This window comes from Streptomyces roseifaciens, from assembly GCF_001445655.1.
GTDB lineage: Bacteria > Actinomycetota > Actinomycetes > Streptomycetales > Streptomycetaceae > Streptomyces > Streptomyces aureoversilis.
This window is the reverse complement of the sequence record NZ_LNBE01000002.1, coordinates 514,233-629,575: the sequence shown is the minus strand read 5'-3', so window position 1 is coordinate 629,575 and position 115,343 is coordinate 514,233. Positions and strand designations below refer to the sequence as shown.

The following is a 115,343-nucleotide window of genomic DNA, read 5'->3' as shown; positions in this document are numbered from 1 at the left end:
CCGCTGCCGCGCTCGACGGGCAGCCCGGTGAGGGAAGAGGTGTCGTGCGGGTTGTGCTTGACGACGTGGATCTCGTGCCGGGCCTTCAGGTCGCGGGTGACGCGCGGGTTCTCGGCGAGGCGGACGACCGTGTCGAGATAGGTGCCGGACTCCCGGGAGGCGGCGGCGAAGTACGCCTCGCGCACCGCATCCGGCCTGCCGGGGCCGAAGGCGCCGTCGTACTGCCCGTGCTGCTCCGCCATGAGCAGCGCGGACTTGGGCGGGCTGACGTGCCGTTCGTCGAAGTGCCGGTAGCGGCGGTCGGGGCCGTCGAGGGGGTCGCCCGGCCCGTGGTCGGGCACTTCGGCGTTCCTCCGCTGCGCCCACTCCAGCGGCGACATGGGCCGTCCGTCCTCGTCGACGGTGCTGCGGATGACCAGCCTCGGCTCCGACTCGCCTTCCAGGAAGGGCCACCGGGGAACGATCGCGGGCGGCGGGACTGGCTCCCAGCGCCCGTACGTGACCGGGTCGGTCGCGGTGCCCTCCACGGCCGGGGCGCCGGGGCCGAGGCTGTTGCCCGCGAGGTCGACGAGCCGGGCGCGCAGCCGGTAGGTGCGGCGGTAGCGCAGGGCGGGCAGGGTTCCGGCCGTCGGCCGGAACCTGACGTCCAGCGGGAAGCGGTCCGAGACCTCGGGATCGGGCACCCGGGGCAGGTTGTCCGCCCCGATGGTCCGGCCGGGCGGGGGCGCGGCCAGGCTCCAGCCGTGCCAGCCGAAGAGCGCCTGGTGGACGAAGAGCTGGTTGACGCCCTGCTTGTCGCGGGTGACGGCGGTGGCCTTGACGTGGCCCTCGTCGGGGCCCGCCGTGATGGGCACGGGCGGCAGGCCGGCGCGCCGGATGGCGTAGTCGCCGGTACGGGCGCACAGGGGGAACCAGGCGACGACGCGGCCCGTCGCCTCGTCGACGACGCCGACGTCGACGCGGTAGCCGCGCACCAGGTGGGCGGCGTCGAGGACCGCCGAGGCGACCGGGCCGCCGTCGGGGCCGACTCCGGCCGTGTGGCGGGCGTCGGCCTCCATCTGGTCGGCGAGCGAGGCGTCGCGGCCCTCGTAGAGGACGGTCAGGCCCGCGCCGTGCAGCGCCGGGAGCGCCGTGGGGTCGCCGGAGTTCGCCTTGGCCGGATCGCTCGCGCGGGTGAGCAGCTGGTCGAGGACGCGGGAGAACTCCACGTACTTCATCGCCGCGCCGTCCACGTCGAGGTCGAGGGTGTGGACCTCGTCGGCGCCCAGCTTGAGCATCCGGTGCCCGTAGAGCCCGTCGTCGGCCGCGTACGCCTCGAAGCGGCGGCCTTCGACGTGGCGCAGCGCGGTCCACGGCCGCAGGCTCTCGTCGGCGTTGAGCCCTCCGTGGGGGGCGGTGAAGGACACCCGCGCCTGCCACCGGTCGGCGAGCCCGGGCGGGGGCGTGACCAGGAGGTCGAGGGCCAGGCCGAAGCGGCGCAGGAGCTCCGGGTAGTCCGCGAGCAGGGCGCACGCGGCGTGGAAGTCGAGGTCCGGAGGCACCGGTGGAGGGGGCGGCGGAGGCGGGTCCGCGGGGGCCGCGTCGGCGGGGCCGTCGGCGGCTGCGCCGTCCCGGCCGGTGGCCGGGGCCGGTGGGCGCGCGGGCGTCGCGCGGTCGTAGAAGCGGTACATCTCGGCGAGCCCCAGCAGGGCGCTGTCCTCCCGGTACGAGGCGCTGCTGCGGTCCATGTGCAGCGGCCGGTAGGGGTTCGCCGCCGGGGCCGCGTGCGGATCGCCGCCGTCGGACGGGCCGGATGTGTCCGACGTGCCGGATGTGTCCGACGTGCCGGACGTCCCGCGGATCAGGCTGTCGAGCCGGCCGTAACCGGTGGCCACGTCCCGGGAGAAGCCCAGGATGGTGCCGGTGAGGTTGTCCAGCAGATCCCCCTGCTCGGGGTGGTCCCAGCTCCCCCGCGGTGCCGGGGCGGCTCCGGCGCCCGTGCCGGGGCCGGAGGCGGCCGAGGCTGCCGCCTGCCCGGAACCGCCGCTGCCGGGGAACGCCCGGCGCTCCGCCGTGGCGGTCACCGCCGCCTCGTACAGCCCCCTGATCTGCTCGTGGACGGCCCTGCTGGGGAACGAGCGCAGGACGGGCGGCCCCTCGGGGGCGGCGGCCAGGGCGCCTCCGGGCGGGCTCACCTTCGTGTCGGGGCCGAACAGCTGCGGCCACAGGGCGCTGTCGGCGGGCGGGAAGCGCCCGGTCTGCGGCTCGGTGGGCACCGCCACCGTCCCGCCGGGGCCCTTGAACTCCACCTGGAGCGCCGCCGCGCAGGCGCGCAGGGTCCCGGGCCAGTCCAGGAAGCTCCGGAAGGCTCTGAGGGTGTCCCCGCCGGTCAGGCGCGGGCTGACCAGGACGGTCAGCCGGAGCTTGCCGTCGGCGGCGGGCCCGTCGGGCAGTACGGTCCACCGGATCGTCTCGGGCATGGCTCAGCTCACTTCCGCGAAGGCCGTGCAGTACTCGGCGACGGGGTCGCGCCGGACACCCGTGACCGGGTCGGGGTAGGGCGCCATCATCTCGGCGAAGGTGACCGGACGGCCGGCACCGATCGCCTCCATGGCCGGGGCAGCCTCGCCGGTCGGGGCGGTGAGGGAGGCCGACGAGCCCACGAAGCGCTTCTCGCACTCGATCGTGACCGACTGCGACCAGAAGCCGATGTGCACGCTGATGGAGATCCGGGCCCGGCCGGAGACCGTGTTCGGCGGCTCGAAGGTCAGCTCCAGGCAGATCTCGATGGAGGCGGAGACGATGCCGAGGACGTCGACCTCGCCACGGGCCCGGAAGTACCCGGTCAGCCGCGACGCGTTGGAGGGCAGCTCCAGGCGGTAGTAGATGCCCGCCATCACCGACAGGCTCCCGCTCGCCACCCCGAGGTTCATCGACAGCGCGGCGCCGAACTCCAGGGCCGCTTCCAGCACCGCGACCCGCTCGGGGGTCAGCACGATGCCGAAGAAGCCCCCGCCGCCGAGCAGGGAGACGGTGAGCCGGAAGGGCGCCTGGCGGGTGCAGAAGAAGAAGCCGATCTCCACCGTCCGGCCGATGAACGGCAGGTCGAGGTAGGCGCCCAGGCGCAGGTTCTCCAGGCTGAAGACCCCGATGGCGAGGTTCGGCAGGGGCAGGGCGTAGCGGGCGGTGATGCCCGAGGGCGTGACCTCGATGGCGGGCGGGTCGCTGAAGCCGTCGACGGGGATGAGCCGGCGCAGCGTCCGGACGAAGGAAAGGGGCCCGATGAAGTCGACGCTCTCGAGGACGACGTCGATGTCGGGCTTCCTGCCCGCGCGTGCGCTGAAGCGGACGTGCCGGAACGACAGCTGCAGGGCGTTGAACGCGGGTACGAGGAGGAGGCTGAAGCGCTCCAGGCTGCAGGTGACGTCCGCGCCGACGGACAGGTCGGAGCGCAGGGATCCGCGCAGGTCGACGACGACCGAGAACCGGCCGTCGGCGTCCGGGACGAAGACCGGCACGTCGGCCGGATATTTCTGGATCGCCGGGCTCCACTCCAGGCGCGCGTTGACGGCCTCGGGGAGCCTGGCGCCCAGGGCCGCCTTCTCGACGGCGTCGCGGAGGGCGATGGCCTGCCCGGCGGTGGTCCAGGTCGCGACCTGCTGCCGGACGCGGGTCAGCAGGGCCCGGACGCCGGGGTCGGCGTCGGCGGGCAGGGCGGCCAGCAGGTCGGTCAGGGCGGCGGCGAAGGCGTTGAAGGCGTTGTCGACGTCCCGCATCCGGGTCGTCGGGGGCGGGCGGCCGGGGAGCCGCTCCGCGATGAAGTCGCCGACGGTCCTGACGAAGGTCTCCGCGGTGTCGACGACGCGGCGGGCCGCGGCCGGGTAGCGGCCGATCTCGTGGCTGATCAGCTCCCGGACACGGCCCAGGTCGGAGAGGAAGCCGGTGACGGCGGTGATGGTCTCGGTGAAGAAGTTCGGCACGTTCAGGAGCTTGCCGAGCCCCTCCACCGCCTTGATCACCTTCGCCAGCGGGATCAGGCCCAGCAGGTTGGGGCCGATCGTGTCGATGCCGTCCAGCGGGCGGAAGAACCCGTCCGGCTGGAAGGTGCCGTTCGCGAGGAGTTCGAGCGGGTCCCCGCCCGCGGCGGCCGCGACGCCGGAGACGGGCCCCGTCAGCCGGGACAGGCCCGCCACGGCGATGCTGGGCGCCGAGAGCCCTCCGGAACGGTCGCGCTGATTCCGGAAGTCCAGCTTCAGCGGCGAGCCGGCCGGGGTGAGGAGGCTGAGGAAGACCTGGCCCTTGTTGGCCTGCCGGACGGGGTCGGTGGCCTGCGAGAAGCCGGAGAGGGCGTAGCGCTTGGCGTAGGCCACCGGCACCGTGGCGTCGGCGCCGGACAGGCTGCTGACCGCGGGCACGTTGGCGTGGGCCCAGCGGAGCTGCGGTACGAACTGGGCGTTCCTCGAGACGGACGGGTTGCCGGGGCCGGCCAGGGCCGGAGGCGCCGCCATGCCCCACACCATCTGCGCCACCTCGAGCCGGGTGTCGTCGGGCTTGGCCGAGGGGGCGAGGGCCACGGACTGCCCGAGCAGGTCGGCGCCGGTCTCGACGGGAACCTCCACCGCGGCGGCGGGCGTCGCGGCCGTGGGCGGGTTCCGGTCCTTGCGGTTGTACTCCGCCACGGCGGCGGCGAGTTCGGCACCGAAGGCCTTGGTCTCGTCGAGGAAGAGCAGCGGGGTGCGGAACTCCACGATCCGCCCCGCGTGGTCGACGGCTGTGATCTTGAACTGGTACGGGTTCTCGGAGCCGGTCGCCGGAAAGAACTTCGTGGGGTCCGCGGGCGGGAGGAGATCCGGCGTCACGACGGTGTCGACGCGCACGCTGGTGAACGGGAACAGCACGTTCGCCAGATCGCTGTCCGGCTCGGGGCCGGCCGGCAGCGGGGTGCCGGGGTCGTAGGTGCGCAGCGGCTGCCGGACCACGACGAACTCGCGCTGGATCAGATAGGTGCCGCGGGGGTCGCCGAACTTGCGCTCGGTGACCCGGACGTGGACCGCCTTGTGCCCGAACGGGCACAGGTACCCCTCCCGCATCACCCTGACGTAGTGGTCCCGGCCCATCGAGGCGCGGTGCCGCCACTCCGAGAGCGAGACGCCCACGGGGCGCTCCGGCCACGTGCCGAGGCTGTCCAGCCAGCCGCCCACAGCCGAGAGCATCAGGTTGCCCACGTCCACGGGCTTCGGCACGTAGGGCTGCCCGTCGGGCTTGAGCAGGCCGCCGTTGGCGGTGAGCTCGACGATGTCGTGCCGGTCCCGCGGCGTCATGGGCTCCCTGAAGGGGGAGGGCTCGACGGGGCCGGGGGTCCGGCCGCCCTCCCGGTCCCACACGGCGCGCACCCGGGCGCCGTTCAGCCGGGTGTGCCAGAGCTCGACGCGCTCCCCCGGGCCGGGACCGGCGATCGCCGACCGGTGCGTCCAGCGGCCCTTCTGGGAGGGGGACAGGTAGAGGCGGTAGGGCAGTTCGATGCCGGTGGCGGGGTGGTCGGGGTCGGCGAGGGGGTCCTGGGGGCGGATCACCGCGGGTGCGGCCGGGGCGGCTTCGCCACGGCCGGGAGGCGAGGTCTCGGTGGGTGTGGTCTCGATCGGTGCGGTCTCGGTCGGTGGTGACGCTGTCAGTGGGGGCGCGGTCAGTGGGGTCTCGATCGGCGAGGTCTCGATCACGGCTCCCGCCGCGGCGGCGGCTTCGAGGGTGGCGTCGAGGCCGTAGCGGGCCGTCAGTTCGGCGGTGGTGCGCAGGAGCTGTACGAGGGCGATGGCCCTGGCTGTGCCGTCACGGCCGTCGCCGCTGTCACTGAAGTCGCTGCTGTCACCGGCGCCGCGGCCGGCCTGCCGGATGGTGACGGCGAGCGGTGCCGTCTCGGGTTCACGGGCCGCGTCGACCACGCGCATCGGGAGCCTGCGCATGGCGTCGAGCAGCCCCTCCTCGCTGTAGGCGATGAAGTCCTGCGGACCGACCTCGAAGACCAGCACGCTTCTGCCGCTGATCCGGGAGTCCACCGGGAGTTCCCTGGACTCGCCCGGCACTTGATCGCTGAACGCCTGCTCCACGACGTGCTGGGGGCCGAAGGTGACGACCAGCAGCCCCTCCCGCTGCGGATCCGCGCGGACGAGCCGCCGCCTCCCCCCGGAGTCGTCGATCTTCAGCCCAGGAAATCCGAAGGAGAGGTCCAGCAGGTCGGTGCCGCGCAGAATGCGGATCGGTGCGGGTGTGCTCATCTCGCCCCCTGTCGCCGTACGCCGGGCGGGTGCTCGAGAAACGAGCGTGCCGGATCCGAGACACCGATACCGGCCGGGTACCACATGTCACATACCCCGAATGGCGCACCAGGTATTGGGCTGAACGAGTGCCTGTCCTCGCAACTACGGGTGGTTCCCGCCCCATTGAAACCACCGGTCCCACCAGCCCAGCAGGTTTCGGCCGGTGGCCGGCAGTCCGGCGTCAGGAGAGGGGGGCGCTCAGTTCGACGGCACGCAGTGCGGCGGCGAGCGCTTGTTCGTCGCCGACGTCCAGGGCGGTGTCGGTGAGCTTGATGACGTGTTCGTCGCCGTGCGCCAGGGCGCGTTCGAGGACTTCTCCCGCGGAGATGCGCCCGGGAGATGCCGCGGCGACGGGCTGCTCCGGGGCGTACATCGCCGTCACCGCGGCCGACGCCTGCCATGCCGCGTGCAGGCTCGGCACCCACAGGGTGCGCGGGAGGGCGCGGAGGCTGCGCAGTACGGCGTTGGGGGCGGTGGCCGCGTGGACCAGCATGGTCGCCTCGCCGTGGCCGTGGGTGGCGTAGCGGTGGGTCGTGGCGCGCACCAGCTCGGCGAGCCGCTGCCGGGCCTCGTCGGGACCGGTCACGTCACCGGACCAGACGGGCAGCCGGCCGACGAGGGCCAGCCGGGTGGGGAACCCTCCCTCACGGGCACGGATCGGGGGCACGGCCTCCAGGGTCTCGTCCGCGTCCGCGGCGCCGGGAAGCCACGTGACGCCGGAGAGGGGGTGGTGCCGGGCGGCCCAGTAGCCCAGGGCGTGCGCCAGCTCGGTCAGCCGGGGCTCGCTCTCCTCGTGGTCGAGGAGGGCGCGGACGGCGTGGCCGGTCCGGATGACGGGGTGGGTGGACCCTCCGAACATCCCGGGCAGGAGACGCGGCCACCACGTCGCGAGGAGGCTCCTCCAGTCCTGTGCGGAGAGAGCGTGGGTGAAGTACGCGATCCAGTCGGCGACCCGGCGCGGGTCCCCCAGCGCGGTGGCCCAGTCGGCGTCGGTGACGGGGGCCACGGGCGTGGGGAAGTCCTCGAGGTGCTCCTCGTAGCGGTCGAGCCAGCGGTGCACCGCGGCCGGCCGGCCGTGCGCCACGAGGGCCTCGGCAACCATCGGGGCGTGGTTGGTGAGCCGCCCGAGCCGCTCGGGACCCGAGGCGTGCAGGCGTTCCAGCGCTTCGTCGAGCACACCGCTCGTGTCGATGGCGTTCATACCGAACACGTTATGCAGGCCCGCCGGACTCCGCATCGGTCCCGGGGACCGGAGTCCGTGCCGCAGGGCCTGGGTCTCGAGTTGCACGCCGTCAGCCGTAGAGGTCGGTCGGCGCGGCGCGCTCCCCGCGCGGCCGGAGGAGGCGGGGCCCCGTCCTCTCCGGCCGCCGGTGGATCGGGGGCTCACCCCGTCGGTGCCTGCCAGGCCTCCAGGATCTCGGCGGTGTGCTCGCCCGGCGCGGGGGCCGGGGCCGGGGTGGCCGCCGGGGTGCGGCCGAAGCGCGGGGACGGGGCGGGCTGGTGGGCGCCGGCCACCTCGACGAAGGTGCCCCGTTCCTGCAGGGCCGGGTGCCCGGGGGCCTCGGCGGCGTCCAGGACGGGCACGACGCAGGCCTCGTGCTCGTCGAAGACCTTCGTCCAGTGGTGGCGGGGGTGTTCCGCGAAGGCCTCCGCGAGGCGTGCGCGCAGGGCGGGCCAGGCGGTTTCGTCGGCGCGGTCGGGCAGGGCGGCCGGGTCGAGGGCCAGGCACTCCAGGAGCGTGTCGTAGAAGCGCGGCTCGATGGCGCCGACCGCGACGGACAGGCCGTCCTGGCAGACGTAGGTGGTGTAGAACGGGGCGTCGGTCACCGTGGTCATGCCCGGCAGCTCCCGCCACTGACGGACCATCACGTCCAGCATGGCCGCGCCGTCGACCATCGCCGCGTCCACGACCTGGCCCCGGCCGGAGCGGCTGCGTTCGTGGAGGGCGGCCAGGATGCCGAGGGCCTGGAGCATGCCTCCGCCGGCGAAAGTGGAGAGATACGTGGAGGGCGGAGCCGGGGGCGCATCGGCGGGGCGGTCGCCGTCCAGGAGGCCGGCCATGGCCAGGAAGCTGATGTCGTGGCCCGGGCGCTGGGCCCAGGCCCCGCTCCTGCCCCATCCGGAGAGGCGGGCGTAGATCAGGCGCGGGTTGCTCGCGGTGAGGGCGTCGGGGCCCAGCCCGAGGCGCTCGCACATGCCGGGGCGCAGCCCTTCCAGGAAGACGTCCGCCCGGTCGATCAGGGAGCGTACGGTCCGCAGGTCGTTCTCGTCCTTGAGGTCGGCTGCGAACGAACGGCGGCCGCGGCCGAGGGGGTCGGCGGCGTGGTGGCGGCCGCCGGGTGCGGGGCGGTCGATCCGTACGACGTCCGCGCCGAGGTCGGCCAGGAGGGTGGCGGCGTAGGCGGTGGGGGCGCCGGCGGCGAGTTCCACGACGCGCAGGGAGTTCAGGGGGCCCATTCCGGGTTCCTCATTTCCTTTTCTGATCAGTTCGGTTCGGGGTTCCGTATGGCCTGCGGGGCAGCCGTTTTCTAGGTTCCGGGTGTTTCCTTTCCTGCTCTCCGATCGTGAATGGAGTGTTTTCCCGTGGGAGTTGTCTACACAGCCGGTGTGGTGTCGGCGGGCGACGGCCGCAACGGACGCGTGCGCTCGTCGGACGGTGTCCTGGAGCTGGGGCTGGCCGCGCCCAAGGAGGTCGGCGGCCCGGGCGGTTCCACCAACCCCGAGCAGCTGTTCGCGGCCGGTTATGCGGCGTGCTTCCACAGCGCCCTGCGGCTGTCGGCCCGCGAGGCCAAGGTGGCCCTGTCCGGGGACACGGTCTCCGCGCAGGTCCATCTGGAGCGGGACGAGAGCGGGTACTCGATCAGCGCCGACCTCGTCGTCGCCCTGCCGGGGGTCCCGGAGGAGGTCGCGCGCTCCCTGGTGGAGCAGGCCCACGGGCGCTGCCCGTATTCCAAGGCGGTGCGCGACAGCATCCGGGTCGGCATCTCGCTGACGTCCTGAACGGCCTTTGAGCTCGCGCCGCTGCCGGGTCCGGGAACGTCACCGGGCCCGGCAGCGGCGCGTACGGCTCAGGCCGCTTCCGCCGCCGCGGCCGCCTTGGCGGCCGCGGGCAGGGCCGACAGCACCCGGTCCACGGCACGGTCGTCGTGGGAGGCGGAGACGAACCACGCCTCGAACGGCGAGGGGGGCAGGTAGACGCCCTGGCGCAGCATCGCGTGGAAGAAGGCGCGGTAGCGGTGCGCCTCGGTGGCCCTGACCGCGTCGTAGTCGGTGACGGGCGCGGAGGCGAAGAAGACCGAGAACATGGTGCCGGAGTACTGCAGTTGGTGGTCGACGCCCTCGGCGGCCAGGGCGGAGGAGACGTGGCTGCCGATCGTGGCGGAGACGGTCTCCAGGCGGTCGTAGACGTCGTCGGTGCAGTGCCGCAGCGTGGCGAGCCCGGCGGCGGTGGCGACCGGGTTCCCGGCGAGGGTGCCGGCCTGGTAGACGGGGCCGGCCGGGGCGAGGTGCTCCATGACGTCGGCGCGGCCGCCGAAGGCCGCGGCCGGGAAGCCGCCGCCCATGACCTTGCCGTACGTGAACAGGTCCGCCGCCACGCCGTCCCGCCCGTACCAGCCGTCCCGGGCCGCGCGGAAGCCGGTCATGACCTCGTCGGAGATGTAGAGGGCGCCGTGGCGCCGGCAGAGGTCGGCAAGGCCCTGGTTGAAGCCGGGCAGGGGCGGGACGGCGCCCATGTTGCCGGGGGCCGCCTCGGTGATGACGCAGGCGATGTCGGAGCCCTGCTCGGCGAAGGCCCTCTCGACGGCGGCGAGGTCGTTGTAGGGCAGGACGATGGTGTCGCCGGCCTGGGCCCCGGTCACGCCGGGCGTGTCCGGCAGGGCGAAGGTGGCGAGGCCCGAACCCGCGGCGGCCAGGAGGGCGTCGACGTGGCCGTGGTAGCAGCCGGCGAACTTCACGATCTTCGTCCGGCCCGTGAACCCGCGGGCCAGGCGGATCGCGGACATCGTCGCCTCGGTGCCGGACGTCACCAGGCGCACGCGCTCCACGGGGGCGACGCGGGAGGTGATCTCCTCGGCGAGGGCGATCTCGCCCTCGGTGGCGGTGCCGAAGGACGTGCCCTTCGCGAGGGCCGCCCGGACGGCGTCCATGACGGCGGGGTGGCGGTGGCCGAGGATCATCGGCCCCCAGGAGCAGATCAGGTCGACGTACTGGTTGCCGTCGGTGTCGGTGAGGTACGGCCCCTGGGCGGAGGCCATGAACACCGGGGTGCCGCCGACCGAACCGAAGGCGCGGACGGGCGAGTTGACGCCGCCGGGGATGACCTGGCCCGCGCGGGCGAACAACGTGTCGGACATGGCGGTGGTACCGGTGGGGGCGGGGTGGGCAGGGGCGGTCATGGAACGGGCCTTTCGCGACGGGAGAGGACAGGAGAGGGGCCGGGGGCGGCGGGAGGGGGTGGAGCCGGCGTACGGGGCCGCCGGCTCCACCGGGGTGGTACGGGTGCGGGCGGTGTCAGCCGGCGGTGCCGGTGGTCAGCGTGTACGCGGCGTCGAGGACCACCGCTCCCCCGCCGTCCTTCATGACGCGCACCGGGTTGAGGTCGAGCTCGAAGCCCTCGGGCCAGTCCTGGACCGTCAGGGCGATCCGCTCCAGGAGACGGGCGAGGGCGGCGGTGTCGGCCGGGGCCGTGCCGCGCGCGCCGTTCAGGAGTGCGGCACCGCGCAGTTCGGCGATCATCGCTTCGGCATCGCCGGGGGCCAGCGGCAGCAGCCGGTGGCTGACGTCGTCGAGGACCTCGGTGAAGATGCCGCCCAGCCCGACGGTCAGGACGGTGCCCAGCGTGCTGGTGCGGGCGCCGACGAGGACCTCCACGCCGTCGGCGGCGAGCTCCTCGACGAGGACGCCGCCGCCGAGAGCGGCCAGCTTGTCGTACGCCGCGGGCGCGTCGTCCTCGGTGATGCCGACGAGGACGCCCCCGGCCTCGGACTTGTGCAGCAGCCCGGGAACGACGGCCTTGGCGACGGCGCTGCCGCCCAGCTCGGCCACCAGGCGTGCGGCGTCCTCGGGACCGGTGGCGAGGCGGCCCCGGGGAACGGTGGCTCCGGCGGCCGCCAGAAGGGCCTTGAGCTGCGGCTCGGTGGCGTCCGGCGCGGGGGCCGGCGCACCGGCGCCGGCGGGGGCGGCCGCCGTGGGGCGGGGGCGGCTGACCTGCCAGAGCGCGGAGGCGGCGCGCAGGGCCCGGGCGGGGGTGGGGTAGTCGGGCAGGCCCGCCTCGCGGAGCTGGGCGGGCGCGTCGGGGGCGAGGAAGTCGGCTCCGGTGCGGGCCACCAGGATGGGCTTGCCGCCCTTGCGGGCCGCCTTGGACAGGGCGGTGACGGCCTTCTCCACGTCGGGGCCGGCCATCACGCAGAAGCAGGCGATGATGATGTCGACGGACGGGTCGGCGATCAGGACGTCGAGGGACTTGTCGAACAGCGACGGGTCGCTCAGGACGGTCGCGGTGATGTCGACGGGGTTGTCGACCGCACCGAAGGGCGGGACGATCTCGGCGAGGGCGGCGGTGCTCTCGGCGCTGAGGCTGCTCAGTTCGAGGCCGGCGTCCTCGACGGCGTCGGCGGCCAGGATGCCCGAGCCGCCCGACGTGGTGACGACCGCCACCTTGGGGCCCTTGGGGCGCAGGGGGAACTCGAAGGCCTGGGCGACGTCGAGGAGTTCGTCGATGTCGTCGACGCGCGCGATGCCGAGCTGGCGCAGGGCTGCGTCCAGGACGCGGTCGTCGGTGGCCAGGGCGCCGGTGTGGGAGGCGGCGGCCCGCCCGCCGGCCTCGGTGCGGCCCGACTTCAGCAGGGCCACGGGCTTGCCGGACTCGGCGAGCAGGCGCAGCGTGGCGGTGTCGGGGATGTCCTCCAGGTAGCCGAGGAGGCCGGTGCACCCGGGTTCGGCGGACAGCTCGCGCAGCACTTCCAGGGCGGTGACGTCGGCGTCGTTGCCCGTGCTGACGACCCATCCGGGGCGCAGGCCGCGCTGCAGGGCGAGGCTGGCTGCGCCGAAGCCGAGCGCGCCGCTCTGGCTGACGAAGGCGAGGGTGCCCGGCTCGAAGGGGACGCTCTCGGCCCCGAAGAGGGGGCTGAAGGTGGCCAGGACACGGTTGTTGAAGCTGACGGCGCCGATGCAGTTGGGCCCGATCAGGCGCAGTCCGCCGGCGCGGGCGCGGGCCACCAGGTCGTCCTGGAGGACGGTGCCCTCGTCGCCGGTCTCGGCGAAGCCGGAGGAGGCGATGATGGCGAGGGGGACGCCCGCGGTGATGCAGTCGTCGACGGCGCCGGGGACGCGGTCGGCCGCCACCATGATCAGGGCGAGGTCGACGGGCCCCGGGGCGTCGGTGAGGCTGCGGTGGGCGGGGACGCCCAGGACCTCGCCGCCGCGGGGGTTGACGGGCAGGATGCGGCCCTCGTAGCCGTGGCGCAGGAGGAAGTCCATGGGCTTGCGGCCGAGGGCGCCGGGGCGTTCGGTCGCACCGATGACGGCGATGGACCGGGCGTTCCACAGGGCTGATATTGCGCTCATGCCATGACCTCCTGAGCATTGGCGGCGGTGAGGGGGGCGGCCGTGGGGGCGGCATGGCCGGGGGCGTGGTCGGGGGCGAAGAGTTCGCGCAGGGCGTCCACGTAGACGTCGCCGTCGGGGGCGCCCGCGAGCCGGCGGGCGCGGACGGTGGGCTGGTGGAGCATCTTGTCCACGATGCGCCGGACGCTGTGGGCGACCTCCTGCCGGGCGGCGCTGTCCATGGCGTCCAGGCGGCGGCTGAGCCGGTCGAGTTCGGTGGCGGTGGCCTCGGCGGCGCTGGTGCGCAGGGCGGCGAGGATCGGGGTGGCGCGGGCGGCGCGCCGGGCGGCCTTGAAGTCGGCGACCTCGGTGTCGACGATGCGGTGGGCGCCTTCGACGCTGGCTACGGAGAGCTCGTCGTCGCCGCCTTCCGCGGCGATGCGCTGGAGGTCGACCAGGACGGTGCCCTCCACGGACGCGGCCTCGGACTCGATGTTGCGGGGCAGGGAGAGGTCGAGCAGGTACAGCTCGCGGCCCGCCCGGCGAGCCATGGCGTCGGCGACGTGCCGGCGGGTGACCAGCGGGGTGGTGGAGGCGGTGCAGCTGACCACGACGTCGACCTCCTCCAGGAGGCGGGGGATGTCCTCCAGGGGGTATCCGGTGCCGCCGGCTGTCTCGGCCAGGCGCTGCGCCTTGTCGGGCGTGCGGTTGGCCATGTGGACGGTCCGCAGCCCGGAGCGGCGCAGTGCGGCGAGGACGACGCCGCCGAAGGAGCCGGCGCCGATGACGAGGGCGGTCCTGCCGTCGAGGGAGCCGACGAGGCGCTCGAAGAAGGCCAGCCCGGCGGTGGCCAGGGAGCGGCCGGCCTCGTTGAGGCCGGTCTCGTTGCGGGCCCGCTTCCCGGCGCGCAGGGCGGCCTGGACGGCCTGGTTGAGGGTCTTGCTGGCGGTGCCGGTGCGCTGGGAGCGGTCGAGTGCCTCCTTGACCTGGCCGAGGATCTGGTCCTCGCCCAGGACGACGGAGTCGAGGCCCGCGGCGACCTGGAAGAGGTGGCGCAGCGCGTCGTCGGCGGCGCGGACGTAGGCGTAGGGGGCGATCTCGTCGGCGTCGACGCCGGTGTGGCCGGCGATCAGGCGGGAGACGGCGGGCGCGGGGTCGGTGCCGGGGGCGGCCTCCAGGTAGACCTCCATCCGGTTGCAGGTCGACAGGACGAGGGAGGCGCCGAGGCCCTCGGTGGCGGCCATGTCCGCGGACAGGTCCTCCAGGGGGCGGCGGGTCTCGTAGAGGCGTTCGAGGAGGTCGAGGGGGGCGGTGGCGTGGCTGATGCCCACGGCCATCAGCCGGCTGTCGTCGGGTGTGTGTCGTTCCACGGTGTGTTGTTCCACGGTCTGTCGTTCCACGGTCTGTGCACCTTGGTGTGTGACGGGCGGGAGCGGGGTGCCTGCCGGCCGGGCGGAGGGGGGCCGACCCGGCCGGCAGGGGAGGGAGGTTCGCCGCGCGGGGCGGGAGGGCGGGTCAGCGGCCCAGACGCGGGGCGAACTCGGTGGCCCAGTACGTGATGATCTGGGAGGCACCGGCGCGGTGGATGGCGGTGAGGCTCTCGACGACGGTGCCGTCGCGGTCGATCCAGCCGCGCTCGGCGGCCGCCTCGATCATGGAGTACTCGCCGGAGACCTGGTAGGCGGAGACGGGGACGTCGACGCGGTCGGCGATGAGGCGGACGATGTCGAGGTAGGCCAGGGCGGGCTTGACCATGACCATGTCGGCGCCCTCGGCGAGGTCGAGGTCGACCTCGCGCAGGGACTCGCGGATGTTGCCGGGGTACTGCTGGTACGTGCGCCGGTTGCCCTGCAGGGAGGATTCGACGGCGTCGCGGAAGGGCCCGTAGAAGTGCGAGGCGTACTTCGCGGAGTAGCCGAGGATGGCGACGTTGTGGTGGCCGGCCTGGTCGAGGGCGGCGCGGATGTGGCGGACCTGGCCGTCCATCATGCCGCTGGGGGCGACGATGTGGGCGCCGGCGTCGGCCTGGACGACGGCGGCCTGCGCGTAGAGCAGGACGCTGGCGTCGTTGTCGACGTCGCCGTCGGCGCCGAGGACGCCGGTGTGCCCGTGGGTGGTGTACTCGTCGAGGTTGATGTCGCCGATGACGACGGTGGCGTCGCCGACCTCGGCGGTCACGTCGCGCAGCCCGGTCTGGAGGATGCCGTCGGGGTCGACGGCTCCGCTGCCCTGCTCGTCCTTGTCCGTGGGGATGCCGAAGAGCATGATCCCGCCGACGCCCGCGGCGACCGCCTCGGCCGCGGCCTTGCGCAGGCTGTCGCGGGTGTGCTGGTAGACGCCGGGCATGGAGGGGATGGGGCGGGGCTCGGTGATGCCCTCGCGCAGGAAGAGGGGCTGGATGAGGTTGTTCGCGTTGACCTGGGTCTCGGCGGTCAGGCGGCGCAGCTGGGGGGTCCGGCGCAGGCGCCGGGGGCGGTGCAGGGGGGCCGCGGCGGGGGTGCTGGCGGGGGCGGGGCCGAGGGTGGGGTGGGTGTTCATGGTGGTCTTTCACGCTCCCTGGAGGATCGAGCCGAGGAATACCTTTTCGAGGTGGTGTGCGATGTCGGAGGGCGGCCGGTGGAACCAGTAGCCGGCGGTGGACCGGGCGAAGATGCCCAGCCGGCCGAGCTCGGTGGTCAGTTCGGCGAGCTTGACGGCCAGGCCCGCGGGGTCGACGACGGGCATGCCGGCGAGTTCGCGGACGCCGAGGTGCCAGAGGATCTCGTTGGGGATGCCCTCGGCGGGAATGATCACCTCGGCGCCCGCGGCGCGGGCGCGTTCGGCGGCTTCGGTGTAGACGGTGAGGAAGGGGTCGCAATCGCCGTCGAGGGCACGGTGGACGCCGTCCCAGCCGCCGGGGACGACTTCGTAGGCGGCCAGGTGGGAGTCCAGGCCGTAGCGGGTGATGTTGGCGCGGATGGGCTCTTCGAGGGGCGGCATGAAGCCCAGGAGCCCGAAGCGCTGGCCGGTCATGGCGGAGAGGAAGAAGGAGCTCTCGCCGTAGCCGAGGGTGGGGATGCCGGCGAGGTGGCGGGCGTCGCGCAGGCCCGGGTCCTGGCCCGCGGCGGTGATCCAGGCGTCGTAGCCGGCGCGTTCGGCCCGCACGGCGGCGTGGGCGAAGTGCTGGGAGAACAGCACCTGGGCGGCGTGGTGGCCGACCAGGCCGAAGGGGGTGTTGTCGGGGTAGGTGTCGGCGGGCAGGGTGTGGACGTCGATGACCGTGCCGGGGGCGGCGATGGCGTCAAGGTGCTCGCGGTACCACCGGTCCAGTAGCGGAATTCGGCCTTCCACGGTGTGCTTGTGAAACCAGATGCGCATGGGGTTCCTTAGGCAGATGACGATCAGGTGACGGCCTGTCAGTGCTCGGGGTCCGTGCCGAGCTGCCGGAGCTCGTGGTCCGTGCCGGGCCCGGGGTTCAGGGCCGCCGCGGCGCGCCGGGGACGGGGAGCGCAGTCCAGGAGGGACGCCTTGACGAGGTAGTCGGTGCGGGCGCCCGCGTCGGCGGTCATGCGGCCGATGTCGTCGAGGGCGGCGCGCAGGGCCGTGGCGTCGCCGATGCCGGCGGTACGGGCTTCGCTGCGCGGGATGACGGCTTCCTGCACGGCCGCGCGGCGGGCGGCGGCCACAGTGGTCAGGGAGCGGTCCGCGGCCTCGCCGCGGTACAGGCGGATCAGGGCGCGGCCGTAGGCGACGGCGTCGTGCAGCCCGCAGTTCATGTTCATGCCGCCGGCGGTGGACGTCAGGTGGGCGGCGTCACCGGCGAACAGGATCCGCCCGGCCCGGAACTGCGGCAGGACGAAGGCGGCCAGGCGGTAGGTGTGGGCGTCGCGTATGCGGATGCGGGCGTCGACGCCGGGCAGGCTGCGGGCGACCATGGCCCGGACGGCCGCCGGGGCGGTGACGTGGTCGCGCGGGGTGGTGGCGGGGATGCGGTGGATCAGGCGCCAGTGGTCGGGCATGCCCAGCACGCTGAAGGACTGGCGCGCGTCGCGGACGTAGGTCAGCGGGGACAGCCCGGGCACGAGGTCGTCGAGCGGGGTGTCGGTGACGATGCGCAGGGCGTAGGAGGGGTAGGGGCGGGCCCGGGAGTCCAGGTGCAGCAGGTCGCGGACGGTGCTGCGGGCGCCGTCGGCGGCGACGACGTGGCGGGCGGCGAGCGGGGCGCGGGCGCCGTCGGGGCCGCGGGTCCACACGCGCAGGCCGTCGGGGCCCTGGCGGAGGTCGAAGACGGTGTGCCCGAAGGCGACCTCGGCGTGGGGATGGCGGGCGAGGGCGTCGAGGAGGAGCGGTGTCAGCCGGGCCTGTTCGGCATGGACCCGGTAGGGGTGAGCGGTGCGGCCCTCCAGGGGCGCGTAGGACAGGCGGTGCAGGAGGTTCCGGTCGACGTCGCGCCACTGGATCTCGGTGACGTCACGGCCGGCGGCGCGCAGGGGGGCGGCGACGCCGAGTTCGTCGAGGAGGTCGAGGGTGGAGGGGTGGAACGTCGAGGCCCTGGAGGCCGTCGAGAGCTGCTCGGCCGCTTCGAGGACGGTGACCGGGACCCCGCCGCGGGCCAGGACGAGGGCGGCGGTCAGCCCCACGGGGCCGGCGCCGACGACGACGACCGGGTTGCGGATCGGGCTCATGCCCGGCTTCCGGCGCGGTCGGCGAGGCGCTGCAGCGGCCCGGGAAGTGCGCCGTCCGGGCCGGCGGGCGTGGCATCGGTGTGCTTGAGGGCCCACCGGGCGGCGCAGATGTTGGAGGTGAGCAGCGTGCGGTCGTTGCCGTCGCCGATGCGGCGGAGGGCCTCGAAGGTGAACATGCCGGTGCCGGTGAACAGCAGCGTGGCGTCCTGGGCGAGGCCTGCGGCGTCGACCTGGCGCACGAGGTCGTCGGTGGTGACGTCGTACGGGGAGAACCGCTCGCCCGCCCGGACGGGCACGACCCGGGTGACGTTCAGGCTGGCCTTCTGCCAGTACTGGTGGGAGAGTTCGGTCAGCCACGGCTCGTACGGGGAGACGAGCACGATGTCGGTCAGACCGAGGTCGGTGCACGTGTCGAGGGTGGTGAGGGTGGAGGAGGCCACGGGGTAGCCGGCCGTCTGCGCGATCCGGTCGCACAGCTCACGGTCGCCCTCGGGGTCGAGGAGGTAGTGCGAGCCGCTGCACGCCACGACGACGGCGTCCAGGGCCAGTCCGCCGAACCCTGCGATGACGTCCGGCAGTTGCTCGTTGTAGATGTCCAGGCGTCCGCGCAGGCTGTGACCGGGCAGGACGGGGAAGCGGGAGGTGTGCAGGTTCATGGCCGGGGCGGTGAGCCGGGCGATCTCCGGCTCGGCGGCGGCGTTCCCGGAGGGGACGACGACGCCGAGGCGGGCTGTGCTGTGCATGGTCACGGAAGGAAGCCCCCTTGTTCTCGCGTGAATGGCGGCGGCAGCGGCCGCGGGAAGTCCTCGGTCGCCGCGGGCCGGGTGTTCCGCGTGCCCTGCGGCGTAAGTGGACGGTATGACGGGGGCGTTGGGCCTCGCACTACGGGATCACGCAGTCAGCTGCTCCCGCTGCGGGGCCGGGGCGAGGGCTGTGGGCAGTGCGGCCCCGAGGGCGGGGGCGAGCTGGGCGCGGCGCTGGATGGAGAGCTTGCGGTAGGTGCGGGTGAGGTGCTGTTCGACGGCCCGGCAGGAGACGCCCAGGCGCCCGGCGATGTCCTTGTTGGTGTGACCGGCCAGGACGAGGTGGGCGATCCTCCTCTCGTGCGGGGTGAGGGCGGCCGCGGCGGGCGGCGGGCTCTGGGCGGTCCCGCCGGTGAAGCCCGGCCGGCCGTAGGCGACGTTCCAGCTGCGGATGCGGGACTGGGCGACGAGGGATTCGCGGACGAGGGGGTCGGGGCGCAGGGCGCGGTGCAGGGAGATCTCGTCGGGTGCGTCGATGAGGAGGATCTCCCCTCCTTCGCCGTCCCAGGGGCCGCCGCCGATGAGGGTGCCGCGGGCGGAAAGGGCGTGCAGGTACGCCTCGTGGGCGCTCCACAGGCGGCCGAAGCGGCTGTCCAGGGTCCTGAAGGTGCGCTCGACTACGTAGGTCATGGCGAAGTCCTCGGGGTTCCGTCGCGCCCGGTCGCCGGGGAGCGGGGCCGCCGGCGGGCGCGGGATGGGTGGGTGAAGACGCGAAGGGGGCGGGACGGCGGGGCATGTCGCCCGTGGGGGCGGTGCATGCTTCCCGGGTCCCGCCCCCTGGGGGCGACGCCGCCTGGGGCGGCCGTCGGCGCGGTGCCGGCAGGGCTACTTCGCGCCGGCGGCCGGGGCCGTGCCGACCTGCGGGGCCGGGGCGGCACCGGCGGCCCGGGAGGCGGGGGCCGGGGCGGGCTTGCGGCGCAGCAGGGCGGTGGCGGCGAGGACGGCTGCGGTGCCCAGCAGGACGGTCCAGCCGATCGGTTCGTCGAGGAAGACGGCGCCCAGGACGACGGAGACGACGGTCATGAGGTAGATGACGGTGGCCGCCGCGGCGGCGCCGTCCTTGGTGATGATGATGGTGTTGAGGAGGACGGCGAAGCCGGTGCAGACGACGCCGAGGATGATCAGGGCGACGACGGAGTCGGTGCGCCACTCGACCGGTTCGAGGCCGATGAAGGGCACGGCGACGAGCGTCATGACGGCGGCGATGGCGAGCTGGCCGCCGGCCAGCATGAAGACGGGGATGCCGCGGCCGGCCAGGAAGCGTCCGACGTAGGCGAAGCTGCTGCCGAAGCTGACCGCGCCGAGGACGAAGCAGATGATGCTGCTGGTGGAGGCGTGCGTGCCCGCGCTCCAGGGGGCGGCGACCAGGACGACGCCGAGCAGGCCGATGAGCATGCCCCAGCCGCGGGCGGCGCCCAGGCGCTTCTCGGAGCCGAGGAGGACGGCTGCGCCCAGCGTCCACACCGGGCCGGTTCCGCTGACGATGCCGGCGATGTTGCTGGAGCCGGTGCGCTCCCCCTCGGCGAACAGCAGCCAGGGGACGGCGTTGCCGAGGAAGGCGGCCACGGCCATGTGCCCGAGGATCTTCTTGTCCCGCGGGAACCCCTGGCCCTTGGCCATGCCGATGGTCAGCAGGACGCCGGCGCCCAGGACGAGGCGGACGAAGACCATCTCCACGGGGGAGAAGGCGTATCCGGAGATTTTGATCCACAGGAAGACGGAGCCCCACAGCAGGCTCAGTGCGGAAAGCCGCAGGACGGCACCCTTCGACATGATTCTCCTCGGCGTCGCGGCGCCCCGTGGGCATGGCTGCCGTTCGGGGCGTTTCGGTCTCATGGAGGGCAGGGCCGGTCCGGGCGCAACAGAGGAAATCCGGGGGAGTTGCGGCGCCGGGACCGACCGTGCCGGGCAGAGGCCCGGAGGGATGTGCGGCGGCCGGGCTCTGGAAAGAGCCTCACACCGCCGCCCCCGCGGCGTCCATCGAGGGATTCTTCCGATGACCGTGAAGGCCCGCTTACGGTTCGCCGCCGTCCTGCGCGCGGGCCGTCGCGGCCGCCTGCGCCAGGGCGTCGACCACGGCTGCGACCTGGGGAAGCCTGCCGTCGCCGGCGCGGACGGCGGCGAAGACCTGCCGGCAGGGAGCGTCGTCGAAGTTCTTGACGACCACGCCCTCACGGGCCGCGGAGCGGGCCAGGCGCGGTACGAGGCTGATGCCCATGCCGTGGCGGACGGCGGCGAAGGTCGCTTCCCAGTCGCCGATGGCGTGGGTGGCGCGCGGGGTGAACCCGGCTGCGGCGCAGGCGGCCAGGGGGATCTCCTGGCACATGCCGGCCGTGGCGAAGATCCACGCCTCCTCCGCGAGGTCGGCCAGCGTCAGCGTCGACGCGTCCGCCAGCCGGTGGCCGAGCGGCAGGGCGACGTCGAAGACCTCCTGCATGAGGGGGAACTTCTCGAACCGCGGGTCGCCGGCGGGAGCGGCGGGCGACTCGACGGCGATGACCACGTCGGTGCGTCCGTCGGCGAGCATCTCGAAGCTGACCGGCGGGTCGACCTCGGCGAGGGTGGTGCGCAGCTGGGGCCGGCTCTCCTTGAGGAGGGCGGCGGCGGGCAGGATCAGCGGGGTGAGGGTGGTGGCGAAGCCGGCCACCGACACCTCGCCCGTCTCTCCTTCGCGCCAGGCGGCAACCGCCTCGTGGAGCCGGTCGGTCCAGCTGAAGATCTCCTCGGCGTGGCGCAGCACGATGCGGGCGGCGCCGGTCAGGCGCAGGCGGCGGCCGGCCGGTTCGGTCAGGCGGACCCCCAGCTCCTTGGAGAGGGCGGCCAGTTGCTGGGACACGGCGGAGGGGGTCAGGTGCAGGGCGGCGGCGGCCGCGCTGACCGTCTTGCGGCGGTCGAGCTCCGCGAGGACTCTCAGCCGTCTCAGGTCGATGTCGGGGTGGCGCGGCGCCGGGGCCGCGCCGGGGGTGGGTGTGGTCATGCTGCGGGCAACATCAGCGCAGGCGCTGCTGTTCCGGGTCGATGACCGTACGGGCGAGGGTCTCGAGGGCTTCGAGGTCGCGTTCGTTGCGTTCGGGGGTGCGGGGCTCGCCGGGGAAGGTCGGGTCGAGGACGACGGTGGGCGCACCCAGGGCGTCGAGGAGGGCGAGGTCCTCGCGGATCTCCTCCAGGCTGCCCTCGCCCAGCAGCCGGCCGTTGCCCAGGGGCCGGGCGGTGACGCGGAGTTTGATGCGGGGCACGAGGGCGGGGACGGGCAGGCCCAGTTCCGCTGCGGTCTTCTCCAGGGCGGGCAGGCCGTGGCCGGTCAGCCACCGGGCGGTGACGGAGGTGGGGTGCCAGGCGTCGCCGAAGCGCACGGCGCGGCGCAGGGCGCCGGGGCTGTGCCCGCCGACCCACACCGGCGGGCCGGGCCGCTGCAGCGGCAACGGGCCGGTGTGCAGGTGGTCGAAGGAGACGAATTCGCCGTGGTGGCTGACCACTTCGTTCGCCCAGCAGGCCTTGATCACGGCGAGGTACTCGTCGCTCCTGGCCCCGCGGCGGGCGTACGGGACGCCGAGGGCGGCGAACTCGGCCGGGGCCCAGCCGGCGGCGGCGCCGAAGACGAAGCGGCCGCCGCTGAGCCGGTCGACGGCGGCGGCCATGCGCGCGGTCAGGACGGGGTGGCGGTAGGGCAGGACCGTCACGGTGGTGCCCAGCCCGATGGTGCGGGTCGTGCCGGCCAGGTAGGACAGCACGGCGAAGGGGTCGTAGAACGGGGCGGCGAACAGGCGCTGCACCTCCGGCGTGGGGGCGACGTGGTCGGACACCAGCAGGTGGTGGTAGCCCAGCTCCTCCAGGCGCCCGGCCCACTCCCCCAGGGTCTCGGGGGTCGCGCCGGGGCCGTAGTTGGGGACGTTGACGCCGAACTTCACGTGTTTCTCCGATCGTTTCGCGGCCGGGTGCGGGGCCGGGGGCTGGTCACGGGGATTGCTGCGGTGTCGCCGGCAGGTCCCGGGGGACGGTGCGGGCGGCGGAGCCGGGCGGGGCGTCGGGCCCGGGCCCGTACCGGAGGCCGGCGAGGTGGACGGCCAGGGCGAGGACGGCGCACCCGGCGGCGGCCAGGGGCAGGGCGCGGGGGGCGAGGCCCGCCGCGAGGGCCGCACCGCCGAGGGCGGCGCCGGCCGACCCGCCGAGGTAGGTGGCCGAGCTGTTGAGGGCGAGGGCCGCGGCGCCACGGGCGGGCCCGGCGGCCAGCAGGCGGTGCTGCTGGGGCACGACGAAGGCCCAGCCCGCCGCGCCCCACGCGGCCAGCAGCGGCCACAGCCACACCGGGCCGGGGACCAGGGGGATCGCCGCCAGGACCAGTGCCAGCGCGGCCAGCAGCCATCCGGTCAGCAGGCCGGGGCGGGGGATGCGGTCCAGCAGCGGACCGATGGCGAGACTTCCCAGGACGCCTCCCAGCCCCCACACCCACAGCCCGACGCCGCCGGGTCCCGTGCCCGCGGCCTCCAGCACCGGCAGCAGGTAGGTGTACAGCCCCAGGCCGGCGACGGTCTGGCAGAAGGTCGTCAGCACGGCCGCGGCGGTCCGCGGGTCCTTCAGCTGGGCGACGCGTTCGGCCGGCGAAGGCGGCGGCGGGGTCTGCAGGGAGGGCAGCAGGAGGGCCGAGCCCAGGAGGGCGGCGGCGCCGACGGCGGTCACCAGCCACAGGGCGGAGCGCCACCCGGTGTGGCCGGCGAGCAGCAGGCCCGCGGGGACGCCGAGGACGGTGCCGCAGCTCAGCCCGCCGAGGACCAGGGCCAGGGCCCGGCCGCGGCGCTCGGGCCCGGCCAGGAGGGCGGCGGCCGCCGCGGCGGTGGGCATGAAGACACCGGCCGCCGCGCCCGCCGCCACGCGCGTGCCCGCCAGGGCGAACACGCCGGGTGCGGCGGCGCCGGCGGCATTGGCCAGGGTGAACACCGCCAGGGAGACGAGCAGCGTCCGGCGCATGCCCAGGCGTCCCAGCGCGGCCTGCGCGAGCGGGGCGAGGAGGGCGTAGGAGAGGGCGAAGACGGTCACCAGCTGCCCGGCCGTCGCGGCGGACCCGTGGAAGTCGCTGGCGATCTGCGGCAGCAGTCCGGCGGTCATGTAGGCATCGGTGCCCACCGCCAGGGCGCCCAGGGCCAGCAGGCTCACGCGCAGCACGTCCACATCCTTTCCGTCGGCCTCCGCGAACCCTCGGGCTCCTGGGCCTCTACGGGCTCGTCGGCTCGTCGGGCTCTTCGGGCGCCCCCTTCACCGGGGCGGCCGGGACCAGCGTGGCTCACCGGCGGGCGCTGCGGGCCGTCGCGGAAGGCGGAGGGTTCGGGTTCCCACATCACCGTCGCGGCGGGCACGGGGCCGGGAGGGCGCGGCGACCTAGGGTCGGCAGCCGGACACCCGCTCTCTTCACCACCGTTGCACGACGGAAGGATGTGCCATGCAGGACCGTGACGTCATCGATTCGTGGTTCCCCGCCGACCTGCGCTCCTGCGAGGTCTGGGAGGAGCGCTTCGCACCGCGCAGGCTCCCCGCGGACGCCCACGTGACGCGTTTCGCCCCCAGCCCGACCGGGTCGATGCACCTGGGCGGGCTGTACGTGGCCCTGCTCGCCCAGGAGGCGGCGCAGCGCAGCGGCGGCACCTATCTGGTGCGCATCGAGGACACCGACAAGCGCCGGGAAGTCGCAGGTGCCGCGGAGGAGTTCGAGCGGGTCTTCGGCTACTTCGGCCTCGTCCCCGACGAGGGCGGCACCCGGCAGGGGGCGTGGGGCCCGTACCTGCAGTCGCAGCGGGAGGGCGTCTACCTCAGCTACGTGCGCGAACTCGTGCGCAACGGGCTGGCGTACCCGTGCTTCTGCTCGCCCGAGCAGCTCGCGCGGAACACGGATGAGCAGCAGCGGACGCGCTCGCCGATCGGCTACTACGGCAAGTGGGCGCACTGCCGCGGGCTGGAGACGGACCGGGTGCAGGAACGGGTCGCGGCGGGCGAGGAGTTCACCGTCCGCTTCCGCTGCCCCGTGGGGCTGCCCGGGCGGGTGCGCTTCCGCGACCGCGTCCGCGGTGCCCTGACGATGCTCGACAACGGCAACGACATCGTGATCCTCAAGTCGGCGGAGCAGGGCCGGCGGCTGCCCACCTACCACTTCGCGCACGTCGTCGACGACCACCTGATGCGCGTGACCCTGGTGATCCGCGGCGAGGAGTGGATCTCCTCCCTGCCGGTGCACCACCAGCTCCACCGTGCGCTCGGGTTCACCCCTCCGCAGTACGCCCACATCGCCCCGCTGATGAAGGTGGAGGGCTCCAGCAGGCGCAAGCTCAGCAAGCGCAAGGACCCCGAGTCCGCGGCCGCCTTCTACCTGACCACGGGGTATCCGGCCGCAGCGGTGCGGCACTACCTGCGCGGCCTGGCCAACAGCCGCCTGGCGGACCTGCCGGCCGACCGCGCCCGGACCGAACCCGTACGCCTGGAGGAGGCCGGGCTGGCCGGGCCGATGGTGGACCTGGGCAAGCTGCGCTCGGTCAGCCGCGACTACATCGCCTCGCTGCCCGCGGGCGACGCCCTCCGGGAGCTGTCGGCATGGGCCGAGGGGCACGACGCCGAGCTCGCCCGCGTGCTGCACGCCCGGCGGGACCTCGCGCTCCAGGCCCTGGAGATCGGCCGGAACGGCACGGGAACGCCGCGCAAGGACCTGGCGTGCTGGAGCGAGTTCCGCAGGGCCTACGGGTTCTTCTTCCCGGAGCTGCACACCCCGGTGCACTCGCTGGACGACCTCCGGCTGGGCCTGCCGGCCGGGCAGGTCGCCGGCCTCGTCACCGACCTCGCCGGCAGCTACCGCCACGCCGGGCCCGCGGAGGACTGGTTCGCACAGTGGCGCGACCTCGCACAGCGGCACGGCTTCGCGCCGGACGTGCGGACCTACAGGGCCGATCCGCAGGCCTTCCACGGCTCGGTGCGCGAGGTGATCAACGTCCTGCGCGTGTGCGTGACGGGCACGGGCCACAGCCCCGACCTCTTCCAGATCGCCCGCGCGCTGGGCGAGACGGAACTGCTGCGCCGCATCCGCCCGCTGGCGGCCGCGGCGGCCGCCGCCCGTGCCGCCGTGTAGGGCGCCCGAAGGCGTGAACGTGACGCCGGGCGGGCCGGAGATTCCGGCCCGCCCGGCGTCACGTTCGTGTTTCAGCTGATGGCGGCGAGTTCGCCGACCCGGGGCAGCTCGCCCTGGATGGCGACGGCGAGCTGCGCGCGACGGCTGATGGACAGCTTCCGGTAGATCCGGGTGATGTGCTGCTCCACGGCCCGGGGCGAGACGGCGAAGTGCTCGGCGATCTGCCGGTTCGTCAGGCCCGCCAGCATCATGCGGGCGACGCGCCACTCATGGGCGCTGAGGTCGTGGGCGCCGAGGCCGCCCGGGCTCTCCGGGACCGCCTCCGGCTCCTCCCGCGGCGCCCGGCGGATGTCCGTCCGCGCGTGTTCGGCGGCTTCGACCAGGGCTTCCAGGGCTCTGATGCGCGTCTCCAGGACGAGATGCTCCTGGACGTAGGGGTCCTCGCACAACACCCGTTGCAGCTCCGCCCGGGTGGCGGCCTTGACGACGAGGATCTCGCCGCAGCCCTCGTGCCAGGAGCCGCCGTGCAGCAGTACGCCCAGGCGGGACATCCTGCGCCAGTAGGTGCGGTGCGCCGGCCCCGTCAGCCGCAGGCGGTCGTCGTCCCGGAGCTCCCTGTCGACCAAGTACCTCACGATCGTCTTCCCCCGCTCAGTCATGGACTCACGAATAAATTTATATTGGCATGCAATCTTGAACTCAAGCCCAACTTTACGGGAGAGCCGCATCACAGCCCGGGCCGCGACCGGCCCCGCAAACACTGATCAACAGGCATGCAGCGGGCAGTTCATGACGGCCGTTCAGCAGGTCCAAGAAGAGACCTGGAGGACAATATTGATCTCCAGTGCATCTTTGGACCACAATCGCTGCGCCGGGGGCCGCCGGTCGCTTCTCCTCTCCGCAGCCCCTCCGCTCCGCACACGTTCGGAAAAGACCTTCAGCACTTGACCGAGGTGGGGTTTCACATGGACGCCTTCGCTCCCGAGCACACCGTCGCCGTGGTGGGGATGGGATGCCGGTTCCCGCAGGCCGCCGGAACCGACGAGTTCTGGCACAACCTCGTCGCCGGGCGGGACTGCATCACAGCCGTCCCCCGCGAGCGGTTCGACATAGCCCCGTTCCACGCCGACACACCGGGCACGCCGGGGAAGACCGTCTCCCGGCACGGCGGCTTCCTGGACGACCCGTTCTCCTTCGACGCCGCCTTCTTCGGCATCTCGCCCGCCGAGGCCACAGGGCTCGACCCCCAGCACCGGCTGCTGCTGCCGGTGGTCTGGGAGGCGCTGGAGTCCGCCGGCATCGCCCCCTCCTCCCTGGCCGGCAGCAGGAGCGGCGTCTTCATCGGGCAGGCCACCGCGGACTACGCCGACGGGGCCGGCCCGGCCGGGCACACCCTCGGCGACGTCACCGGGAGCCACCTGCGCGCGATGGCCGCGGGCCGCATCTCCTACGCCCTCGACCTGCGCGGCCCGAGCATGACCCTGGACACCGCCTGCTCGTCGTCCCTGGTCGCCGTGCACGCCGCACGCCGCAGCCTGCTCTGCGGCGAGAGCCGGCTGGCCGTGGCCGGAGGCGTCAACGTGATCCTCTCCCCGCAGGACGCCATCGCCTACTCGCAGGCCTCGATGCTCTCCCCCGACGGCCGCTGCAAGTTCGGCGATGCCGGCGCCGACGGATTCGTACGCAGCGAGGGGGCCGGTGTCGTCGTCCTCAAACTCCTCGCGGACGCCCTGCGTGACGGCGATCCCGTCCTCGCCCTGCTGACCGGCAGCGCAGTGACCAACGACGGTCGGGGCAGCGGCCTGCTGCTCAAGCCGGCGGTCTCCGGGCAGGTCGACATGCTCACCGCCGCCTGCGCGGACGCCGGGATACGCCCCGCCGGCCTCGCCTACGTCGAGGCCCACGGCACCGGCACGCCGGTCGGCGACACGGTCGAACTGCGCGCCCTGGCCCGGGCCCTGGAGGACCTGCCCGCCGGGCGGCGGATGCGCACGGGCTCGGTCAAGAGCAACATCGGCCACACGGAGGCCGCGGCCGGCATCGCCGGACTGATCAAGACGGTCCTCGTCGCCCGCCACGGCCTCGTCCCCGCCTCCCTGCACCAGCACACCCCGCACCCCCTGCTCGCGCGCCCGGGCTTCCCCGTCGAGGTCGTCACCCGCAACGAGCCCCTGTGCCGGGAGCAGGACTCCGCCGGGGACCCGGACCGGCAGGTGGTGCTGGGGGTCAGCTCCTTCGGCCTCTCCGGCACCAACGCCCACGTCGTCGTCGCCCGGTACGAGACCGCCCCGGCCCCGCTTCCGCCGGCCCCCCGGCAGACGGAGCCGTCCTGGGCGCGGCCCGTCCACCTGCTCGTCCTCAGCGCCCGCTCCCGGGCCTCCCTCGAACGCCTGGCCGCCGCCTACGCCGGCCACCTCGGCCCGGACGGCGCGGGCAGGGACCACCGGCTGCACGACATCTGCGCCACCGCCGCCCTGCGCCGCGACGCCCACCCCTACCGCCTGTGGGCCACCGGCACGGACCACGACGACCTCGCCCGCACCCTGCGCGACCTGGCCGCCGGCACCGCCACTCCCCACGGCGCCTACGGGACGGGCGTCTTCGGCCCCCCGCGCCGCACCGTGCTCGTCTTCCCGGGGCAGGGCTCGCAGTGGGCGGGCATGGGCCGGTCCCTGCTGGCCTCCTCCCCCGCCTTCGCACGCGCCCTGCACGCCTGCGCCGAGGCCGTCCGGCACGAGACCGGCTGGTCGCCCGCCGAGCTCCTCACCGCACCGGCGGACGCCTTCCCCACCACGGTGGACAAGGTCCAGCCCCTGCTGTGGGCCATGGAAGTCGCCCTCGCCGCCCACTGGCAGGACATGGGCATCACAGCAGACGTCTGCATGGGCCACAGCATGGGAGAGGTGGCCGCCGCCGTCGTCTCCGGCGCCCTGACCACCGAGCAGGGGGCGGCCGTCATCTGCCGTCGCAGCCGTCTCATGCAGAACGCGGCCGGGCACGGCGGTCTGCTCGCCACCGAACTGGCGGGCCCCCAGGCGCAGGAGATCGCCCGGCAGGAGGGCCCGGGCGTGAGCGTGGCCGCGGAGAACGCCCCCACCGCCACCGTCCTCGCCGGAGACCTGGCCGCCCTGCAGCGCATCAAGGACCGCCTGGACTCCGCGGGCGTCTTCAGCCGCTTCGTCAAGGCCGACGTCGCCTCCCACTCCCCCTTCATGGACGGGCCCGCGGCCGAACTCACCGGCCGGCTGGCGGATCTGGCCCCGTCGGCGGCCGGTACACCCCTGTACTCCACCGTCCGCTGCGCGCCCGTGGACGGCCACGAGCTGGACGGCTCCTACTGGGCGGCCAATCTGCGCGAACCCGTGCGCTTCCACGACAGCGTCCAGGCCCTGGCCAAGGCCGATGAGTCCGTCTTCATCGAGGTCAGCCCCCACCCCGTCCTCCAGGCCGCCATGGAGGAGACCCTCCGCGAGGCCGGTGCCGGCGGTGCCGTCGTCACCTCCGCCCACCGCGACGGCGACGAGAGCGCGGACCTGGCCTCGGCGCTCGGGCGGGTCTTCGCCGCAGGCGGCGGCGTCGCATGGGAGCGCTGGTTCGGCGGCCCGGCCCGCCACGTACCCCTGCCCGCCTACCCCTGGGACGAGCAGCACCTGCGCCGCGCCCCCGCCACGGGCTCCGGCACCGCCCCCGGGCAGGCGGGCGGCGTCACCGCCGACTTCCCCCAGGACGCCCGAGCCGCCGCCGTCTCGCTGCGCGGCCTGATGCCCGTCCCCCCGGTCGTCCACCTGCGTGCCCTGTACGAGGCCGTCACCGCCGCTGCGCAAGAGCAGGCCGCGGACGACCGGGCGGAGGGCGAGGGGGACGGGGCGCAGCGCGCGAGGGAGGGGGCCTTCGTCATCAAGGACGCGCGCCTCGCCGCCGGGTCCGCGGGCATCACCGCCGCCGCCGGGCCGACGCTCCGGGCCCGCCTGGGCAGCCCGCTCGAAGGGGCCCGCCCCGCGCTGGTCGAAGCCGTGCCGACCGCGCGCGGTGCGGCCGCTCCGGTGACGTGCCTGACCGCGACCGTGCATGCGGTACCGGGCCCCGGCGAGGCCGCCGACGCCGCGTCCGGTGCATCCAGCGTGTCCGGCCTCTCCGACGCAAAGGGCGGGCCGCGCCGGCTCGAGGACGCCGTCGGTGCGGCCCTCGCGCGCTGCCACTCCTACCGGACGCCCGGCCGGTTCCTCCTGGGCGCGACGCAGCGCGGCTACGGCATCCCCGACGCCTACGCGGGGACGCTCCAGCACCTGTGGCGGCGCAACGGGGAATCGGTGGCCTACGTGGCCCGCCCGGACGGCCTCGGGCAGGCGGCCTGGGAGGCATGCCTGCTGCCGCTGCTGGCCGCCGTGCCCACGGGCCTGCCCGGCCGCCACGCCTACCACCCCGAGTCCTTCGACGAGGTGCGGTTTCTGGACGAACTGACGCCCCACTTCTGGGTGATGACCACTTTCACCTCGTTCCAGGCGGGTGAGAGAGCGCGTGCCAGTGTGGTCGTGGTGGGAACGCACGGCGGAAAACTGGCCGAATTCCGTGGCATCCGGCTGCGGCGTCTTCCCGGGCCCGCCGGCACCGGTTCACGGACCGGTTCCGCACGACGGCTGCCGGAATTCGCGGCCCACCTTGCGGAAGGCGCGGTACAGGCTCCCCGCGCCCTGGCTTCCGCGCTGCGCGGGGTCATGGACCCGGCCCGTACGCGCGTATTCGGGAATTCCGCCGCTATTCCCGCACGCGTTCCGGCAGAACCCGTCTCCCCCGCCCATCCGGAACCGCGATCCGGCCATGAAGCGGAAGGCGCCTCCCAGTTGCCCGCACGGACGAGCCGGGACGCCGGCCCCGAGGCGGCTCCGGAGGCGGCCGGGCCGACGGCACTGGTCCAGGGGGCGGCCCGCCTCCTGGCCATGGCCGCCGACCGCATCGACCCCCGGCGTCCCCTGCGGGACTATGGCCTGGATTCACTCATGGCCACCCGGCTGCGGCAGCAACTGCTGGCCGAGCACGGTCTGGTGGTGTCCGTCTCCCGGCTGCTGGGCGGGGAGAGCGCCGAGCGCCTGGGCCGCGAACTGCTAGGAGCCGAGGCCGTCTAACCGGAAGGCGGGCGGCTTTGTCCGGCGGAGATACGGCGGGGATACGGCGCACGACGCGGTATCCCCGCCTCGGCATCACGACTCCTTCACACATCATGAACTTCCAACCATTCATGGATCGTGGTACAAGTAGATCGCCAGACGGGGGCGGGTCTTCATGTCAGAGGGCGAGCGCACCGCGTCTGCAAGGCACGGCGTGATCATCCATTCGCGGCGGGGCGGATTTGCCGATGCGCCCCGGCAGCTGGCGTGCGAGGCAGCGAGCCGGACAGCAGGAAACAGCAGGAGCAGCTATGGATGACACGCCCCCGACCACGGACGGCGCCCCCCTCGGGCGCCGCGAGCGCAACAAGCTCAAGGTCAGGAGCCGCCTTTACGAGTCCGCCCTGAAGCTCTTCACCGAGAAGGGCTACGAGCAGACCTCCGTCGACGAGATCGCCGAAGCCGCCGACGTCGCGCGCGGCACGTTCTTCAACCACTTCCAGCGCAAGGAAGACCTCATCAGCGCGTGGGGAGAACAGCGGCGCACCCGCCTCAGAGCAGGTCTGAGCGCCTCCGACATCGGCCGTCAGGAATGCCTGCGCACCGCGCTGGAGCGGTGCATGCGCATTCTGGCCGACATCAACGAGGCGGAGAAGGACGTCACCCGCTCCATGCTCATGGCCTGGGTGAAGGCCGGCCGGCCGATGCAGGAGGCCCCCTACGCCGGCGAGATATTCGCCGAGGTCGTCGAGGCCGCCCGCGAACGCGGCGAACTTCCCGAGGGCGTCAACGCCTACCGCGTCGGCTGCCTGCTGCGCGACGTCTACCTCGGCACGCTCTACCGCTGGTCCCAGGCGCAGGGCCAGGACGCCCACCTGGAGCTGCGCACCGAACTGCAAGCGGTCTGCACCATCATCCTCGACGGGGTCCTCCCCGCCGGGCGGCCGGAGCCCGCCGCCGTTCCCGGCTGACGAACGGGCGGCCCCTCCCGGCGCGGGGCGGCACCCTGTGTTCTACGGATCTCCGTACAGCCCGCCTCCCGCCGGCGCGCCTAGCATCACCACCTGCCATCGCCCGCGCGCCGACACGGGCACCCGCCGGCAGGAGGACCGTTCCACGATGCTGCGCACCACCGTTGCTTTCACGAAGGCCAGAGAGCCGATCGCCGCCCACGTGGCGACGGACCTGCTGTCGGAGTCCGACATCCGGGAGCTGGATGCCGCCTATCCCAGTGACGACCGGTTCGAGAAGGTGGTCTTCTCCAATCAGGTCAAGCGCTTCCGGCTGGGGGCCCTGTGGCTCTCCCGGGACGGCGGGCGCCTGCCGGCGGCGGACCGGCTGCCGGCGGTCTGGTCCCGCCTGCTCGACGATCTCGACGGGCCGGAATTCACGGCACGGCTGAGCGAGGTGACCGGCATGGAGCTGGCAGGTCTGCCGCGTGACACCGGCCTGTTCACCCACGCCGAGGGCGAGTTCATCTCCCTGCACCACGACGAGCCGGAGAAGGCCCTGACCGTGGTGATCTACTTCAACCGGGACTGGCCCGCCGAAGGCGGCGGGCACTTCGAGATCCGCGCCTCGCACAACCCGGCCACCGCCCCCGTACGTTCCTTGCCGCCCGCGGCCGGCACCGCCGTCGCCTTCGACTCCTCCGTCTGGCACGCCACCTCCACGGTGACCACCGGGCGCACCCTGCGAGCGGCCGTCCTGGAGTTCTGGCGCGCCCGCCCCGAACGCTGACCCCGGGTGACGGGCCGGAGCACGGCGGCTCCCCGTGCGGATTCCGCCGTGCTCCCGTCGCCCGCCTGTCCGGCCGGGGCCGGGCCTGTGCCGGACCGGACAGGGGGCGTCAGGCAGGCTTCCGTACCAGCAGACAGGCCTGCGGGGTCCCTTCGCCTTCCTCGGGTTCGCGCACCAGCCGGGCGCGCACGACCAGTCCGGCGCCGCCGAGCAGCTCGGCGATGCGGTCCGGCTGCCGCCTGTGGAAGTCGAGGGACACTTCGTGGCCGAAGGGCCGGTCGATGTGCAGGGGTTCGTCGCCCACCTGGAAGGCGAGCAGCAGGGGTGCGCCCGGGGCCAGTACGCGGTGGAGCTCGGCGAAGACCTCCGGCAGGAGTTCCTGCGGGGTGTGGACGATCGAGTAATAGGCCACGGCCCCGGCGAGCGCGCCGTCCGGTATGTCCAGCGCAGGCATCGAGCCCACCTCGAAGCGCAGCTCCGGGTGGGTCCGCCGGGCCAGGGCGATCATCTGCGGCGACAGGTCGATCCCGTACACGGGCAGACCGAGAGCGTTCAGGTATGCCGTGACGCGGCCCTCGCCGCACCCGATGTCGGCGACCATTCCCTCACCGGCGCCCTGCACGAGCTCGGCGAAGGCGCCGAGCATCGCCCGGTCCAGCGGCTGGGCGTCCAGCAGGTCGCGGTAGCGGTCGGCGTAATCGGTGGCGATGGCGTCGTAGAACGCCCGAGTGGTGGTCAGGAAGCCTGGTTCGGTCATGAGCAGGCACCCTACTGGGGCAGCGCTGCGGCGGGCCGCCGCGGTGACGCCGCCTGCGGCCGGGGCCGGACGACGCACGCCGCGTGCGGCCGGGTCAGACGACCTCGACGGCGTGGCGGATCACGGCGTCGAAGAAGTAGCCCTGCTCGTTCGGCACGGAGCGGGCGGGCTGGACGTTGCCGGCGGTGTCCGTGGCCCGGGCCAGCAGGTGGGCGGGGCCCGTGCCGCGCGGGTGCCAGGGCGTGCTCCAGCGCACCCAGCCGCCCGGACGCGGGGCGTCGTGCAGCCGGGCCGGCCGCCACGCGCCGCCGCCGTCCGTACTCACCTCCACCCGGCGTATCCCTCCCTGCCCCGACCACGACCGCCCCGTCAGCCTGTGCCCGCGGCCCGCGGCGAACACCGCACCGGGCGCCAGCTCGAAGGCGCTGCGGACCGGCTGACGGGACAGCGGAGCGCTGCCGCCGGCCGGGTGCGCGGGGCCGAAGAGCCGGTAGAAGACGGTGTTCCACGGCGAGAACAGGGGACGGTCGGACACCTCGATGTCCCCGACCCATTTCACGGACGCGATGCCCGCCCAGGACGGCACCACCAGCCGCACCGGACTGCCGTGGTCGGGGAGGAGAGGGCGGCCGTTCATCTCGTACGCCAGCAGGACGTCGTCCAGGGCCTTCTGCACCGGCATCGGCCGGCGCACCCGCCCGTGGTCGGTCCCTTCGGTGACGAACGCCGCGTCCAGACCGCGCGGCATCACGTCCACCGCCCGCGGTGAAAGGCCCGCCAGGCGCAGGACGTCCGACAGCCGCGCGCCCCGCCAGCGTGCCGCTCCGACGGCGCCCATCGTCCACGGGGTGCCGGTGACCGGGTCGCCCTGCTGGGTGGCGAAGTAGCTCCGGCCGTTGCCCGCGCACTCCAGGCACACGCTGGAGGTCACGGCGGGCAACGCGCGCAGGTCCGCGTACGAGAACTCCACCGCACCGCCGCGCAGCCCGCCGCCCCACACCGTCAGGCGCCACCGCGCGGGGTCCAGGAGGGGCGTCGCCGTGTGGTTGCGGACGAAGAACCGGTCGACCGGGGTGTGGTAGCCCGTGCCCCGCAGCGCCGCCCAGTTCGTCTCCGCGTTCGTGCCCCGGACCGTCAGCAGTCCGGCGGGCAGCGGCTTGACGATCCCCGGAGCGCCCGGCGCCTCCGCAGCCGCCGCGGGCCCGGCGACGGCGATTCCCGGGAGCGAAGCCACGGCCCCCGAGGCGCTCACCGCTCCCAGGAGACGCAGGACGCCCCGGCGGGAGATCCCCTCCCCCACCGCCTCTCCCGACAGGTACCGCCGCAGCCTGTCACGGTCGTAGGCGCGCTCGTACGCGCCGGATCCGCGTCTCGCCGTTCCCATCCGAGCTCCTCCCCGAAGAGCGGGCCGCAGCGCCCACCACACGCTAGGCCACGCCGGACCCGCAGTCCCCACTGCAAACCAGCCACCCCGGCTACGGCGAGGGCGAAGCGCAATCACCGTGAGCAAGCGGTGCCCCGGCGCCTGACGGAGCGGTGCCCTCCGCGAGAATCACCCCGTGACCGAAACCTCCGCACCCGCACGTGCCGACGAACTCCTCGCAGCTCTCGACCCCCTCCCCTTCCCCGGGCGCGTGCGGCACCTCGCCCGGTGGGCCCGGGAGCTCGGCGCCCGCGGGGAGCTGGGCGCGGTGGTGGCCGAACTGTCCGGGCGCGGGCGCTACGAGCTGGGTGTCGCCGGCCTGGCTGCGAGCGTCGGCCGTGACGTCGCCTGGCTGCAGACCCGGCTGACCGATCCCGACCCGGCGGCGCGGGTTCACGCCGTCGCCGCCGTGCGCCGGGGCCTCATACCCGACGCCGCGGTGGCGGCGGCGCTCGACGACGCCCCGACGGCGATCCGCCGCGAGCTCGTCCGCGCGGTCGTCGCCGGGCAGCGGACCGCGCTCGCGGAGACCCTCGTCCGGCCGGTCCGCGAGCGCTGGGGCGACGCCGAGGCGGCGAAGCTCCTGCCGGTCTGCGAGCCCGGGACCGTCGCAAAGCTGCTCCCCGCCCTCTTCCACACCACCGTTCCCTGGGCCCGGCTGGCACGCCGCCACGCGACCGTGATCCTCGACGAGGCGGAACGCCGGCTCACCGCGCTGCCGGAGGACCACCGGCGCCGGTGGTGGCTGTCGAACGGGTCCGTCGTGGCGGCGACCGTGGACGTCGAGCCGCTGCGGGTGCTCGACCTGCTGCAGCGCCTGTGCCACGGGAAGCTGCCCCGGCAGGTGCACCGCCGGATGGGCCGGCTGGCGGCCGCCGACCCGGCCGGCACGATCCGGCTCCTCGTGGCGCCCGAGCGCGAGGACGCGGACCTCTCCGGCCTGGGGAGGCCCGTGCTGCGTACGCTCGTCCGCCACCGGCCGCCGGGCTTCGACGACCTGGCCCGGGCGCTGGCCCGCCACGAGCCCGCGCTCGCGGGCCTGCTGCGTCTGATGCCGCCGTCGCAGCGCGCCGAGTGCTACGACGCCGCGATGCGAGGGCAGGACACGGGCGGTGCCGTGCTGCCGGACAGGATCCTGGAGCTGCTGCCGCGGGCACGGCGGGAGGCCGAGGCACGGCGCATGGCCGCGCAGGCGGAGGAGCGCGGGGCGGACTGGCGGACGGTCCTGTCGGCGCTGTCGTACCTGCCGGTGGCGGAGGTCCGCGAGGAGCTGCTGGCCGCCACCCGCCGCCCGGTGGCCGAGGACCGGGCGTACGCGTACGGGCTGCTGGTGCGCAACGCCGCTCTCGCCCGCGACCCTGCCGTCGTCACGGAACTCCTCGCCGGCCTGGGCCGACTGCGGAACGAACAGCAGCCGGTGCGGTCCGCCGCCCTGGCCGCGCTCGCCGCCGTCCACCCCTCGCTGTTCACCCACGAGGCCGCTCCCCACCTGGACCGCCTCGCCACGTATGCGATCGAGGCACGGGACTTCTCGTGGTTCGAAAAGAACTCCCTGCGCTCCCTGGCCCACGCGCTGCTGCGCGAGCCCGGCAACGCCGGGGAGAGCGGCGAGGAGAGCGAGCCCACCGCCTGGTCGCTGCGCACCCTGGCGCAGCTGCCCGACTCCGCCGGCGCCCTCGGGCACCTGCGGCACGGGCAGGAGCACCGGATCTTCGAGGCTCTCCGCCCGTCGCTCGAAGCGGCCGCCGACCGGGCGGACTTCGGCGGGACGCTGGAACTGGCGGGCTCTCTCGGCGAGCGCGCCCACGGCGTACCGGGACTTCAGGCCCTGCTGCGGCGGGCGGTCGAGCACGGCAGTTCCGGCACCGCCCGCAACGCCGCCTCGTACTGGCTCGGCGACCCGCGGACGCGCGAGGCCCGGGTCACCGAGCTCCTCGCGCTGGACGCGTCGGCCGCCACGCTCCCCGCCGTGGAGGCGATGCTGGTGCGCCGCCGCACGGACCTGCTGGACACCGTCCTGGGCGACACCCCTCCCTACGGGCGCTTCCTCACCAAGGACAGCCACTGGCTGCCGCCCGTCCGCCGGGAGACGGCGCACTGGCTGCCGCGCCAGCAGGCCGCGGCCGCACGGCTGCTGGAGCGTGCGGCCGAGGACGCGACGCTCACGACGCATCAGCGCGTGCAGGCGCTCCGGCGGGCCGCGTGCATCCCGGAGTACGGCACCGAGCTGCTGGTACGCCGGGCCGGCGACGACAGCGTCCCGCTCGCCGAGGCCGCCCTGGCCGCCCTCGCATGGACGGACACCCCGGGGCGGCACGTGGGGCTCCTGCTGTCGCACGCCGGCGGGGACCGGGCCCGGGTCGCGGTCACGGCGGCGTCCCGCGCGGCCCGGTTCGTCGCGCCGTCCGCGCTGGCCGGGATGCTGCGCGGGCTGCTGACCGCGGCCACCGGGGTGAAGGTGACCAGCCGGAAGGAGGCCGCACGGCTCGCCGCCACGGTGCTGCCCGCGCCCGAGGCAGTGGCCCTCCTCGCCGAGGCGTGCACGCTCCCGGGCCAGCACCACGACGTGCAGGCCACCTGCGTGGCGTTCACGACGGACCTGCTCGCGTACGAGGAGGCCTGGGGGCTGCTGGAGACCGCGGCCACCGGGCGGCGCGAGCTGCGCACGGCCGTGCTCTCGACCGTGCCCCGCCGGCTGCCCGCGCGGCACCGGCGCCGCTACGCGACGCTGATCCGGGCCGTGTGCGACACCGACGACCCCGAGGTCGCACGCCAGGCGTACGCGGCGCTCGGCCGGTGGTCGCCCTGGGCGCCCGGAGCAGCGGACGTCCTGGTGACGGCCGTCACCGACCTGGAGAACCGGACGAGCTGGAGCCACGCCGCCGACGCACTGTGCAGCGTCGTGGCGCTGGCGCCGTCCGGATCGCCGGACCTCGCCCCGCTCGTGCGGGCGTTCACGGCTCTCGTGCACGCCGACGCCCTGCCGGGCACGCCCGACGCGGAGCCCGGCCGCGACCGGCCCGCCCGCGCGCGCATCCGGCGCCTGGTCACCGGCCTGGCCGGCAGGAGCCGGTTTCACACCCGGGCCGTCGGGGAGGCGGCGCCCGTGGTGGCCGAGCTCCTCGCGGGCTCGGGGGACCACGTCCCCGATGCCGTCGAGCTGATGCTCCGGGTCCTCGACCCGGCCGCCGCGCCGGACGCCCTGACGGCGCAGCTGGAGCGCCTCGCCCGGCTGCACGAGGGCCGGCCCGTGCTCGCGGCGCGGACGGCCGGTTCCCTCGCCGGGCGCTTCGGCAGCCGCGACGGCAGCGACGCGGCGCTCGCCCACGCGGCCCGTTCCCTCGCGGACGACGGAGATCTGGCCACCGGGCTCTTCGCGCTCGCGCTCACCGCGCTCGGGGGCCGCCGCACCAACTGGTCCGCTCCCTGGCGCGAGCAACTGCGGTCGCTGCGCCGGCACCCGCACCCGGACGTACGGGACGAGGCGCTGGGACGGGTGACGGCCACGGAATAAGGCACCGTGCGGGGGACCGCCCGGCCTGCCCCCAGGCTCCCCGCTCCCGTACCTACGAGCGCCCTTCGACGACCCGCCGGGCCGCCTCGCTCTCGGCGGCGGCCGGCGACAGCTCGCTCAGCGTGTCGAGGTCGGTGTCCTCCCGCAGTTCCTTCTCCCAGGCGGCGGCCAGCTTCTCCTGCTGCTCGCGCGGCTGCCGGCCGACCTCCTCGCGGTGAGCCGGGCTCAGGGCCGCCAGGAATCGCGCGACATCGTCGGTCGGCATGGGTTCTCCCTCGTCAGCGTCGACGGGCATCCCCTTCCCGGCACCGGGAGGCCACCGACGGGCCGGGCCTGCCCCTTCACCTGAAAGGGGACGGGTCCGGCGCCGGCAGGCGGAGCACACGGGCCGTCCGCTCCCGGCGCCGGGAGCGGACGGCCCACCGGGCGGGCCCTGCTACTCCTGCCGCACGTACAGCAGCAGACGGGCGAAGAGGCCGGGCCGGGCGGGCGGTGCTCCGCGGGGCGCGGCCGGCTCGGCCTCCGCGACGGGGACGCTCGCGCCGGGTCCGACGGGGGGCTTCTCCCCGGCCGGGGACGCGGGGTCCGCACCGCGCAGGGGGCTCGTGGTGCCCGGAGGGTGCTCACCGTCGGTGGAGGCGGGCTTGGGGTCTGGGCCGTGGGCGCGGTAGACCTGGGCACGCAGATACGCACTCAGGACACGCGCGGGATCGAGGGGCATGACGTCTCTCTGCTCTCGTGCCTGCCGATGTGAAGGGAAGTTCCGCACGTGCGTCCGCCCCGGACGGCCGGGGGCGGGCGCGGGCCTTCTCAGCAGCGCAGGACGTCGTTGCGCGCGGGGCCGGCGGACGCCGCGGGGCCCTCGGGCTCGCCCGCGGGCGACAGCGGGCGGAGCGGGGCGGCCGGCGAGGCGGACGCCCGGAAGGGCGGAAGGCAGGAGCGCCTGGAGGGCGAGGCCGAGGAGCGGGACGAACGGGCGTCCGCGACGCAGTCGTCGGTGGCGGCGAACTCCACGGAGACGGAGCTCTCCTCCTGGGGGCCCAGGGCGTAGACCGTGCCGCTCCCTCCGGAGAACAGCAGGAGGACGGAGACCAGCACGGCGACCGCGGCCCGCACGGCGGGCCGCCACGGCAGCGGCGCAGGACTCCACAGGTTCATGCACTAAGCGTAATCAGTCAATTACTTTCGGCGCATTCCACCGTTCGGGTGAGGACGTTGAATCGGACGCTGCATCTTCGTGCGGGAGCCGGGTACCTGGCCCGGATGGTCGCACAGCCCGCGCCAGAGCACCCGGGCGCGCCGTACGGTCGAGGCAGGGCCTCCCCCGCGCGGCGGCGGACCCCGAACACGGCCAGGACGGCGAAGGAGGAGCAGTGACGGATGCCCGGGAGAGTGCGGACCACGTCAGCGTGCATCTGACGGACTGCGGCCACCAGGACGCGGGTGCCGTCTTCGGCGTCCTCGAGGCCGTCTTCCCCGAGGCCGGGCCGCCGCGCAGCGAGACCGGGCCCGGCGCCCCCGGCGCCGGCCCCATGATCTGGTGCATGAGCGTCGACACCCGGACGCGCACCGGCGGCGACGCGGTGCAGCCGGAGGGGACGCCTCTTTCGGGCGCGGTGACCGCCGACCTCTTCGGCGCGGCGGATCCCGTCCGCCAGGTCAAGGAGGAGCTCGAACGGGCCTTCGCCGTCGAGCACCGGGGGCACGTCTCCGGCGAGCACGAGATGGAGCTGCGCCTGCGACTGGACACGCGAACAGCCTCCTGAGGAACGTCCGTTCGCGCATCGCGTGTCCGACGCCACAGTCCGGTATTCGAACAGGTCTGTCCGTGGGCCCGTCCGGCACCATATGGTGACGGTGCAGCTGGTTCGCCCTGCTCGCCAGGCAGGCGCGTCGTAAGAGGGAACCCGGTGGGAATCCGGGACTGCCCCGCAGCGGTGAGCGGGAACGACCGCCGTCATACGCACTGGATCCGTACGGATCCGGGAAGCGACGGCCAGTAGGTGCCACACGGCGTGCCCGCGAGTCCGAAGACCTGCCGACTGCCCGTGCGCTGCCGAGCGCACGGAGATCCCGGTGACCTCGAGGGCGGGTCGGCGCACATCAGGCGGGCACGGACGGCGGCGCACACGCGACCGCGTTCCGGCAGCAACCCGCCCGGTTCCGTCGTTCCTTCGCGCCTTCCGCCCGTCCCCCGGGGTCATGGACGCACGCACGCTCGCGAAGGAGAGTTCCGTGACCAGCAAGTCCGCAGCCGCGGCAGCCCAGGCCACCGTGTACGGCTACCCCCGTCAGGGCCGCAACCGTGAACTGAAGAAGGCGATCGAGGGGTACTGGAAGGGCCGCGTCACCGCCGGCGACCTCCGGGACACGGCCGCCGCACTGCGCCGCACCAACTGGCAGCAGCTGGCCGACGCCGGCGTTCACGAAGTGCCCACGGGCGACTTCTCGCTCTACGACCACGTCCTGGACACCAGCGTCATGGTCGGCGCGATCCCCGCGCGGCACCGCGCGGCCGTCGAAGCCGACTCCCTCGACGGCTACTTCGCCATGGCCCGCGGCACCCAGGACGTGGCGCCGCTGGAAATGACCAAGTGGTTCGACACCAACTACCACTACCTGGTCCCCGAGCTCGGTCCCGACACGGTCTTCACCGCGGACTCCGCCAAGCAGGTCGCCGAGGTGAAGGAGGCCCTCGCGCTCGGCCTGACCCCCCGTCCGGTCCTCGTCGGCCCCGTCACGTACCTGCTGCTGGCCAAGGCCGCGCCCGGCGTCGCCGCCGACTTCGAACCGCTCACCCTCCTCGACCGGCTGCTGCCGGTGTACGCCGAGGTGCTCGCCGACCTGCGGGCCGCAGGGGCCGCCTGGGTGCAGCTCGACGAGCCCGCCCTGGTCCAGGACCGCTCCCCCGCCGAGCTGAACGCCGCCGGCCGCGCCTACCGCGACCTGGGCGGCGTCGCCGACCGGCCCCAGCTGCTCGTCGCCTCCTACTTCGACCGGCTCGGCGAGGCCCTGCCCGTCCTCGCCAAGGCCCCCGTCGAAGGCCTTGCCCTGGACTTCACCGGGCCCGCCGCCGCCAACCTCGACGACCTCGCGGCCGCCGGCGGACTGCCCGGCAAGCGCCTGGTGGCCGGCGTCGTCAACGGCCGCAACGTGTGGATCAACGACTTCGAGAAGTCCCTGTCCACCCTCGGCACCCTCCTCGGCCTCGCCGACCGGGTCGACGTCTCCTCCTCCTGCTCCCTGCTGCACGTCCCGCTGGACGCGGCGGCCGAGCGGGACATCGACCCGCAGATCGTCCGCTGGCTCGCCTTCGCCCGGCAGAAGACCGCCGAGGTCGTCACCCTGGCCCGCGGCTTGGCGCAGGGCACCGACACCATCGCGGCCGAACTGGCCGCCAACCGCGCCGACCTGGCCTCCCGCGCCGGCTCGGCCATCACCCGTGACCCGGCCGTCGGCGTCGGTGACGGCCGCGGCGCGGGGGGGGCGCGGGGGGGGGGGGGGGCGGGGGGGGGGGCGGAGCCGGCGCGGGAGGCCAGGTCGGCGCGGTTGGCGGCCAGTTCGGCCGCGATGAGGTCGTCACCCTGGCCCGCGGCTTGGCGCAGGGCACCGACACCATCGCGGCCGAACTGGCCGCCAACCGCGCCGACCTGGCCTCCCGCGCCGGCTCCGCCCCCCCCCCCGCCCCCCCCCCCCCCCGCGCCCCCCCCGCGCCGCGGCCGTCACCGACGCCGACGGCCGCCGCTCGCAGCCGTACGCCCGGCGGGCGGCCGCGCAGCGCGCCCACCTCGGCCTGCCGCTGCTGCCGACCACCACCATCGGCTCCTTCCCGCAGACGACGGAGCTGCGCACCGCCCGCGCCGACCTGCGCGCCGGGCGGATCGACGAGGCCGCGTACGAGCGGCGCATCGAGGCCGAGATCCGCGAGGTCATCTCCTTCCAGGAGAAGGCCGGCATCGACGTCCTGGTGCACGGCGAGCCCGAGCGCAACGACATGGTGCAGTACTTCGCCGAGCAGCTGACGGGCTATCTGGCCACGCAGCACGGCTGGGTCCAGTCGTACGGCACGCGCTACGTCCGCCCGCCGATCCTCGCCGGCGACATCTCCCGCCCCGAGCCGATGACCGTGCGCTGGACCCGCTTCGCCCAGTCGGTGGCGGGCCGCCCGGTCAAGGGCATGCTGACCGGCCCGGTCACCATGCTCGCCTGGTCGTTCGTCCGCGACGACCAGCCGCTCGGCGAGACCGCCCGCCAGGTGGCCCTCGCCCTGCGCGACGAGGTGAACGACCTGGAGGCCGCCGGGACGTCGGTGATCCAGGTGGACGAGCCCGCCCTGCGCGAGACGCTGCCGCTGCGCGCAGCCGACCACGCCGGGTACCTCGCGTGGGCGACCGAGTCGTTCCGCCTGTCCACCAGCGGCGTCCGGCCGGACACCCAGATCCACACGCACATGTGCTACGCGGAGTTCGGCGACGTCCTCCAGGCCATCGACGACCTCGACGCCGACGTCATCAGCCTGGAGGCCGCCCGCTCGCACATGCAGGTCGCCGCGGAGCTGGCCGTCGCCGGCTACCCGCGCGAGGTCGGCCCGGGCGTCTACGACATCCACTCCCCGCGCGTCCCGGGGGCGGACGAGGCGGCGGCGCTGCTGCGCAAGGGCCTGGAGGCGATCCCCGGCGAGCGCCTGTGGGTCAACCCCGACTGCGGCCTGAAGACCCGCGGCTGGACCGAGGTCCGGGCGGCCCTGGAGAACCTGGTCACGGCGGCCCGCACGGTGCGGGCCGAGATCCCCGGCCAGGCCTCCTGACGGTGAGGTGACGGGAGGGGGCGGACGCCGGACGACCCGGCGTCCGCCCCCTCCTGCCCGCGCGCTCCGGGTGACACCCGGCGATCACGCGGTTGAGCTCCCGGCGCGCCGGTTACCCATCAGCCGCGGTCCCGCGCGCGGAAGCGGGTGCCGGAGCCGGATCCGACAGGGAGCGTGACGGGTGAAAGAGAAGGTCCGGGAGGCGGCCCTGACCGGCTTCGTGGCGCTGGACCGGCGCCTGCCGGCCGCCGAGGCGGCCAAGGCCCTGCTGCGCAAGGCGTTCCCCGACCACTGGTCGTACCTGCTGGGGGAGCTCGCCCTCTACAGCTTCGTCGTCCTGGTGCTCACCGGCTCCTACCTCACGCTCTTCTTCGATCCGGGCATGACGCAGAGCGTGTACGACGGGCCCTACGAGCCGCTGCGGGGGCTGCGGATGTCGCAGGCCTACCTCTCGACGCTCGACCTGAGCTTCGAGGTGCGCGGCGGGCTGCTCATGCGGCAGGTCCACCACTGGGCCGCGCTGATCTTCGTGGCCGCGATCGCCGTGCACATGCTGCGGGTGTTCTTCACGGGCGCCTTCCGCAGGCCCCGGGAGGTCAACTGGATCGTGGGGCTGACGCTCTTCGTCCTCGCGCTCCTCGAAGGGTTCGCCGGCTACTCGCTGCCCGACGACCTGCTGTCCGGGACCGGGCTGCGGACGGCGCACACGATCGTGCTGTCGATCCCCGTCGTGGGCACGTACCTGAGCTCGTTCATCTGGCGCGGGCCGTTCCCGGGACACGTGATCATGCCCCGGCTGTACGTCGTGCACGTGCTCTTCGTGCCCGGCGTGCTGATCGCCCTGATCACCGTGCACCTGCTCCTGGTGGTCTACCTCAAGCACACCCACTGGGCGGAGCGCGGCCGGACCAACCGCAACGCGGTCGGGACGCCCATGTTCCCCCAGTTCGCCACCAAGTCCTCGGGGCTGTTCCTGATGCTGTTCGGCCTGCTGACCGCGCTCGGCGCGCTCGCGCAGGTCAACCCCGTGTGGGCCTACGGCCCCTACCGCGCCGACCAGGTGGCGACGGACGCCCAGCCCGACTGGTACGTGGGGTTCCTGGAGGGGGCCCTGCGCGTCATGCCCCCGTGGGAGAACGTGCTGTGGGGGCACACCTTCATGTGGAACGTGCTCATCCCTGCGGTCGTCCTGCCGGGCGTGCTGTTCACGGCCCTCTACCTGTACCCCTTCATCGAGAAATGGGTGTCGGGCGACCGCACCGAGCACCACCTGAGCGACCGCCCCCGCAACCAGCCCGCCCGGACCGCCCTGGGAGTGGCCGGCATCGTCTTCTACGCCGTGCTGCTGGCCGCCGGCGGGAACGACGTGATCGCGTTCTCCTTCCGGGTCTCCGTCAACACCCTGACCTGGATCTTCCGCATCGCGGTGGTCGCCGGTCCGGTGCTGGCCTTCTGGGCCACCCGGCGGATCTGTCTGGCCCTGCAGGCCCACGACCGCACGCTGCTGACCGAGGGCCACGAGAGCGGGAACGTCGAGCAGGACGTCCAGGGCGGGCTCGGCGAGGGCCACAAGCCGCTGTCCGCCGCCCGCGGCTACCGCCTGATGGTGCGTGAGATCCCGCGGCCGCTCGCGGCCCCCGCGGGGGAGCTGCCCCGCAGACAGCGGCTGCGGCTGGCCCTGAGCTCCTGGTACTACCGCGACCGCGTCGAGATCCCGGTGACGCCCGAGCAGCGGCGGGCGATCGAGGAACGCACCGCCGCCCCGGTCGAGCCCGGCGAACCGGCCCCGCCCGCGGGACCGAACGCGCCGGCCGAGCGGGGCACGTAGCCGCTCCGCCGGCCCGGCGGCCTCGGCCGGCTCCGCCTAGTCGCGCTGGACGTACTGGAAGGACATCCCGCCCACGCCCGCGGCCAGGACGCCGAAGCCGATGAGGAACAGCCACAGGCCGAAGACGATGCCCAGCGCCGAGAGGGCGGCGCCCAGGGCGGTCAGGGCCGGGTAGGCGCTGCGCGGCGGGAAGAAGTCCAGGGGGCCCGCCCGCTCGGCGATGTCGGCCTTCTTCCGGTCCTCCGGCCGGGCGCCCCGGCGGCGGTAGTTCATGGCGAAGAAGAACGCCATCAGCGACGCCATGACGAAGGAGACCGCCAGCGCCGCGGTCCCCGCGGGCTCACGGCCGGAGAGCCAGACGTAGACGGCTCCGGTGGCGAGGAAGAAGCCGGCGACGCCGGCGAAGAGGACCGCCTCTGTCTTCACTTCGGGATGCTCCTCGTCTCCGCCGCCTCCAGGGCTTCGGGGTGGTGCAGGTCGAAGGCGGGGGAATCGGACCGCACCCGCGGCAGGGCGTGGAAGTTGTGGCGCGGCGGCGGGCAGCTGGTGGCCCACTCCAGGGACCGGCCGAAGCCCCAGGGGTCGTCCACGGTCACCTTCGGCGCGTGGCGGGCGGTGTGCCACACGTTGTAGAGGAACGGCAGGGTCGAGATGCCGAGCAGGAACGACCCGATGGAGGAGACCGTGTTCATGAGGGTGAATCCGTCGGCGGCCAGGTAGTCGGCGTAGCGCCGGGGCATGCCCTCCTCGCCGAGCCAGTGCTGTACCAGGAAGGTGATCTGGAAGCCGGCGAAGAGGGTGAAGAAGTGGATCCTGCCGAGGCGCTCGTCGAGCATCCGCCCCGTCCATTTGGGCCACCAGAAGTAGAAGCCGCCGAACATGGCGAAGACGACCGTGCCGAAGAGGACGTAATGCAGGTGCGCGACGACGAAGTACGAGTCGGTGACGTGGAAGTCGAGCGGCGGGGAGGCGATGAGGACGCCGCTGAGCCCGCCGAGCAGGAAGGTGACGAGGAAGCCGACCGCCCACAGCATGGGGGTCTCGAAGGAGACGCTGCCGCGCCACATGGTGCCGATCCAGTTGAAGAACTTCACTCCCGTGGGGACGGCGATCAGGAAGGACATCAGCGAGAAGAACGGCAGCAGGACGGCGCCGGTCGCGAACATGTGGTGCGCCCACACGCTGGCCGAGAGCATGGTGATGGCGATGGTCGCGCCGACCATTCCGGCGTAGCCGAAGAGCGGCTTGCGGCTGAAGACCGGGATGATCTCGGTGATCACGCCGAAGAACGGCAGGGCGACGATGTAGACCTCGGGGTGGCCGAAGAACCAGAACAGGTGCTGCCACAGCACCGCGCCGCCGTTGGCCGCGTCGAAGACGTGCGCCCCGAACTTCCGGTCCGCCTCCAGGGCCAGCAGGGCCGCGGTCAGCACCGGGAAGGCGAGCAGCGCCAGGATCGAGGTGAAGAGGATGTTCCAGGTGAAGACCGGCATGCGGAACATCGTGAGGCCGGGCGCGCGCAGGCAGACGATGGTGGCGATGAAGTTCACCGAGCCCAGGGTGGTGCTCAGGCCCGCGACCACCAGGCCCATCGCCCACAGGTCGCCGCCGGCGCCGGGCGAGAAGACGGCGCTGTTGAGCGGGGCGTAGGCGAACCACCCGAAGGACGCGGCCCCGCCGGGCACGACGAATCCGGAGACGACGATCAGGCCGCCGAGGAGGAACAGCCAGAAGGTCATCGCGTTGAGGCGGGGGAAGGCCACGTCCGGGGAGCCGATCTGCAGGGGCATCACGGCATTGGCGAACCCGGCGAACATGGGCGTGGCGAACAGCAGCATCATGACGGTGCCGTGCATGGTGACCAGCTGGTTGTACTGCGCGGTGCTGACGATCTGCAGCCCCGGCCGGGCCAGCTCCGCCCGCATCACCATCGCCATCAGCCCGGCGAACAGGAAGAAGCAGAAGGCGGTCACCAGATACATGTTTCCGATCACCTTGTGATCGGTGGTGGTGAGGTAGGTGAGCATTCTGTTGCCCAGCCGGAGGTGCGGACTGTCGGCGGTCTCCGCCGTCCCCTCGGGTCTCTCCTGCTCCAGCTGCGGCATCGCCCCTCCGTGGGCCCGTGCCCGTTGCGGCGGGCGCCACGTGTGTAGCCGTGGCCGCGGTCGCACAAACCAGGGATGGGCCATTCGGACGGGTGGGGCGGCGGCTCACTCGCGCGGCAGCAGGGAGCCCAGCGGGCCGAGGTCGAGGTTCAGGTCGCGCAGCTCCAGGCCGTAGTGCGCGCACAGCTCCTGCATGCGCCGCTCCAGCAGCATCAGCGTGAGGCCGAGGCGCTCCTCCTGCTCCTCGCCCAGCCCGCCCAGCTCCACCCGGCGCAGCGCCTGCGCCTCCATCAGCCGGCGCAGGAGTTCCACCACGGTCAGCACGATCGTGACGAGGTCGCGTTCGACGGCTTCCTCGTCGAGCTCCAGGCGGCGCGTCGTCATGGCTGTTCCTCCCCGTCGACCGAGCTGATGAGGGCGCGCAGGTCGACGCGGACGAGGTCGACGTCGGCGATGCTCAGGGTGAGGTCCCCGGCCAGCACGACGCCGCCCGCGAGCAGCCGGTCGAGGAGGTCGAGCAGCGACAGGCGCCGCTCGGCGAGGGGGCCGCCGCCGGCGCCGGTCACGGCGTGCCCGCGTCGTGGACGGGTTCCCGCGAGGGCTCGCCGGTGACGAACGAGTACGGCGCCCACGGCCCGGTCAGCTCCACGCGCAGCCCGTCCCGGGGCGCACGGCCGGCCAGCCCGGCGACGGCGGCGGTGAAGGCGGGGCCGCGCTCTCGGGGCACGAGGTAGGCGGCGTTGAGGACGTTGCGGCCCGGGTGCCCGGTGAGGCGGGGGTTCTGCGGAGGGTAGAGCCGGGTCTCCTCCGCGAGGGTGGCGAGGGCGGCGTGGATGCCGCGCGCGGCCTCGTCCACGTGCCGCCACTCCTCCTCGCGCGCCTGCCGTTCCGCGGCGCGCTGCCGGAGGTAGTCGCGGCCGGACGTGGCGGCGCGCGGCGCTCGTCGGCGGGCCCGGGAAGGCGGGCCCGGGGGCGGGGCGGCCGGCGGCCCGCCGGCGCCCTCCGCCACCGTGTGGATCTTGACCCCCCACTCGGCGCGGCCCTCCAGCCGGTCGAGGGCGGCACCGAACGCGGCGTGCCGGGACGTCAGCATGCTGCGCACGCCGGCCTCGTCGCGGTAGACGGTCGCGAGCCGCAGCGGCAGGACGCACGGGGCACCGGCCGACGCCGCGTCGACCACCCGCTGGTGACCGCGCGCGACGTGCTCCAGCCAGGCGAGGTCCTCCAGCCGCTCGCGCAGCCCCTCCTCGTCGAACTCGGCGACGGGGACGGGCCCCACCAGGGCCGCGAGACCGCCTTCCCGCACCGCACGCACCGGCTCGCCGGCCACGCCGGTGACCGTCTCCAGCCGGCTCCCGGCGGCACCGGTGTCCCGCAGGACGGCATAGGCGTACAGCAGTTCCGTACGGTCACGGTTCACCGGAACTCCTCCTTTCGGGTCCTTCGAGCTCTTCGAGCCCGTCGTGTGCTTCGAGTTCGGCGATACGGGACCGCAGCCGTGCGTTCTCCGCGTCCATGGCGCGCCGGCGGGCTCCCGAGGACAGGGAGGGATCGCTCTCCCACCAGTCAATGCCCATCTCCCTGGCCTTGTCGACGGAGGCGACGACCAGGCGCAGCCTGATGGTGAGGAGCTCGATGTCGAGGAGGTCGACGCGGATGTCGCCGGCGATGACGATGCCCTTGTCGAGCACGCGCTCCAGGATGTCGGCGAGGTTCGCCGAGCTGCCGCCGCCGGAGAGCGACGTCTGGGACCGGCCGGTCATGCCGCACCTCCTCCGGGCTGCTGCCGGACCGCTTCCATGCGGTCCAGCAGGGCGTCCTCGCGCCGGTCGAACTCCTCCTCGTCGATGGCGCCGCTCACCAGCTGCTCCTCGAGCACCTCGAGTTCGCGCCGGACGGCCGCCGGGTCGTGGTGGAGGCGCTCGGCCTCGGCGACGACCCGGCGCAGCACCCAGCCCACGAAGGTGATCACGTCGCGAAGCTGTACGGCGGGAGCGGACCGTTGACCTTGATGTCCAGCTGCGGGTGGCGCTCGCCGAGCCGCCCGGCCTCCTCCAGCAGCCGCCGGGCCGCGGACTCCTCCACGAGGAAGGACACGTTCAGGAACCAGCCCGCGCTCTCCGGGCCGTCGCAGTGCTCCTCGGCCAGGGGTACCAGCGCGTCGCGCACCAGCCCGGCGTCCAGGGCCTCGCGTTCGCGCATGCTGTTCGCGACCATCTCGCCGAAGCGCAGGCGCTGTTCGTAGGAGCCTCCGCCGGCGGCCCTGTTGGCCTCGGCCAGGGTCCGCAGACCGGCGTTCCCGGCGAGGACGAGGTGCAGGGCGGCGTCCTCCCGGTGCAGGACCTTGACGTTGTACTCGACGCGGCCGGCGAGCCGGTCGAGCTGTTCCTCGTAGCGGCCGGAGTGCTCGGACAGCACCTCGGCCACCTTGTCGTCGCTGTCGGAGACGCTGCCGAAGCGCATCGGCAGCACGGGGGTGCGGCGGCCGGCCGCCGCCAGCACCTGCTGGTGGGCCAGCAGGTCGCGGCGCTTGGGGCGCAGCTGCTCGGGGCAGTCGCTGACGACCGCGGCCAGTCCGTCCCGGCTCACCACCCGTACGGGGCGTGGCGGGTCCCCGATGCCGGTGAGGCCGTCGGGCAGGTCGGTGCTGCCGGCGCGCGCGATGCCGTAGACGTAGGTGGTCACTCGGTGTCCTCCTTCTTGCGGGAGGTGGAGCGGCGGCTGCGGCTCGTCTCCTCGCCGCGGTCGCGCACCTGGTGCAGGGCGTCGGAGACGGTCTGCGCGGCGCCGGACAGGGCGCCCTTGGTCTTGCCGTGGGCGCCGCTCTCGGTGACCTCGCCCACGAGTTCGGGCAGGCCGGCGCTCTTGTGGGGTCCGGATTCCAGGTCGAGGCGATTGCAGGCCTCGGCGAAGCGCAGGTAGGTGTCGACACTGGCGACGACGACGCGTACGTCGATCTTCAGGATCTCGATGCCGACCAGTGAGACGCGTACGAACGCGTCGATGACCAGCCCGCGGTCCAGCACCAGTTCGATCACGTCGTAGAGACCGCTGGTGCCGCCGGCGGAGCCGGTGCCCGGTTGCGCAGGGACAACGCTCATCTCGGGCGGTTTCCTCTCGTCATTGTTCTCTCGTCGCGACGCGACCGGCGCACGGCGGCCCGGACCGCCCGGGGGCTCGTGCCGCCCGGCTCGCCCGCAAGCACGATGCTCAGCGGGCGTCGGACCTGCCGCGCTCGTAGCGCCGGACGCGGCGGTAGCCGGTGAGCAGGCCGTCGGGGCCGAGGGTGAGCTCGTAGAGCGCCATGACGCTCATCGTCTCGGGGATCCGGGCGACCTCGACCGCCTCGGCCTCCACCGTCCAGCCGTCCTCGGTCCGCTCGAACCGGGAGACGCCTTCGGGCTGCAGCCCGGTCAGTTCGGCGAACTGCTCGCGGGCCGCGCGGAGTACCTGGGCTGCGGTGAGGTCCGGCCGTGTTCCCGCTTCCGGGCCCGTGCCGGTCTCGTCGGGTGTGTCTGCCTCATCAGTCATGGAGAACCTCGCCCTGCGGATACCGCGTCCCGGCGGGCCCAAACACCCGATCACGGCGTGACCGCCCCGGCCTGCGGTTCCCGGGGCGTCCTTTGCCCGCCGGGCCCGCCACCGTACGGTGTAATGGCCCGCACAGGGCAGTTGAGGGCACCGGCACCCGGGAGCGAGCGTTGGACACACCACCGCACGAGGCCGCGGCCTCGGCAGCGCGCCAGGAGGCGGCGCGCCTGACGGCCAAGGACATCCACGGCGTCGCGCTGACCTGGGTCGACAACGCGGGCATCGTGCGCGTCAAGGCCGTCCCCACCGCCCGGCTCGCCCACGCGGCGCAGTGGGGCGTCGGCATGTCCCCCGTCTTCGACGTGTACCTCAGCGACGACTCCGCCGTCACCAGCGCCCACATCGGCGGGCCCGACGGGGACCTGCGCCTCTTCCCCGACCTCGACCGGCTGACCGTCCTGGCCGCCCAGCCGGGCTGGGCCTGGGCCCCGGCCGACCGCTTCGAACAGGACGGCGCTCCCTACGCGGCCTGTCAGCGCGGGTTCGCGCGGCGCATGGCCGAGCGGGCCGCGCGGTCCGGCCTCGAACTGCGCATGGGCTACGAGACCGAATGGGTCGTCACCCACGCGACGGGAGCGGACGGCGAGGGGGACGGGCCGGAGGCACCCGGCCACGCCCGGCGCTACGCCGGCCCCGGCCCGGCCTACGGCATGACCCGCATCACCGGTCTCTCCGGCTACGTGCGCGACGTCCTGCAGGCCCTGGCCGCCCAGGGCATCGACGTGCTGCAGATCCATCCGGAGTACTCCCCCGGCCAGTTCGAGGTCTCCACCGCCCCGTCGGGCCCGGTGGCCGCCGCCGACGACGCGGTTCTCGTACGGGAGACGATCCGCGCCGTGTCCGCGCACCACGGCCTGCACGCCACGTTCGCCCCGGTGGTCGAGCACGGGGCCGTGGGCAACGGCGCGCACCTCCACCTCAGCCTCTGGAAGGACGGCGCCAATCTGTGCCGCGGCGGCGACGGCCCCTTGGGGATGACGCGGACCGGCGAGGCGTTCCTCGCCGGCGTCCTCCGCGCGCTTCCCGAGCTGCTGGCCGTCACCTCCCCGCACCCCGCCGGCTACCTGCGGCTCGCGCCGTCCATGTGGGCCGGGGTCTTCCAGTGCTGGGGGCCCGAGAACCGAGAGGCCGCCCTCCGCTTCATTCCCGGCCCGGCGAAGGACCTCCAGGGCGCCAACGCCGAGATCAAGTGCATCGACGCGACGGCCAACCCGTACCTGGTGGCCGGCGCGGTCATCGCCGCCGGACTCGACGGCATCGACCGTCAGGACACCCTGCCGGCCCCCGTCAGCGGCGATCCGGCGGTCACGCACGCCGGGGTTCCCCGCCTGCCGGCCGGCCTGCCGGAGGCGCTCGAGCACTTCCGCGGCTCGGCCCTCCTGCGCGAGGCCCTCGGAGAGCCCCTCTACGAGGCCTTCCTCGCCGTCCGCGAAGGCGAGCACGCGCGCCTGCAGCACCACGCCCCGGAAGCCGTCGTCGCGGACCTCCGGCACCGCTACTGACCCGGTACCGGCCCGAAGCCACCGACCCCGACCGATCCGTCCCTACCCGACGTCGTGAAGAAGGCGGCAGCCATGGCGAACCGGACAGCGACCGCACCGCCCGCCGGACAGCCCCCCGGCGGCGGGCTGGTGGACCACCACTGCCACGGCGTGGCCCGGGGCCCGCTCACCGGCTCCCGCTTCACGGCGTACCTGACGGAGTCCGACGCACCGGCCGCCGACGGCACCACGTTCTTCGACAGCCAGCTGGGCTTCGCCGTGCGCCGCTGGTGCCCGCCGCTCCTCGGCCTCCCGGCCCACTGCCCGCCCGCCGACTACCTGGCCCGGCGCGCCGAGCTGGGCGCCGACGAGGTGAACCGGCGGCTGCTCGGCGCCACCGGCATCACCGACTACGTCGTCGACACCGGCCTGGCCGACGACCTCACCACCCACCACGAGCTCGCCCGCGCAGGCGGCGGACGCGCCCACGAGATCGTGCGGCTGGAGACCCTCGCCGAGCACACGGCCGACAAGGCCGGAACCGGCCGGGAGTTCCTCGACGGCCTGCAGGAAGCGGTGCACGCGGCGGCCCGCACCGCCGCGGGCTTCAAGTCGGTGGCCGCCTACCGCCACGGACTCGACTTCGACCCGGCGCCGCCGGGCCCCGGGGAGCTGCGGGCCGCCACGGACGGCTGGCTGGCCGCGCGGGAGCCCGGCGGCCGCCTCCACGACCCCGTCCTCCTGCGCCACCTGCTGTGGACGGCGGCCGCGACCGCGCTGCCCCTGCAGATCCACACCGGCTTCGGCGACCCCGACCTGAGCCTCCACCGCAGCGACCCGGCGCTCCTCACCGGCTTCATCAAGGCGGTGCGGCCGACGGGCTGCCCGCTGGTCCTGCTGCACGCCTACCCGTACCACCGCAACGCGGCCTATCTGGCCCAGGTGTTCCCGCACGTCCACGCCGACGTCGGACTGACCCTCTCGTACACCGGGGCGCGCGCCACGGCCGTCCTCGCGGAGGTGCTGGAGCTCGCCCCGTTCGGGAAGGTCATGTTCTCCACCGACGCCTACGGGCTGCCGGAGCTGTACGTCGTCGGCGCCCGCCTGTTCACCCGCGCGCTGGGGCAGTTGACGGAGACGTGGGCCGGTGAGGGTGCGTGGCCCGCAGCCGAGGTGCCCCGGATCGCCGGGCTGATCGGATCGGAAACCGCGCGGCGGCTCTACAAGCTCCCGTCATGAGGTCCCTGCACGAGCTCCGGCGGCGTGAGGCCGTGCGCGGGCCGCAGGCCCTGGCCGCCGTACCGGAGAGCCGCAGCGCCTGACGAGGCATCAGCGAGCCACCCCGGGCCAGGACTCCTCCGCTTCCTGCAGGCGCGTACGGATGTGCTCGGCCGCGCCCTCGCCCCCGGGAATCCGCTCCCACAGCGCGAGCAGGGCGGGGGCAAGGCGGAGCGCCCCGTCGCCGCTGTGCTGCCAGCAGTAGTGCGCCCGCTTCACCGCGGCCAGGGCCTCCTCGTCGGCCGGTCCGCTGCGGCCCAGGCGTACGCCTGCGGCCGTCATCCACAGCTCGGCGGCCCGCGCGTGGTCGCCCGCCATGCGCGCGAGGTCCGCGCGGACCTCGACCCACAGACCCGCCTCGGGGCTGTCCGGGCCGTGGCGGCGCAAGGCCTGCTGCTCGCCCGCCGCGGCCATGGCCGCGGCCTCGTTGTGCCGCCCGGCGTGGGCGGCTGCGAGGATGACCGGCAGCAGGTCGTCCTGGGGCGGGACCTGCTCTTCTGCGGGGGCGGGGGCGGGCGCCACGGACACCGCGCGGGCCGCGGGCTGCTGCACCGGCGCAGGGTGCGGCACCGGGGCCGGGGCAGGTGCCGCCGCGGGCCGGGGCCGGGGCCGGGGCCGGGGGCGTGGACGGGCGGCCGCGGCGACGTTGGCCAGGACCGGTCCCGGCACGCCCCACTGCAGGGGCAGCGTCTCCGCGCCCAGTCCCGCCCCGAGCAGGGCCCGTTGGTGCAGGGCGGACGCGTCGAGCACGGCGCCGGCACGGGGGTCTCCGGTCTGCAGCGCTTCGAGGAGCGCCCGCGTGTACGGGCCCGCTTCGCGCGCGGCGACCGGCGGGACGGGGTGGACGACGCCGAACAGCGGGACGCCCTGTGAGAGTTCCCCGGAGTGCGCGCCGCTCTCCACGTGCGGCCGGGAGGCCGGGTCGGCCTCCAGGTCGGCCAGCACCAGCACCGGGCCCGCGTGGGCCTGCAGGGTGCGCAGCAGCCAGGCCCAGGGCAGGCCGGTGTAGCGGACGGTGGCCGGGGTGCTGCCGGGCAGGGCGAGGTGGAGCTCGCCGCCGCGGCGGGCCGGGATCATCAGCCGTCCGGTCACCCAGACCAGGAGCGGGCCGGGCACGGCCGCGGCGTGCTGCAGATAGGCCAGGGCGCTCTGCGGCCCCTCCACGGCGGGCAGTTGCACGACGTCGACGGCGCCCGCGGCGAGGAAGCGGCGGGGATTGGCGCCCGCAATGGCATGTGCGGTCGGATTCGGCAGGACACCTCGTCGCCGGTCAGGCGTACCGTCCAGTAACAGCACACAACCCCGGGCCGTGTCGACCACTACGCACTTCCTCCCTGGCAGCACACAAAGGCACAGGCCACTGTAGAGCCCATGGGCACGGGCAGGGGAAGAACGTCCCTCCCGCCACCCCGGACGGTGGGCCGGCGGGCGGCCGGCCCACGTCAACCCGGGGGCGGAATCAGCCGGTTCGTGTGCAGCCGGGCGGCGTCGCGCGGACGGGGAGGTGCCGCGGGCCGCGGACCAGGAGGCCGGGGCGGTAGGGAAGCAGGGCGGGGTCGGCCGCGAGGGAGAACTCCGGCATCCGGGAGCCCTCGCCGAACAGCATCGGAAGGGCGATCTCCGCTTCCAGCCGGGCCAGTCGCGAACCGAGGCAGAAGTGCGGGCCGTGACCGAAGGCGGCGTGGGGCGCGGCCCTTTCGCCGGCCTTGTTGCCAGTCCCGTCGCCGCCCCTTTCGCCGGCTGCGGCGTAGCGGGCGGGCCGGAACGCGTCCGGTTCGGGGAAGGCCTCCGGATCGCGGTTGGCTGCGGCGAGGACCACGAGGACCGAGGCGTCGGCCGGCAGGACCACGCCCTCGCCCAGGTCGATCTCCTCGGTCGTGCGCCGCCACGTCGTCCCCTCCAGGGGGCTCGCGTGCCGCAGGGCCTCCTCGGCCACGGCGGCCCAGGCCCCGGGGCCGCCCTGCCGGGCGGCGACCAGCTCCCGGGGGTGGGTGAGCAGCAGGAGCGAGGCGGACGCCAGCAGGTTCATGGTCGTCTCGTAGCCGGCGAAGAGCAGCAGGAACGCCATCGCGAGCAGCTCGCCGTCGTCCAGCCCGCCCTCGCCCGCATCGTGGATCAGGGCGCTGAAGAGGTCGTCCCCGGGTATCCGGCGCTTGTGCGCGATGAGGGCGGTGAAGTAGGCATGGAGGGATGTCCATGCCTCGTCGACGGCTCCGGCGGGCAGGGCGTCGGCGGGCGAGCCGACGCGGTACGTCCAGGTGCGCAGGTCCGCCCGGTCCGCGGCGGGCACGCCGAGCACCTCGCCGATGACGAGGACCGGCAGGGGGAAGGCGAAGGCGTCGACGAGGTCGGCGGTGCCCTCGCGGGCCAGCCCCGCGGCCACGTCCGCCACCAGCTCCGCCGTGAGGTGTTCGATGCGGGGGCGCAGGGCGTCGACCCGGCGCGGGGTGAACGCGGCCGTGGTCAGCCGGCGCAGCCGGGTGTGGTCCGGGGCGTCGGTGTTGAGCATGTGGCGGGCGAGGCAGCCGCGGGCGCGCTGTGCCGGCGAGTCGGGTTTGGGGCGGCCCGCGGCGCGCGGGGGCACGTTCGAGAAGCGCGGGTCGGCGAGCACTTCCCGGGCCTGCCGGTAGCCGGTGACCAGCCAGGCCTCCGTGCCGTTGGCCAGCGCCACCCGCGCCGCGGGGCCCGTCGTGCGCAGCCGTGCGTAGTAGGGGTACGGGTCGCGTGCGAAGTCGGGGTCCGCCGGATCGAGGGTATCGAGCACCCGTTCATCCTCGTCCGTCCCACGCGTTTCCGGACAGCGGGGCCGGCTCCAGTCCCGGCGAGGGGTACCTGTGCGGTTCCCACAACCCCGGGGCGGCTACCGCTTCGGCGGGCACTCCTTCCAGGCGAGGCGGTAGAGGGTGTTGATGGCGGTGTCCGTGGAGTCCATGGCCATGAAGCTGGTGGTCTTCGTGGGGTCGGAGGTGCCGGCGTTGACCGTCAGCTCGGTGTTGATGTTGAAGTTGCGCCGTTCCCCGCACGGCGCCCACACGTACTGTGCGATTTCGTTGGTGTCGGTCGCCTGCCAGTTGTCGTCGAGCGCGCCCTTGAACTGATGGGACTTGGCCGTGGTCTGCGACTGCCCCTGGAAGTAGTACGAGGCTTTCTGCTCGCCCGTGGCGCCGGGTTCGAGCTGGGCATATCCGCGGTAGTCGACGCTGGCGACGGCATACGTGAATCCGTGCGGCACATGGACGATCAGATTCAGCTGACAGTTCTTGCGGAAATCCGTCGGCTTCGCGCCCAGGCCCACCTGGGCGAGGTACTTGCTGTAGGTGACGGTGAAGGCCGTGTTGTCGAGGGAGACGCCCACGGCGGCGGAGCCGGCGGGGCACCCGGAACCGTTGACCGTGGCGACCTCGATCACGATTTTATCGGGCGGCACGGTGATCCCGGGGGCCGCCGCGTGCGCGGGCAGCACCGGGCCGCATATCGCCGCTATTGCCGCGCCGCAGAGGAAGAGAACTCTGGATCTGGACATGTCGCTCCTGTGGCTGGGGACAGGGGACCGGGGACGGGGAACGAGAGGAATCTGAGGAATCCGGGGAATGGCGAAAAGCCGGATCCGGGTGGGGAATCAATTCCACAGGGCGGCGGAGAAGTCAACAGCACCGATAACCGGGGAAAGAGGTTCCGGACACGGGGGTACGGTGTGGGCATGGCGGGCGATGCGATCGTCGTGGGGTCGGGGGTCATCGGGCTGACCGCTGCCGTGGTGCTGGCGGAGGCCGGGCGGCGGGTCGGGGTGTGGAGCCGCGAGCGGGCCGCGGACACCACGTCCGCGGTGGCCGGCGGCCTCTGGTGGCCGTACCGGATCGAGCCCGAGGAGGCGGTCGCCGCCTGGTCGCTGGAGTCCTTCCGGGTGCTGTCCGGCCTCGCCGCGCGGCCCGGGGAGACGGGCGTCCGGCTGGTCGACGGCACCCATGCGAGCACGGCACCGGAAGAGCAGGGGCCTTGGACGGCCGGCGTCCCCGGGCTCCGGCCGGCCGGGCCCGGAGAGCTGCCCCCGGGGTACGGCCACGGCCTCCGGGCCCGCACCCCTTTGGTGGACATGACGGCATATCTCGGATATCTCCAGCGCCGGCTCACGGCCGCGGGCGGCACCGTCACCGGCCGGGACGTGCCGGACCTGGCCGAAGCGGGGCGGGCGGCACCGCTCGTCGTGAACTGCACCGGCCTCGGCGCCCGCGACCTGGTGCCCGACCCGCTGGTGCACCCCGTGCAGGGTCAGGTCGTCGTCGTGGAGAACCCCGGCGTGGACGAGTGGCTGGCCGCGGAGGACCACGGCACGGGCGAGATCCTCTACGTCCTCCCGCAGCCGTACGGGGTCGTCCTCGGCGGCACCGCGCGGGCGCACGTCTGGGACCGCACCCCCTCGCCCGGCACGGCGCGGTCGATCGTCGGCCGCTGCGCCCGCGCGCATCCGCGTCTGGCCGGGGCGCGCGTCCTCGCCCACCGGGTCGGGCTGCGTCCGGCCCGCTCCCCGGCGCGGCTGGAAACCGACCGGCTGCCGAACGGCGCGAGGCTGATTCACAACTACGGGCACGGCGGCGCGGGCGTCACGGTGTCGTGGGGCTGCGCGCTCGCGGTGGCGGAGCTCGCCAACGCGGCGGGCTGCTGAACCCCGCCCTTCCGTCCCGCCCTGCCCGTCAGTCCTGGGCCCGCTGGGTGACCGGGGCGTCCGTGCAGTCACCGAGGAACTCGTACCAGCGCCGGCGCAGGCAGACGTAGCGCGTGTCCGCCTCGACCAGCCGCAGGAACGACGTCACCGATTCCACCAGCCGCTCGTGGAGCGCGCTCTCGGCGAGGTCGCCGTCGGCGGTGAAGCCCTCGTGCGCCTTGGCGAGGCTGAACATGTCGGGGTAGACGCGCGCCCCCAGGTGTTCGAGCGGGATCCGCAGCGCCCACAGCCCGCGGTTCCCGCCGACCATGGACGGTGACGCCGAGACCAGCAGGGCCTGCTTGTCCTTGAACGGCTGGGGGCGGACGCGGGAGACCCAGTCGATGGCGTTCTTCAGCCCGCCGGGCAGCGAGGCGTTGTACTCCGGCGAGGAGATCACCAGGGCGTCGCACGCGGCCAGGCGGTCGCGCAGCGCGAGCGCTCCGGGCGGCACGCCCTCGGCGATCTCGGCGTCACCGTTGTAGAGCGGCATCGAGAACTCGTCCATGTGGGCGTGGTCGACGTCCGCCCCGGCCTCGTCGCGGACCAGACGGGCCACGAGCGCGGCCAGCCGGGCGTTGAGCGAATCGCTGCGCAGCGACGCGCCGAGCACGAGTACGCGCATGGGGCCGGGTGCGGTGCCGGTGGCCATGGTCCTGCCTCCTTCGGTCCTGCCTGCGGGGCGCCGCCCGGGAAGGCGCCCCGCAGGCCCGGGTCAGACGGTGCTGTGCTGGGCGCGGGGCCGGGAGATGGTCGGGCCGCCACCGCCGGTGCCGCGCCCGCTCGGCCAGCGCCCCCGGGCACGGCCCGCCAGCCACATCCCCACCGGGCCCAGCGCCGTCAGCAGCGCCAGGCAGGCCCACGCCCGCATGGCCGCCGACGTGTGGTCCAGCACGACCGACGCCATCAGGCACGCCCCGAACACGCCCGCCCACCACAGGTGCGTGCGGAACGTCGCCGCGCAGTCCCCGGACACCGACGCGCCCTTGGGCGTCACCACGAAGCCCGACCGGCGCCGCAGCAGCGCCTGCGTCAGCGCCCGCGCGTACAGCGGCGCCGACACCGCCGACATCACCATCCCCGCCACTCCCGAGGAGCCCTCCGGCTCGTGCGGGCTGACGTTGTGGCGGCGGTTGATGACGTACAGGCAGATCTGCAGCACGGCCGCATCGCCGTAGAGCATCAGCCACACCTGCGAGGGCACGTTGATCCCCGAGGCCCCGAGGCCGAGGAAGAGGACGCAGGAGACTCCGCCGAGGACCCACGTCATGGCGGCCATCGGGTAGTAGGCGATCAGCATGCAGTAGTTCCACAGCCGGCCCGGGGACAGCGACCACATGGCCCGCCCGAACTGCCGCAGGAGGGTCTCGAACGTGCCCCGCGACCAGCGCAGCTGCTGCGAGAAGAAGTCCGTCCACGACGACGGGCCCTCGCCCACCGCCAGGACGTCGGGGGTGTAGACCGAGCGCCAGCGGCGGCCCGTCACCGGGTTCTTGCGCCGGTGGATCTCCAGGCCCGTGGCCATGTCCTCCGTGATCGAGTCGTAGAAGCCGCCGATCTGCTGCAGCACGCTCACCCGCAGGCAGTTGGACGTCCCCACGAACATCGGCGATCCGTACCGGTTGCCCGCCCGCTGCACCAGCGCGTGGAACAGGAACTGCTGGCTCTCCGCAGCCTTCGTCACCCGGGCCGAATAGTTCCCGTACACCTGCGGCCCCACCACGAACGCCACGTCCGGGTCACGGAAGTACCCCAGCATCCGCTCCAGGAAGTTCGGCAGCGGCACGTGGTCCGTGTCCACGCACGCCACGAAGTCGTAACCGTCGCCGTGCGCGTCCAGCCACGCGTTGTAGTTGCCGTGCTTCGTCCGGGCCCGGAACTTCCCCGACGGCCGGTTGTACCGCGCCACGCCCTTCCGGGAGAAGTGACGCACCCCCAGGCGTGCGCACAGCGCCCGCGCCCCGGGGTCGTCGCCCTCGTCCAGCAGCCACACGTCGACCAGGCCGTCGTAGCAGACCCGCACCGCCCCCTCCAGCGTCGCCGACACCATCGCGAGGGGTTCCTTCCCCGGCACGAACGTCGTGCAGAAGGCCACCCGGGCACCCGGCTGCGCCCGCACCGGCACCGGATCGCGGGCCGCGCAGGAGGCGTGGGCCACCGAGACCACGTTCACCACGCGGAACACCTCGACCAGCCCCATCGACGCCAGCATCACCCCGTCCCCCACCCCCAGCCATCCGCCCCGCACCACCCAGTGCCCCGGCCACATCAACCACACCAACACCCCTGCCGCCATCAGGGGCGCCAGCGCCACCAGCAGTCCCACCCATACGCTCACCGCCCCCTCCCGGCCCGGCAGCCGCCGGAACCCCACCCGGTACGTCCCCAGCGGCGGCGGCTCCTCCATCACTCCCGCCAGCCGGCTGAACCCGTCGTAGTCGTAGGTGCCGCCCGTACCCGGGTCCACGGGAGGGGACACGACGCCCCGCTCCCCCGCGGGCCCCGGCACGGCGCCCGCGCCACCGGCACCCTCGTCGGCGACCACACCGCGCCCCGACACCCGCACTCCACCCACCACCACAACCACCACCCGCTCCCCCGCCGCCGGAACCACCACCAAAGGGGTTATTAGTCAGCAAAACGTAACAACGCACCGGAGCGATCATCTGACGATTGCGCCCAACACACCCCCCGATCACCCGCCCAGCCCATACGGCCGTACGACAGGCATATGAACCGACCGGACCGCATCGGGCGATCACCCCTGGTCACCGGCGCCGTGCCCGTTTCCGCCCCGCAACCGCGCCATCCGGCCAAAAGCGGCCCGCGCGGCGGCGGGTCCAGTGACCGGTGCGGTGCCGCGCCGGTTGTATGGGTCGCCGGATGACACCTCACGTGCCGAAGGACGAATCACACGGATGACCAACAACCGCATCGCCCACCGACTCGCGGCCGCAGCGGCGCTGGCCGCCGCACTGAGCGTCGGGGCCGTGCCCAGTGCCCTGGCCGACGGCAGGACGGCCCGGCCCGGGGCGCTGTCGCACCACGCCTACGCCGACAAGGTGGCCAAGGCGGAGCTGCCGCCCGGCGACGAGGGCGGGTGGCAGGGTGACGGCCTCTCCCTCAACGCCGCGGACAACAAGAAGGTCGACCGGTTCCTCGCCCGTGCGCGGTCCGCGGAGCGGACGGTCAGCCCCGAGATGCAGGCCGTGGCCCGCATCAGCCACGCGAACCTGATCGGCTTCGACCACCGGCTGAAGTCGCCGGACTCGCTCAAGCGCAAGGTCGCCTCCGCCATGAAGGAGGCCCCCGGGCAGTCCGTGGACACCGCCCTGTCCAGGATCAGCGACTCCGTCCGCTACACCCTCCAGTGGCCGGACGGCAGCTACAGCCGGGGCGTGGCCATCGCCTCCTCCGCCCTGGCCCTCTGGGGCAACGACAGCGTCAAGTGGTCCAACACCTGGGGCCGGAAGCACGGCTACAAGGGCATCAACTCGGCCTGGCGCGATCCGCGCTCCGCGCACGTCTTCGAGGTGCAGTTCCACACCCCGTCGAGCAAGTGGGCCCAGGAGGCGACGCACAAGCTGTACGAGGAGCAGCGGCTGCCCAGCACCTCCCCGGAGAGGGCCCGCGAGCTCCAGGAGCAGCAGGACGCGATCTTCGCCTCCGTGCCCGTCCCGGAGGGCGCGGATCAGCTCGGCGCCCCCGCGCAGACCCGGCCGACGGACGCGCAGACCCTTCCGGCACCCGTGGACCGTCCCGCCGCCGCGTAGCACACCCTGCCGTACGGGTTCGTGATCCGCACGACGGAACGGCCGGCCGGACAGGGGCCCCGCCCCCGTCCGACTGGCCGTTCCGTCGTCTCCGGGGTGCAATTTTCCGGGAGGGCCGGAATCACTGTCGCCCCCGTTTCACCGGGTGCCCCTGCCTCCGCCACCGTGGGCACCGGCGCGGGCGCTCCGGCCCGCCGCCGTCGGTGCGACCGGCCCGGTGCCGGTGCCTCCGGCACGACGCCCGCAATACGAGCAGGAGCCTCCATGATCTTCATCGTCGTCAAGATGACCGTCCGCCCCGAGTACACCGACAAGTGGCTCGAGCTCGTGGGCGACTTCACCCGGGCCACCCGTGACGAGCCGGGCAACCTCTTCTTCGAGTGGTCCAGGAGCGTCGACAACCCCAGCCAGTTCGTCCTGGTGGAGGGCTTCGCCTCCCGTGAGGCAGGGGACGCGCACGTGAACTCCGTGCACTTCAAGACCGCCATGGACACGATGGCGGAGGCCATCGCCACCACGCCGCAGATCATCAGCACCGAGGCCCCCGGCAACGGCTGGTCCGCGATGGCGGAGCTCACGCCGCGCAACCGCTGAGCGGCGGCCCGGCGGGTGGCCCGGTCACCCGGACGGCCGAACCGGTGAGGCCTACGCTGTCCGGGTGACCGGTGAGACGTACGCGCTCGCCGGCCGGACCGAGGAGGGGGCCTTCCGTGGGGGAGAACAAGCAGCGACTGCTGGCCGGTGACTGGTACCTGCCGGACGATCCGGAGCTCGCGGACGATCACCGGCGCTGCATCGGGCTCTGCGCGGACTTCAACGCGGCCGAGCGGCTCCCCTACGCGGAGCGGTTCGCCCTCCTGGAGCGGCTCCTGGGGTCGGTGGGCGAGGGCGTACGGATCCGGGCGCCGTTCCGCTGCGACTTCGGCCGTCACATCCGCATCGGCGCGCGGACGTTCGTCAACTTCGGCGCGGTCCTCCTCGACGCCGCGCCGATCACGATCGGGGCGGACGTCCAGATCGGGCCCAACGTCCAGCTGCTCACCCCGCACCACGCCCTGGACGCGGAGCGGCGCCGGGCCGGCTGGGAGAAGGCGATGCCGGTGACGATCGGCGACAACGTCTGGCTGGGCGGCGGCGTGATCGTGTGCCCCGGGGTGGCCATCGGGGAGAACACGGTCGTGGGTGCCGGTTCCGTGGTCGTCGCGGACCTGCCGGCCGGTGTGCTGGCGGTCGGCAATCCGGCGCGGGTCGTCCGGGTGCTGGAGCCCTCGGCCGGCTGACGGCCGGGGCCCGGCGCCCCGCGGCTCAGGACCGTGCGGGCTCCCCCGGGCGGTCCGGCGCCACCAGGTCCCGCGCGAGGGCGACGCGGGAGAGCGTGACCGCCCCGTACAGCACCAGGGCCGCTCCGAGCGCTTCGGGCAGGATCCACCAGCCGCCGCGGACGTGCTCCTCGTACAGGGTGATGCCCAGCGCGAGGCTCACCAGGGCGTCGCCGAGGGTGAGGGCGGGCTGAGAGGCCGTCAGGGGGCCGGACTGCATGGCGTTCTCCAGCAGGAACAGCGCCGTCACGCCCACGACGGCGAATCCGTACGTCTGCCAGGAGAGGAAGAAGGCGGTGATGCCGCCGTCCTGCCAGGCGTGCGTGGCGTCCTTCATCAGGGCGGCGGTGAGCGCGTAGCCGACGGCGGCCGCGGTGCCGAAGCACAGGGCCCGCAGGCCTCCTTCGGGGTGGCGCAGCGCCGTCGCGGTCAGCGCCGCGATGACGGCGAGGCAGCAGACGAGGGCGATCACCCAGCGGTCCGCAGGCGGCCGCCCGGTGCCGGGCGAGGGTGCCGCGGCCGCGAGGGCCAGCCCCAGCCCGGCGGCGATGCAGACGGCTCCGCGCCACGCCGGGCGGGTGACCTTGCGGCCCAGCAGGAGACCGCCCAGGAGAAGGGCGAACGGCAGCTCCAGGACGAAGACGGGCTGGACGACGGCCATGGCGCCCTGCGAGAGCGCGAGGGCCTGGAGGCAGGCCGCGGCCATGACGGCGGCCATTCCGCCGAGCCAGGCCTTGCGCCGCAGCAGTTGGGCGAAGAGGGAGAGGCGCAGGCCCGGGGCGAGGGGGACCGTCCGCGCGGCCCGGCGCTGCAGGACGATCGCCAGGGCGTTGGCGGCCGCGGCGAGCAGGGCGAAGAGGAGGGCGGGAAAACTCCGCACGCCGTCACTCCTTTCGTGCCGCACTGCGGAATCGGGTATTCCTGGGGGATGGATCCGGAATACCCTTTCCATCTTCTGCCGATCGCGGGCGGACGGGGCACAGGCGCACCGGTGGCGCAGAATCGCTGGCCGTCCGCACCGATATTCGAGCGGACATTGACAAGCGGGCACGGCGCCGTAAGGGTTGGCCGGCAGGCAAAAGGCACGGCATTCCCGGCGAGTTGAGCTCTTCCCCCACTTCCGTTCACGGTTGGAGGAAATATGTCCAGACGCTCGTGGTTCGCTGCCCTGGCCCTCGTGGCCGCCTCCGTTTCCGGCCTCGCCGCGGCGCCCGCGGCCCAGGCCGCCGCCGACACCGCGTCAGAAACCGCGGCCGCAACCGCCGTCGCGCGCGATTCCGGCGCGCAGCTCCGCGGACGGCACCCCGAACTCAACGGCGCCCGGCTGAAAGGGGTGAACAGCCCCGCCGTCTATCTGATCCTGGACGGCAAACGGCGCTGGATCCCCAACCCGGCCACGTACAACAACCTGTTCCGGAACTGGAACGGAATTCAGACCGTCGTCGACATCGCGAGCATCGACGACGGCGGCCAGCTGTCCGACGGCGCCATTCTCGCGAAATCTCCCGACGGTCCTGCGGTGTATCTGGTGAGCAACGGCATCAAGCGGTGGATCACCAGCCCGGCCGCGATGGACAAGTACTACTTCGACTGGAACAAGATCGTCAGTATTTCCCCCGTGGCCCTGAACGCGATCCCCACGGGCGCCGCCATCTCCTAGCGCCCGCTGCTCCGTTCGAGGGACCGCCGTCCGGGACGGCGGCGGGCCCTCTCCGGCCCCTCGGCCCCCTCGGTCCCGGCTGCAACCACCGGCCGGTGCTATCAGTCTTACGTCATATGGGAACACTTAGCAGAAGGACGACGGCGCGGCCGGTAGCGGCACGCCGGCTCGGGGTGCTGCTGGGCGCCCTCGGGCTGGCGGCGCCGCTGACGCTCGCGATGGGCGGGTCCGCCGAGGCGGCCCCCTCCTGCACGACGAGGACCGGGCCCTATCAGAAGGAGGCCGAGAAGTTCCTGGGCAGACCGGTCGACGGACAGCAGTCGCCCGCCGACTGCAAGGCGATCCAGGACTTCCAGACCAGTCGCCGCATCACCCCGAACATCGGCTTCGCGGGGCCGATCACCTGGGGGGTGATGCAGGAGGAGATCACGCGCCGGGACCCCAACGCCGCCGGGAAGTGCCCGGTGGACAAGGGCCGGATAGCCTGCGTCGACCTCAGCCGCCAGATCAGCTGGATACAGGACGGCAAGGCCCTCAGGTTCGGCCCGGTGCCGGTACGCACCGGGCGTGACGGCTACGAGACGCGGACCGGCACCAAGAAGATCTACTGGCGCTCGGCCGACCACTGGTCGACGATCTACAAGGTGCGGATGCCCTACGCGCAGTTCTTCGACGGCGGGCAGGCCTTCCACGCCATCGACGGCAGCGTCTGGTCGCCGCCCGGCTCGCACGGCTGCGTGAACATGCGCACCGCCGACGCCAAGACGTACTGGTCCATGCTGGGCAACGGGGACGACGTCTTCGTCTACGGCCGCAAGCCCGGCACCTGAGCGGACCCGGAGAACCCCTCCGCTCCGCGGTCCCACGGCCCCCGCACCCCGAGCGCGGGGGCCGTCCCGCCGCCGCCTCCCGGCATCCCGTCCGGCACCCGCCCCACCGAACACTCATACGAGTGAAGGGGATTTGTTTCCTCTTCACTCACCGTGGAGTCTCCGATAGACATGCGTCAGGTCCCACGGATGGGTGGTCACGGATGGCACCGAAGACAGGCACGTCCGCACGTTCCCTCGACGACTTCCTCACCGCCTCGGCCGCCCTGACCGGCTTCGACGCCTTCGAGCTCCACGGCACCGGCATGGCCGAGCTGTACCACGCGACCGCACGCGAGCAGGTCGGGGAGCCGGCCCTCGGCCGCTTCCTCGACGCCCTCGCCGCCGCCGGCGGCGACCCCGACGGCATCGCCGACGAGACCTCGCGCGACATCGCCCGCGCCCTCGCCCACACCTGGTACCTGGGGGTGTGGCCGCAGCTCGCCGGGTCCGTCCACACCGCCCTCGGCCGGGAGCGGGCCAACACCGCCTTCACCGTCTCCCCCGAGGCCCATACGGAGGGCCTGGTGTGGCGCACGTTCCACGGGCACCCCGCCGGGGCCAAGCCCCCCGGCTTCGGCACCTGGGCCGATCCGCCGCCCGGCGCCCCGGCCGTCGCCCGGGCGGGTGACCGCTTCCGCGGCGCGCCCGGCCCGCGCGGGGACGGCTCATGAGCCCGGCGCCGCGCCACGGCCGCGGGCGGTACGACGTCATCGTGGTGGGCGCCGGCCTGTCCGGCTCGCTCGTCGCCAAGGAGCTGGGGGACAAGGGCTGGCGCGTCCTCGTCCTGGAGGCCGGCACCGGCACCCTGGACACCTGGCCCGGCCACCTCGACGCCCTCGACACCTTCTACGGCGCCCTGGCCAAGGTGCCCAACTCCCCCTACCGGCCCAATGCCGCGGCCCCCTCCCCCGACGTCCTCGACCTCACCGGCCTCCCCTCCGGCGGCTACCGGGCCCACGGCTATTTCGTCCAGCAGGGCCCCCTGCCCTACGCCACCGACTACCTGCGCGCCCGCGGCGGCACCGTCCTGCACTGGCTCGGGCTGACCCCGCGCATGCACCCCGAGGACTTCAGGACCCGCCGGGCCTACGGCTACGGCCGCGACTGGCCCCTCGGCTACGACGACCTGGAGCCCCACTACCGCGCGGCCGAACGGGCCCTCGGCGTCGCGGGCAACGCCGCCGAGCAGGCCGCCGCGATCGGCCTCCCCTTCCCCGACGGCTACGTCTACCCGATGCACGAGATCCCCCGCAGCTACGTCGACGACGTCTTCGCCGCCCGCCTCGACGGGGCCACGGTCCGGGAGGCCCCCGGCGCCCCGGGCACCACCCTGCGGGTCGTCGGCACCCCCCACGCCCGCAACAGCACCCCCGACCGGCGCTACGACGGCGGCCTGGGCTACCGCCCGGCCGGCGCGGCGGGCCTGCCCAACTACGGGGAGCGCTGCGTGGGCAACGCCTCCTGCGTGCCGATCTGCCCCGTGCAGGCCAAGTACACCCCGCTCAAGACCCAGGCCGCGTGGGACCGCCGGCGGGTCCGCCTCCTCACCCACGCCGTCGTCAGCCGCGTCCTGGCCGACGGGAACGGCCGCGCCCTCGGCGTCGAGTACCAGGAGTACGAGGACCCGGCGACCCCCGTCGCCACCACCCGTACGGCCGAGGCGGACGTCGTCGTCCTGGCCGCGCACGCCGTCGAGAACGCCCGGCTGCTCCTCGTCTCCCGGCTCGCCGGCCACAGCGACCAGGTCGGGCGGAACCTGATGGACCACCCGGTCCTGCTCGGCTGGGGGCTGGCGGGCCACCCGGTCGGACCATTCCGCGGGCCCGCGTCCACCGCCGGTCTGGAGAGCTTCCGCACCGGCCCCGCCCGGCGCGAGCGGGCGCCCTTCCGCATCGAGATCAGCAACTGGGGATGGGGCTGGCCCACGGGCTCCCCGGGCAGTGACGTGGCCCGGCTGCTGGGCATCGGGGCCGACTCCGCGCAGCCGCGCGGCAAGGGCGTCTTCGGGGCCCGGCTGCGCGCCGCGCTGGGCGAGGAGATCGGCCGACAGGTCTCCGTGCAGTTCCTGATGGAGCAGGAGGCCGAGGAGCGCAACAGGGTGACCGTCGACCCGCGCCACCGCGACCGGCTCGGCAATCCGCGCCCGGTCATCACCTACGACCTCTCCGACCGGGTCAAGCGCGGCATGGCCGCGGCGAGGACCGTCTCCGGGGAGATCTTCCGCCTGCTGGGAGCCGAGGACCGCACGGCCTACGCACCAGGCCCCCTCTCCCCCGGCCACTTCCGCTTCGAGGGCCGCGGCTTCACCTTCAACGGCGCCGGGCACGGCGGCGGCACGCACATCATGGGCACCTCCCGCGGCACCTCCGTGGTCGATGCCTGGCAGCGCTGCTGGGACCACCCCAACCTCTACGCCGTGGGGTGCGGCAGCATGCCGTCGATGGGCACGTCCAACCCTTCGCTGACCATGGCCGCCCTCGCCCTGCGCAGCAGCGAGCGCATCCACCGCGACCTGACGGAGGCTCACCGGCCCGCCGCCGTAGGGCCGCCCGGCGCCGCGCCCGCTGCGGACGGCCGGAAGGAGGGCCGGGCATGAGCACCCTTCCCCCGCCCTCGGCCCTCGCCGGTCTCTCGGCCGAGCCGTCCCGGGTCGAGGAGCCGCCGTTCCGGGTCCCGCGCGACCGCGCCGACCTGCACGTCTTCCTCCAGGCCGCGCTGACGCTGGAACACCTCACCATCCCGCCCTACCTGACGGCCATGTACACCCTGCGCCCCGGCACCAACCGGACGGCCTTCTACGCGATCCGGGCCGTCGTGCTCGAAGAGATGCTGCACATGACGCTGGTCGCCAACCTCCTCAACGCCGTCGGCGGCAAGCCCCTGGTCGCCCACTCCCGGTTCGTCACCGGCTATCCGGCCCTGCTCCCCTACAGCCGGGACAAGGTCCCCATCGCCCTGCGCCACTTCGGGACCGCGGCGCTGGACACCTTCCTGTACATCGAGCGGCCCGAGTACGTGGCGGAGCCGCCCGGCCACCCCTCCGTGGCGGGCGACACCGGCTGGACGTCGATCGGCCAGTTCTACAACACCATCCGCACGGGGCTGATCCGGCTGACGGAGGAGCTGGGCGAGGCCGAGCTGTTCCGGGGCGACCCCCGGCGCCAGGTGGGCCCGGAGGACTTCTACAACTCCGGCGGCGAGGTCTTCCCCGTGACCGGGCGGGCCTCCGCCCTCAAGGCCCTGCGCGTGATCACCGAGCAGGGCGAGGGCGTGAGCCGCACCATCTACAACACCGACGACCAGCTCTTCGGCGAGGCCCGCGAGCCCGCGCACTACTTCCGCTTCGACGAGATCCGCCGGCGGCGCCGCTACGGCCCGCACGACACCCCGGCCTCCGGGCCCACCGGCCCGGCCCTCGACGTCAGCTGGGAGGACGCCTACCCCGTCGACCCCGAAGCCAAGGTCGCCCACTATCCGCCGGGCAGCGCGGTACGGCGTGCCGCCGAGCGCTTCAACGAGACCTACGCCCGGCTGCTGTGCGTGCTGGAGGCGGCGTTCACCCGGGATCCGGCGGTGATGCAGGCCGCCGTCCCCACCATGCTGCAGCTGCGCGACCTGTCGGTGCAGCTGTACCGCAATCCCCACCCCGACCCGGCCCGGCGCGCCCGAGGGCTGTACGCCTCCGCGACGTACGAGATCACCGAGGAGCTCCTCGGCGAGGCCCGCCGCAGTCTGCCCGGCAATGTTCCCGGCAGCACCGCGCTGCCGGGCGGCCCGAGGTGGTGAGACGCGCAGTGCCCCGGGGCGCGGGGTGGGCACCCCGCGCCCCGGGGCCGGAGGGTCAGGCGGTCATGCCGCCGTCGGCCACCAAGTCGTGGCCGACCACGAAGCTCGCGGCATCCGAGGCGAGCCACTGCACCGCGGCGACGATCTCCTCCGTCTCCGCCACGCGCCCGATCGGCACCGTCCCGGCCACCCGCGCGTTGCGGTCGGCCTCGGTCTCGCCGGGGCGGAAGGACATGGCGGTGTTGGAGGCACCGGGGCTGACGGCGTTGATGCGGATGCCGTCCTTGATGTGGTCCAGCGCGGCCACGCGCGTCAGCGCGCTGACGCCCGCCTTGGAGGCGACGTAGGCGGCCATGCCGGGGCGGCGGCCGTGGAAGCCGATGTTGGACGAGGCGTTGACGATCACACCGCCACCGTGCTCGCGCATGTGGGCGATCTCGTACTTCATCGACAGCATCACGCCGGTGAGGTTGACGCCCAGGAGCCGGTGCCAGGAGGCGAGGTCGGTGTCGGCCAGGGGCGTCGGCCGGGCGAAGAGCCCGGCGTTGTTGTGCGCGATGTGCAGGCCGCCGTGGCGGGACACCGCCGTGGCGACCATCGCCTCGACGTCCTGGGCGCTGGTGACGTCGGCGGCCACGGCGCTGCCCTTGCCGCCCTCCTCCTCGATGAGCCGTACGGTCTCCACGGCGGGCTCCAGCGCGACGTCGACGGCGACGACCGTGGCGCCCTGGCGTGCGAAGGCCAGGGCACTGGCCCGGCCTATGCCGGAGCCCGCCCCGGTGACGAGGGCGACCTTGCCTTCGAACTGTGCGGTCATCTGGTTCTCCTCCAACTGGGGTTCTCCCCGGGCCGGCCGGTGTTCCGCCGGCCGGGCCGGGGCTCGGACGGGGTCAGGACTTGGGCAGGGCGATCGACTGCGAGTGCCGGAAGACGTTCCGGGGGTCGTACGCGGCCTTCACCCGCTGCAGGCGCGGGTAGTTGTCCTTGTAGTAGAGCGTGTACCAGGGCACGCCCGACTTGTTCTGCTGCGGGTCGGCGATGTCGCTGTCGGGGTAGTTGATGTAGCAGCCGTCGGTGGCCGGCCCGGGGACCGGGTAGCCGCCGGTGGAGGCGAAGACCTCGGTGTAGATCTCCCGGGTCCAGGCCAGGTTCTGGGCGTCCTGCTTCCTGTCGGGCCAGAAGCTCTGGAAGAGGCCCTTGAAGATGGAGTCGCGCTGGGCGGAGGCCGTGTCGCCGGAGCGCACGGTGTTGATCTTTCCGCCGTAGGAGAGCAGGACCACCATGGAGTTGGGGTTCTGCAGGTCGGTGCGGGTGAGGTGCTTGTACATCGACGCGATCTGGGCGTCGTCGAAGCTCTTGCGCAGGTACGCGGACTTGTGGATGCCGCGCAGGGTGGGGTTGGTGAGCGTGGGGTTGTTGGTGCCCAGGAAGCGGACGGAGGCCAGCCAGGGCACCCGCTGGGGGGTGAAGAAGTCGGGCATCGGGCCCTGCTCGCCGACGGCCGAGGTCAGCGGCTCGGGCTTGATGCCGAGGGCGGAGGTGATGGAGGCGACGTAGGCGGTGATGAGCTTCTCGGCGTCGGGGACGCCGGCGTCCATCTGGGTGAGCAGCCCGATGCTGTTGTTCGCCTTGTGATTGATCATCAGGAAGCTGCACAGCGACGCGTAGGGCGAGTCGGGGCCGGCGTTCTTCTCGTGCCAGGTCCCGAAGTTCTTCACCAGCGTGGCGAAGCGCGCCTTGTCGAGCTTGCTCCAGGGCAGCGAGACGGCACTGACGAAGACGTCCTTCGGCGGGTGCATCAGCTGCTTGGCGGGGTCGCTTCCGGTCGCGCCCGGGGAACGGAACCAGTAGCGGGTGATCACGCCGAAGTTGCCGCCGCCCCCGCCGGTGTGCGCCCACCACAGGTCGCGGTGGGGGTCGTCGGCCTCGCGGGTCGCCACCACGGCCCGCGCGGTGCCGTCGGCGTTCACGACGACGACCTCGATGGCGTGGAGGTGATCGATGGTGAGGCCCTGCTTGCGCGAGAGCATTCCGTACCCGCCGCCGCTGATGTGACCCCCGACGCCCACGGAATAGCACATGCCGCCGGGGAGGGCCACCCCCCAGCCCTTGTAGAGCGATTCGTAGACGTGCAGCAGCGTGGCCCCGGCCTCGACGCAGAAGGCCTTGCGCTGCTCGTCATAGGTGACCTGGTCCATCGTGGTCATGTCGATGACGATGCGCACGTCGGGGTTGTAGACGAAGTCCGCGTAGCAGTGGCCGCCGCCGCGTATGGACAGGCGTTTGCCGGCGCGGACCGCCTCCTGGACGGTCCGGACGACCTGCTCGGTGGTGTGGACGATGCGCACGGAATCGGGACGGCCCACCCAGCGGGTGTTGTTGCCGACGACCAGGTCGGCGTAGCGCGGGTCGTCCGGCAGGACGGTGACCGCAGGAGGTGCACCCGCGCCGGCCTCCGCCCCGGCGCCGGTGCCCGCTGCGGCGGCCCGGGTGGGCACGAGGCCCGTCTGTGTCACGGCGGCGCCCGCCACGGCGGCGGCGGTGCCGGTCAGCATGGTTCGTCTGTTCAGCATGCCCATGGTTCTCTCTGTGCGTTCCGAGTGGTTGCGCCGGTCAGGTGCCCCAGGTGATGCCGAGGCCGAGCCTCTCTGCGACCTCGTGGGTGCGCTCGACGGACCAGCGGTCGCCGACCGGTGCGTCGGCCCCCATGTGCACGGGGTATCCGCCCTCCAGGAAGAAGCGCTCGAATCCGCCGGGGCAGGTGAGCACGTAGAGGTCGGCCGTCTCGCTCTCCACCAGATACGAATGCGGAATTCCGCGCGGCAGGAAGAGCACGCTGCCGCCTTCGAGGAGTTCGGTGCGGTCGCCCACCGTGGCGCGCACGCCACCGCTGCCGATCATGAAGATCTCGTCCTCGAGCGTGTGGATGTGGCTCGGGGAGCGCTCGCCGAGCTTCGCCGCGAAATGCGTCATTCCCATGGCGCCCCGGGTCTGTTCGGCCGTGAGCTTCACGGTGACCAGGGATCCTTTCCCCCAGAGCCGCTGCACTCCGTCACCCGGTTTGAGAACGGCCGGCACGACGCCGTCCTGGCCGAAGGGGAGTTCTTCCCGCCCGTACGGCGCTGTCGTCATTTCTCCTCCAGATCCATCGCGGGTGCGCTCCAGCGCCCGACCGGCTGGTTCCGAGCGTTGCCCAGTAAACCGGGCAGCGGCAAGACAACTGAGCCCAATCCGTCAAGTGGCCGACGGCAGCGATGAGTTCACGCTGCGCAAGGCCGGAAACGGATTGGGCTCTGCTTCTTCATTCGGTTGTGCCGGGGCCGCAGGAGGATGCGTCCCGGTTGAACGGCGCGTGACTACCGGGCGCCCTGAACGGCTCGTTCGCGGTAATCGCAGTACAACTTCGCGGGATTGCCGAAGTAGTCCCAGGGCAGCGCGCCGACGTACCCGTCTACCGCACGGAATTGTTCGAGGGCTTCCGCGTGGCGCTTCTGCTGCACCAGGAAGAAGGCGAGCAGGTGGCGGACCTCCGCGAGGCGCGGGTGGTCGGGCCGGACGGCCGGGAGGTCGGCGAGCACGGCGTCGGTCATGGCCGTGACCTCGGGGGTGCCGTAGTGCTTGCCGTTGAGCGGCCGGTCCAGGTGCTCGAAGTGGGCGATCAGCCGCAGCGCGGGCAGCAGGGTGCCGGCGGGGGCGCCGGAGGCGGCCTTGTCCGCGAAGTCGCGGGCGAGCTCCGCCGAGCCGTGCCACTTCGCGCACCAGTACTGGAGGGCGCCGTAGTGCGCCTCGAAGTGGAACGGCGCCCGGGTGGTGATCTCGGTCCAGAGCTCGTCGACGTACGCGTGCGGGTAGCCGAGGCCGAGGCCGGCCCAGAGGTCGGAGACGTGCGGGGAGGGGTCCTCGGCGTCGAGCTCCACGGCCCGGGCGATGTCCTCGCGGGCCCGCAGCAGGACGCGGTGGAAGCCCTCGAACTGCTCGGCGGAGGTCTCCTTCGCCGAGCTGCCGCCCCTGAGCTCCCACGCGAGGAAGACGGTGGAGCGGGCGCGGACGGCGGCGGCGCCGGGGTCGCCGGGGCACGCGGCCTCCCAGGCCGTCAGCCAGGCGTCCTCCTCGGCCGCCACGCGCGCGAGGGCGATGACGAGCGCCGTGCGGCGCTCCCAGTCCCGGCCGATGGCGGCCATGGCCCCGGCGGCGGGCTCCCATGCGCCGCGCTCCGCCGCTTCCCGTGCGCCGTCGATCTGCGGATCGCGCATCAGCCGGTCGGCGACCTGCCGGTCCTGCGGGAGGAGACCGAGGGCGGCGGCCTCCTTGGACAGGCCCGGTGCGGAGGAAGCGGCGGCCCCGGGACGGCCGGCGGCGCTCCTGCGGGACCTGTACCAGAAGAAGATGCCGAGGGCTATGACGAGGAGGGGCAGCAGTCGTGCCACGGGGGTTCGGCTCGATTCGTGAGAAGAGGGGGGTGGGGGGTGGCCGGCGGGGCGTCAGGCGGGTGAGGCCTGCGGCAGCAGCCGGCGCAGTGGTGCGGTGTCCGGGACGTCGGCGACGAGCGCCTCCAGGGCCGGCTGCAGCCAGGTGTCGTACCCGTCCGGCAGGCGCAGGCGCGCGCTCTCGGCCCAGGACATCTCCCACCAGGCCATCCGGGCGTCGGCGAGCTCCAGCAGCACGAGGCTGGAGAGGGCGTCGAGCAGGGCGGGGCGCAGGAATTCGCGTGCGGCCCGGCCACTGGCCTGCTCGGCCGTCCGCGACTTGGGGAGGCCGTCGGCTATCTGCCACAGGGCGCCGCGGTCGGCCGCGTCCAGGAGGGCGTGGAGGCCGGTGTGGCCACCGGCGACCCGGGCGAGGGCGTCCCGCAGGGGTTCGGCGTCGGCTTCGTGGCGGGCGCGGATGCCCAGGTGGACGAGCTCGGGCCAGTCCGCGCGGCGCATGTGCAGGGCCTCCTCGGTGAGGGTGGCCGCTTCGAGCTCGGCGAGGACGCGCCCGGGGTCGTGCAGGAGGTCCAGGGCGGCCCCGGCGGGGTGGCCGCCGCGGCCGTCGTCGGGCAGGGCCTCGATGAGGCGGATCCGCTCGGCGGTCGGCGGGTGTGCGTCGTAGGGGGAGGGCTCCCCCGCGGGGAGGTCGTGGCGCAGCTCGTCGAGCTCCGCCTGGCGGGCGGGTTCGGCGAGCAGCCGGGCCAGGCCGCCGTGGAACTGGCCGTACGGGGGCAGGAGGCCGGCGGGTATGCCGCAGGTGGCGTACCCGCGGAGGTAGAAGTCGTGGGCGGCGGCCAGGACGGCGGTCTCGCGGAGGGCGGAGGCGGTGGCGTCGCGGCCGGCGATCCGCACGGCGAGCCGGTCGGCGGCGAGCTCCTGGCGGCGGCCGTCGCTGCGGGTGGCCCGCAGGGCGAACAGGCCGTAGGCGATGAAGAGCTTGCCCATGCGGCGGTAGGTCCACCCGGCGCCGGAGGTGTCGATCTCCTTGGCCTTCCGGCCCTTGCGCACGGCCTTGGCGGCGGCCTTCTCCTGCCGCAGCCGTTCCTTCTCGGCCTGCTGCTCGGCCTTCTCCGTGAAGGCGTTCACGGTGCGGGCGATCGCGTGGCGGCCGCGGGCGGTGATGGCGGACAGGCGGGTGTCGGCATGGCCGTAGTGGCCGAACTCGTGGGCCAGGACGGCGCGCAGCTGTGCCTCGTCGAGGCCGGTCATCAGGGGTGTGCCGAGGTAGAGCCGGCGGCGGCCGGGCAGGAGCCCGAGCAGGCGGGCGTTCTCGGTGACGGCGGCGTTGACGTCGCCGGTGAGGAGGATCTCGTCGGGCGTGCGGGTGCCGGCGGCGCCGGCCACCTCGCGGACGGCGGCCCACAGCCGTGGCTGCTGGGCCTCGGCGACGGACAGCCCGTCCTCGCCGTCGTCCTTGGGCGTGCGGAGGAGCAGCATTCCCCGGACGACGGGGAACGCCAGCAGCGCGAGGACGACGGTGATTTTGAGGGCGAGGGGATTTACCCCCCGCCAATAAGCGGCGGCACCGATTCCGGCGAAGACGCCGAGTACGGCAAAGCACAGGAGATAGAAACCCGCGAGCAGAACGAGTGCACGCAGGGCACGCAGAAAGACGCCCATGGGGCAGGGGCCCTCACACAGAAAGAAAAAAGGGGGGTGGTCGATGAAGTGGGGGGAGAATGATCAGTATGCCGCAAAGGGTTTCACTTCGGCAAAAAGTTTTTTAAATGCGACGACGGCGGCCCACGGGGGCCGCCGTCGTCCGGAAATGCCGGTGGGTCAGGTCAACGCCTCCGGCCGGGCGTCGTGGAGTGCGGCGTCCTCGGCGGCGGGGCGGGGGCGGAGTTCGGGTGGGGTGGCGCCGTTGGACGGGTAGAGGAGGCGGCCGATCGGGTAGGGCTCGGCGTAGGTGGTGACCAAGCGGCGGACCGTGGCGGGGTCGGCCGTCACCGGGAAGCGGCGCCGGTCGGCGTCCGCGTCATCGGCGCTGGGGTCGGGGTCGGTCAGGGTCGACCACATGTCCTCGGCGGCGCTGATGAGCTGGTCGAGTTCGTCGCGCACCCCTTGCCAGGCGCCTTCGCGCACCGCCTCGTCGATGCGGGAGAGGGTGCCGAGGACGCTGGCGTAGTCCTCGGCCAGCTGGTCCTCCTGGGGAGACGGGGCAAGGGTGTTGGCGACTGGCTCGGTGGTGTACACGGCACCTCCACGCAAGGGGAAACGGTTCAAGGCCGGGGCGGATGCGTACGAAACCCCCGCCCCGGCATCGTCGCGCGCCGCAGGGCCGGCGGCGGCTCTACACCGTCACCGGTCGGCTATATATCACTCGCACGGGCGAGCGGAGGGTCCGGCCGCGGCGAGCGGGTGGCCCGGGCGAGGCCCAGGGCGGCCACCGTGCAGACCGCCGTCATGCCGCACAGCACCAGTGGCACCGCCCGCACGCCCGACAGCTCGATCGCCCTGCCCAGCGCGGGTCCCGCGGCGACGCCGCCCACCATCGACGCGGCGATCACGTAGGCCGCGGCGCGGCGGGCGGTGGGGACGGTGCGGCCCAGCCACGGCAGGGCGGTGGGGAAGACCGGCGCGATGAACAGGCCCACGCCCGCGTAGGCGTAGGGGGCGAGGCCCGGCAGGGCGGCCGCCGCCGCGCAGACCGTCATGCCGGCGCAGCTGACGACGACGATCACCGGCTCGGACAGGCGGACGGCCAGGGGCACGACCAGGAACCGGCCGGCCGTGAGCATCAGCCAGTAGACGGAGGTCGCGGAGGCGGCCGTGGCGGCGCCGTAGCCGACGGTTTCGAGGTGGGTGGGCTCCCAGCCGCCGACGCCCGCCTCGACGCCCACGTGCACCACGTACAGCAGGACGAACGCGCCCAGGAGCAGCACCGCCCGGCCGGTTCGCCCGGGTGCCTGCGGCGGGCTGCCGGGGCCGGTGGCCGCGCCGGCCGCGGCCGGGTCCTTGTTGCCGACGCCCTTCAGGAAGAGGACGAGGGAGGCGGCGAGGGCGGCGAAGGCGAGGAAGACCACCGGGTAGCGGTCCGGCCCGAGCAGGCCGATCAGGGCGGGACCGGCGACGGCGCCGATGCCGAAGTGGGCGTTGAGGACGTTGAGCATGGCGGTGCTGCGGCGGCCGAAGCCGACGGCGAACAGCTGGTTGAGCCCGTAGTCGATGCCGCCGAAGCCCAGGCCGGTGACGAGCGCGGCCACGAGGGCGACCGGCCAGACCGGGGCGAAGGCGAAGGCGGCGCTGCCGAGGGCCATCAGCGCGTAGGAAGCGCCGAGGAGCACGCGGTTGCCGGTGCGCCCGTGGACGCGGTTGAAGAGCAGGACGCCGGTCACGCCGCCGACGAAGTGGGCGCTGAGCCCCAGCCCCGCGGCGGAGGGCGACAGGCCGAACTCCTCGCGCAGGGCGGGGATCGCGGGCCCGTACAGGGACTGGAGCGCGCCGATGAGGACGAAGCCCGCGCAGGAGGCGGCGACGGCGGCCGGGGTGAACATCGGGGCGGTGCTCCCGCCGCCCTGCTGCGCGGGGGCCGGTGCCCGCGTGGCCGGGTCCGTCACGGGCACCCCGCCCCGGCGTCCAGGAAGCGTTCGGCGATCTCGTGGGCGAACGCCATGACGGTGCCCTGCGGGCTGATGCCGGTGACGCCGGGCAGGACGCTCGCGTCGCACACCCTCAGCCGCCGGAAGCCGTGGGGGCGGCCGTGCTCGTCGCAGACGCCGCCGCGTTCCGGCAGGCCCATGCGGGCGGACGCCATGCCGTGCACGGACACCAGTTCCCAGTCGGCGGGGCGCACGCGGCGGCAGAACTCCTCCGCCTCCGCGGGGGTGTGCAGGGGGCGGGCTCCGGCCGCGGGCGGGATCAGCTCCCGTGCCCCTGCGGCGAAGAGCAGCTCGCTCGTGCGCCGGAACGCCTCGCGCAGCCGGCTGTGGTCGGCGGACGTCATGCCGTGCCGCAGGAGCAGCCCGCCCCTCGGCACGGCCCGCAGCCGGGCCTTGCCCTGCAGCCGGACCTGCGTGGTGTACGAACCGAGCAGGCCGAAGGCGGCGAGGAGGCGGTCGAGGAGCTGCGGGGGGCGGCTCGCGAGGGTGGCGGCGAGCGTGCCGGGGGTGACGTTCGACGGCATCATCAGCGCCCCGTCGTCGGCGAAGTGGTGGACCTGTGCGGTGAAGATGGTGCCCCGGTCGGCGTCGACGGGCTCGTCGAAGCGGGCGACGGTCCGGAGGTTGACGTGCAGGGAGAGCTCGCGCCCGGCCGTCTCCCGGTGGATGCGGCTGCGCTGCAGGAGCGCGGGCGTCTGCAGGGGACCCGCGGCGAGGAGGACCTCGCGGGCGCGGTGGAGGAGCGTCCGGCCGCCGGGCCCGGCCGCGAGGACGCCGCGGGCCTCGCCGTCCTCGTGCAGGATCCGCAGGACGCGGGTGCCGGGCACGATGCGCGCGCCGTGAGCCTCGGCCTCGGGGAGGTAGCTGACGGCCATGCTCTGCTTGGCGCCGCTGGGGCAGCCGGTGGTGCAGCGGTTGCGGTGGAGGCAGCCGCGCACGGCGCGGTGGGAGGGCTGCCAGCGCCAGCCGAGGCGCTCGGCGCCGGCCGCGAGCAGCCGGGAGTCGCGGTTGCCGTCCCCGTGCGGCTGGGCGGCGACGCCGAGGCGGCGCGCGACGGCCGCGAGGTGCCCGGCGAGGTCGGCGGCGCGGTATCCGCCGATGCCGGCTTCCGCGGCCCAGCGGTTGAGCAGGGCGGGCGGGGGGTCCCACAGCAGCCCGCCGTTGACGACGGTGGTGCCGCCGACGCAGCGGCCTTCGCCGTAGGCGAGGGTGGGCGTGCCGAAGACGGGGGTCAGGCCGCCCTGGCGGTAGAGGCGGCGCATGTTCTCGGCGGGCGTGGCGGCGGCGATGCGGTCGGTGCCGACGCGCGGGCCCTCTTCGAGGACGGTCACCTGCCGCCCGGCGGCCGCCAGCTCCCGCGCGACGACGCTGCCGCCGGCGCCGGACCCCACGACGAGGACGTCGCTGTCGCAGGTGTGCGCCTTGCGCGAGGACCGGAGGCTCACCGGCTCGCCCCCGCGGGTGCGGTCGGCTGCTGTGCGGGGCGGCCGTCGAGCGCGCCGAGGAGGGCGAGCGCGGTGCCGGAGCGCACGACGTCCGCGAAGCCCGGCAGGGCGGCCAGCCGCTGCATGCCGCGGCGGCCCTCGGCGGCGGAGGCGCTCCGCAGCCCGCGCCCCGTGACGACGAAGAAGGCCGCGGGCAGCAGGCGCAGGGCGAGGGCGTAGCCGGCCCGGTAGGGCAGCGGGAGGGTGCTCAGGGTCTCGGTCACGTGGGTCTCGGCGGCGGTGCGGGCCCGGGGGTCGCCCAGGCAGGCGTACTGCCGCAGCCAGTACGAGCGCAGGCCGCTCGCGCGCAGTGCGCCGCGGATCATCCGGTCACCTTCTCCTTGAGGAATGCGGCCAGCAGCCGGGCCGCGCCCTTGGCGAGCACGGCGTCCAGGGCGTGCAGGAAGGCGGTCGTCTCCTCCTCGCCCGCGACCAGGGGCGGCGAGACGACGAGGGCGATGTCGCGGTTGGAGCCGAAGAAGGTCAGGATCCCGTGGTCGCGGTACAGGGCGGCGATCACGGCGGCGGTGAGCAGCTTGGGGACGGCCTGGGGGTCGCGGGCGGCCGCGGGGAGCGCGGTGCGGATGCGGTCCGGGATACCTGGGCCGGGCCGCAGGAAGACGCCGTGGAGGGCGCCGCGGCCGGTGGTGGAGGCCACGAGGCGGGGGTGGCGCTCGGCGATGCGGGCGAGACCGGCGGACAGCAGCTGGTCGAGTTTGCGGGCGCGGCCGGGGAAGTCCTCCTCGACGGCCACGGAGACCGCTTCCAGTGCGGTGGCGGTCTCCTCGCCGAATCCGTAGTAGGTGGTGCTGTGCAAGGTGGCGTCGCCGAGGTTGTCGTAGGCCTTCCGGAAGACGGGTTCACGGGCCACGTATCCGGAGATGGAGGATTTCCCGCCGCCGAAGGACTTCGACATGGTGAGGACGTCGGGGACGAGGCCCGGGCAGCGCATGAAGTGGAAGAGCTCGCCGGTCTTGCCCCAGCCGGTGTACACCTCGTCGAAGACCAGGACGATGTCCTGCTCGGTGCACAGCCGCCGGACCTCGCGCAGGAATGCGGGCGGGCTCTCGCGGAGGGCGGAGGCGCTGAAGGGTTCGAGGACGACGGCGTACACGTCGCTGCGTCCCGTGGCGTCGCGGTGCCGTTCCAGGGCCAGCTCGAAGGAGGCGAGGTCGCCGAAGGCGAAGGAGTCGGTCCCGGGGATCCGCGGGAATTCGAAGTGGATCTCGGGCGAGGCGGTGAGGCTGCCGGCGCCGAGCAGTTTGCCGTGGAAGGCGATGTCGGTGTGCAGGACCGTGCCGCGCCGCCCGCCGTGGTATTTGTACGCGAGTTTCACCGCGCCTTCGACCGCTTCCGCACCGGAGTTGGGGAAGTAGCAGACGTCGAGGTCACCGGGGAGCAGTGCGGCCAGGTTGTGGCTGAGGGCGGCGACGTAGGGCGAGAAGTAGTTCTTGTGGACCTCCATGCGGCGCCGCTGCCGGAAGCGGTCGCGGGCGGCGAGGATGCGCGGGTGGTTGTGACCGTGGTTGAGGACGCCGATGCCGCCGGTGAAGTCGAGGATGCGCCGGCCGTCGCGGAGGGTGATCCAGGCCCCCTCGGCGCTGTCGACGAGGTCGCGGCCGAAGCCGAAGGAGCCGATGAGCGAGACCTGGCTGCGGCTGACGTACTTCTCGTAGAGGGCGTGGACCTGGTCGATGCCGAGGTGTTCGGCCTGGTCGAGCGAGATGAGTTCAGGCATGGGCGTCCTCGTGCTCAGGCATGGATGTCCTCGTGTTCAGGCGTGGGTGTCCTCGGGGAAGGCGTGCCGGTCGCCGGGCTCGGTGCGCAGCCGGTCGGCGATGAGGCGCCCGGCGCGGCGGCCGTCCCGGACGGCGTAGTTGGTGCCGCGGTCCTCGGGGAAGACCTGTGCCATTCCGGCGAGGTAGAGGCCTGTCACGCGGCTCTGCACCGGGGGCATGACGCGGGTGTAGCCGGGGGTGATGACGGGCTGGGCGTGGTCGGCGCGCCACACGTGGTGGGCGTCGACCCAGCTCCGGTCGAAGCCGGGGAACATCCGCCGCAGGTACGGCAGGCTGTGCTCGAACACCTGCTCGTCGTCCATCCGGTACAGCTCGGCGTCGGCCGGGAGGTACTTGGAGAGGTAGACGATGTGCCGGCCGCCGTAGCGGGCCGGATCGTCCATATTGGTGTGCTCGATCACTCCGACGTAGGGGAAGGACGGGTCGTTGACGTTGAGCCAGTAGGTGTCGGAGAGGGGGCGGTTGTTCTCCAGGACCAGGCAGATGTTGGCCAGGTAGCGGATCCTGCGGAGCTGCCGGAGGAGCGGCGGCACGGAGGGGTGGGTGTCGCTCTGCTCCTCCAGCATCCCGGCGGCGAGCTCGGGGGCGACGGTGAGCAGGACCCGGCGGGCGGGGTGGAACTCCCCGTCCCCGGTGCGCACGCCGGTGACCCGGCGCCCGTCGGTGACGACGCCCTGCACCGCGGTGTCGGTGCGGATGTCGACGCCGTGGTCGGCGAGGCGTTTGCGCAGTGCGGTGAGCAGGACGTCGCTGCCGCCGCGCAGGTAGTAGAGGGTCTCGCTGCCGGAGCGGGTGCGGCTGCCGCCGCGCAGGTGCAGCTTGGTCCACATCCAGGTGGCGCCGACCTCCGCGGCGTGGTCGCCGAACTTCCCCTCCAGCAGGGGCCGCCAGACGACGTCGTAGACCCGGCGGCCGCCGAGGGAGATGAGCCACTCCTCGGCGGTGCGGTGCTCCAGCAGGCGCCAGTCCCGCACGCGCTGGGCGCGCACGGTCAGCAGGCCGAGCCGGAGCCGGTCGACGAGGGGCAGGGGGGCGAAGCGCAGCAGGTCGAGCGGTTTGGACAGGCGGTAGACGGAGTTGGCGTAATACATGCCGGTGCGCGTCAGGTGGGGTTCCATCAGGTCGGATATGCCGAGCCGGGCGCAGAGCCGGAGCATTTCCTCGTCGGAGGCGAACCAGTGGTGGTAGAAGCGTTCGAGGCGGCGCTCGCCGACCGCGAAGGTTCCCGCGAGGCCGCCGATGTCGGGGTCGCGTTCGAGGAGCTGTACGGAGTGGCCGAGCTCCGCGAGCTCCAGGGCGGCGGACAGGCCGGTGAATCCGGCACCGACGACGATGACGTCCGTGTGCATCACGCGACCTCCTCGACCGAGGCGAGGACGGCCCCGGGAATCGTGCTCCGTATCCGTTCGCTGATCACGTAGGCGGGCCGGCCCTGCCCCTGCCGCAGGACGGCGTGCAGGTACTCCCCCACGACGCCGACCGCCAGCGACTGCGCGCCGAACAGGGCGAGGGGCAGGGCCTTGGGACGGCCCCGGCGGGTCAGCGCCATGACGAGCGCACCGGCGAGCGAGGCCGCGCCCGTACAGAGGGGAATCCGCAGCGGGAGGGCGGATCCGCTGGCGAGGAAGGCGCTGCGGGAGAGGGCGAGCATTTTCGGCAGGGTGTATTTGGAGGCGCCGGCGGCCCGCGCCTCCCGCTGGTATTCGATCGCGGTCTCGGGAAATCCCGCCCAGCTGACGGCGCCGCGCAGGAAGAGCTCCCGCTCCGTCAGCCCGGTGAGCAGGTCCACGACTTCCCGGTCGAGGAGCCGGAAGTCCCCGGTGTCGAATGCCACGGGATGGTCGGAGAGCCTGTCCAGGAGCCGGTAGAAGGCGAAGGCCGATAAGTTCTTGAAGGCGCTCTCGCCGTGTCTCGCGGTGCGCCGTGCGGAGACCACCCGCCAGCCCTGGCGCCAGCGCGCCACCATTTCCGGGATGATTTCGGGAGGGTCCTGCAGATCGGCGTCGAGGAGGACGACCGCATCCCCCCGGGCCTCCTTGAGACCGCCGAGGCAGGCCGCCTGGTGGCCGAAATTCCGGCTGAACCGGACCGCGCGCACCATCGGGGACTCCCGGGTGAACGTGCGGATGAGATTCCAGGTGGCGTCGGCGCTGCCGTCGTCCACGTAGATGACCTCGTAGCGGACGCCTTCCGCGGGGCGCAGGGCGCGGGCGATGCGGTCGTGGGTGCGGCCGAGGACCGCTTCTTCGTTGTAACAGGGGAGAACGACGCTGATCAGCTGTGTCGTGGGGGACGGAGTGCTGGTCTGGCTGGCGGGCATAGGCCTCTCCTGTGCCGGGAGCCGGTTATCGCCATGCTGTCTTTTCTGCCGCACATTCAGATACTTTCCCCTTGCACCAATCGACGGTAGCCGACGGCGGAGCGGGCGGGCAAGATCCCCGCGACCCGGCTCCCGGGCCGGTGAATCGGGCCTGCCGGAGCGTATTTCCCGGGTGGCGCAGTGCCGGATGCGGCGCCCGCGGCCGGGCCCGAGACTTGAGCCAGCCCCGGCCGGACGCAGCCTGGAGGAGGAACGGCGCATGCCCTGCGACCCGCGCCCCGCAGCCGCCGCCACGAGCCCCGTGGGGACGGGCCGCCGGGCCGTCCTCGCGGGAGCCGCGGGGCTCGTCCTCGGCGTGTCCGGGTGCGGGACCGCGCCCCCGCGCAACACCATGGGCAGCGCCCCGCCGTCACCGGCCGCCGGGCTCCCCCGCCCCGCGGCCTGGCGCCCCGCCGCCTCCGACATCCGGCCCGACGTGAAGCTGCGCGCCGTCCGGCTGGTCGAGGCCCTGGGCACCTGGGGGCGCGGCGCCGGGGGCACGGAGAAGGCGAGGGAGCGGGTGGCGGCGCTCGGGCTGCCGCCCGGGCTCGCCGGGCAGGCCGGCCCGCTGCTCTCCGGGGCGGACGAGGCCGTCGTTCAGGTGCTCGACGCCCAGTACGGCGGGATCCTGGCCGACTCCGCGAGCATTCTGGTGCTGTGCCGGCAGTGGACGCGCGAGGGCGGCGGGCCCGTGGTCACGGGCGGGACGACCGTGGACGTACGCCTCGCGCAGGGTGCGACGGCCGGGGCTCCCTGGTCGGTGGGCGGGCTGCACCCCGCCGACCCGGGCCCGGCCGCCGGTTCGCTGCCCGAGGAGGCGCGCCGGGTGCTGGCCGAGCGGCGGATCCGGCTGCCCTCGGCCGCCGAGGCCGACATCCGCAACGGGGGCGTGCACGCCGGTGTGCTCCGGTCGATGCTGAAGCTGGCGGAGCGCTACCGCTTCGACGTCAGCGTCGTGCGCTCCGGCCACCCCCTGAACGTCTTCGGCACGGACCGGCCCAGCGACCACCCGCCGGGCCGGGCGTTCGACGTGTGGCGGATCGACGACCGGGCGGTGGTCGACCGGGCGACGCCGCGCGCGCTGATCGAGGCGTTCATGCGCGACGCCGTTGCCACCGGCTCGTACAACGTCGGGGGCCCGGTCCTGCCGGCCGGCGGGAGCCCGGGGCGGCCGTTCTTCTCCGACGACACCCACCACGACCACGTGCACGTCGGCTTCGGCAGCTGACGCAGGGCGCGGCAAGAGGAGGCCCCGTGACCGTCGAGTACATCCGCTACCGCATCGGCGATCCCGAGCGGCGCGCCGCCTTCGAGAAGGCGTACGCGGCCGCCGCCGAGCACCTGTACGCGGCCCCGCAGTGCCTGGGCTACGAGCTCGCGCACGGGGTGGAGGAGCCGGAGCGGTTCGTCCTGCGGATCGAGTGGACGTCCGTGCACGACCACGAACACGGGTTCCGGGAAGGGCCGCACTTCCGGCCGTTCTTCGCCGAGATCCGCCCGTTCGTGGACGACATCGAGGAGATGAAGCACTACGAGCGGATCCTCGTCGTCACCAAGGGGAGGGCGTAGGCGCGCTCCCCGAGGGGGTCAGTCGACGCAGGGGACGCCGCCCATCTTCACCGGCGGGCCCTGGAAGGAGTCGGAGGAGACGGGGGCCGAGCCGCCGCCCTTTGCGTCGTCGCCGCTCCCTGATCCCTTCGTGCCGCCCGGGCCGCCGCCCTGGTGCTGGGGACCGGCGACCTGCCCGCCGTCGCCCTGACCGGCCTTCTGCCCCGCCTTCCGCCCGGTCATCGCCTGGACCAGGGACCTGACCTTCTCCGGGTCGACGAGGTTGACCGCCTCTCCCTTGCGGGTGGCGAACCCCTCGATGGGCAGCGTGTGGAACTCGGCGTTGCCCCCGGTGAGGTTGGGGGCCTGGCGTGCGAAGTCGAGGATGTTCCAGCGGTTGTCGATGACGACGTCCTTCTTGATCACGTCGAACAGCCCCTGCAGCCGGCCGAAGTCGCTCCACACGCCCTGTTCCTTGAGCTTGTGCGTGACCGACGACAGGAACGCCTGCTGGCGGTGGGTGCGGTCGAGGTCGCCGCCGGGCAGGCCGTGCCGCTGCCGCACGAAGGACAGCGCCTGGCGGGCGTCGAGCTCCTGCAGCCCGGCGGGGAAGTCCGCGCCGGAGTACCGGTCGCGCACGGGGTGCTTGAGGCAGACCTGGACGGGCTGGACCACCTTGGCGATGTCGTAGAAGCCGAGCAGGTTGACCTCGGCGAAGTGGTCGATGGGCACGCCGAGGAAGCGCTGGACCGTGGCCAGGGTGGCCTCGCGGCCCGCTTCGCGGCCGCGGTGCTCCAGCTCGGCGCCCTTGACGCCGCGGGCGGACAGCTTCTCCTCGGCCTCGGCCTTGGCGATCCCGTACGCCTCCTTGATCTTGTGCTCCCCGCGCCCGCCCGCGATCTCGACGTAGTCGTCGCGCGGTATCGAGAAGGCCGTCACCTTGCCGCCGCCGGCCGGGATGTGCATGAGGATCAGGGTGTTGGTGTTGTAGCCGCCGATGTCGCTGGAGCCGGCGTGCAGTTCGTCCTGGACGAACTCCTTGGGCAGGTCGTTGCCGTTCATGTCCTTGCGGCTGTCGAGGCCGATCAGGAGCAGGTTCACCGCGTCGCCGCGCCCCCGCGGCGCGTCGCCGCGCAGGGCGTCCAGGGCGCTGGAGGTGTTCACCCCGCGGTCCAGCCAGTGGTACGCGCACCAGCCGACGCCGCTGGTCAGCATGACGGCCGCCGAGGTGAGGCAGATCGCGATGCGGACCGCGCGGCCGGGCCGCAGGGGGCGCCCGGCGCGGCGCCTGCGGGGTGCCGGGCGGGTGGCCGGGCGGCCGGGGCGGCCTCCGCCCGGGGAGCGGGTCCGGCCGTCGGGCCGGTAGGGCTCGCGGCGGTACGGCTCACGCATGGCAGGCCCTCCTTCCCCGGCCGGGGCGGAAGGTGCGCACGGCCAGGACGAGCGCCGCCGCGGCCTCCGCCGCCGCCATGGCGGGGAACGTGTCGAGGGCCCAGTGCACCGCCGCGGCGAGGGTGCCGCCGCCCGGGCCGGCCGGGGCCGCGACCAGCTGGGCACCGACGGCCACCGCCGCGATCACCAGGGGTGGTGCGGCGAGCACCCACCACGCGTGGGCGCGGGCGCACAGCACCGCGGCGAGGGCGGCGGCGGCCGCGGCGCAGAGGGCGAAGATCCAGCCGAGGCCCGCCCCGGCCGCCTCGTCCACCACGGCGCCGGCCAGGAGCAGCGCTCCCGGGGCGAGCAGTGCCGTGCCGGCCCGCCGCGTCCCCCTCCCTGGCGTCTCGGTCCGCCTACGGCCCATACGTGCTCCCCATCGGTCCGGCCGCCGCGCCCGCGACGACCTCGCAACTTTCACAGTTGCGCAATATAGCAAGTGTTATTTCCGGACTGTCGCACGGGTCCCGGGCGGGTGGCCGGAGAAGGGCGAAGTGTCCACGGCCGGCGCCTCCCGGGAACGTATCGTCTCATTCGCCCGGACCGTACCAATAACAGTGGTTCAAAGGGGAGTTGGCGCGGAAAATATGAATTCCCCGGAAAAATTCCATGTGAACGACCGGATCGCAGAAGGGTGGGCCATGACACTCGACCCCAAGCGCCTCCTCCCCCGCGCCGCCGCGGCCGCGCTCCTCGGCGTCGCCGCGCTCTCCCTCGCCCCGGGCCCCGCGGCCGCCGAGGGAGTGATGGCGATCACCGCCCCCGGCCGTCCCGTCCGCGCCGGGCAGGCCCTGCGCATCAGCGGGGACGGCGACGACGACCGGGCGCGCTACCTGCGCGCCTGCGTCCAGGAGCGGGCGCTCGGCGCGGCCGCCTGGCGCACGGCCGGCTGCGGCCGGACGGTGTCCTCGGGGTCCGGGGCGACGGTCGAGGCGAGGGTACGGGCCCGGCACCGGGGCGCGCTGCAGGTCCGGGGCGTGCTCTACGGCCTGCGCGCACCCGGGGACCCGCATCCGGACGTGGTGCGCAGCTCACCGGTCCGGATGGTCCGCATCCACTGACCGCACGGCCGGTCAGGCGTTGAGGTAGGCGAGAACGGCGAGGACGCGGCGGTTGCTGTCGCTGTCCTGCGGCAGCATGAGCTTGGCGAAGATGTTGGAGATGTGCTTGGCCGCCGCGCCCTCGCTGATGGTCAGGCGCTGCGCGATGGCCATGTTGGAGCAGCCCTCGGCCATGAGCTCCAGGACGTGCCGCTCGCGCGCCGTGAGGGCGCCGAGGGGTTCGTCGCGCGCGTGGCTGACCATCAGCTGGGCGACCACCGCGGGGTCCATGGCGGTGCCACCGGCCGCAACCCGGCTGATGGCGTCGATGAACTGGTCGTTGTCGAAGATGCTGTCCTTCAGCAGATAGCCGATGCCGCCGGTGCCGTCCGCCAGCAGCTCCCTGGCGTACATCTGCTCGACGTTCTGCGAGAGCACGAGGATCGGCAGCCCCGGGATGTCGCGGCGGGCCTGCAGCGCGGCCTGGAGGCCCTCGGTGGTGAACGTCGGGGGCAGCCGGACGTCCACGATCGCGATGTCGGGCCGGTGCTCGGCGAGGGCCGCGGACAGGTCCCGGCCGTTGTCCACGGCGGCAACGACCTCGAAGTCGTAGGCCTCCAGGAGCTGGATGAGCCCCTGCCTCAGGAGGAAGAGGTCTTCGGCGAGGACAACGCGCACGGTATCTCCATTTTCGTCACGGTCGGACCGCCCACGGGGCTGCTGATGTCCAGGGTTCCGTCAAAAGTCGCCAGGCGGCGGCGGATGCCGTGCAGCCCGGTGCCCCCGCCGAGGTCGGCGCCGCCGCGGCCGTCGTCGGCGACGCGGGCGTGCAGGACGTCCCCCTCGTGCCGGAGCGCGATCTCGACGCGGTCCGCCCCGGAGTGCTTCAGGGCGTTGGTCAGGAGCTCCGACACGGAGAAGTACACGGCGGACTCGACCGGCGCCGGCAGCGCGCCGGGGACGTCCGCCTCCACCACGACCTCGAGCGGGCTGTCGATGCCCAGGGCGCGCACGGCGTCGGCGAGGCCGCGCTCGGCGAGCACGGGCGGGTGGATGCCGCGGACGAGGTCGCGCAGCTCCCTCAGCGCCAGGACGGAGGACTCGCGTGCCTCGCGCAGCAGCCGCCGCGCCTCCTCCGGCTTGCGGTCCATGTTCCGCTCGACCGCCCCGAGGGTGAAGCCGAGGCCCACCAGCCTGGCCTGGGCGCCGTCGTGGAGGTCCCGTTCGATGCGGCGGAGCTCGGCCGCCTGCGTGTCCAGCGCGGTGCTCCGGGTCTCGGCCAGGTGCCGCACGCGGGAGGCGAGCACGGTGCGCTCGGCCGGGCCGAGGAGGAAGCGGGTGAAGTAGGCGTGCGCCTTGAGGGCCGGCCGGCTCACCCACAGCCAGGCGAACAGCAGGCCGCCCGCGGCCGCCAGGGCCAGGAGGGCGCTCGGCCAGCTGTCGACGGTGATGAAGCAGTACCACCGGCCGCTGCCGTTCGCGTCGAGGATGGGCTGCCAGAGGCCGGCGCCCACCGCGAGCCCTTCCAGGGCGTAGTAGAGGACCGCGGCCGGCACGAGGCCGATCATCCCGGCCGCGGTGTTGAGCAGCAGCCACAGCAGATCGCGCCAGGTGGCGGGGTCCATGAGGATCCACTTGCAGCGGCGCATCCACCCGACGATGTCCTTCTCGAACTCCGGGGGTTCCGGGTGGTAGGGGACGGCGACCGGGACGCCCACCCGGCCGGCGGCGCGGCGGTTGAGGTTGCACAGCCACCGGACGCCCTTGGTGACGATCGGCAGCGCGACGGCGCCGATGCCGATGACGAAGAGGATCACGAAGTAGGCGGTGACGAGGAAGAGGGACAAGGCCGCCATCGATCCGGCCGCGATCGCCGCTCCGACCGCCATGTCGGCGCCCGCGCGGCGGGCCCGGGCGCGCCAGGCGCCGAGAGCGTCGGTCAAGGTCCCGGTCGTCCTCATCAGGATAGGTGGTCTCGGTATCCGCATGCTATGTGAAGCTACTGGTGTCCACAATGCGCCTATGTGGAGCGCCCGTTGGAGACGTGTCTTTCCCGGGCGGCTACGGGTGCACCGCCCGGGAAAGACGTCCGTGGGGAACGGCGGCCGGCCGGCCGCCGTCCGGTCAGGCGGGCTTGGTCACCGTCTCGATCGGCGGGGTGCGCATCCCGCGCCAGGACGGAACCAGCGTCGCGCCGAAGATGAGGACCAGGGCTCCCCCGATGATCGCCAGGTAGATGCCGATGGATCCCTCGGGCATCGGGGTGCCGTTCTTGACGAGGCTGTACGGGACGATGGTCGTGGCGGCGGCGACGGTGCCGAGCACGGTGCCGATGACGGCGACCAGGCCGCCTTCGACGCTCAGCATGCCGATCACCTGGCCGCGGGTGGCGCCGGTCAGCCGCTGGAGGCCGAACTCCCGGTTGCGCTGCCGGGTCACCGCCACCAGGGCGTTGATCACGGTGATCGCCGCATAGCCGACGATCATGGCGACGATCGTGTAGTTCGCCGAGACCAGGATCTGCTGGATCTGGTTGTTCTGGCTCGTCAGCGTGGCGCGCCCGGCCACCTCGGCGCCGGGCTGGGCGGCCGCGAGCCGGTCGAGCTTCGCCTGCAGGGCGCCGCGGTCGGCGTCGGCGTCGGCACGGACCAGGATCTGCTCGGGCAGGCCGGCGGTCGTGTGCGGGGCCAGGACCGCGGAGGGCAGCAGGAGGTACTGCTGCTTGGGGTTGTCGGGGAAGAGCGCGACGACCTTCGGGTCGGTGCGGGTGCCGTCGCCGAGACGGACCGGCAGCGTGTCCCCGACGCGGACGCCGAACTTCTGCGCCTGCTTGTCCGACAGGGCCACGGTGTTGCCCTGCAGTCCGTCGAGCGATCCGGCGACGGGGCCGACCGCGAGGGTCTTGTCCGCGTCGGCCCCGGAGACGCCGCGCAGGGCGATGTCGGAGCCGCCGTTCTTCTCGACCTTTCCGTCCGAGGAGACCAGTTCGGAGGCGCCGGCCACCCCGGGGACGCCGCGGACCTGCTCGACGAAGCCCGGGCCGAAGCCCCCGGCCGACGAATCGACCACGTAGTCGGCGAGCACGTTCTTGGAGTAGCTGCGTGCGGAGACGCTGTCCTCCGTCGACTGCATGTACAGGGTGCCGGTGGCGATGCCGATCAGCAGGATGATCGGGGCGACGGCGCCCGCCATGCGGACGTTGCGCGTCGCCGCGTTGTGCAGGGCGAGTTCGCCGGAGAGGCCCGTCAGCAGCCGGACCGGCAGGCGCAGCACGGTCACGATCCCCTTGGTGATGCCGGGGGCCAGCAGGGCGAGGCCGATGGCGAAGAGGACGGACGCGGGGCCGGCGGTGCTCGCGAGGGACGGCCCGTCCTCCATCACCGTGGCCGTGACGATCGACAGGAGGATGCCGTTGGCGAAGAAGAACAGGGCGAGCAGCAGCCGGGGGACGGTGAACCAGCGGGTCTGCGTCGCGCTCTCGGCGAGCGCGGCGACGGGCTTGGTCCGGGCGGCTCGCCGCCCGGCGAAGAGCGTCGCGCCCAGGGCCGCGGCGATGGCGGCGACCGCGCCGACGGCGACCGGGATCCAGCCCTCGCGGAAGGCGACCGCGTCCGACACGACGCCGTGCCCGGTCAGCTGGCCGTAGAGCAGCTCGCCGAGGTACCGGCCGGGCAGCACCGCCAGGACGGTGGCCAGTACGGACAGCACGGCGGTCTCGCCGAGGATCATCCGGCGCACCTGCCGGGAGGTGGTGCCGATGGCGCGGAGCAGGGCCATCTCGTGCTGGCGCTGCTGCAGCGACAGCCCCAGGGTGGAGGCCACGCCGAACATCACGATGAGGATCGCCCAGCTGCCGAAGATCGACGCCAGGATGGTGACCGTCTGCTGGCTGGCCATGGTGCCGGGCAGTTCGGCGAGCCCCCGCCGCTCGCCGGTGAGGACGGTGGCACCGCTTCCGACCTTGGCTTCCACGGCCTTGCCGAGCGCGGCCGTGCTCGTGCCCGGTGCGGGCAGCACGCCGATGGAGTCGATCTTCCCGTCGGTCGCGGCCAGCCGCAGGGCCTCGGCGCCGGAGAAGAACACCGCCGGATCCGTGCTGCTGCCGCCCTTGCGGTCCACGATGCCGGTGACGACGTACTTCTGAGTGGTGCCGTGGGCGGCCAGGTCGACGCTGGAGCCGACGGAGGCTCCCGAGCGGGAGGCCAGGCCCGAGTCGAGGACGACCTCGCCGTTGCGGGCGGGGGCCGCGCCCTCCTTGAGGGCGTACGGGGTCAGCTGGGCGCTGTCCCAGTTGTGCCCGGCGGAGCCGGAGCCGCCGGCGACCGGCTTCCCGCCGGTGAGCACGGTCGCGGGGAAGGACACGTCGGCGACGGCCTGCCGGACCCCGGGCACCGAGCGGACGGTGTCGACCAGGCCCGGGTCGATGCGGTTGCGCTCGCTGAGCGCGGTGCCGTCGTGCTTCTGCTGGCCCGTCACCACGACCGGTGCGGCGGCGAGCCGCTGCGGTGGTGCGGCCATCCGGATGCCGGTCTCGAGGAGACCGCCGCAGCCCATGACGATCGCGGCGCCGAGGAACATCGCGAGGAAGGTGGCGATGAATCCCGTCTTACGGAACTTCAGCGTACGGAAGACCAGGGACCACATCAGTGCAGGCCCCCAGCCACCGTCGCGGACGGCTCGTGGGTCTCGTCGTCCCAGGCGCCCAGGCGCGTCATCCGGGCGGCGACCGCCTCGGCGGTCGGCCGGTGCAGCTCGCCGACGAACCGCCCGTCCGCGAGGAAGACCACGCGGTCGGCGTACGAGGCGGCCACGGGGTCGTGGGTGACCATCACCAGGGTCTGGCCGATGGAGGAGACCGACTCGCGCAGCAGGGCGAGCACCGCGGCGGCGGTGCGGGTGTCCAGCGCGCCGGTGGGCTCGTCGGCGAAGATGACGTCGGGCCGGGTGACCAGGGCGCGGGCGATGGCCACGCGCTGCTGCTGGCCGCCGGAGAGCTGGCCCGGCAGGTGGTTGATCCGCTCGGCCAGGCCGACCCGGTTGACCACCATGAGGATCTGGTTCCTGTTCGGGCGCTTACCGGCGAGCTTCAGCGGCAGCATGATGTTCTGCATCACGGTCAGCGCGGGCAGCAGGTTGAAGGACTGGAAGATGAAGCCGATGCGGTCGCGGCGCAGCTTGGTCAGCTGCACCTCGTCCAGCCCGGCGAGGTCCACGTCGCCGACCGTCACCGAACCCGACGTGGGCTGGTCGAGGCCGGCGGCGCAGTGCAGGAAGGTGCTCTTCCCGGAGCCCGAGGGGCCCATCACGGCGGTGAAGGTGCCGGTGCCGAATGACATGCTCAGTTCCTTGAGCGCGGCCACCTCGTTGTCGCCCTTGCCGTAGATCTTCCGGACCGCTTCCAGCCGCACTGCGGTCGTTGATCGCACGTCTTCTCGTGTGTGCACCGAGACTCCCCCACCGGACTGTCACGCACCCCGCGTGACCTGGTGACAACGCTAGGAGCCGGGCGGGTCCGAAAGAATGACGCTGAAGGGTGTCTTGGGAGTAGAGGTTTCTCTACCTCCTGGCACCCGTTTCCTCTATCTTCCGAGTTCAGTCAGCCTGGTTCCGCCCGGAGGCGACCGTCGGTAGCGTCGAGAGCGATGCGGGCCGCCGCACGGGCGGTGCGGACCCACGAGGGCGCCCGTCCAGGTTGCGTCCCAGCCGGGAGGATCCATGGTGTTGCATTCGATTCGCCGAACGGCCCGCCGCCTCGGCGGTGAACAGCCGCCGCAGAAGGCGGTGGTGGAGGGCTTACGGGCCGAGCCGGATCTGATGGCCAGGGTCCTGCCCGACGGCCGGCTGGACCTGTTCTCGCCGCGCACGGGCATCCGGCACCGGTGCGGGCCGCTGGGCACGTCGATGTGGATCGCCCTGCAGCAGAACGACTGGGACCCCGGGCGGGCGGCGGCGGAGCTCGCCCCGCTCTGGGGCGGCGACGAGGAAGGGATCCGCACCGAACTGAACGGGTGGGTGGGCGAGTTCCTCGCCGCGGGCCTGCTGACGCTCCGGCCGAACTGACGCACATCGGCGCTGTCCGGCACCGCGGATCGCGGTGCCGGACAGCGCCGATGACGTTTCGTCAGATGGGAGGTGTCAGTCGCCGAGGGAGGGCAGCCAGGCGTCCACCGCCGCGGCGGTGGACGCGGCCGACTCCTCCAGGATCGTGAAGTGGTTGCCCGGCACCTCGCGGAGCACGTGCTCGCCGTCCCACGAGGCGCGCCAGTCGTCCGTCCCCGCTCCGGTCGCGAACGACTCCGCCGGCCGGACGAAGAGGACGGGCGCGGACAGCGCACCGGGCATGCAGCCGGCGATGAGGTCGCTGTAGCGGCTCATCGCAGCGAGCCGGGCGGCGCTGAACCGGCCGAAGGAGGACTCCCGGTCCAGCATGCCCTGGAACATCTGACGCCAGAGCTCGTCCTTGCCGTCGTCGCCGGGCAGATAGGTGTCCAGCAGGACGACGCCCCGCGCCGGGGTGCCCGCCTTCTCCAGCACCTCCGCGGTCGCGTGGGCGAACTGCCCGCCGGAGGAGTAGCCGACCAGGACGAAGGGCTCGCCCGCGGCCGCGGTGCGCACCTCTTCGGCGAACACCTCGACGGCCGCGTCGACCGACAGGGGCAGGGCGTCGCCCTTGCCGAAGCCCGGCACGGCGGGCACGACGACCTCCCGGCGGCCCCGGAAGCGCGCCGCGAAGCGCGCGTACTGCTGGGCGCCGCCGAGCGCCATCGGCGAGGGGAAACAGATCAGCTTGGGGCCCTCGCCGCCCTGCGCCAGGCGTACGGGCTTCTCGGGACCGCCCAGTTCGGCCGCGGAGGAGAAGCCGGGCAAGATCTCGGCGACGGCGTTGAGCAGGGCCATCCCCTTCATCATGTTCCCGCCGGCCGCCGCGCGGCGCAGCAGCCCGCTGATCGACTCGGACTCCGCGGCCTCCTCCGCGGCGGGCGCCCGCCCGCCTTCGGCGAACCTGGTGCGCAGATGGGCGGCCAGCGCGGCCGGGGTGCCGTGCTCGAAGACGACTCCGGCCGGCAGCGTCAGCCCGGTCGCGCCGGCGAGCGCGTGCCGCAGCTCCGTGGCCGACACCGAGTCCATCCCGGCCTCCAGGAACCCCGTCTCCGGGTCGACTTCCTCAGGGCCGGTGTGGCCGAGCACGGCGGCCGTGCGGGCCCGTACGAGACCGGTCAGCAGCTCCGCCTGCCCGGCCGGGGAAGCGGCCGCCAGCCGGTCCTGGAGGGGTTCCGCATCCGCGGACTCCTCCGCCGCCGCGGGCTCCTCCGGTGCGGTGAGCGCGCCGACGGTCAGGGGGACGTCCGCCGCGAGCCAGTACCGCCGGTGCCGGAAGGCGTACGAGGGCAGGGGCGCCGTCGCCGTGCCGGGGTACAGCGCCCGCCAGTCGGGCGCGAGGCCGTCCGCGTACAGCTGGGCCACGCCCTGCGCCAGCACCACCGGTTCCTCGCCCTGCCGCCTGCCCAGGGGGACGAAGGTCCCCTCCGGGACGCTCTCCCGGGCCATGCCGGTCAGGACGGCGTCCGGCCCCAGCTCCACGAAGCGCGTGGCGCCGGCGTCCGCGAGGGCCCGTACCCCCGCCGCGAAGCGGACCGGCTCGCGCACGTGGCGGACCCAGTACGCGGGATCGGACAGCAGGCCCCTCTCCGCGGGCCGCCCGGTCAGGTTCGACACGACGGGGATGCGCGGCTCGTGGTACGTCACGCTCTCGGCGACGGCGCGGAAGCCGTCGAGCATGCCGTCCATGAGCGGCGAGTGGAAGGCGTGCGAGACCTTCAGCCGCTTGGTCTTCTCGAAGCCCTGCGCGATCCGCAGGACCTCGTCCGGCTCGCCGGAGATCACCACCGACGCGGGGCCGTTGACGGCCGCCAGGGCCACCCGGTCGGTGAGCAGCGGGAGGACCTCCTCCTCACCCGCCCGGACCGCGACCATCGCACCGCCCGCGGGCAGCGCCTGCATCAGGCGCCCGCGGGCCGCGACGAGGGTGCACGCGTCCCCCAGTGTGAGGACGCCCGCGACGTGCGCGGCGGCGAGCTCGCCGATCGAGTGCCCGGCGAGGAGGTCGGGACGGATCCCCCACGACTCCAGCAGCCGGAAGAGCGCGACCTCGTAGGCGAAGAGGCCGGTCTGCGCATGGAGGGTCAGGTCGGCCCGGTCGGCGTCCGTGCCGAAGAGGACGCCGGAGAGGCCGGTGCCGAGCGCCTCGTCCACCGCGTCGAAGGCCTCGGCGAACACCGGGTGGGCCGCCCGGAGCCCGGCGCCCATGCCGAGCCGCTGGGCGCCCTGCCCGGTGAAGAGGAACGCCGTGCGCCCGCCCATGCGCGCGGTGCCCTGCACCACGGCGGGCGAGCTCTCGCCTGCGGCCAGGGCCTGCAGGCCGCGGAGCAGCTGGGCGCGGTCGGTGCCGACGACGGCGGCGCGGTCGCCGAAGACGGCCCGCCGGGTGCCCAGCGACCGGGCGACGGCGGCCGGTTCGAGCTCCGGCCGCGCCTCGGCGTACGAGTGGAGGCGCTCGGCCTGGGCGGGCAGGGCCTGCCGGCCGCGGGCGGACAGCGGCCAGATCAGGACGGGCGGCACGGGTCCGGACTCCGGCTGACCCGGCTGCTCGGGCCGCTCGGGCTGCTCGGGTGCGGTGTCCGCCGGGGCTTCCTCGATGATGGTGTGGGCGTTGGTGCCGCTGATGCCGAACGAGGAGATGCCCGCCCGGCGCGGACGCCCGTCCGGCTGCGGCCACGCCCGCTCCTCCGTCAGCAGCTCCACCCTGCCCGCGGACCAGTCGACCTGCCGCGAGGGCTCGCCCACGTGCAGGGTCCTGGGGAGCACCCCGTGGCGCATGGCCTGCACCATCTTGATGACCCCGGCGACACCGGCGGCGGCCTGTGTGTGACCGATGTTCGACTTGACCGAGCCGAGCCACAGCGGCCGATCGGCCGGCCGCTCCTTGCCGTAGGTGGCCAGCAGCGCCTGGGCTTCGATCGGGTCGCCGAGCGTGGTGCCGGTGCCGTGCGCCTCCACCACGTCCACATCCGCCGCCGAAAGCCCCGCGCTCTCCAGGGCCTGGCGGATCACCCGCTGCTGCGACGGGCCGTTGGGGGCCGTCAGCCCGTTGGACGCGCCGTCCTGGTTGACGGCGCTCCCCCGTACGACGGCCAGCACCTCGTGCCCGTTGCGGCGGGCGTCGGAGAGCCGCTCCACGACGAGGACGCCGACGCCCTCGGCGAATCCGGTGCCGTCCGCGCCGTCGGCGAAGGACTTGCACCGGCCGTCGGGCGAGAGCGCCCCCTGCCTGCTGAACTCGACGAACGTGCCGGGCGAGGCCATGATCGTGACCCCGCCGGCCAGCGCCAGGGTGCACTCGCCCTGGCGCAGGGACTGGGCGGCGAGGTGGAGGGCGACCAGGGAGGACGAGCAGGCGGTGTCGATCGACAGCGTCGGCCCCTCAAGACCCAGGGTGTACGCCACCCGGCCCGAGACGATGCTCCCGGAGCCGAAGCTGCCGAAGTAGTCGTGGTACATCACCCCGGCGAACACACCCGTCCGGCTCCCCTTCAGCGAACCCGGATCGATGCCTGCGCTCTCCAGCGCCTCCCACGAACCCTCCAGCAACAACCGCTGCTGAGGATCCATCAACAACGCCTCACGCGGACTGATACCGAAGAACCCCGCATCGAACTCCCCCGCATCGTGCAGGAAACCGCCCTCGGCGGTGTAGCTCCTGCCTTCGACGCCGGGTTCCGGGTCGTGGAGGGCGGGGTCCCAGCCGCGGTCGGCGGGGAAGCCGGTGATGCCGTCCCCGCCCTCCGCGACCAGGTCCCACAGCTCCTCCGGCGAGCGCACGCCGCCCGGGTACCGGCACGCCATCCCCACGATCGCGATCGGCTCCCGCAGCGCGGCGGTCAGCTTGCGGTTCCGCTCCCGCAGCCGGTCGGCCTCCTTGAGCGAAGCGCGGAGCGCTTCGACCATCCTGGCGTCCGGTGTCTCGGGCTGAGCCACGTTCCCACTCCTTGTCACAGGGCGTCGTCGTCCCCGGCCGTACCTTCGAGAGCCAGGCTGATCAGGCTCTCCGCGTCCATGGCGTCGATCGACGCGCCGCTCTCGCCCTCCTGGTCCGCGCCGGGCCGCGGGCGGACCCCGGCCAGCTCCAGCAGGCCGTCGAGCAGACCCGCGTCACGCAGTGCGGCCAGGGGCAGCCCCGCGAGGGCACGGCGGACAGCCGCTTCCTCGGCCCCGTCGGCCCCCTCGGCACCTGCGGCGGACCGCTCTGCCGGGGCCAGTTCGGCGGCCAAGTGGTCGGCCAGCACCTGCGGGCTCGGGTAGTCGAAGATCAGCGTGGCCGGGAGCCGCAGTCCGGTCCTCTCGTTGAGGCCGTTGCGGAACTCGACCGCGGTCAGCGAGTCGAAGCCCAGCTCGCCGAACGCGCGGTCCGGTTCGATCGCGGTGATCCCCAGCACTGCTGCGGCCTGTTCGCCGACCACCTCCAGGAGCAGCGGGGTGCGCTCCTCCGCGGGCAGCCCCGCCAGCCGGTTGCGGAGTGCGGCGGACGCCGTCGACGCGGCCCGGACGACGGTCCGGGGCGAGCGGACGAGGCCGCGCAGCAGCGGCGGGATCCGGCCGGAGCGGGCCATGGCGGCCGTGTCGAGCCGGGCGGGCATCAGCACGGTCTCCTCGTGGCCGGACGCCGCGTCGAACAGGGCCAGGCCCTCGTCCTCGCCGAGGCCGGCCACGCCCGCCTGGGCGAGGCGCCGGGTGTCGGCGTCGCCGAGGCGGTCGGCCATGCCCCCGCCGCCGGACCACGCGCCCCAGGCCAGGGAGGTGGCCGGCAGGCCGGCCGCCCTGCGGTGCACGGCCAGGGCGTCGAGGAAGGAGTTGGCCGCGGCGTAGCTCGCCTGTCCGGGGCTGCCGAGCAGGCCGGCGGCCGAGGAGAAGAGGACGAACGCCGACAGCGGCTGATCCTTGGTGAGCTCGTGGAGGTGCCAGGCAGCGTCCGCCTTGGGGCGGAGCACGGTGTCGATGCGCTCCGGCGTCAGGGAGTCGATCACGCCGTCGTCGAGGACGCCGGCGGCGTGCACGACGCCGGTCACCGGGTGCTCGGCCAGGAGCCGTTCCAGGGCGTCCCTGTCGGCGGCGTCGCAGGCGGCGACGGTGACGTCGGCGCCCAGCGCGGTGAGTTCGGCGCGGAGCTCTGCCGCCCCGGGGGCGTCCGGGCCGCGCCTGCTGGTCAGCAGCAGCTTCGGCACGCGGTGTTCGGTGACCAGGTGGCGTGCCACGAGGCGGCCGAGGGCGCCGGTTCCGCCGGTGACGAGCACGGTCCCGTGCCAGTCGGCGGACTGCGCTGCGGACTGCGCGGCGCGGGTGAGCCGCGGTGCGCTGAGGACGCCCGAGCGCAGGGCGAGCTGGGGTTCGCCGGTCGCGACGGCTGCGGGCAGCAGCCGGTACGCGTCGGGTCCGGCGTGCGCGTCGAGGTCGATCAGGACGATGCGGCCGGGGTGTTCGGACTGTGCGGACCGCAGCAGGCCCCAGGCCGCGGCTCCGGCCAGGTCGGTGACGTCCTCGCCGTCGGTGCTGACGGCCCCGCCGGTCACGACGGCCAGGGTCGAGGCCTCGAACCGCGGGTCGGCGAGCCAGGATCGGAGCCGGCCGAGCAGGGCGGCCGTGCCGGAGCGGACGGCCTGCGGGCCGTCGCCGCCGGTGTGCGGCAGGACGAGCACGTCGGCCGGGGCGGGCAGGTGTGCCGCGGCCTCGTCGAGGTCCGCGACGGCGTGGACGGCCGCGACCTCCCCTTCGAGGGCGCCGGCGATCCCCTGCCCGTCGTCGAGCACGGCCCAGCGGCCGGTGCCGGAGGCCACCTCGTCGCCGGGCGCCTTGATCCACTCCACGGCGAACAGCGTGTCGCTCCTGCCCGCGGCGGCGGAGGCGAGGCGGTCGGCGGAGACCTCGCGCAGCGTCAGCGACTGCACGGAGAGCACGGGTACGCCCAGCCCGTCGGTTGCCTCGATCCGTACGGAGTCGGGGCCGTCGCCGGTGATCCGTACGCGCAGGGCGGTCGCTCCCACGGCGTGCAGCTCGACGCCGGTCCAGGCGAACGGCAGGGTCATGCGCTCGGCGGCGCCCTCCCGCAGCCCGATCGCGTGCAGTGCGGCGTCGAACAGTGCCGGGTGGAGGGCGAACGCGTCGGTCTCCACGGGCAGTTCGATCTCCGCGAAGACCTCGCCGCCGCGCCGCCAGGCGGCGCGCAGGCCCTGGAACCGCGGCCCGTAGACGGCGCCGAGCGCGGCCAGCCGCTCGTACACGCCGTCCAGGCCGAGCGGTTCGGCGGCGGGCGGCCAGGCCTCCGGCGCGGCCGCGGCCGGGGCGGCCCCGGCCTTCAGGAGGCCGGTGGCGTGCGTGGTCCACGGGTCGCCCGCGGCGGCTGCGGAGTGGACCCGGAAGGTCCGGGCTCCGGAGGCGTCCGGTTCGCTCACGGTGCACTGCAGGCGCACGCTGCCGTTCCCGGGCAGGACGAGGGGTTCGGCGATGGTCAGCTCCTCGACCGTGCCGCATCCGGCGCGGGCCCCGGCGGCGAGTGCCATCTCCACGAACGCCGTGCCGGGGAGCAGCACCGTGCCGCCGACGGCGTGGTCGGCGAGCCACGGGTGGCTCTGCAGGGAGAGGCTGCCGGTGAACAGCAGCCCGTCGGTACCGGCCAGTTCCACGGCGGTGCCGAGCAGCGGGTGGTCCGTGGCGGCGCGGAGGCCGGGGGCGTCGCTCGCCATCCAGTAGCGGCGGCGCTGGAAGGCGTACGTGGGCAGGTCGACGCCGCGCCCGTCCGGCAGCAGCCGCGCCCAGTCCACCGTGCCGCCGTGGGCGTGGAGCGCGCCGAGTGCGGCGGCGACCGCGGACGGCTCGTCCCTGTCCTTGCGCAGCAGGGGGATCAGGGCGGCGTCGCCGGTCAGGCACTCGGCGGCCAGCGCGGTCAGCACCCCGCCGGGGCCGATCTCGGCGAAGCGCCGCGCTCCCTCGTCCTCGAGGGCGCGCACGGCGTCGGCGAAGCGCACCGCCGAGCGGGCGTGGCGCACCCAGTACTCGGGCGAGCACAGCTCTTCCGCCGTGGCCCGGGCGCCGGTGAGGGCGGAGACGAACGGGATGCGGGGCGGGTGGAAGGCAATGCCCTCGGCGATCTCGCGGAAGGCGTCGAGCATCGGTTCCATGAGGGGCGAGTGGAAGGCGTGGCTCACGGCGAGTTCCCGGGTCCGCTCGAAGCGGCCGGCGATCGCGCGGACCTCCTCCGCCGGGCCCGAGAGCACGACGGAGTCCGGGCCGTTGACGGCCGCGATGCTCACGTCGCCGGTCAGCAGGGGCGTGACCGCGTCCTCGGCGGCCTTGACGGCGATCATGGTGCCGCCGGCGGGCAGGGCCTGCATGAGCCTGCCCCGGGCGGCGACCAGGGCCGCCGCGTCGGCCAGGGACCAGACGCCCGCGACGTGGGCGGCGGCGAACTCGCCGACGGAGTGGCCGGCCAGCAGGTCCGGCCGGACACCCCAGGACTCCAGCAGCCGGAACAGGGCGACCTCGACGGCGAACAGGGCGGGCTGGGTGTACTCGGTCCGCTCCAGCGGTTCCGCGGAGGACAGGACGTCGCGCAGGGGCCGGTCCAGCAGCGGGTCGAGGTGCCCGCAGACCTCGTCGAGGGCGCGGTCGAAGGCCGGGAAGGCCGCGGCCAGTTCCAGGCCCATGCCGGCGAGCTGCGAGCCCTGGCCGGAGAAGAGGAAGGCGAGCCTGCCGTCCGTCGCCGTGCCGGTGACCACGGACGGCGAGGCGGTTCCGGCGGCCAGCGCGCGCAGGCCGCGCAGGAGTTCCTCGCGGTCGCCGCCGGTGACGGCCGCGCGGTGGGTGAGCGCGGTCCGGGCGCCGGCGAGCGCGCCGGCGACCCGGTGCGGGTCGAGGTCGTCCCGGTCCTCCAGGTGGGACAGCAGCCGTCCGGCCTGGGCGCGCAGGGCGTCCTGGTCGTGGCCGGACAGCAGCCACGGTACGGCCGGGAGCGGCGCGGTCTGCGGCTCCTGCGCGGGCTCCGCGTCCGCCGGGGCGGCTTCGAGGACCACGTGCGCGTTGGTGCCGCTGATCCCGAAGGAGGAGATGCCGGCGCGGCGCGGGCGTCCGTACTCCGGCCACTCCTGCGCCTCGGTGAGGAGCCGGACGGTGCCGTCCGACCAGTCGACGTGCCGGGACGGCTCGTCGACGTGCAGGGTCCTGGGCAGCACCTCGTTGCGGAGGGCCTGCACCATCTTGATCACGCCGGCGACGCCGGCCGCGGCCTGGGTGTGCCCGATGTTCGACTTGACCGAGCCCAGCCACAGCGGCCGGTCGCCGGTGTGCTCCTTGCCGTAGGTGGCGATCAGGGCCTGGGCCTCGATGGGGTCGCCGAGCGTGGTGCCGGTGCCGTGCGCCTCGACGACGTCGACGTCGGCGCCGGAGACGCCCGCGGCGGCCAGGGCCCGGCGGATGACGCGCTGCTGGGCGGGGCCGTTGGGGGCGGTGATGCCGTTGGAGGCGCCGTCCTGGTTGACCGCGGTGCCGCGGACGACCGCGAGGACCCGGTGCCCGTTGCGGCGGGCGTCGGAGAGCCGTTCGAGGAGGAGGACGCCCGCGCCCTCGCCGAAGCCCGTGCCGTTGGCGGCGTCGGCGAAGGGGCGGCAGCGGCCGTCGCGCGACAGGCCGCGCTGGCGGCTGAACTCGACGAAGGTCCCGGGGGTCGCCATCACCGTGACGCCGCCGGCCAGGGCGAGCGTGCACTCGCCCCGGCGGAGGGACTGCACCGCGAGGTGCAGGGCGACGAGCGACGAGGAGCAGGCGGTGTCCACCGAGAGGGTCGGCCCCTCCAGGCCGAGCGTGTAGGCGACGCGGCCCGAGACGACGCTGCCGGAGCCGAAGCTGCCGAAGTAGTCGTGGTACATGACGCCGGCGAACACGCCGGTCTGGCTCCCGCGCAGCCCGGCCGGGTCGATGGCGGCCCGTTCGAGCGCCTCCCACGACGTCTCCAGCAGCAGCCGCTGCTGGGGGTCGGTGACGAGCGCCTCTTCGGGGTCCATGCCGAAGAAGGCGGCGTCGAAGTCGCCCGCGTCGTGCAGGAACCCGCCGTGCCGGGCGTAGCTGGTGCCCTCGCGGTCGAGGGTCGGGTCGTAGAGCGCCTCCAGGTCCCAGCCGCGGTCGGCGGGGAACTCGCCGATGGCGTCGGTCTCCCCGGCGATCAGCCGCCACAGGTCCTCGGGCGAGTTCACCCCGCCGGGGTAGCGGCAGCTCATCCCGATGATCGCGACGGGTTCGTCGTCGGCCGCCGCGGGGGCGGTCTGCTCGGGTGCCGCGTCGAGTCCGCCGACGAGCTCGGCGAGCAGGTGACGGGCGAGGCCGGCGGGGCTGGGGTGGTCGAAGACCACGGTCGCGGGCAGCCGCAGACCGGTGGCCGCGCTCAGCCCGTTGCGCAGCTCGACGGCGGCCAGCGAGTCGAAGCCCAGCTCGCGGAAGGCCTTGTCGCGCTCGACGGCGTCGCCCGACCGGTGGCCGAGCACGGCGGCGACGTGCGTGCGCACGAGGTCGACCAGGACCGGCTCGCGCTCGGCGTCCGGCAGGCCGGCGAGGCGGGCGCGCAGGGAGTCGGTGCCCGTGGCCGGGCCGCCGGACGCCGCCTGCCGGCGGCCGCGCACCAGGCCGCGGAAGAGCGGTGCCAGACCGTCGCCCTGGGCGCGCAGGGCCGCGAGGTCCAGCTTGACGGGGAGCACGGCCGGGGCCTGCGCCCGCAGCGCCGCGTCGAAGAGGGCGAGGCCCTCGTCGTTCTCCAGGGCGGCCACGCCGCCCCGGGAGATGCGGGAGCGGTCGGTGTCGTCGAGGGTGCCGGTCATGCCGCCGGACTGCGCCCACAGGCCCCACGCCATGGACTGCGCGGGGAGGCCGAGGCCGCGGCGGTGCGCGGCCAGCGCGTCGAGGAAGGCGTTGGCGGCCGCGTAGTTGGCCTGGCCGGGCGAGCCGAGGGTGGCGGCGGCCGAGGAGAACAGGACGAACGCCTGCAGGTCCAGCCCGGCGGTGAGTTCGTGCAGGTGCCAGGCGGCGTCCACCTTGGGGCGGAGCACCGTGTCGAGGTGTTCCGGGGTGAGCGAGGAGAGCACGCCGTCGGCGAGCACGCCGGCCGCGTGCACCACGGCGGTCAGCGGCTGCTCCGCCGGGATCCCGGCGAGCACCCCGGCGAGGCTGTCGCGGTCGGCGACGTCGCAGGCGGCCGTGGTGATCTCCGCGCCGAGCTCGGTGAGCCCGGCGACGAGACCGGCGTCCGCGCCGCGGCGGCTGAGCAGCAGCAGGTGCCGCGCGCCCCACCCGGTCACCAGGTGCCGGGCGATCAGGCCGCCCAGGGCGCCGGTCGCGCCGGTCACCAGGACGGTGCCGCCGCGCAGGTCCACCGCAGGGGCGTCGTCCGCCGCTTCGGCACGGGCGAGCCGGGGGACGTGGACGGCGCCGTCTCGGAGGGCCACGTGCGGCTCCCCCGCGGCGAGCGCGGCGGCCAGCGCGTCGTCGTCGGGGACGTCCGTTCCGTCGGTCTCGACGAGCACGATCCGGCCGGGGTTCTCCGTCCGGGCCGAGCGCGTCAGGCCGGCGGCCGCGGCCCCGGCGAGGTCGGGACCGGTGACGACGACCAGGGGCGCGTCCCCGGCGAGGCCGTCGCGCAGCCGGTCGAGGAGGGCGGCGACGCCCGCCCGTACCTCCTCGGCGCTCGTCCCGGCCGCGGCGCGCAGCACCTCGTGGTCCCGGACGGGTTCGGCGGTCGTGGCCGGTGCGGGGATCCAGTCGACGCGGTAGAGCGACCCGGCGCGGGCCGACCTGGCGGCCGCGGCGAGCTGTTCGGCGGGGATCGGGCGCAGGGCGAGGGAGCCGACGGTCGCCACGGGTGCACCGGTGGCGTCGGCGAGCGTCAGGGAGACCGTCCCCTCGGCTCCTGCGGGCCGTACGCGGACGCGCAGGTCCGTCGCCCCGGTCGCGTGCAGCTGCACGTCGGACCAGGCGAACGGCAGGAGGGCGTCGTCACCGGCGACGGAGGTGAGGCCGACGGCGTGCAGGGCGGCGTCCGACAGGGCCGGGTGGAGGCCGAATCCGTCGACCTGCTCCCCCAGGCTCACCTCCGCGTACACGTCCTGGCCCAGGCGCCAGGCGGTGCGCAGGCCCCGGAAGGCGGCCCCGTAGGCCAGGCCCGCCTCGGCGAGCTGCTCGTAGACCCCGTCGAGGGCGACCGGTTCGGCGCCGGCGGGCGGCCACACGGCCAGTTCGGGCTCGGCGGGGGTGCCCGCCGGGGCCAGCAGCCCGTCGGCGTGGCGGGTCCACGGCAGCTCGTCCTCGGCGCTCTCGGCACGGGAGTAGACGGTCACCGGCCGCACCGATCCGTCCCCGGCCTCACCGACGACCACCTGCAGTTGCACGGCGCCGTGCTCCTGCAGCACCAGGGGTGCCTGCAGCGTGAGCTCGGCGACCCGCCCGCAGCCGACCTGGTCGCCGGCGCGCACGGCCAGTTCGAGGTAGCCGGTGCCGGGGAACAGCAGCTCCCCGCCGACCACGTGGTCGGCCAGCCACGGGTGGGTGCCCACCGACAGGCGGCCGGTGAGGACCACGCCGTCGGAGTCGGCGCGCGTCATCGCCGCGCTCAGCAGGGGGTGGTCCGTCGGGGCGAGGCCTGCCGAGGTGACGTCGGCGCCGCCGGCCGCGCTGTCCAGCCAGAACCGCTCGTGCTCGAACGCGTACGTCGGCAGGTCCACGCGGCGCGGCCGCACGCCGTCGAACAGGGCCTTCCAGTCGACCGGCACGCCGTGGGCGTGGGCCTCTGCGAGGGCGGCGGTGAACCGTTCCAGGCCGCCCTCGTCGCGGCGCAGCGAGCCGATGGCGGTCACGCCGTCGTCGGTCTCCTGGATGCCGAGGGTGAGGACGGGGTGCGGGCTGGACTCGACGAAGAGCCCGTGGCCCTTGCCGACGGCCGCCCGCGTGGCCTGCTCGAAGAGCACGGTCTGCCGCAGGTTGGTGTACCAGTACCCGGCGTCCAGCCCGGTGGTGTCGAGGAGCCCGCCGGTGACCGTGGAGTAGAAGGGCACGTCGGACGGGCGCGGCCGCACGCCGGCCAGGTCGGCGAGCAACCGGTCGCGGATGGTCTCGACCTGCGCGGAGTGCGAGGCGTAGTCGACCGGCAGCCGCTTGACCCGGGTCCCCTCGTCCTTGAGCTGTGCCTGCAGGAGGTCCAGGGCCCCGGTCTCGCCGGACACCACCACCGATCCGGAGCCGTTGACGGCCGCGACGGACAGCCGCCCGTCCCACGCGGTCAGCCGCCGGGCGACCTCGTCGGCGGGCAGGGCGACGGACATCATGCCGCCGCCTCCGGAGAGGTCCTCGGCGATCGCCTTGCTGCGCAGGGTGACGATGCGGGCGCCGTCCTCCAGGGACAGGGCGCCGGCGGCGCAGGCCGCGGCGATCTCGCCCTGGGAGTGGCCGATCACGGCCGCGGGGCGCACCCCGTACGCGCTCCAGGTCTTCGCGAGCGAGACCATGACCGCCCACAGCAGCGGCTGGACGACGTCCACGCGGTCCAGCGGGCCGTGCAGCTCGGCCGTGAAGTCCCAGTCGACGAAGGGCGCGCAGGCGGCGGCGCAGTCGTTCATGGCGGCGGCGAACACCGGGGATTCGTCGATGAGTCCGGTGGCCATGCCCTGCCACTGCGAGCCCTGGCCGGGGAAGACGAACACGGGCCGGGCGCCGCCGGCGGCGATCCCCTCGACCAGGCCCGGCGCGGTGGCGCCTTCGGCCAGGGCGGCGAGGGAGTCGCGCAGGGCGGCGGGGTCCGTGCCGGTGACCGCCGCCCGGTGGGCGAAGTGGGCGCGGGTGGTGGCGAGGGAGAAGCCGATGTCGGAGGGGTCGAGGTCCGGGTGGGCGTCCAGGTGGGCCAGCAGCCGCCCGGCCTGGGCGGGCAGGGCCGCCCGGGTCTTCGCGGACAGCAGCCACGGTACGGAGGGGGCGGCTGCGGGCCGCTGCTCCGGTGCGGGCCCGGCCGGGGCTTCCTCGATGATGGTGTGGGCGTTGGTGCCGCTGATGCCGAACGAGGAGATGCCCGCCCGGCGCGGACGCCCGTCCGCCTCCGGCCACGGGCGCGCCTGCGTCAGCAGTTCCACGCTGCCCGCCGTCCAGTCCACCTGGTCCGACGGCTCGTCGACGTGCAGGGTCCTGGGGAGCACCCCGTGGCGCATGGCCTGCACCATCTTGATGACCCCGGCGACACCGGCGGCGGCCTGTGTGTGGCCGATGTTGGACTTCAGCGAGCCGAGCCACAGCGGCCGGTCCTCGGCGCGGTCCTGGCCGTACGTGGCGAGCAGGGCCTGGGCCTCGATCGGGTCGCCGAGCGTGGTGCCCGTGCCGTGCGCCTCCACCACGTCGACGTCGGCGGTGGCCAGGCCGGCGTTCTCCAGCGCCTGGCGGATGACGCGCTGCTGGGACGGGCCGTTGGGCGCCGTCAGGCCGTTGGACGCGCCGTCCTGGTTGACGGCGCTCCCCCGGACGACGGCCAGGACGCGGTGGCCGTTGCGGCGGGCGTCGGAGAGCCGCTCCACGACGAGGATGCCGACGCCCTCGCCCCAGACGGTGCCGCCCGCGGAGGTGGCGAAGGCCCGGCAGGTGGCGTCGGCGGCGAGCGCTCCCTGGCGGCTGAACTCCACGAAGGTGTCGGGCGTGGCCATCACGGCGACGCCGCCCACCAGGGCGAGCGAGGACTCGCCCTGACGCAGGGACTGCACGGCGAGGTGGAGGGCGACCAAGGAGGACGAGCACGCAGTGTCGATCGACAGCGTCGGCCCCTCAAGACCGAGCGTGTACGCCACCCGCCCCGACACGATGCTCCCGGAGCCGAAGCTCCCGAAGTAGTCGTGGTACATCACCCCCGCGAACACACCGGTCCGGCTCCCCTTCAGCGAGCCCGGATCGATGCCCGCACTCTCCAGCGCCTCCCACGAACCCTCCAGCAACAACCGCTGCTGAGGATCCATCAACAACGCCTCACGCGGACTGATCCCGAAGAACCCCGCATCGAACTCACCCGCATCGTGCAGGAAACCGCCCCTCCGTACGTAGGTGGTGTCCGGGCGCTCGCCCGTGGGGTCGTAGATGCGGTCGGTGTCCCAGCCGCGGTCGACGGGGAAGTCGCTGATGGCGTCGGTCTCGTCGGCGACCAGCTGCCACAGCCCGTCCGGGGAGGTCACCCCGCCGGGGTAGCGGCAGGCCATGCCGACGATGGCGATGGGTTCGTCGGTGCGGACGGCCGCAGTGGCCCGGACGGCCTTGCGGGGCCCGGTGCGCTCGCCCGCGGCCTGCTCGGCGAGGTGGGCGGCGAGCGCCTGGGACGAGGGGTAGTCGAAGACGAGCGTCGAGGGAAGGCGCTGCCCGGTCTCGGCGGAGAGGGCGTTGCGCAGTTCGATCGCGGCGAGCGAGTCGAAGCCGAGGTCCTGGAAGGCCCGTTCGGGGTCGACGGCCTCCGGGCTGCTGTGCCCGAGGACGGCGGCGACCTGGGTGCGCACGAGCTGCAGCAGCGCGTCCAGGCGCTCGGTCTCCCCGAGTCCGTCGAGCCGCTCGGCGAGGGAGAGGCCCGCGCCCTCGGTGACGGCGGCCTCGCGGCGCACCGTGCGTCCGGCGAGGGACCGGAAGACGGGGGCGAGCGCGGTGCCCTGGGCGCGCAGCGCCGGCAGGCTGAGCCGTACGGGCGCGACGGCCGCGTGCCCCGTGCGGCGGGCGAGGTCGAAGAGGGCCACGCCGTCCTGCTCGGAGAGTTCGGCCATGCCGCCGCGGGAGATCCTGGCCCGGTCGGCGCCGTCCAGGCCGCTGGTCATGCCGCCGGTGGGCGCCCACGGGCCCCAGGCGAGCGAGAGGGCGGGCAGGCCCCGGGCGTGCCGGTGGGCCGCGAGGCCGTCGAGGAAGGCGTTGGCGGCGGCGTAGTTGCCCTGTCCCGGGGCGCCGACGACGCCGGCGACGGAGGAGAAGAGGACGAAGGCCCGCAGGTCCGCCCCGGCGGTGAGCTCGTGCAGGTTGAGCGCGCCGTCGGCCTTGGGGCGCAGTACGGCGTCGAGGCGCTCGGGGGTCAGCGAGGCGACCACGCCGTCGTCGAGGACGCCCGCGGCGTGGACGACGGCGGTGAGCGGGTGGGCGGCGGGTATGTCCGCCAGGGTCGCGGCGAGGGCGGTGCGGTCGGCCACGTCGCAGGCGGCGACGGTGGCGTGGGCGCCGAGGGCGGCGAGTTCGGCGACGAGGTCCCCGGCGCCACCGCTCCTGCTGAGCAGCAGGAGCCTGCGGGCGCCGAGGGCGGTCACCAGGTGCCGGGCGAGGACGGGGCCGAGGCCGCCGGTCGCGCCGGTCAGGAGCACGGTGCCGTCGGGGTCGAGCCCGGGCGCGGCGTCGAGGGCGGGCGGGGCGGCGGTCAGCCTGGCCGCGTAGGCCGCTCCGTCCCGTACGGCGACCTGGGGCTCGTTCGTGGCGAGCGCGAGCTGTACGGACGCGGCGGTGTCGGCGGCCGCGTCGAGGTCGAGCAGGACGAAGCGGCCGGGGTTCTCCGACTGCGCGGACCGGACGAGCCCCCAGACGGCGGCGCCGGCCAGGTCCGGCACGTCCTCGCCGGTGACGGAGACGGCTCCGCGGGTGACGACGACGAGGGTGCGGGGGTCGTCGTCCTGGAGCGCCTCCAGGGCCGTGCGGGTGGCTGCGCGGACGGCGTCGGCGCCGGTACCGGCGGTGCTCTCCAGGAGCCGGTGTCCGGTGTCGGCGGCGGGGGCGGCCTGCTCGGGCAGGGGGTTCCAGCCCAGGCGGAACAGGGCGTCCGCGTGGGGGTCCTGGGCCTGTTTCAGGTTCGTCAGCGGCCGCGAGGCGAGGGTGGTCACCGTCGCGACGGGCGCGCCGGTCGCGTCGGCGAGGTCGACGGCGAAGGCGTGGGCGCCGGCGGGGGTGAGCCGCACCCGGAGCACGGACGCGCCGACGGCGTGCAGGGAGACGCCGGCGAACATGAAGGGCAGGCGTGCGGTCTCGTCGTCGGAGCCGTCGCCGATGAGGGCGAGGGCGTGCAGGGCGGCGTCGAAGGCCGCGGGGTGCAGGCCGAAGCGGCTCGCGTCGGCGGCGGGCCGCTCGGGCAGCCGCACCTCGGCGAACACCTCGCCGTCGCGCTGCCAGGCGGCCTGCAGGCCCTGGAAGACCGGGCCGTAGTGCAGGCCGGAGGCGGCGTGCCGCTCGTAGAGGCCGGTGGTGTCCAGTTCCTCGGCGCCGGCCGGGGGCCAGGCGGTGAGGGGCTCCCCGGGGGCCACCGGGGCGGTGCCGAGCAGGCCGGTGGCGTGGCGGGTCCACGGCTGTTCGGCGGGGGCGTTCTCGGGGCGGGAGTAGATGCTCACGGTCCGGCTGCCGGCGGGGCCGGGGGCCCCGGCGGTCACCTGCACGCGGACGCCGTCGCGCTCGGGCAGGACCAGCGGGACTTCGAGGGTCAGCTCCTCCAGGTGGCCGCAGCCGACCTGGTCGCCCGCCCGGACGGCCAGTTCGACCATGCCGGTGCCGGGCAGGACCACGGCCTCCCCGACGACGTGGTCGGCGAGCCAGGGGTGCGTGCGGACCGAGATGCGGCCGGTGAAGACGGCGCCGCCCTCGTCCGCGAGCATGGTGGTGGCGCCGAGCAGCGGGTGCTCGGCCGGGTCCAGGCCCGCGGAGGTGACGTCGCCGGCGGAGGCCGGGACGTCGGCCCAGAAGCGTTCGCGCCGGAAAGCGGTGGTGGGCAGCTCGACGCGCCGCGCGCCCTCGAAGAGCGCCGCCCAGTCCGGGGAGTGGCCGCCGATGTGCAGCTGCGCGACCGCCGTCAGCAGGGTCTCCGGCTCCGGGCGCCCGCGCCGGGTGGCGGAGGCGAGGACGGCGTCCGCGGACTTCCCCTCGCCGAGGCAGTCGCGCGCCATGGCGGTGAGGACCGCGTCCGGGCCCAGCTCCAGGAAGCGGGTGACGCCCGCCTCTTCGAGGGCGCGGACGCCGTCGTGGAAGCGGACGGCTTCGCGGACGTGCCGGACCCAGTACTCCGGCGAGGTCAGTTCGTCCGTGGCGAGGCGGCCGGTCACGTTCGACACGACGGGCACGGCGGCCCTGGCGTACGAGACGCTCCCGGCGACCGCGCGGAACTCCGCCAGCATCGGCTCCATCAGCGGGGAGTGGAAGGCGTGGGAGACCGGGAGCCGCTTGGTCTTCTCGAAGCGGGCGGCCAGCTCCGTGACGGCGTCCTCGTCACCGGAGACGACCACGGCCTCCGGGCCGTTGACGGCGGCGATGCCCACGCGCCCGGACAGCAGCGGGGTCACCTCGGCCTCGCCCGCCCGCACGGCGACCATCGCGCCGCCCGCGGGCAGGGCCTGCATCAGCCGGCCGCGGGCCGCGACGAGGGCGCAGGCGTCCGGGAGGGTGAGGACGCCCGCGACGTGGGCGGCGGCCAGCTCGCCGATCGAGTGGCCGGCCAGGAAGTCCGGCCGCAGCCCCCAGGACTCGACGAGCCGGAACAGGGCGACCTCGACCGCGAAGAGGGCGGCCTGGGTGCGGGCCGTCCGGTTCAGGGGTCCGGGGTCGGTGCCGAAGACGGTCTCGCGCAGCCCGGCGTCGAAGTGGCCGCACACCTCGTCGAAGGCGCGGGCGAAGACGGGGAACTCCTCGTACAGCTCCTTGCCCATGCCCGGGCGCTGGGCGCCCTGGCCGGTGAAGAGGAAGGCGGTCAGCCCCTTGGCGGTGCGGCCCCGGAGGGCGCCCGCGGACTCCTCGGCGAGCGCGGTCAGGCCGCCGAGGAGCTCGTCGCGGGTGCGGCCGAGGACGACGGCCCGGTGCGGGTACGCGGTCCTGGTCGTCGCCAGGGAGAAGCCGACGTCCATGGGGTCCAGCGGGCCGGCGACGGCCGCGAGGCGGGCCGCCTGGTCGCGCAGCGCCGCGGCGGTCCGGCCGGAGACGATCCAGGGCACGATGCCGGGCGCTGTGACGGGCGCGGCCTCCGTCGCCTCCGCCGTCGCCTCCTCGGCCGGCGCCTGCTCGATGATGGTGTGGGCGTTGGTGCCGCTCGCGCCGAAGGAGGAGATGCCGGCGCGGCGCGGGCGCCCGTCGGCCTCCGGCCACTGCCGCGTCCCGGTGAGCAGCCGGACGTCGCCCGCCGACCAGTCGACCTGGGCCGACGGCTCGTCCACGTGCAGGGTGCGCGGGAGCACGCCGTGCCGCATCGCCATGACCATCTTGATCACGCCGGCGACGCCGGCCGCGGCCTGGGTGTGCCCGATGTTCGACTTGACCGAGCCCAGCCACAGCGGCCGTCCGGCGGGGCGGCCCTGGCCGTACGTCGCCAGGAGCGCCTGGGCCTCGATGGGGTCGCCCAGGGTGGTGCCCGTGCCGTGCGCCTCGACGGCGTCCACGTCGGACGCGGACAGCCGTGCGTTCGCCAGCGCCTGGCGGATGACGCGCTGCTGGGACGGGCCGTTGGGCGCCGTCAGGCCGTTGGAGGCGCCGTCCTGGTTGACGGCCGAGCCCCGGACGAGGGCCAGCACGCGGTGGCCGTTGCGGGAGGCGTCGGAGAGCCGCTCCAGGAGCAGCATGCCGGCGCCCTCGCCCCAGCCGGTGCCGTCGGCGCCGTCCGCGAAGGACTTGCACCGGCCGTCGGGGGCCAGGCCCCGCTGCCGGCTGAAGGCGACGAAGGAGCCGGGGGTGGACATGACGGTCGCGCCGCCGGCCAGGGCCAGCGAGCACTCCTTCTGCCGCAGGGCCTGCACGGCCAGGTGCAGGGCGACCAGGGCGGAGGAGCAGGCGGTGTCGATGGTGACCGACGGTCCCTCGATGCCGAGGGTGTAGGAGATGCGGCCGGAGATCACCGCGGCGAGGCTGCCGGTGCCCAGGGCCGCCTCGGTGTCCTGCGGCAGCTTCGCGAGCAGGTCGCGGTAGTCCTGGCCGTTGGTGCCGGCGAACACGCCGACCTGGGCGCCGCGCACCGAGTCCGGTGCGATGCCCGCCCGCTCCAGCGCCTCCCACGAGACCTCCAGCAGCAGGCGCTGCTGGGGGTCCATGGCGATGGCCTCGCGGGGCGAGATGCCGAAGAAGTCGGGTTCGAAGTCGCCCGCGTCGTGCAGGAAGCCGCCCCGGCGCACATAGCTCTTGCCGGCGGCGTCGGGGTCCGGGTCGTAGAGGGAGTCGACGTCCCAGCCGCGGTCCTCAGGGAAGTCGGTGATGGCGTCGGTGCCGTCGTGGACGAGCTGCCAGAGCTCCTCCGGCGTGCTGACGCCGCCGGGGAAGCGGCAGCTCATCCCGACGATGGCGACCGGTTCTTCGTCACCGCTCTCCACGTCCCGCAGCCGCTGCCGTGTCTGGTGCAGATCCGCGGTGACCCTCTTGAGGTAGTCGAGCAGCTTGTCATCGTTGGTCATCGGGTGTCGCCACTTCTGTGCGGAAAGATTCGGCTGCAGGCGTGCGGGACGGGGGGAGCGGCTCGGGTCACGTCGTGCCGAGCTCGTTGTCGATGAAGGCGAAGACGTCGTCGGCGGAGGCGTCCTCCAGCCGTCCGGCGACCGTCGGGGCGTCACCGCCGGCCAGCGTCCCGGTCAGCCCGTTGAGCACGGTCTGCAGGCGCGCGGTGATCCGTGCCTGTTCGAGGTCCTCGGTGCTCAGTTCGCGGAGCCGGGCCTCCAGCCGGTCCAGCTCGGCGAGGACGGAGTCGGCGGAGGCCGCCGCACCGCCGAGCTCCCCGCCGAGGTGGGCGGCCAGGGCGGCGGGGGTCGCGTAGTCGAAGATCAGGGTGGCGGGGAGGGTCACTCCCGCGGCCGTGCTGATCCGGTTGCGCAGGTCGACGGAGGTCAGCGAGTCGAAGCCGAGGTCGCGGAAGGCCGTGGTCGGCTCGACCGCGCCGGCTCCCGAGTAGCCGAGGACCAGCGCGGCCTGACCGCAGACCAGGTCCACCAGGGCGCGTTCGCGCTCGCCCGCGGTCATCGCGGCGAGCCGCTGGGCGAAGTCGTCGGGCACGGCGGCCTCGGCGACGGCCGGCTTCAGGTCCCGGACCTCGGGCAGGTCGGCGAGCAGCGGGCTGCTGCGCACGGAGGTGAACGCCGGTACGAACCGGGTCCAGTCCACGTCGGCCACGGTCAGCGTGGTCTCGTCGCCCTCCAGGGCGCGGCGCAGCGCGGTCAGGGCACGGGCGGGGTCCATGGCCGCGATGCCGAGGGCGCTTCCGGCGCCGCGCACGTGGTCGCTGTCGGCCATGCCCGCGCCGCCCCAGGGTCCCCAGGCCACCGAGGTGGCCGGGAGCCCGTGGGCGCGGCGGAATTCGGCGAGCCCGTCGAGGAAGGCGTTGGCGGCCGCGTAGTTGGCCTGGCCGGCGCCGCCGACGGTGGCGGTGAGGGAGGAGAAGAGCACGAAGGCGGAGAGGTCCAGGTCCGCGGTCAGCTCGTGGAGGTGCCAGGCCGCGTCGGCCTTGGGGGCGAGCACGGCGCCGAAGCGGTCGGGGGTGAGGGCGTCGAGGACGCCGTCGTCCAGGACTCCGGCCAGGTGCATGACGGCGGTCAGCGGCTGTTCGGCGGGCACCGTGCGCAGGAGCGCGGCGAGGCTGTCGCGGTCGGCGGCGTCGCACGCGGCCAAGGTGACCTTGGTGCCCGTCGCGGCCAGCTCCTGCACCAGTTCGGCGGCACCCGGGGCGCGTTCGCCGCGGCGGCTGGTGAGCAGCAGGTGCTCCGCGCCCTCGGCGGCGAGCCACTTGGCGACCTCGGCGCCGACGGCTCCCGTGGCGCCGGTCACCAGCACGGTGCCGGTGGGCCGCCACGGCGCTCCCGGGCGCGCGGGGGCGTGCTCCAGGCGGCGGGCGTACGCCCCGGAGGCGCGGACGACGATCTGGTCCTCGTCGCCGGCGCCGGTGAGCAGGGCCGCGAACCGTGCGACGACGTGCGGTTCGAGCGTCTCGGGCAGGTCGGCGAGGCCGCCCCACAGGTCGGGGTGCTCCAGTGCGGCCACGCGCCCGAGCCCCCAGACGGCCGCCTGCCGGAAGCCTTCGGGGCGCGCCTCGTGCGCGACGGCCTGCCGGGTGACGGTCCACAGCCGGGCGCCGGTCCCGGTGCCGGCGAGCGCCTGGACGAGGGCGGCGGTCGCGGTGGCCGGGGCGGCGGGGGCGAGCAGGTTGAGCACGCCGTCCACGCCGGTGCGGCCGGTGAGCAGCGCGGTCAGCCCTGCGCGGTCCTGCGCGGCGGCGGGCACCGGGAGGACGTCGAGGACGAGGCCGCCGTCGGCGAGCGCGGCGAGCAGGGCGCCGGTCCAGGGGTCGCGGTCGCCGTCCTCGGGGACGACGGCGAGCCACTGCCCGGCGGTGGCCGGGGCCTGCGCGGCGGACAGCATGCGCCAGCCCGCGCGGTAACGCCAGCCGTCCACGGTGGCGTTGGCCTGCCGGTCGCCGTGCCACGCGGCGAGCGCGGGCACGAGGGCGGCGACGGGGGACGCGTCCGCGACGCCGAGGGTGGCGGCGAGCGCGGGCACGTCCCCGTCCCGTACGAGCTGCCAGAACTCGGCGTTCTCGTCGACGGGCCGGTCCGCGGTGACCGAGGGGGCGTTCTCCCAGTGGCGGTCGCGCAGGAAGGGGTACGTGGGCAGGCCCACGCGGCGGGCGCCGGCGAACAGCGCGGACCAGTCGGGGCTCAGCCCGCCGGTGTGCAGCCTGCACACCGCGTCGACGAGGGCCTTGGCCTCGCCCTGGTCGCGGCGCTGGGTGGCGACGACCTGGTCCACGGCGTCCTGGGCCATGCCGGTGAGCACGGCGTCGGGGCCGACCTCCAGGAAGCGGGTGGCGCCCTCGGCGGCGAGGGTGCGTACGCCGTCGTCGAAGCGGACGGCGTCGCGCACGTGCCGGACCCAGTACTCGGGCGAGGTCAGTTCCGTGGCCAGTTGCCCGGTGACGTTGGAGACGACGGGCAGCCGTGGCTCGTGGAAGTCCAGCCCCTCGATCGCCTTGCGGAACGGCTCCAGCATGGCGTCCATGCGGTGCGAGTGGAACGCGTGCGACACGCGCAGCCGGGTGGTCTTGTCGAACCGGCCCGCGACGGCCAGCACCGCGTCCTCGTCGCCGGAGACGACGACGGCGCGGGGCCCGTTGACGGCGGCGAGCCCGGCGCCCTCGGTGAGGAGCGGGGCGACGTCGGCCTCGGCGGCCCGGACCGCGACCATCGCGCCGCCGGCCGGGAGCTCCTGCATCAGGCGGCCGCGTGCGGCGACGAGCGTGACGGCGTCCGGCAGGGACAGGACGCCGGCGACGTGGGCGGCGACGACCTCGCCGATGGAGTGCCCGCCGAGCAGGTCGGGGCGGATCCCCCACGACTCCAGCAGGCGGAACAGCGCGACCTCGAAGGTGAAGAGGCCGGCCTGG

General features: G+C 74.2%; 82 protein-coding genes, 2 pseudogenes and 1 riboswitch (2 of these 85 cut by a window edge). Of the genes and pseudogenes, 25 read left to right on the top strand and 59 right to left on the bottom strand.

Features of this window, described 5'->3' with window-relative positions; all coding sequences use genetic code 11:
• From AS857_RS04360 to AS857_RS04345, 4 genes are all read right to left on the bottom strand, one after another.
• Window positions 1-2,459 carry the 5' portion of a hypothetical protein gene (locus AS857_RS04360; protein ID WP_058041758.1) on the bottom strand. Its footprint begins 1,870 nt before the window's first position, so the window shows 2,459 of its 4,329 coding nt (coding positions 1-2,459); the start codon lies at window positions 2,457-2,459; its stop codon lies off the left edge, out of view.
• A gap of 3 nt (window positions 2,460-2,462) precedes the next feature.
• Window positions 2,463-6,251: a hypothetical protein gene (locus AS857_RS04355; protein WP_058041757.1), complete on the bottom strand. Its 3,789-nt coding sequence runs from the start codon at window positions 6,249-6,251 to the stop codon at window positions 2,463-2,465.
• A 223-nt stretch (window positions 6,252-6,474) separates the two neighbouring features.
• Complete coding sequence (locus AS857_RS04350; RefSeq protein WP_058041756.1) at window positions 6,475-7,494, bottom strand: questin oxidase family protein; 1,020 nt, start codon at window positions 7,492-7,494, stop codon at window positions 6,475-6,477.
• Window positions 7,495-7,676: 182 nt separating this feature from the next.
• Window positions 7,677-8,750: a CaiB/BaiF CoA transferase family protein gene (locus AS857_RS04345; RefSeq protein ID WP_058041755.1), complete on the bottom strand. Its 1,074-nt coding sequence runs from the start codon at window positions 8,748-8,750 to the stop codon at window positions 7,677-7,679.
• Between the two features lie 126 nt (window positions 8,751-8,876).
• On the opposite strand from AS857_RS04345, the gene AS857_RS04340 reads away from it, so the two are divergent.
• Window positions 8,877-9,293 carry an organic hydroperoxide resistance protein gene (locus AS857_RS04340; RefSeq protein WP_058041754.1) on the top strand — a complete coding sequence of 139 codons (417 nt, stop codon included), beginning with the start codon at window positions 8,877-8,879 and terminating at the stop codon, window positions 9,291-9,293.
• Window positions 9,294-9,361: 68 nt separating this feature from the next.
• Here AS857_RS04340 and hemL read toward each other — a convergent pair whose 3' ends face one another.
• From hemL to AS857_RS04280, 12 genes are all read right to left on the bottom strand, one after another.
• Entirely contained in the window at window positions 9,362-10,690 is a 1,329-nt protein-coding gene (hemL, locus tag AS857_RS04335; RefSeq protein WP_058041753.1) for a glutamate-1-semialdehyde 2,1-aminomutase, read from the bottom strand.
• A 115-nt stretch (window positions 10,691-10,805) separates the two neighbouring features.
• Window positions 10,806-12,860 (bottom strand): acetate--CoA ligase family protein, encoded by a 2,055-nt coding sequence (locus tag AS857_RS04330; RefSeq protein ID WP_058041752.1) that lies wholly within the window; start codon window positions 12,858-12,860, stop codon window positions 10,806-10,808.
• Window positions 12,857-14,239, bottom strand: a complete 1,383-nt coding sequence (gene hemA / locus AS857_RS04325) for a glutamyl-tRNA reductase (RefSeq protein WP_245699576.1) — start codon at window positions 14,237-14,239, stop codon at window positions 12,857-12,859. Before hemA ends, AS857_RS04330 begins: the two co-directional genes overlap by 4 nt.
• 115 nt (window positions 14,240-14,354) lie before the next feature.
• Complete coding sequence (gene hemB, locus AS857_RS04320) at window positions 14,355-15,377, bottom strand: porphobilinogen synthase (RefSeq protein WP_058041750.1); 1,023 nt, start codon at window positions 15,375-15,377, stop codon at window positions 14,355-14,357.
• Window positions 15,378-15,386: 9 nt separating this feature from the next.
• Window positions 15,387-16,196: an aspartate/glutamate racemase family protein gene (locus AS857_RS04315; RefSeq protein WP_058041749.1), complete on the bottom strand. Its 810-nt coding sequence runs from the start codon at window positions 16,194-16,196 to the stop codon at window positions 15,387-15,389.
• A gap of 38 nt (window positions 16,197-16,234) precedes the next feature.
• Window positions 16,235-17,503 carry an FAD-dependent oxidoreductase gene (locus AS857_RS04310; protein WP_063804154.1) on the bottom strand — a complete coding sequence of 423 codons (1,269 nt, stop codon included), beginning with the start codon at window positions 17,501-17,503 and terminating at the stop codon, window positions 16,235-16,237.
• Window positions 17,500-18,246 (bottom strand): arylmalonate decarboxylase, encoded by a 747-nt coding sequence (locus AS857_RS04305; RefSeq protein WP_245699617.1) that lies wholly within the window; start codon window positions 18,244-18,246, stop codon window positions 17,500-17,502. The genes AS857_RS04310 and AS857_RS04305 overlap by 4 nt, the downstream gene beginning before the upstream one ends.
• A gap of 147 nt (window positions 18,247-18,393) precedes the next feature.
• Entirely contained in the window at window positions 18,394-18,936 is a 543-nt protein-coding gene (locus AS857_RS04300; protein WP_058041747.1) for a helix-turn-helix transcriptional regulator, read from the bottom strand.
• A gap of 195 nt (window positions 18,937-19,131) precedes the next feature.
• The gene (locus tag AS857_RS04295) at window positions 19,132-20,079 is read right to left on the bottom strand and encodes a DMT family transporter (RefSeq protein ID WP_058041746.1); all 948 of its coding nucleotides are present in this window, start codon (window positions 20,077-20,079) and stop codon (window positions 19,132-19,134) included.
• Between the two features lie 241 nt (window positions 20,080-20,320).
• On the bottom strand, window positions 20,321-21,283 hold the full coding sequence (locus tag AS857_RS04290; RefSeq protein WP_058041745.1) for a LysR family transcriptional regulator: 963 nt from the start codon (window positions 21,281-21,283) through the stop codon (window positions 20,321-20,323).
• A gap of 13 nt (window positions 21,284-21,296) precedes the next feature.
• Entirely contained in the window at window positions 21,297-22,214 is a 918-nt protein-coding gene (locus tag AS857_RS04285; RefSeq protein WP_058041744.1) for a TIGR03619 family F420-dependent LLM class oxidoreductase, read from the bottom strand.
• A 46-nt stretch (window positions 22,215-22,260) separates the two neighbouring features.
• Window positions 22,261-23,466, bottom strand: a complete 1,206-nt coding sequence (locus tag AS857_RS04280) for an MFS transporter (RefSeq protein ID WP_063804177.1) — start codon at window positions 23,464-23,466, stop codon at window positions 22,261-22,263.
• A 274-nt stretch (window positions 23,467-23,740) separates the two neighbouring features.
• Between AS857_RS04280 and AS857_RS04275 the strand changes: the two genes are divergently transcribed.
• Window positions 23,741-25,411: a glutamate--tRNA ligase gene (locus tag AS857_RS04275; protein ID WP_058041743.1), complete on the top strand. Its 1,671-nt coding sequence runs from the start codon at window positions 23,741-23,743 to the stop codon at window positions 25,409-25,411.
• Between the two features lie 71 nt (window positions 25,412-25,482).
• Here the strand turns inward: AS857_RS04275 and AS857_RS04270 are convergent, their stop codons facing one another.
• The gene (locus tag AS857_RS04270) at window positions 25,483-26,070 is read right to left on the bottom strand and encodes a helix-turn-helix domain-containing protein (RefSeq protein WP_245699575.1); all 588 of its coding nucleotides are present in this window, start codon (window positions 26,068-26,070) and stop codon (window positions 25,483-25,485) included.
• Window positions 26,071-26,376: 306 nt separating this feature from the next.
• On the opposite strand from AS857_RS04270, the gene AS857_RS04265 reads away from it, so the two are divergent.
• The 3 genes from AS857_RS04265 to AS857_RS04255 all read left to right on the top strand — a co-directional run bounded on the left by AS857_RS04265 (window position 26,377) and on the right by AS857_RS04255 (window position 32,256).
• On the top strand, window positions 26,377-30,534 hold the full coding sequence (locus tag AS857_RS04265) for a type I polyketide synthase (RefSeq protein WP_058041741.1): 4,158 nt from the start codon (window positions 26,377-26,379) through the stop codon (window positions 30,532-30,534).
• Between the two features lie 293 nt (window positions 30,535-30,827).
• Window positions 30,828-31,487, top strand: coding sequence for a TetR/AcrR family transcriptional regulator (locus AS857_RS04260; protein ID WP_058041740.1), 660 nt, complete (start codon window positions 30,828-30,830; stop codon window positions 31,485-31,487).
• A 148-nt stretch (window positions 31,488-31,635) separates the two neighbouring features.
• Window positions 31,636-32,256 carry a 2OG-Fe(II) oxygenase gene (locus AS857_RS04255; RefSeq protein ID WP_058041739.1) on the top strand — a complete coding sequence of 207 codons (621 nt, stop codon included), beginning with the start codon at window positions 31,636-31,638 and terminating at the stop codon, window positions 32,254-32,256.
• Window positions 32,257-32,365: 109 nt separating this feature from the next.
• Here the strand turns inward: AS857_RS04255 and AS857_RS04250 are convergent, their stop codons facing one another.
• Both AS857_RS04250 and AS857_RS04245 read right to left on the bottom strand, forming a co-directional pair.
• The gene (locus AS857_RS04250) at window positions 32,366-33,013 is read right to left on the bottom strand and encodes a class I SAM-dependent DNA methyltransferase (protein WP_058041738.1); all 648 of its coding nucleotides are present in this window, start codon (window positions 33,011-33,013) and stop codon (window positions 32,366-32,368) included.
• 94 nt (window positions 33,014-33,107) lie between these two features.
• Window positions 33,108-34,397, bottom strand: coding sequence for a sulfite oxidase (locus AS857_RS04245; protein ID WP_058041737.1), 1,290 nt, complete (start codon window positions 34,395-34,397; stop codon window positions 33,108-33,110).
• A 175-nt stretch (window positions 34,398-34,572) separates the two neighbouring features.
• Here AS857_RS04245 and AS857_RS04240 point away from each other — a divergent pair, with 175 nt between their 5' ends.
• Window positions 34,573-37,950 (top strand): hypothetical protein, encoded by a 3,378-nt coding sequence (locus AS857_RS04240; RefSeq protein ID WP_058041736.1) that lies wholly within the window; start codon window positions 34,573-34,575, stop codon window positions 37,948-37,950.
• A gap of 52 nt (window positions 37,951-38,002) precedes the next feature.
• On the opposite strand, the gene AS857_RS04235 is transcribed toward AS857_RS04240, so the two are convergent.
• The 3 genes from AS857_RS04235 to AS857_RS04225 all read right to left on the bottom strand — a co-directional run bounded on the left by AS857_RS04235 (window position 38,003) and on the right by AS857_RS04225 (window position 39,108).
• Entirely contained in the window at window positions 38,003-38,215 is a 213-nt protein-coding gene (locus AS857_RS04235) for a hypothetical protein (RefSeq protein ID WP_058042094.1), read from the bottom strand.
• Between the two features lie 171 nt (window positions 38,216-38,386).
• Window positions 38,387-38,671: a hypothetical protein gene (locus AS857_RS04230; protein ID WP_058041735.1), complete on the bottom strand. Its 285-nt coding sequence runs from the start codon at window positions 38,669-38,671 to the stop codon at window positions 38,387-38,389.
• Between the two features lie 89 nt (window positions 38,672-38,760).
• Window positions 38,761-39,108: a hypothetical protein gene (locus AS857_RS04225; protein ID WP_058041734.1), complete on the bottom strand. Its 348-nt coding sequence runs from the start codon at window positions 39,106-39,108 to the stop codon at window positions 38,761-38,763.
• A 215-nt stretch (window positions 39,109-39,323) separates the two neighbouring features.
• On the opposite strand from AS857_RS04225, the gene AS857_RS04220 reads away from it, so the two are divergent.
• The 4 genes and pseudogenes from AS857_RS04220 to qcrB all read left to right on the top strand — a co-directional run bounded on the left by AS857_RS04220 (window position 39,324) and on the right by qcrB (window position 44,585).
• On the top strand, window positions 39,324-39,716 hold the full coding sequence (locus tag AS857_RS04220) for a hypothetical protein (protein WP_058041733.1): 393 nt from the start codon (window positions 39,324-39,326) through the stop codon (window positions 39,714-39,716).
• An 80-nt stretch (window positions 39,717-39,796) separates the two neighbouring features.
• Window positions 39,797-40,007, top strand: a riboswitch (cobalamin riboswitch).
• Between the two features lie 178 nt (window positions 40,008-40,185).
• Window positions 40,186-41,406, top strand: a pseudogene (locus tag AS857_RS42040) (5-methyltetrahydropteroyltriglutamate--homocysteine S-methyltransferase); the annotation flags it as partial.
• 116 nt (window positions 41,407-41,522) lie between these two features.
• Window positions 41,523-42,757 (top strand): annotated as a pseudogene (metE, locus tag AS857_RS42035) (5-methyltetrahydropteroyltriglutamate--homocysteine S-methyltransferase); the annotation flags it as partial.
• 181 nt (window positions 42,758-42,938) lie between these two features.
• Window positions 42,939-44,585 (top strand): cytochrome bc1 complex cytochrome b subunit, encoded by a 1,647-nt coding sequence (gene qcrB / locus AS857_RS04205; RefSeq protein WP_058041732.1) that lies wholly within the window; start codon window positions 42,939-42,941, stop codon window positions 44,583-44,585.
• Between the two features lie 36 nt (window positions 44,586-44,621).
• On the opposite strand, the gene ctaF is transcribed toward qcrB, so the two are convergent.
• The 10 genes from ctaF to gvpO all read right to left on the bottom strand — a co-directional run bounded on the left by ctaF (window position 44,622) and on the right by gvpO (window position 50,221).
• Window positions 44,622-45,011 (bottom strand): aa3-type cytochrome oxidase subunit IV, encoded by a 390-nt coding sequence (gene ctaF, locus AS857_RS04200; RefSeq protein WP_058041731.1) that lies wholly within the window; start codon window positions 45,009-45,011, stop codon window positions 44,622-44,624.
• Window positions 45,008-46,690 (bottom strand): aa3-type cytochrome oxidase subunit I, encoded by a 1,683-nt coding sequence (ctaD, locus tag AS857_RS04195; RefSeq protein ID WP_058041730.1) that lies wholly within the window; start codon window positions 46,688-46,690, stop codon window positions 45,008-45,010. Before ctaD ends, ctaF begins: the two co-directional genes overlap by 4 nt.
• A 105-nt stretch (window positions 46,691-46,795) precedes the next feature.
• Window positions 46,796-47,074 (bottom strand): gas vesicle protein K, encoded by a 279-nt coding sequence (locus AS857_RS04190; protein ID WP_058041729.1) that lies wholly within the window; start codon window positions 47,072-47,074, stop codon window positions 46,796-46,798.
• Window positions 47,071-47,256: a gas vesicle protein GvpJ gene (gene gvpJ, locus AS857_RS04185; protein WP_058041728.1), complete on the bottom strand. Its 186-nt coding sequence runs from the start codon at window positions 47,254-47,256 to the stop codon at window positions 47,071-47,073. The genes AS857_RS04190 and gvpJ overlap by 4 nt, the downstream gene beginning before the upstream one ends.
• Window positions 47,253-48,110 (bottom strand): GvpL/GvpF family gas vesicle protein, encoded by an 858-nt coding sequence (locus AS857_RS04180; RefSeq protein WP_058041727.1) that lies wholly within the window; start codon window positions 48,108-48,110, stop codon window positions 47,253-47,255. Before AS857_RS04180 ends, gvpJ begins: the two co-directional genes overlap by 4 nt.
• The gene (locus AS857_RS04175) at window positions 48,100-48,453 is read right to left on the bottom strand and encodes a gas vesicle protein (protein ID WP_058041726.1); all 354 of its coding nucleotides are present in this window, start codon (window positions 48,451-48,453) and stop codon (window positions 48,100-48,102) included. Before AS857_RS04175 ends, AS857_RS04180 begins: the two co-directional genes overlap by 11 nt.
• The gene (locus AS857_RS04170; protein WP_058041725.1) at window positions 48,450-48,662 is read right to left on the bottom strand and encodes a gas vesicle protein GvpG; all 213 of its coding nucleotides are present in this window, start codon (window positions 48,660-48,662) and stop codon (window positions 48,450-48,452) included. The genes AS857_RS04175 and AS857_RS04170 overlap by 4 nt, the downstream gene beginning before the upstream one ends.
• Window positions 48,659-49,375, bottom strand: a complete 717-nt coding sequence (locus AS857_RS04165; RefSeq protein WP_058041724.1) for a GvpL/GvpF family gas vesicle protein — start codon at window positions 49,373-49,375, stop codon at window positions 48,659-48,661. The genes AS857_RS04170 and AS857_RS04165 overlap by 4 nt, the downstream gene beginning before the upstream one ends.
• Window positions 49,372-49,791 (bottom strand): gas vesicle structural protein GvpA, encoded by a 420-nt coding sequence (locus tag AS857_RS04160; protein WP_058041723.1) that lies wholly within the window; start codon window positions 49,789-49,791, stop codon window positions 49,372-49,374. Before AS857_RS04160 ends, AS857_RS04165 begins: the two co-directional genes overlap by 4 nt.
• A 109-nt stretch (window positions 49,792-49,900) precedes the next feature.
• The gene (gene gvpO / locus AS857_RS37145; protein WP_079110052.1) at window positions 49,901-50,221 is read right to left on the bottom strand and encodes a gas vesicle protein GvpO; all 321 of its coding nucleotides are present in this window, start codon (window positions 50,219-50,221) and stop codon (window positions 49,901-49,903) included.
• 170 nt (window positions 50,222-50,391) lie between these two features.
• Between gvpO and AS857_RS04150 the strand changes: the two genes are divergently transcribed.
• Window positions 50,392-51,783 carry a glutamine synthetase family protein gene (locus AS857_RS04150; RefSeq protein ID WP_058041722.1) on the top strand — a complete coding sequence of 464 codons (1,392 nt, stop codon included), beginning with the start codon at window positions 50,392-50,394 and terminating at the stop codon, window positions 51,781-51,783.
• 72 nt (window positions 51,784-51,855) lie between these two features.
• The gene (locus AS857_RS04145; protein ID WP_058041721.1) at window positions 51,856-53,001 is read left to right on the top strand and encodes an amidohydrolase family protein; all 1,146 of its coding nucleotides are present in this window, start codon (window positions 51,856-51,858) and stop codon (window positions 52,999-53,001) included.
• 90 nt (window positions 53,002-53,091) lie between these two features.
• Here AS857_RS04145 and AS857_RS04140 read toward each other — a convergent pair whose 3' ends face one another.
• The 3 genes from AS857_RS04140 to AS857_RS04130 all read right to left on the bottom strand — a co-directional run bounded on the left by AS857_RS04140 (window position 53,092) and on the right by AS857_RS04130 (window position 56,563).
• Window positions 53,092-54,360 carry a hypothetical protein gene (locus tag AS857_RS04140; protein ID WP_058041720.1) on the bottom strand — a complete coding sequence of 423 codons (1,269 nt, stop codon included), beginning with the start codon at window positions 54,358-54,360 and terminating at the stop codon, window positions 53,092-53,094.
• A 139-nt stretch (window positions 54,361-54,499) separates the two neighbouring features.
• Window positions 54,500-55,804 carry a cytochrome P450 gene (locus AS857_RS04135; protein ID WP_058041719.1) on the bottom strand — a complete coding sequence of 435 codons (1,305 nt, stop codon included), beginning with the start codon at window positions 55,802-55,804 and terminating at the stop codon, window positions 54,500-54,502.
• Window positions 55,805-55,900: 96 nt separating this feature from the next.
• The gene (locus AS857_RS04130) at window positions 55,901-56,563 is read right to left on the bottom strand and encodes a DUF4360 domain-containing protein (protein WP_058041718.1); all 663 of its coding nucleotides are present in this window, start codon (window positions 56,561-56,563) and stop codon (window positions 55,901-55,903) included.
• 177 nt (window positions 56,564-56,740) lie between these two features.
• Between AS857_RS04130 and AS857_RS04125 the strand changes: the two genes are divergently transcribed.
• A complete protein-coding gene (locus tag AS857_RS04125; RefSeq protein ID WP_058041717.1) occupies window positions 56,741-57,703 on the top strand; it encodes an FAD-dependent oxidoreductase in 963 nt (320 codons plus the stop codon).
• A 28-nt stretch (window positions 57,704-57,731) separates the two neighbouring features.
• On the opposite strand, the gene AS857_RS04120 is transcribed toward AS857_RS04125, so the two are convergent.
• Entirely contained in the window at window positions 57,732-58,394 is a 663-nt protein-coding gene (locus AS857_RS04120) for an NADPH-dependent FMN reductase (RefSeq protein ID WP_058041716.1), read from the bottom strand.
• A gap of 63 nt (window positions 58,395-58,457) precedes the next feature.
• Complete coding sequence (locus tag AS857_RS04115; RefSeq protein WP_420823908.1) at window positions 58,458-60,302, bottom strand: glycosyltransferase family 2 protein; 1,845 nt, start codon at window positions 60,300-60,302, stop codon at window positions 58,458-58,460.
• 358 nt (window positions 60,303-60,660) lie between these two features.
• Between AS857_RS04115 and AS857_RS38540 the strand changes: the two genes are divergently transcribed.
• From AS857_RS38540 to AS857_RS04100, 3 genes are all read left to right on the top strand, one after another.
• Window positions 60,661-61,515 (top strand): hypothetical protein, encoded by an 855-nt coding sequence (locus tag AS857_RS38540; protein ID WP_058041715.1) that lies wholly within the window; start codon window positions 60,661-60,663, stop codon window positions 61,513-61,515.
• Window positions 61,516-61,779: 264 nt separating this feature from the next.
• On the top strand, window positions 61,780-62,109 hold the full coding sequence (locus AS857_RS04105; protein ID WP_058041714.1) for a putative quinol monooxygenase: 330 nt from the start codon (window positions 61,780-61,782) through the stop codon (window positions 62,107-62,109).
• Between the two features lie 116 nt (window positions 62,110-62,225).
• Window positions 62,226-62,795: a sugar O-acetyltransferase gene (locus AS857_RS04100; RefSeq protein ID WP_058041713.1), complete on the top strand. Its 570-nt coding sequence runs from the start codon at window positions 62,226-62,228 to the stop codon at window positions 62,793-62,795.
• Between the two features lie 25 nt (window positions 62,796-62,820).
• Here the strand turns inward: AS857_RS04100 and AS857_RS04095 are convergent, their stop codons facing one another.
• Window positions 62,821-63,714 (bottom strand): DMT family transporter, encoded by an 894-nt coding sequence (locus tag AS857_RS04095; protein WP_058041712.1) that lies wholly within the window; start codon window positions 63,712-63,714, stop codon window positions 62,821-62,823.
• A gap of 297 nt (window positions 63,715-64,011) precedes the next feature.
• Between AS857_RS04095 and AS857_RS04090 the strand changes: the two genes are divergently transcribed.
• The 5 genes from AS857_RS04090 (at window position 64,012) to AS857_RS04070 (ending at window position 69,152) form a co-directional block, all read left to right on the top strand.
• Window positions 64,012-64,494 (top strand): hypothetical protein, encoded by a 483-nt coding sequence (locus AS857_RS04090; RefSeq protein WP_144440711.1) that lies wholly within the window; start codon window positions 64,012-64,014, stop codon window positions 64,492-64,494.
• 116 nt (window positions 64,495-64,610) lie between these two features.
• Window positions 64,611-65,324 carry a L,D-transpeptidase gene (locus tag AS857_RS04085; protein WP_058041710.1) on the top strand — a complete coding sequence of 238 codons (714 nt, stop codon included), beginning with the start codon at window positions 64,611-64,613 and terminating at the stop codon, window positions 65,322-65,324.
• A gap of 203 nt (window positions 65,325-65,527) precedes the next feature.
• On the top strand, window positions 65,528-66,037 hold the full coding sequence (locus AS857_RS04080; protein WP_058041709.1) for a hypothetical protein: 510 nt from the start codon (window positions 65,528-65,530) through the stop codon (window positions 66,035-66,037).
• Window positions 66,034-67,962: a GMC family oxidoreductase gene (locus tag AS857_RS04075; RefSeq protein WP_058041708.1), complete on the top strand. Its 1,929-nt coding sequence runs from the start codon at window positions 66,034-66,036 to the stop codon at window positions 67,960-67,962. The genes AS857_RS04080 and AS857_RS04075 overlap by 4 nt, the downstream gene beginning before the upstream one ends.
• Window positions 67,959-69,152, top strand: coding sequence for a ferritin-like domain-containing protein (locus AS857_RS04070; RefSeq protein ID WP_058041707.1), 1,194 nt, complete (start codon window positions 67,959-67,961; stop codon window positions 69,150-69,152). Before AS857_RS04075 ends, AS857_RS04070 begins: the two co-directional genes overlap by 4 nt.
• A gap of 55 nt (window positions 69,153-69,207) precedes the next feature.
• Here AS857_RS04070 and AS857_RS04065 read toward each other — a convergent pair whose 3' ends face one another.
• From AS857_RS04065 to AS857_RS04010, 12 genes are all read right to left on the bottom strand, one after another.
• The gene (locus AS857_RS04065) at window positions 69,208-69,969 is read right to left on the bottom strand and encodes an SDR family NAD(P)-dependent oxidoreductase (protein ID WP_058041706.1); all 762 of its coding nucleotides are present in this window, start codon (window positions 69,967-69,969) and stop codon (window positions 69,208-69,210) included.
• Between the two features lie 73 nt (window positions 69,970-70,042).
• Entirely contained in the window at window positions 70,043-71,731 is a 1,689-nt protein-coding gene (locus AS857_RS04060) for an FAD-binding oxidoreductase (RefSeq protein ID WP_058041705.1), read from the bottom strand.
• A gap of 34 nt (window positions 71,732-71,765) precedes the next feature.
• Window positions 71,766-72,284 (bottom strand): cupin domain-containing protein, encoded by a 519-nt coding sequence (locus AS857_RS04055; RefSeq protein WP_245699574.1) that lies wholly within the window; start codon window positions 72,282-72,284, stop codon window positions 71,766-71,768.
• A gap of 224 nt (window positions 72,285-72,508) precedes the next feature.
• Window positions 72,509-73,579, bottom strand: coding sequence for a hypothetical protein (locus tag AS857_RS04050; RefSeq protein WP_058041704.1), 1,071 nt, complete (start codon window positions 73,577-73,579; stop codon window positions 72,509-72,511).
• A gap of 54 nt (window positions 73,580-73,633) precedes the next feature.
• Window positions 73,634-75,241, bottom strand: coding sequence for a M48 family metallopeptidase (locus AS857_RS04045; RefSeq protein ID WP_058041703.1), 1,608 nt, complete (start codon window positions 75,239-75,241; stop codon window positions 73,634-73,636).
• Window positions 75,242-75,400: 159 nt separating this feature from the next.
• The gene (locus tag AS857_RS04040; protein WP_058041702.1) at window positions 75,401-75,817 is read right to left on the bottom strand and encodes a hypothetical protein; all 417 of its coding nucleotides are present in this window, start codon (window positions 75,815-75,817) and stop codon (window positions 75,401-75,403) included.
• 116 nt (window positions 75,818-75,933) lie between these two features.
• Window positions 75,934-77,118, bottom strand: coding sequence for an MFS transporter (locus AS857_RS04035; RefSeq protein WP_058042091.1), 1,185 nt, complete (start codon window positions 77,116-77,118; stop codon window positions 75,934-75,936).
• Between the two features lie 59 nt (window positions 77,119-77,177).
• Window positions 77,178-78,668 carry an FAD-dependent oxidoreductase gene (locus AS857_RS04030; protein WP_058041701.1) on the bottom strand — a complete coding sequence of 497 codons (1,491 nt, stop codon included), beginning with the start codon at window positions 78,666-78,668 and terminating at the stop codon, window positions 77,178-77,180.
• The gene (locus AS857_RS04025; RefSeq protein WP_058041700.1) at window positions 78,665-79,033 is read right to left on the bottom strand and encodes a hypothetical protein; all 369 of its coding nucleotides are present in this window, start codon (window positions 79,031-79,033) and stop codon (window positions 78,665-78,667) included. The genes AS857_RS04030 and AS857_RS04025 overlap by 4 nt, the downstream gene beginning before the upstream one ends.
• The gene (locus AS857_RS04020; protein ID WP_058041699.1) at window positions 79,030-80,445 is read right to left on the bottom strand and encodes an aspartate aminotransferase family protein; all 1,416 of its coding nucleotides are present in this window, start codon (window positions 80,443-80,445) and stop codon (window positions 79,030-79,032) included. The genes AS857_RS04025 and AS857_RS04020 overlap by 4 nt, the downstream gene beginning before the upstream one ends.
• Before the next feature lie 36 nt (window positions 80,446-80,481).
• On the bottom strand, window positions 80,482-81,855 hold the full coding sequence (locus AS857_RS04015; protein ID WP_058041698.1) for an NAD(P)/FAD-dependent oxidoreductase: 1,374 nt from the start codon (window positions 81,853-81,855) through the stop codon (window positions 80,482-80,484).
• On the bottom strand, window positions 81,855-82,826 hold the full coding sequence (locus tag AS857_RS04010; RefSeq protein ID WP_058041697.1) for a glycosyltransferase family 2 protein: 972 nt from the start codon (window positions 82,824-82,826) through the stop codon (window positions 81,855-81,857). The genes AS857_RS04015 and AS857_RS04010 overlap by 1 nt, the downstream gene beginning before the upstream one ends.
• Window positions 82,827-83,085: 259 nt before the next feature.
• Here AS857_RS04010 and AS857_RS04005 point away from each other — a divergent pair, with 259 nt between their 5' ends.
• A complete protein-coding gene (locus tag AS857_RS04005) occupies window positions 83,086-84,093 on the top strand; it encodes a hypothetical protein (RefSeq protein WP_058041696.1) in 1,008 nt (335 codons plus the stop codon).
• Between the two features lie 26 nt (window positions 84,094-84,119).
• The gene (locus AS857_RS04000) at window positions 84,120-84,434 is read left to right on the top strand and encodes a putative quinol monooxygenase (protein WP_058041695.1); all 315 of its coding nucleotides are present in this window, start codon (window positions 84,120-84,122) and stop codon (window positions 84,432-84,434) included.
• A gap of 18 nt (window positions 84,435-84,452) precedes the next feature.
• Here AS857_RS04000 and AS857_RS03995 read toward each other — a convergent pair whose 3' ends face one another.
• Both AS857_RS03995 and AS857_RS03990 read right to left on the bottom strand, forming a co-directional pair.
• Window positions 84,453-85,805, bottom strand: a complete 1,353-nt coding sequence (locus AS857_RS03995) for an LCP family protein (protein ID WP_079110044.1) — start codon at window positions 85,803-85,805, stop codon at window positions 84,453-84,455.
• Entirely contained in the window at window positions 85,798-86,214 is a 417-nt protein-coding gene (locus tag AS857_RS03990) for a DUF6542 domain-containing protein (RefSeq protein WP_058041694.1), read from the bottom strand. The genes AS857_RS03995 and AS857_RS03990 overlap by 8 nt, the downstream gene beginning before the upstream one ends.
• 274 nt (window positions 86,215-86,488) lie before the next feature.
• Between AS857_RS03990 and AS857_RS03985 the strand changes: the two genes are divergently transcribed.
• On the top strand, window positions 86,489-86,908 hold the full coding sequence (locus AS857_RS03985) for a hypothetical protein (RefSeq protein WP_063804176.1): 420 nt from the start codon (window positions 86,489-86,491) through the stop codon (window positions 86,906-86,908).
• Between the two features lie 12 nt (window positions 86,909-86,920).
• Here AS857_RS03985 and AS857_RS03980 read toward each other — a convergent pair whose 3' ends face one another.
• From AS857_RS03980 to AS857_RS03965, 4 genes are all read right to left on the bottom strand, one after another.
• Window positions 86,921-87,565, bottom strand: a complete 645-nt coding sequence (locus AS857_RS03980) for a response regulator (protein WP_058041692.1) — start codon at window positions 87,563-87,565, stop codon at window positions 86,921-86,923.
• Entirely contained in the window at window positions 87,529-88,848 is a 1,320-nt protein-coding gene (locus AS857_RS03975) for a sensor histidine kinase (RefSeq protein ID WP_058041691.1), read from the bottom strand. The genes AS857_RS03980 and AS857_RS03975 overlap by 37 nt, the downstream gene beginning before the upstream one ends.
• A gap of 163 nt (window positions 88,849-89,011) precedes the next feature.
• A complete protein-coding gene (locus AS857_RS03970) occupies window positions 89,012-91,531 on the bottom strand; it encodes an FtsX-like permease family protein (RefSeq protein WP_058041690.1) in 2,520 nt (839 codons plus the stop codon).
• Window positions 91,531-92,331: an ABC transporter ATP-binding protein gene (locus AS857_RS03965; protein WP_058041689.1), complete on the bottom strand. Its 801-nt coding sequence runs from the start codon at window positions 92,329-92,331 to the stop codon at window positions 91,531-91,533. The genes AS857_RS03970 and AS857_RS03965 overlap by 1 nt, the downstream gene beginning before the upstream one ends.
• Before the next feature lie 271 nt (window positions 92,332-92,602).
• Here AS857_RS03965 and AS857_RS03960 point away from each other — a divergent pair, with 271 nt between their 5' ends.
• Window positions 92,603-92,947: a PqqD family protein gene (locus AS857_RS03960; RefSeq protein ID WP_245699573.1), complete on the top strand. Its 345-nt coding sequence runs from the start codon at window positions 92,603-92,605 to the stop codon at window positions 92,945-92,947.
• A gap of 75 nt (window positions 92,948-93,022) precedes the next feature.
• Here the strand turns inward: AS857_RS03960 and AS857_RS03955 are convergent, their stop codons facing one another.
• The 3 genes from AS857_RS03955 to AS857_RS03945 form a co-directional block, all read right to left on the bottom strand.
• Window positions 93,023-96,922 carry a type I polyketide synthase gene (locus tag AS857_RS03955; protein WP_058041687.1) on the bottom strand — a complete coding sequence of 1,300 codons (3,900 nt, stop codon included), beginning with the start codon at window positions 96,920-96,922 and terminating at the stop codon, window positions 93,023-93,025.
• 14 nt (window positions 96,923-96,936) lie between these two features.
• Window positions 96,937-112,353 carry an SDR family NAD(P)-dependent oxidoreductase gene (locus AS857_RS03950; RefSeq protein WP_420823914.1) on the bottom strand — a complete coding sequence of 5,139 codons (15,417 nt, stop codon included), beginning with the start codon at window positions 112,351-112,353 and terminating at the stop codon, window positions 96,937-96,939.
• An 85-nt stretch (window positions 112,354-112,438) separates the two neighbouring features.
• On the bottom strand, window positions 112,439-115,343 hold the 3' portion of the coding sequence (locus AS857_RS03945) for a type I polyketide synthase (RefSeq protein ID WP_476718229.1). It continues 1,847 nt past the right edge of the window; 2,905 of the gene's 4,752 nt are visible here — the last part of the coding sequence; the start codon falls outside the window, past its right edge — the gene reads right to left on this strand; its stop codon occupies window positions 112,439-112,441.

What these genes read in the sequence shown, in the direction of transcription:
- AS857_RS04355 (WP_058041757.1), bottom strand. Translation starts at nt 6,251, where the DNA reads ATGAGCACACCCGCACCGATCCGCATTCTGCGCGGCACCGACCTGCTG.
- AS857_RS04350 (WP_058041756.1), bottom strand. Translation starts at nt 7,494, where the DNA reads ATGAACGCCATCGACACGAGCGGTGTGCTCGACGAAGCGCTGGAACGC.
- AS857_RS04345 (WP_058041755.1), bottom strand. Translation starts at nt 8,750, where the DNA reads ATGGGCCCCCTGAACTCCCTGCGCGTCGTGGAACTCGCCGCCGGCGCC.
- hemL (WP_058041753.1), bottom strand. Translation starts at nt 10,690, where the DNA reads ATGACCGCCCCTGCCCACCCCGCCCCCACCGGTACCACCGCCATGTCC.
- AS857_RS04330 (WP_058041752.1), bottom strand. Translation starts at nt 12,860, where the DNA reads ATGAGCGCAATATCAGCCCTGTGGAACGCCCGGTCCATCGCCGTCATC.
- hemB (WP_058041750.1), bottom strand. Translation starts at nt 15,377, where the DNA reads ATGAACACCCACCCCACCCTCGGCCCCGCCCCCGCCAGCACCCCCGCC.
- AS857_RS04315 (WP_058041749.1), bottom strand. Translation starts at nt 16,196, where the DNA reads ATGCGCATCTGGTTTCACAAGCACACCGTGGAAGGCCGAATTCCGCTA.
- AS857_RS04310 (WP_063804154.1), bottom strand. Translation starts at nt 17,503, where the DNA reads ATGAGCCCGATCCGCAACCCGGTCGTCGTCGTCGGCGCCGGCCCCGTG.
- AS857_RS04305 (WP_245699617.1), bottom strand. Translation starts at nt 18,246, where the DNA reads ATGCACAGCACAGCCCGCCTCGGCGTCGTCGTCCCCTCCGGGAACGCC.
- AS857_RS04300 (WP_058041747.1), bottom strand. Translation starts at nt 18,936, where the DNA reads ATGACCTACGTAGTCGAGCGCACCTTCAGGACCCTGGACAGCCGCTTC.
- AS857_RS04295 (WP_058041746.1), bottom strand. Translation starts at nt 20,079, where the DNA reads ATGTCGAAGGGTGCCGTCCTGCGGCTTTCCGCACTGAGCCTGCTGTGG.
- AS857_RS04290 (WP_058041745.1), bottom strand. Translation starts at nt 21,283, where the DNA reads ATGACCACACCCACCCCCGGCGCGGCCCCGGCGCCGCGCCACCCCGAC.
- AS857_RS04275 (WP_058041743.1), top strand. Translation starts at nt 23,741, where the DNA reads ATGCAGGACCGTGACGTCATCGATTCGTGGTTCCCCGCCGACCTGCGC.
- AS857_RS04270 (WP_245699575.1), bottom strand. Translation starts at nt 26,070, where the DNA reads ATGACTGAGCGGGGGAAGACGATCGTGAGGTACTTGGTCGACAGGGAG.
- AS857_RS04265 (WP_058041741.1), top strand. Translation starts at nt 26,377, where the DNA reads ATGGACGCCTTCGCTCCCGAGCACACCGTCGCCGTGGTGGGGATGGGA.
- AS857_RS04260 (WP_058041740.1), top strand. Translation starts at nt 30,828, where the DNA reads ATGGATGACACGCCCCCGACCACGGACGGCGCCCCCCTCGGGCGCCGC.
- AS857_RS04255 (WP_058041739.1), top strand. Translation starts at nt 31,636, where the DNA reads ATGCTGCGCACCACCGTTGCTTTCACGAAGGCCAGAGAGCCGATCGCC.
- AS857_RS04250 (WP_058041738.1), bottom strand. Translation starts at nt 33,013, where the DNA reads ATGACCGAACCAGGCTTCCTGACCACCACTCGGGCGTTCTACGACGCC.
- AS857_RS04245 (WP_058041737.1), bottom strand. Translation starts at nt 34,397, where the DNA reads ATGGGAACGGCGAGACGCGGATCCGGCGCGTACGAGCGCGCCTACGAC.
- AS857_RS04235 (WP_058042094.1), bottom strand. Translation starts at nt 38,215, where the DNA reads ATGCCGACCGACGATGTCGCGCGATTCCTGGCGGCCCTGAGCCCGGCT.
- AS857_RS04230 (WP_058041735.1), bottom strand. Translation starts at nt 38,671, where the DNA reads ATGCCCCTCGATCCCGCGCGTGTCCTGAGTGCGTATCTGCGTGCCCAG.
- AS857_RS04225 (WP_058041734.1), bottom strand. Translation starts at nt 39,108, where the DNA reads ATGAACCTGTGGAGTCCTGCGCCGCTGCCGTGGCGGCCCGCCGTGCGG.
- ctaD (WP_058041730.1), bottom strand. Translation starts at nt 46,690, where the DNA reads ATGCCGCAGCTGGAGCAGGAGAGACCCGAGGGGACGGCGGAGACCGCC.
- AS857_RS04190 (WP_058041729.1), bottom strand. Translation starts at nt 47,074, where the DNA reads ATGACGACGCGCCGCCTGGAGCTCGACGAGGAAGCCGTCGAACGCGAC.
- AS857_RS04175 (WP_058041726.1), bottom strand. Translation starts at nt 48,453, where the DNA reads ATGACCGGCCGGTCCCAGACGTCGCTCTCCGGCGGCGGCAGCTCGGCG.
- AS857_RS04160 (WP_058041723.1), bottom strand. Translation starts at nt 49,791, where the DNA reads ATGAGCGTTGTCCCTGCGCAACCGGGCACCGGCTCCGCCGGCGGCACC.
- gvpO (WP_079110052.1), bottom strand. Translation starts at nt 50,221, where the DNA reads ATGACTGATGAGGCAGACACACCCGACGAGACCGGCACGGGCCCGGAA.
- AS857_RS04145 (WP_058041721.1), top strand. Translation starts at nt 51,856, where the DNA reads ATGGCGAACCGGACAGCGACCGCACCGCCCGCCGGACAGCCCCCCGGC.
- AS857_RS04130 (WP_058041718.1), bottom strand. Translation starts at nt 56,563, where the DNA reads ATGTCCAGATCCAGAGTTCTCTTCCTCTGCGGCGCGGCAATAGCGGCG.
- AS857_RS04125 (WP_058041717.1), top strand. Translation starts at nt 56,741, where the DNA reads ATGGCGGGCGATGCGATCGTCGTGGGGTCGGGGGTCATCGGGCTGACC.
- AS857_RS04120 (WP_058041716.1), bottom strand. Translation starts at nt 58,394, where the DNA reads ATGGCCACCGGCACCGCACCCGGCCCCATGCGCGTACTCGTGCTCGGC.
- AS857_RS38540 (WP_058041715.1), top strand. Translation starts at nt 60,661, where the DNA reads ATGACCAACAACCGCATCGCCCACCGACTCGCGGCCGCAGCGGCGCTG.
- AS857_RS04105 (WP_058041714.1), top strand. Translation starts at nt 61,780, where the DNA reads ATGATCTTCATCGTCGTCAAGATGACCGTCCGCCCCGAGTACACCGAC.
- AS857_RS04085 (WP_058041710.1), top strand. Translation starts at nt 64,611, where the DNA reads ATGGGAACACTTAGCAGAAGGACGACGGCGCGGCCGGTAGCGGCACGC.
- AS857_RS04080 (WP_058041709.1), top strand. Translation starts at nt 65,528, where the DNA reads ATGGCACCGAAGACAGGCACGTCCGCACGTTCCCTCGACGACTTCCTC.
- AS857_RS04075 (WP_058041708.1), top strand. Translation starts at nt 66,034, where the DNA reads ATGAGCCCGGCGCCGCGCCACGGCCGCGGGCGGTACGACGTCATCGTG.
- AS857_RS04070 (WP_058041707.1), top strand. Translation starts at nt 67,959, where the DNA reads ATGAGCACCCTTCCCCCGCCCTCGGCCCTCGCCGGTCTCTCGGCCGAG.
- AS857_RS04065 (WP_058041706.1), bottom strand. Translation starts at nt 69,969, where the DNA reads ATGACCGCACAGTTCGAAGGCAAGGTCGCCCTCGTCACCGGGGCGGGC.
- AS857_RS04060 (WP_058041705.1), bottom strand. Translation starts at nt 71,731, where the DNA reads ATGGGCATGCTGAACAGACGAACCATGCTGACCGGCACCGCCGCCGCC.
- AS857_RS04055 (WP_245699574.1), bottom strand. Translation starts at nt 72,284, where the DNA reads ATGACGACAGCGCCGTACGGGCGGGAAGAACTCCCCTTCGGCCAGGAC.
- AS857_RS04045 (WP_058041703.1), bottom strand. Translation starts at nt 75,241, where the DNA reads ATGGGCGTCTTTCTGCGTGCCCTGCGTGCACTCGTTCTGCTCGCGGGT.
- AS857_RS04035 (WP_058042091.1), bottom strand. Translation starts at nt 77,118, where the DNA reads ATGTTCACCCCGGCCGCCGTCGCCGCCTCCTGCGCGGGCTTCGTCCTC.
- AS857_RS04025 (WP_058041700.1), bottom strand. Translation starts at nt 79,033, where the DNA reads ATGATCCGCGGCGCACTGCGCGCGAGCGGCCTGCGCTCGTACTGGCTG.
- AS857_RS04020 (WP_058041699.1), bottom strand. Translation starts at nt 80,445, where the DNA reads ATGCCTGAACTCATCTCGCTCGACCAGGCCGAACACCTCGGCATCGAC.
- AS857_RS04015 (WP_058041698.1), bottom strand. Translation starts at nt 81,855, where the DNA reads ATGCACACGGACGTCATCGTCGTCGGTGCCGGATTCACCGGCCTGTCC.
- AS857_RS04010 (WP_058041697.1), bottom strand. Translation starts at nt 82,826, where the DNA reads ATGCCCGCCAGCCAGACCAGCACTCCGTCCCCCACGACACAGCTGATC.
- AS857_RS04005 (WP_058041696.1), top strand. Translation starts at nt 83,086, where the DNA reads ATGCCCTGCGACCCGCGCCCCGCAGCCGCCGCCACGAGCCCCGTGGGG.
- AS857_RS03995 (WP_079110044.1), bottom strand. Translation starts at nt 85,805, where the DNA reads ATGCGTGAGCCGTACCGCCGCGAGCCCTACCGGCCCGACGGCCGGACC.
- AS857_RS03990 (WP_058041694.1), bottom strand. Translation starts at nt 86,214, where the DNA reads ATGGGCCGTAGGCGGACCGAGACGCCAGGGAGGGGGACGCGGCGGGCC.
- AS857_RS03985 (WP_063804176.1), top strand. Translation starts at nt 86,489, where the DNA reads ATGACACTCGACCCCAAGCGCCTCCTCCCCCGCGCCGCCGCGGCCGCG.
- AS857_RS03975 (WP_058041691.1), bottom strand. Translation starts at nt 88,848, where the DNA reads ATGAGGACGACCGGGACCTTGACCGACGCTCTCGGCGCCTGGCGCGCC.
- AS857_RS03970 (WP_058041690.1), bottom strand. Translation starts at nt 91,531, where the DNA reads ATGTGGTCCCTGGTCTTCCGTACGCTGAAGTTCCGTAAGACGGGATTC.
- AS857_RS03960 (WP_245699573.1), top strand. Translation starts at nt 92,603, where the DNA reads ATGGTGTTGCATTCGATTCGCCGAACGGCCCGCCGCCTCGGCGGTGAA.